This is a genomic window from Lentzea kristufekii, from assembly GCF_033949925.1.
Taxonomy (GTDB): Bacteria; Actinomycetota; Actinomycetes; order Mycobacteriales; family Pseudonocardiaceae; genus Lentzea; species Lentzea kristufekii.
Map to the genome: position 1 here is coordinate 1 of NZ_JAXAVV010000027.1, position 113,199 is coordinate 113,199.

A 113,199-nucleotide genomic window follows, 5' to 3' on the forward strand; every position below is an offset into this window, starting at 1 on the left:
CTAGACGAGTAAGTCCTAACTGATCAGTGGTCGTAGGCGATCAGGGATCGGGTGATGGGCTGGCCGGTGGCGCGGTTGTGCCAGATCGCGGCGGTCAGTGCGAGGACGCGTTGGGCGATGCGGGCGGTGACGCCGTCGATGGTGCGTCCGCCGTGCAGTTCGAGGTCGAGCTGGCCTTTGAGCGTGTCGTTGACTGACTCGATCAGTTGCCTCACCGGCTTGAGCAGGTGCTCAGCTGGATGTGGGGTGCGGTTGCGATAGGACGGGCGCAGCAGCCGGACCCCGCGTTCGGCCAGGAACGCGTCCAGCTCGCGGGAGACGTAGCCCTTGTCCGCGATGATCAGCAGACCGGGCCGGTCTGCCAGCACGGACGGGTCGTGATCCAGGATCGCCATCAGTACCTGGCGTTCATCGAGCTTCGGGTTGGCCAGGGCCCAGGTGATCGGCAGCCCGGCCGGAGTGCAGACCAGGTGCAGGCGCAGGCCCCAGAAGAACCGCGAATGCGACGAGCAGTAGCCGTAGCCCGCCCAGCCGGCCAGTTCGGAGCGCTTGGTGGTCTCGCGGGAGCGGCCGCACTCGACCGGCGTGGAGTCCACGACCCAGGTCGCGTCAGTCCACAGGTCAGTATCGACGGCGAGCAGCCGGATGACTTTTTTGAGCAGCGGGACCGCGGTGCGCAGCCGCTTGTTGTAGCCGGATTGCTGTGGCAGGTAAGTGAAAGCGTCGGGCAGATGACGAGGAAGGAACCGCAGCCAGCGCGCCTCAGAGCGGATGCCGAGCAACGCTTGGGCGACAGCGAGGGTCAGTAGTTCGGCATCGGTCAGCCGCGGTGGTCGACCGGCCCGGGCGGGCCTGCCTAAGCAGTCATCGATCTTGACGTAAAGTGCGGTCAGAAGGGTGTTCAGGTCGGTCCTCACAAACTGATCTTGAACACCCTTCGTCCGTCTCCAGACACCGCCCGGACTTAGGACTTACTCGTCTAGTACAGGTCGAAGCCGACGTCCAGGTTGAGCTCGCCCAGCCTGCGCATCAGGCCGGACGTGAGAGTGAAGCCGCCTTGCGTGTCGTCGCCTGTGAAAACTCCGCAGAAGGCGTCGATCTGGGCCTTGTCCCTGAGCGCGTCGATCTCACGTCTGTGCGCGTCGACGAACGTGACGAGTTCTGCGATGTGTTGGTCGAGCGGGTCTGTGCGCTGCGCCTGACTGCCGAGAGACCAGTAGGCGCTGGTCCGGCGAGGGCCGTCGGGGCGCCGTGGACTGACCAGGTCGCCGATGTCGTAGCTCCTGGTGGGTTCGCCAAGGGCGGCAACGAGGTCCGGCAGCGCCAGCGACTCGCTGAACACCCTCAGCGACGCCTTGTACTCGTGCTGTTGCTGGCCGGTCACGGGACACCCCTCACTGCCGGGCGGACTGATCGAATCAGACCAGGTCAACACAGCTGCGTCACCCGATCGAGCAAATCTATGGTGGCGGGAGTAGACATTGTCCGTCTGGCGTGTGTAGTCTTCTCCTCGTTGGACGAGAGAGAACATGACACGGGAGATGATGAACTACCCGTGAAGCAAGTGCAGGACGGTCAGGCGCGTCAGAGCTCGTTGTTCTAGGGCTTGAGGCACGCGACCAAGGGAAGTCGGCAGGCAAGACCGGACGCAGTGCAAGAACCCGGAGCCGGCGACCGCATTATCAGCAGGTGCAAGTGGCAGTTCCGAAGTTGAAGTCGCAAGTGCAAGTGCAGTTTGAAATCGCAAGTGCAAGTGCAGTTTGAAATCGCAAGTGCAAGACGGTCAGATGTGCCGGAGCCGATCAGTGGAAGGGGTTCTGGCAGGTGACCAGGGGCGGTCGGTGAGGTGAATCCGGCATGTGCAAGAGGTCCGGTGCCGACAGCCACGTGAGAGAAGAAAAGTCAGTACTCAGAGGAGAAGGGAAGGGTTGCACACCATCGGATCGCCCGCCTTCGGCTGAACTCCGCCGGACGGGTACCGCGGTTCCATCAGATTGGAAGGTGGTCTTCGGTTACGCACACGCGATCCCCGCAGCGCCCGCTTGCAGTACGGGGCATGCGGAAAGAGGATGCCGATCTCACGGTCGGCTAGGTGGAAGTGAAACCCAACAACCCTTGGGGCCCCGGTGCTACTGCACCGGGGCCCCTCGTGATGCGGAGGCGCGATGACCCCAGGCAGCAATGAATCTGTGAACAACGAACCGCAGACCGCAGCGGAGAAGTTCGACGACGAGCACTACCCCGCCTACACGATGGGCCGGGCCGCGGAACTGCTCGGCACGACGGCGAACTTCCTGCGCAGCCTCGACGAGGCGAAGCTCATCGAGCCCCAGCGCTCAGCCGGCGGGCACCGCCGGTACAGCCGCCACCAACTGCGTCTGGCCTCTCGCGTCCGCACCTTGGTCGACCAGGGCACAGGACTGGACGCCGCCTGCCGCATCGTCACCCTGGAAGACCAGCTCCAGGAAGCTCAGGCGCTCAACGCCAAGCTCACTCCCCCGCCGGCATCCGACGATCCGTATCCGCCGCTGCAAAGCGTGTGAGTCGTTCGCGAATCGGGACCTGACGCGAGACTGATCTGCGCTGGCGAAGGCTGGTTCAGCCTTCACCGAGCGCAGATCAAGCCCGCCGTCCTGGCGACCGAGGCCGTGTACTCGTGCCGTTCTCGCTCAGTCATCTAGGAGACAGGGCGCTTCCACAGGAACCGCTCCACCCTGCGACCGGACTGCATCAGCTCGTTGACGAGGTCGTGCTCGCGGAACCGCTCGCGCACCGTGATCGGGTCGGGTCTCTGCTCGTGCGGTGGTGGCGCCTCCCCGGAGTTGGTTGTGGTGGAGTCGGACTGCGGGGAGTCAGGGCTGGACTGCGGATCCGGACCGGGGTCCGAGTCCGAACCGGAATCGGCGTCCTGGCCGGTGTCCGCGTCCTGGCCGGAGCCGGAGTCGGACCTGGGTTCCGGGACCGGGTCAGGATCCGCGGCCAGGTTCTGATCCGGCGCCGGCTTCGGCCACAGTCCTGTCGCGCGCAGGTCCTCGCGCGACGCCGGTTCGCCCACCAGCTGGTCGAGCTTGGCCGCCTCCCCCTCCAACGCGCGCGCCAGTCGCTCGGCGGTCGCGTCATGCAGCGCGCTCAGCCGTCGGAGTTCATCGGGGTCGTGCCGGTAGTCCTCCCACAGCCTGGGGAGCTGGAGCAGGAACCTGTTGTAGCCGTCGATCTGGTCGCTGACGCCGTCGTGGACGTCGAGCACGTCCCGCCACTGCCCGGCGAGCTCGTCGCGGCGGGCGGTGTAGCCGTCCCGCGCGGCACCTGACCAGTGCGTCGGGTCGATGCCCCGAACCCGGTCGGCACCCTCCTCCAGCGGGGCGCGCTGGGCCGAGTTCGTCTCGGACAGGATCCGCAGCCAGCTCGGGTGGCCGGGTGGATGCGCCGGCGCCTCCGGTTCCGCGGCGTCACCGGACTGACCCGGCTCGCCTGGCTGAGACGACGAGTCATCGCCGTCTCCCTCGTCCTGGGTCAAGGCGCCTCACCCGCCCTCAGCTCTCTCAGCCGCTGGACGAGGTCTTCGTCCGCGGCGCGGTAGTCGTCCGCCGTGTCGCGCAACGACTCGGCGATGCTCTCGGCCCGGTCGCACAGCCGTTCCATCGCCGCTCGCAGGCTCGTTTGATACGTGACCACTGCGGCGCGCACCGGGTCGTCGGCGGGCCAGCGTTCGGTGTCGATGCCGAACTTCCACGCGACGTGACCGCGCACGTCCTCGGCCACGCGGACGAACTTGCGGGCCACCGCCTCGATCTCGTCGAGGTCTGCGGAGAACTTCTCCACCTCAGACCTCCTCGGTCTGCAACTGGCGGCGGATCCGCGCAAGATCGAACGGGCTCAGGTTCAGGTACGTCTGGTCTTCCGCGGTCGGGTTCACCGCCAGCCCGATCCAGTCGAACGCGGCCAGCTGTTCGACCACCTCGCGTCCCATCGCCTCCACGAACCCGCGGCCAGGCCCCGCATACCCCGCGAACTGCTCGGCGGTGGTGAACGCCAGCAGCCGCTCACATTCGTCATTTCTCAGGGTGACGACGTGGTCACTGTCGCTGATCTCGAAAAACAACGGCGACCGCAGGAGCACCCTCTCCACCTCCGCCGTCGGAGGGCAGTTCACGTTGCGCATCCGTTCCTCGAGAGAAATCGACGGGATGACCAGCAGGGCGTCATCGACACCACTCTCCGCGCGCTCCCGCTCCTCGGCCGCGATCCGTTCGACCTCGGCCGCGGGTGCGGGCTTGTTCTTTCCCGATCGCCAGTAGGCGCAGATCCGCTTCACGTAAATGGAAGGCAGCTTGTTGGTGGTGTTCTCCCGGAACCCTCGTACTCCGGGGCAGCGTTGTTCCAGCAACCTCAACCGGCCACCGAGATCCAGGCGGTTGAGCTGCGGATCCCAGGGAAGGTTGTAGGCGCACGTCAGCGCCTTCTGCTTGTCCGCGTCAGCCGTCACGCCCTCGATCGCCGCGCCGACCTGCCACAAGAGCTTGGCCAGCACGACGACCCGCTCGTCGTCGCGTCCGATGTGGAGCAGGTTCGCGAGCGGCGTCTCCCGGACGTCGGCGATGTCCGGTCTGCGCACGCCCAGCCCTTTGTGCAGGGACGATTCGTCGGGAAGAGGCATCGGGGACTCCTCGGCGAAGGCACGAAGATCGATGGGGGAGCCGAAATCCTAACCGATCTCGGCACCCGCACACCTCACGACACCTATTCCACTCCACCAGTCTCCACAAAGGTTGACAGAAAGGGGACATCGCACCCGCAGACTTGCCGCAGACTTGCCGATCGCGCGGAAATTTGCGGAACTTCTGCCGCACAAGATCCGCAATTTATAAATCTTGCCGAGCACTTGCGAAAATCGCGGTGGACGCCCTTCAAAAGGGTCGGTTAACTGAATGCAAAGGGACGAGAGAAACATTCGCCGAGGAGAAGCACGATGCAGACCCCGCAGGACCCCGGCACGTGGCCGGCCCTGGTCCACCGCCTGACGAGCACCTGGTCCGCCCTGGTGAAGCTGCTGGTCGCCCTGGCCGTCATCACGGCCGTCCTGGCGACCACGTGGTACCTGCTCGGCCTCAGCTCCGTCCACGTCGGACCGGTCGAGGTCCATCAGCACCAGCAGCAGCTCACGGCCTGACGAAAGAACGCCCCCGGCAACGATCGCCGGGGGCGTTCTTTCGTTCCGCTCTCGCGGAACGGCACTGCGTGGGCGAGGTCTAGCCGCGCAGTTCCATCGTGCAGCACTTCGGGCCGCCGCCCGACTTGCGCAGCTCCGAGATGTCCACGAACACGGGCTCGAACCCGCGCCGCGCCACCTGCTCGGCGAGATGCGTGGCCTCCACCGGCATGACGACGTGCTTGCCGTCGGACACCGCGTTCAGGCCGAGGCACACGGCGTCGTCGTCGTTGGCGATGACGGCGTCCGGGAAAAGCCGGCGAAGGACCTGCTGGGATCCCGGCGAGAAGGCCTCCGGGTAGTAGGCGATCAGGGGGGACGGGGACTGGTCGTCGAGCATGAACAACGCCACGTCGAGGTGGTAGAAGCGCGGGTCGACCAGTTGCAGGGACACGACCGGGACGCCGAGGACCTCCTGGGCCTCCGAGTGCGCGCCGGGGTCCGTGCGGAAGCCCGTGCCGGCCAGGAGCAGGGAGCCGGTCCAGGTGAAGTCGCCCTCCGCCTCGTTCACGGCGGTGGGCATGACCACGGACTTGTAGCCCGACGACAGGAACCAGCGGCGGAAGTGGTCGGCTTCGGCCGAGCGCTGGGAGGCCCTGAACCTCGAGCCCAGGACTCGGCCGTCGATGACGGTGCCGCTGTTGGCCGAGAAGACCATGTCCGGGAGGCCGGGGACCGGCTCGATCACCTGCACGTCGTGGCCCAGGCGTTCGTAGGTCTCCTTGAGCGCGGTCCACTGCTCCACGGCCAGCGTTGTGCTGGTGGGCTGAGTGGGATCCATCCACGGGTTGATGGCGTACTCCACCGTGAAGTACGTCGGCGGGCACATGAGGTACCGACGGGTCGTGGGCACGCGCCCAGGAAGGAGATCCTGCGCCGCCGCGAGGGGTGCGGCGATGTCGAGCGTGATCGGCTCGCCGGGCCCGGAGATGGATACGGTCATGGATCGAAATGTAAACGGCGGTTAGACCATCGATCAACGCCGCGACATTGCGTTAACTAGGGCAGAATGTTGCGTGTGGACAGCATCGACCAGCGAATCATTTCGTGCCTCATGGCCAACGCCCGTTCCAGCTACGCGGAGATCGGGAAGGAGGTGGGTCTGAGTGCGCCCGCGGTGAAGCGGCGGGTCGACAAACTGCTGGACACAGGGGTGTTGCGCGGGTTCACGGCGGTGGTGGACCCGGAGGCGCTGGGGTGGGGCACCGAGGCCTTCGTCGAGGTGCACTGCAAGGGGAACGTCGCACCGCACGACATCCAGCACCGGCTGGAGCCGATGGCCGAGGTCAGCGCGGCTTACACGGTGTCAGGGGCCGCGGACGCGATCGTGCACCTGCGGGCCGCGGACATCCACCACCTGGAGACCGCGCTGGAGCGGCTCAGGGCCGTCGAGATCATCGACCGGACCGTGTCGACGGTTGTGCTGTCCCGGCTCTTGGACCGGCCGATCGCGCCCTAGGGTTCGGGGCATGGCTGAGGTTCTGCTGGAGCACCACGATTCCGTCGCCGTGATCACGATCAACGATCCCGAGCGGCGCAACGCACTGACCATCGACCTGTCGCAGGAGCTCGCGGACAAGGTCGGGGAAGCGGAACGGGAAGCCAACGCGCTGGTCATCACGGGTGCCCCGCCGGCGTTCTGCGCCGGTGCGGACCTCACGCAGCTCGGCAACTCCAAGGACGAGGGGCTGAAGCGGATCTACCAGGGCTTTCTCGCCGTGGCCAACGCGAAGATCCCCACGATCGCCGCGGTCAACGGGGCGGCGGTCGGTGCGGGGCTGAACCTCGCGCTGGCCGCGGACGTCCGGATCGCCGGGCCGAAGGCGCGGTTCGACGCGCGGTTCCTGCAGCTCGGCATCCACCCCGGCGGCGGCATGACGTGGATGCTGCAGCGGCTCGTCGGCCCTCAGACCGCCACGGCGATGACCTTGTTCGGGCAGATCCTCGACGCCGACCAGGCCGTCGCGCTCGGACTGGCCTACGCCAGGGCCGAAGACCCACTCACAGTGGCGAAAGAGCTGGCGAGGGCCTCTGCCGAGGCTCCGGCTGAACTCGTCCGGACCATCAAGGCGACGATGCGGGCGACCGATGCAATGCACGACCACGCGGAAGCGGTCGCGCTCGAGCTGATCCCACAGGTCGCTTCGATCGACACTCCAGAGTTCGCTGCGAGGCTTGCCGCGATGAAGGCTCGGATCAGCGGACGGTAAGTGTTACCTTGGGTAACAGGTATCGAGGGTGACGTCTGCCGCATTCGGGTATCCGCTGGTAGTGCTGTGCTTACCGTTGAGTTAAGGACCCGTTGCGGCAGATGGGACAGTTCGTCTCGCCTGGTGGTACACGGCCCGTCTCGCAGGCGGTCCTGGCGACTACCCTCGTGGTGGGGCACGGCCACCCTTGGAGAGAGGTATCGGCGTAGGAATGAGCACTGAGACCCGCAAGCTGGATCGCGTTGTGATCCGCTTCGCCGGCGACTCCGGTGATGGCATGCAGCTCACCGGAGACCGGTTCACGTCGGAAGCGGCGGCGTTCGGCAACGACCTCGCCACGCAGCCCAACTTCCCCGCCGAGATCCGCGCACCACAGGGGACCCTGCCCGGTGTGTCGTCGTTCCAGCTGCACTTCGCCGACTACGACATCCTGACGCCCGGCGACCGTCCCGACGTTCTCGTCGCGATGAACCCCGCCGCGCTCAAGGCGAACGTCGTCGACCTGCCGGACGGCGGCATCCTCATCGTCAACACCGACGAGTTCTCGAAGCGGAACCTGACGAAGGTCGGGTACGACTCGAACCCGCTCGAGGACGACTCGCTCGAGAGGTTCCAGGTCCACAAGGTCGCCATGGCGACGCTGACCATCGGCGCCCTCGAAGAGACCGGTCTCGGCAAGAAGGACGCCGAACGCGCGAAGAACATGTTCGCGCTCGGCCTGCTGTCGTGGATGTACCACCGGCCGACCGAGGGCACGGAACGGTTCCTGCGCGAGAAGTTCGCGAAGAAGCCGGACATCGCCGAGGCCAACGTCCTGGCCTTCCGCGCCGGCTTCTACTACGGCGAGACGACCGAGGCCTTCGCGGTCACCTACGAGGTGGCGCCCGCGAAGCTCAACGTCGGCACCTACCGCCAGATCACCGGCAACACGGCGACGGCGTACGGCATCGTCGCGGCGGCCCAGCTCGCGAAGCTGCCCGTCGTGCTCGGCACGTACCCGATCACGCCGGCGTCGGACATCCTGCACGAGCTGAGCAAGCACAAGAACTTCGACATCACCACGGTGCAGGCCGAGGACGAGATCGCGGGCATCGGCATCGCCCTCGGCGCGTCCTACGGCGGCGCGATCGGCGTGACGTCGACGTCCGGTCCCGGCATCGCACTGAAGTCCGAGACCATCGGCCTCGGCGTGATGACCGAACTGCCGCTGCTCGTGATCGACGTGCAGCGCGGTGGCCCGTCCACCGGTCTGCCGACGAAGACCGAGCAGGCCGACCTGCTGCAGGCGATGTTCGGCCGCAACGGCGAGTCGCCGGTGCCGATCGTGGCGCCGCAGTCCCCTTCGGACTGCTTCGACGCAGTGGTCGACGCGACCAGGATCGCGCTGCAGTACCGCACTCCGGTGCTGTTCCTGAGTGACGGCGCGATCGCGAACGGCTCCGAGCCGTGGATGATCCCCGACGTCGAGACGCTGCCCGACCTCACCGTCGAGTTCGCGACGGACCCGGAGAACTTCCAGCCGTACTCCCGCGACCCGGAGACGCTGGCACGCCCGTGGGCCGTGCCCGGCACTCCTGGCCTGCAGCACCGCATCGGCGGTCTGGAGAAGCAGGACGTCACCGGCAACATCTCGTACGACCCGGAGAACCACGACAAGATGGTTCGCCTGCGCCAGGCCAAGATCGACGGCATCGAGGTGCCGGACGTCGTGGTCGAGGACCCGGACGGCAACGCGAAGGTCCTGGTCGTCGGCTGGGGTTCGTCCTACGGCCCGATCGGCGCCGCGGCACGGCGGGTCCGCAAGCTCGGCCTCCCGGTCGCGCACGCGCACCTGCGGCACCTCAACCCGTTCCCCAAGAACCTGGGTGACGTGCTGAAGTCGTACGAAAAGGTCATCGTGCCGGAAATGAACCTGGGACAGCTGGCGTTGCTGTTGAGGGCGAAGTACCTGGTGGACGCGATCTCCTACACCAAGGTGCAGGGCCTTCCCTTCAAGGCGGAGGAGCTGCAGGACGTGCTCGCTGACGTGATCAAGGGGGTGTCGGCGTGACCTCGATCGACCTCGGAATCCCCGGCTTGACCGGGGTGCCCACCACCGACGAGAAGCAGACGGCCAGGGACTACAAGTCCGACCAGGAAGTCCGCTGGTGCCCCGGCTGTGGCGACTACATCGTGCTCAACACCATGCAGTCGTTCCTGCCGTCGCTGGGTCTCAAGCGCGAGAACATCGTGTTCGTCTCGGGCATCGGGTGCTCGTCCCGCTTCCCGTACTACATGAACACGTACGGCATGCACTCCATCCACGGTCGTGCGCCGGCCATCGCCACAGGTCTCGCCGTGGCGCGGCCCGACCTGAGCGTGTGGGTGGTGACGGGTGACGGTGACGCGCTGTCCATCGGCGGCAACCACCTGATCCACACGTTGCGCCGCAACGTGAACCTCAAGATCCTGCTGTTCAACAACAGGATCTACGGCCTCACCAAGGGCCAGTACTCGCCGACCTCGGAGCCGGGCAAGGTCACCAAGTCGACGCCGATCGGCTCGGTCGACCACCCGTTCAACCCGGTGTCGCTGGCGCTGGGCGCGGAGGCCTCCTTCGTGGGCCGGGCGCTCGACTCGGACAAGGCAGGTCTCACCTCGGTGCTGCGCCAGGCGGCGGAACACCGCGGCTCGGCGCTCGTGGAGATCTACCAGAACTGCCCGATCTTCAACGACGGCGCGTTCGACGTGCTGAAGGACGCGGACGAGGCACAGCGGCGGATCATCCACGTCGTCGACGGCGAGCCGATCCGGTTCGGTCGTGAGGGCGAGTACTGCGTGGTCCGCGAGGGCTTCGGGCTCGCGGTCGCCAAGTCCGCGGACGTGGACGCGAGCGACATCGTCGTGCACGACGCGTCGGACCTGAACCTGTCGTTCGCGCTCTCGCGGCTGTCGACGCAGGACCTCACGCACACCGTCACGGGCGTGTTCCGCCGTGCGGACCGCACGACGTACGACGACGGAGTGCGCGCGCAGGTCAACGAGGCCAAGGCCAGCAAGGCCGCGGACCTGAGCAAGCTGTTGCACGGCAAGGACACCTGGACCGTGGTCGGCTGACCCCGGAACAACCGAAAGGCCCCCACAGAACGGGCGGTTTCTAGGGGTCGTCGCAACACAGGTGATCAACTGGCTTCGGTCAGAAGTTTAGCGAGGCGCTCGGCTGGGTTGTCCCAGCCGAGCGTTTTGCGTGGGCGCTGGTTGAGTTCGGTGGCCACGAACGTGAGGTGTTCGGGCGTGTGGACCGAGAGATCGGTGCCTTTGGGGAAGTATTGGCGTAGCAGGCCGTTGGTGTTCTCGTTGCTGCCGCGTTGCCAGGGGCTGGCGGGGTCGCAGAAGTAGACGGGGATGTCGGTGGCCAGGGTGAACGCGGCGTGGCTGGCCATCTCGGCGCCTTGGTCCCAGGTCAGCGATTGCCACAGGTGTGAGGGCAGGGACTTGACTGCGGTGGTCAGGGCGTCGCGGACCTGCTCGGCGGTGCGACCGTGTGGTAGGTGCAGCAGCATCACGTAGCGGGTGGCGCGTTCGACGAGGGTGCCGATCGCGGAAGCGCCGTCCTTGCCGATGATCAGGTCGCCTTCCCAATGTCCTGGCAGGGCGCGGTCTTCGGCGTCGGCGGGCCGGTCGCTGATCATGACCATCGGGCTGAGGAACCGGGGCTGGCGTTGTCCTGGCTGTCGCCGGGGTTTGCGCATGGTGCGGCCGGTGCGAAGCGCGAGGGCGACCTCGCGGCGCAACTCACCGCGGCCTTGGACGTACAGGGACTGGTAGATCGTTTCGTGGACCACGTGCCACTCCGGCCGGTCGGGGAAGTCCCGTCGCAGCATCGCCGCGATCTGTTCGGGACTGTGTTTACGGGCCAGATGGTCCTGCACGACATGGTGAAGCCCGGTATCGGCCGCGAGCTTGCGGACTTTCGGCCGTGGCCGGCGGGCATCGGCACGGGCCTGCACGGCGTGTGGGCGGTAGTCGCCGGACACCTGATGCGCGTTGCGGCGCAGCTCCCGGCTCACTGTCGCGGGATCACGATCCAGTTCGGCGGCGATCTGACGGATCGTGGCACCGGCGCGTCGGCGGTCGGCGATGACGATGCGTTCGTTCTCGTTCAGAAACCGGCCCCGCACAACAGAAGGCGCCGCCGAGGTGATCGGCGGCGCCCCTGCCTGACGGCCGGTCGGGTTACGGCCGTTGCGCCAGCGTTTGCCGGTCCGGACGTTGATCCCGACGATCGTGCATGCTTCTCGACTGCTCACGCCCTGACACACGAGCGCAAGATAAGCCTCGCGCTCACGCGTCAGACGACGACGGCCCTGATTGACCGACCGGTCCCGGATCTCGAAGTCCACCGCAACCCCTCAACTGAGGTGTTGCGACGACTCCTAGAACCCAAGAACGCGGTGGGGGCCTTTTGTCGCTGTGCTCGGTCACGGGGCCGGGCGGAACCCGGCCTTCTCCGCGTCGGCCTCCGTGCGGAACCACACGTCCGCACGGGTGTCGCCGAAGTTCGCCGATCCCTCGCTGTAGTAACGACGGCCGGTGAGCGTGGCCTTCACCGAGAAGTCCGCAGCCGGCGCGTGGCCGTCCGACTTCGGCAGGACCGAGCCGGGACCGAACGGCGAGCGCGGGTTGAAGCCCTCCGGCTGCTGGAAGCGCGCCGGCGCCGGGCCCGCGGGCGTGCCGTTCGGGCGGCCGCCGGTGGACGGCGAGTACCCGACCGGACGGGGACGCTGCGGGAGCGACGGCGTGGGCGGTGCCTCCTGCTTCGGCTGCTCGAACGCCGAGAACGCGGGGAAGCTCTGCTGACGCTGAGGCGTGGTGCGCCGGGCCTCGCGGATCGGCAGGCCTGCCTCGGTGTGGCGCTGCGGCAGGTCGACGGGCTCGGGCTCCGGCTCGGGCGGGGCGGCGAGCAGCGGCTCGTCGCTCGGCACGAACTTCGGCACGAACGGCTGGTCGTTGCTGGTGTCCGGCAGCTTGCGGGTCTGGCCGAGGGCCGGCAACGGCTCGTCGGCGTCGAGCAGCGGCTCGAACAGCGAACGCGGCTGTTCGGCGACCGGAGCGGGCGCGGCCGGAGCGGGCGGTGCGGCCGGGGTCTCAGTTCCGTGGGAGAACGCGGCACCGACGGCGCGGACCGAACGCTCCTGGGGCTCCTCGGACTCCACCCGCGGCTCGAACGCCGAGAACGGCGCGGGCGGCGGGGCACCGGGGGTCATGAACGGCTGGGAGAACGACCCGGTGTACTCGGGCTCGACGAACTCCTCGAAGACCCGCTCGGGCTCGTGCTGCTCGTGCTGCTCGTGCTGCTCGTGCTGCTCGTGCGTGGACGCCGGCTCCGGCTCGGACTCCTGCTCAGGCTCCGGCTCGGTGTACCGCTCCTGCTCCTCGGCCAGCGTCGACTCGAAGACACCGTTGCGCACGCTCGGCGCGTCCAGGTCCACCGGCTCGACGATCGGCTCGATCAGGCCGGTCTGCTCGGCCGGGGACTCCGGCTCCACCTCGGACTGCGGCTCGGTGAACCCGTCCAGCTGACCGGAGATCTCGTCGCGCAGGCCGGGGTACTCGCCGGTGAGGTCGTTGTCCGGCCAGCTGCTCTCCTCGACGGCGATGAACGTCGTCTGCTCGGAGCGGGTGCCGGCGGGCTCGTCCTCCTGCTCGGCGGCCTCGTCGAGGTACGTCTCCGGTTCGTCCTGCGCCCAGACCTCGCGCGGCTGGTAGATGAAGTCGTCGGACTGGTCGTCGACCTCCGGGCCCGCGGTCGGCACGCGGGCCGGCGCGCCGGGCTCGGCGACCAGCGGCACGTGCGACGTCTGCTCGGACGGGAGCTCGGGCTCCTCGTCGAAGTCCGCGGCCTCCAGCCCGGACTGCGACAGGACCGTCGTCTGCTCGGCCGGCGTCTCGGCGGGGACCTCCCCCGGCCCGAGTCGCTCGAACAGCGAACGCGGGCGGTCGTCCTCGGCGTCGGCGAGTGCCTTCTGCTCGGCCAGCTGCTCCTCGAAGCGGCGCTGCGCCTCTTCGGGCTCGAGGTACTGGCGGACCTGTGCGGCCGGCTCCTCATCGGCCTCGGGCTGGGCCTCGAAGGTGGTCGTCTCGAACGACTCGCGCTCGAACGACTCCTGCTCGTACGGCGTGTGCTCGTACGGGGCCTGCTCGTGGGACTCCTGCTCCTGCGACGCCTGCTCGGGCTCCTCGACGACCGGGAGCGGCGGAACGTGGAGCGGCGGAGCGGGAGCCGGCACGGGCTCGCCGAAGTAGGCGGGCGGCTCCTGGTACGGCGCGGGAGCGGGAGGCAGTGCCGGCACAGCCGTGGGCGGCGTCAGCACCTCGTCGCTCAGCGACCGCGGCGGCGGCGCGTCCCACTCGTCGACCACGAAGTCGTCGACGGTGACGGACGCCTCAACCGGCGCGGCGCTCCGGCGCGCGTCGAGAAGTTGATCATCCAGGTCGGCAATCTGCTTGCGTGCGGGGCGCACCATCACCAACCAGGTGAGCAGTACTCCCGCAACGAAGGACAGCAGGCTCCACAGCCAGACCTGCCCGAAGATGTTCACGGGTAAGCCCCTTCTACGACCACACCGACCACTCACTCGGAAGGGTGAGCACGGCCAAACTACAGTGCCTTCGATGATGCTCCGTCACTACGCCGTTCAGCGCAAATAACGGGCGGAAAGCCCAGCGTAGAGTGGGATTTTGTGCCCCCTCTGACAACCTCGGCCACCACTTCGCCAGAAGTTCACACCCAGGGGCGAGGGCTCACGTACGGCGCACTCGCCTACGTCCTCTGGGGTTTGTTCCCGGCGTACTGGCCACTCCTCGTACCCGCCCAGCCGGTCGAGGTGCTCGCACACCGGATCGTCTGGTCGTTCGTCACGCTCGCCATCGTCGTCATGATCCTCCGACGGTGGCGGCCTTTCCTCGAACTATCAGGAAAAGGCTGGCTGATCGTTACCGCAGCGGCCGTGTTGATCACGGTGAACTGGGGCACCTACATCTACGCGGTCAACAGCCACCACGTCGTGGAAGCGGCGCTCGGCTACTTCATCACGCCACTGGTGAGCGTGGCGCTCGGAATGATCTTCCTGAAGGAACGCGTGCGGTTGCCGCAGACCGTAGCGATCGCTGTGGTGATCGTCGCTGTGATCGTGCTCACCGTGGACTACGGCAGGCTGCCGATCATCTCGCTGATCCTGGCCTGCTCGTTCGGCGTCTACGGGCTGCTGAAGAAGAAGGTGCCGCTGGACGCCATCACCAGCCTCACCGCGGAGAGCGTCGTGATCGTCCCGTTCGCGCTGGTCTACCTGCTCGTCCTCGGCAGCGCGAACACCTTCACCACCGAAGGCACCGGCCACACGCTGCTGATCTTGAGCACCGGCATCGTCACGGCGATCCCGCTGGTGCTGTTCGGCGCGGGCGCGCAACGGATTCCGCTGATCACGATGGGCATGCTGCAGTACCTCGCTCCGGTGCTGCAGTTCGCCTGGGGCGTGTTCGTCGTGCACGAACCGATGCCGGCCAGCAGGTGGATCGGGTTCGCCCTCGTGTGGCTGGCCCTCGCGATCTTCACGTTCGACGCGCTGAAGAACCGGCGCAAGCAGGCGCTCGCGCCGGTCAGCTGAGGCTGGTCGCCGCCACCCTGCTAGCGGGAGCGCTCCACGACGTACGTCGCGAGCTCTTCGAGGGCGTTGCGCGCGGCGCACTCCGGCAGCTTGCCCAGCTCCGTGCGGGCCCGGTCCGCGTAGTCGTCGAGGATCTCGCGGGCCTTGTCCATGCCGGAGGACTTGCGCAGCAGGTCGAGGGCCTCGTCCACCAGCTCGTCGTCGGTGATCGGTCCCGCCAGCAGCTCGGCCAGGCGCGTCTCGGACGGATCCGCCAGCGCGTAGAGCATCGGCAGCGTCTTCACGCCTTCGCGCAGGTCGGTGCCGGGGGTCTTGCCCGACTCGACGGACGGCGACGCGATGTCGATCACATCGTCGGAGATCTGGAACGCCGCCCCGATCACCTCGGCGTAGCGGCGCAGCGCGTCCGTCTGCTCCTCGGTCGCGTCGGAGAACATGCCGCCGAACCTGGCCGCGGTGGCGATCAGGACGCCCGTCTTCTCCTCGATCACCTTGAGGTAGTGGGAGATCGCGTCCTCGCCGGGCTTCGGGCCGACGGTCTCGCGCATCTGACCGGTCACCAGGACCGAGAAGGTCTCCGCGATGATCCGCGCCGCGTCCGTACCCAGGTCTGCGGTCAGCCGGGACGCGTGGGCGAAGAGGAAGTCGCCGGTCAGGATCGCGATGCTGTTGTCCCACTTGGCGTTCGCGGAGACCGCTCCGCGCCGCATGGTCGCCTCGTCCATGACGTCGTCGTGGTAGAGCGTCGCGAGGTGGGTGAGCTCGACCACAGCGGCCGCCTTGATGACCTTTTCCCGGTCCCAGTCGGCGCCGAACTGCGATGCGAGCAGTGTGAAGAGCGGGCGGATGCGCTTCCCGCCCGCCTCCACAAGGTGAAGCGAGGTTTCCGTGACCGGGTGGAACTCGCTCTGCACGACGTCGTGCAGGATGCGCTCCACCTCGGCCAGGCCGTCCTGGACTACCTCGGTGAGCACGGGGTCCACCAACGCGAACCCCGGTCCCTCATGCTCGCTACTGGTCACACCAGCAGACTACGTACACCTAGCTGAGGAAGGAGCCGGTACCCGCCCAATCGAGCACGAACGTGGGCCACAAACCGAGCACCAAGGTCACCACCGCACCCAACGTGATCGCGATCGTGGTGAACGCGCCGGGCACCGTCACGGTCGGGCCGTCCGGAGCCGGGTCGCTGAAGTACATCAGCACGATCACGCGCAGGTAGAAGAACGCCGCGACGGCCGAGGCCACCAGGGCGATCACCACGAGCGGCGTCAGGCCGGCGTCGATCGCCGCGCTGAACACGACGAACTTGCCGATGAAGCCGGACGTCAGCGGAATGCCGGCCAGGGCCAGCAACAGGAACGTGAAGGTGGCCGCCACGATCGGCGACCGCTTCGCGAGACCCGCCCACTGCGACAGGTGCGTCGCCTCGCCGTCCGAGTTGCGGACCAGCGACACGATGCCGAACGCGGCGATCGTGGTGAAGCCGTACGCCAGCAGGTAGAACATGGTCGCGCTCACACCGGGGTTGTCGCCCTCGGGGGTCAGCGCGATCGAGCCGATCAGCAGGAAGCCCGCGTGCGCCACCGAGGAGTACGCGATCATGCGCTTCACGTCGGTCTGGGTGAGACCGAGGATCGCGCCGATCACCATCGAGACGACCGCGACGCCGTAGAGCACGCCACGCCATTCCCACTGCGTGTTCTCGAACGCCACCGTGAGCACGCGCAGGATGCCGCCGAACGCGGCGACCTTGGTGCACGCGGCCATGAACGCCGTGATCGGCGTCGGAGCGCCCTGGTACACGTCCGGGGTCCAGGAGTGGAACGGGCCGACGGCGGCCTTGAACAGCAGGCCCACCACCAGCAGGCCGAAGCCCGCGAACAGCAGCGTGTCGGAACGGTCCGTGCCACCGGCGGCGGTCGCGATGGCCGAGAGCTTCACCGAACCCGCGTAGCCGTACAGCAGAGCCACGCCGTAGAGGAAGAACGCGGACGCGAAAGCGCCGAGCAGGAAGTACTTCACGGCCGCCTCCTGCGAGAGCAGGCGACGGCGGCGAGCCAGGCCGCACAGCAGGTACAGCGGCAGCGACAGGACTTCCAGCGCGATGAACATCGTCAGCAGGTCGTTCGAGGCGACGAACGTCATCATGCCGCCGAGCGCGAACAGCGTGAGCGGGAAGACCTCGGTCTGCATGCCGGTCTTCGTCGCCTGCGCGCGGTCCTGCACGGTGCCGGGACGGATCGCGGCCTGCGCCACGAACGCGCCACCCGGCTCCACCGAGCGGTCGGCGATCAACAGCACCGAGCCGAAGCCCAGCACCAGCAACGTGGCCCACAGGAACAGCGACGGCGAGTCGACCGCGATCGCCCCCGCCAGCGTCGCCACGCCCTGCTCGGGACGCTCCGACGTCGCGTAGAGGATCAGCGAGCCGACGGCACCGACCAGGGTCACGAGCGTGAGCACGAGCTGCACGGCCCACCGCTGGTGCTTGGGCAGCAACGCTTCCAGCAGCACGCTGACGCACGCCGCGCCGAGCACGATCAGCAGCGGCGCGATGGCGCCGTAATGGATCTCCGGCGCCTCGATCTGTTGCGCCTGAGCGACGAGAAGGTTCACGTCACTTGCCTTCCTGCACGGTGACCGGGTCGGTCACGCCGACCTCGGTCAGCGTCGCCCCCACAGTCGGGGTGATGACGTCGAGCACCGGCTGCGGGTAGAACCCGAGTGCCAGCACGATGACAACGAGCGGTGCCAGCACGGCGATCTCGCGCTTGGTGAGGTCGCCGATGGCCGTCTTCTTCTCCGGGTCGCCGACGGCTCCCGGACCTGCGGCCGCACCGATCAGCGCGTCGCCGCGCAGCGGGCCGGTCATGATCCGCTGGTAGAGCCACAGCACGTAGAGCGCCGCGAGCACCATGCCGACCGTCGCGATGATCGTGAACACCGGCTGCGTCGGGAACGAGCCGATCAGCACCAGGAACTCCGAGACGAACGAGTTCGTGCCCGGCAGCGACAGCGTGGTCAGACCCGCCAGCAGCAGCATGCCCGCGAGCAGCGGGGCCACCTTCGACATGCCGCCGTAGTCGGAGATCAGCGACGAACCACCGCGCGCGATCACCATGCCGACCACGAGGATCAGCATGCCGGTCGAGATCGAGTGGTTGAGCATGTACGACACCGAGCCCACGCCTGCCTGCGACGTGAACGAGAAGATGCCGAGCGCGATGAAGCCGAAGTGGGCGATCGAGACGTAGGCGAGGAACCGCTTCATGTCCCGCTGGCCCGTGGCGAGCAGCGATCCGTAGAGGACACCGGCCACCGCGAGCACGAGCACGAACGGCGCCAGGTTCTTCGACGCCTCCGGGAACATCGGCAGCAGGTAGCGCAGCATGCCGAACGTGCCGACCTTGTCCAGGATGCCGACGACGATCACCGTGACGCCGATGGGCGCCTCGGCCGCGGCGTCGGGCAGCCAGGTGTGGAACGGCACGAGCGGCGCCTTGATCGCGAACGCCAGGAAGAAGCCGAGGAACAGCCAGGTCTGCGTCGTCGAGTCGGCGTCGCGGACCACGGTCACCAGGGTCGCCCAGTCGAACGTGCCCTTGCCCAGCTCGTCCGACGCCATCGCGTACGCGCCGATCGCGGAGGCCAGCATGATCAGGCCGCCGAGGAACGAGTACAGGAAGAACTTGACCGCCGCGTACTGCCTGCGCGCGCCGCCGTAGCCGCCGATCAGGAAGTACATCGGGATCAGCATGACTTCGAAGAGCACGTAGAACAGGAAGACGTCGGTGGCGGCGAACACCGCGACCGTCACGGCCTCCTGGATGAGGATCAGCGAGAGGTACCCGCCCTGCGAACGGCCGGCGGGCAGCTTCTCCGTCCAGCCGGCACCGATCACCAGCGGGATCAGCAGCGCGATGACCGCGATCATCACCAGCGCGATGCCGTCGATGCCGAACTGCAGCCGCACGCCGAACGCCGGGATCCAGTCCACGCCGCTGGCGAGCTGGATGCGGTCGCCGCCCGGGTCGTAGGCCGTCCACAGCAGAACCGCGAGCACGAGCTCGACGAGCGAGAACGCCAGCGCGACGAGCTTGGCCTTCTTGTCGTCCTTGCGCAGGAACGCCACCACCAGCGCGCCGACCAGCGGCACCACCAGCAGTGCGATCAGAACCCAGGTCACGAGAACCTCACCACCAGGAGCGCTCCGAGCACGAAGATCGAGCCCAGCAGCATGGACAGTGCGTAGGAGCGGACGAACCCGGTCTGCAGCCTGCGCAACCGGCCGGAGCTACCGCCGAGCAGCGCCGCGGTCCCGTTGACCAGACCGTCGACGCCCTTCAGGTCGAGGAACACCAGCGCGCGGGTGAGCCAGGTGCCCGGCCGCGCGAAGAGGGCCTCGTTCAGTGCGTTGCCGTAGAGGTCCGCACGGGCCGCGCGCACCGGCCAGGCCACCCGCGCCGGCCGCTCGACCGGCTGCTTGCGGCGGCCGAAGAGCAGGAACGCGAGTCCGGCGCCGAGCAGCGCGAGCACGACGGTCAGGATGCCGACCATGCCGTGCGAGATCACGCCGTGCTCTTCCGTGAGCTCGCCCAGCGAGGGCTCCAGCCAGCCGGCCAGACGTCCGCCGGAGGAGAGGAACCAGCCACCGCCGATCGAGCCGACCGCGAGGATGATCATCGGGATGGTCATCGTCAGCGGGGACTCGTGCGGGTGGTACTCGCGGCCGTCCTCGGACTTCAGTTCCTTCCAGCGGGGCTTGCCCAGGAAGACCAGGATCAGCAGGCGCGTCATGTAGAACGCGGTCAGCGCGGCACCGAGCAGCGCCACCCCGCCGAAGACGTACGGGCGCCAGCCCTCCCCGGTGAACGCCGCCGCGATGATGGCGTCCTTCGAGAAGTAGCCCGCGAACGGCGGGATGCCGATCAGCGCGAGGTAGCCGAGCGTCCAGGTGACGAAGGTGATCGGCAGGAACTTGTAGAGCCCGCCCATCCGGCGGATGTTGCCCTCGTCGTTCATGCCGTGCATGACCGAACCGGCACCGAGGAAGAGCCCGGCCTTGAAGAAGCCGTGCGTCAGCAGGTGCATGATGCCGAGCGCGTAGCCGATCGGGCCGAGGCCCACCGCGAGGATCATGTAGCCGATCTGCGAGACCGTCGAGTACGCCAGGACCTTCTTGAAGTCGTCGTAGGCGCAACCGATGATGCAGCCGATCAGCAGCGTGACCGCACCGATGATCATGACGACCAGGCGGCCGTCCTCGCTCAGGTTGTAGAGCGGGTTGGAGCGGGCGATCAGGTACACGCCCGCGGTGACCATCGTCGCCGCGTGGATCAGGGCGGACACCGGGGTCGGGCCGGCCATCGCGTCCGGCAACCAGGCCTGGAGCGGGAACTGACCGGACTTGCCGCAGGCACCCAGGAGCAGCAGCAGCGTGATGGCGAGGACCTCGGCCGAGGAGAACTCGCTGACGCGGCTGAAGACCTCGGTGTACTGCGTCGTCCCGAGCCTGTTGAACATCAGGAAGATCGCGATCGCGAGGCCCAGGTCACCGACGCGGTTCATCAGGAAGGCCTTCTTGGCCGCCGATGCCGCTTCCGGCTTGTACTGGTACCAGCCGATCAGCAGGTACGAGGCGAGACCGACGCCCTCCCAGCCGAAGTACAGGGTCACGAAGCCGTTGCCCAGCACCAGCAGGAGCATCGCCGAGACGAAGAGGTTGAGGTAGGCGAAGAACTTCCGCCTGCCTTCCTCGTGCGCCATGTAGCCGATCGAGTAGATGTGGATCAGCGAACCCACACCGGTGATCAGCAGCACGAACGTCAGCGACAGCGGGTCGATCCGCAGTCCGAACGCGACGGTCAGCGCGTTGACGTCGATCCAGTTGAACAGGTGCAGGTTCTGCACCCGCTCCTCGGGGTTCGAGACACCGAGCGTGGAGAAGAACAACGCGAGCGCGTAGCCGAACGACGCCAGCAGCGTGGCGCTGCCGAGCAGGTGGCCCCACTTGTCGGCGCGCCTGCCACTGACCAACAGCACCGCCGCACCGAACGCGGGCAGCGCGAGCAACAACCAGGCGAAGCTCGCGACCCCGCTGGCGACAACAGGTTCCGTCACCGGTGACCCCTCAGTACTTCAGCAGGTTCGAGTCGTCGACCGAGGCCGAGCGACGCGTCCGGAAGATGGACATGATGATCGCGAGGCCGACGACGACCTCCGCCGCGGCGACGACCATCACGAAGAACGCCATCACCTGACCGTCGAGCGAGCCGTTGATCCGCGCGAACGTCACCAGGCTCAGGTTGACCGCGTTGAGCATGAGCTCGACGCACATGAAGACCACGATGGCGTTGCGGCGCACCAGGACGCCGACGGCGCCGATGCTGAACAGCAGTGCCGACAGCAGCAGGTAGTACGTGGGAGTCACGACTCACTTCCCTTGAGCGCGTGCGCGTCGGCCACGTGCCCGGTGCCGGCCACGTCGGCGACGTCGTCCGAGAGCGTGGCCTTGTCGGTCGCCTCGATGACCTCGAACAGCGACTCCTCCGCCACGGTGCCGTCGGGCAGCAGGGCGGGGGTGGCCACCGAGTTGGCGGTGGCGAAGACGCCGGGGCCGGGCAGCGAGCCGACCCGCGTGCCGTCCTGGAAGCGCTCCTCGACGAGTTCCTTCTGCGTCTTCTTGGCGGGCTTCCCGTCGCGGCCGACGAAGGCGAGGATCATCGCGCCGAGCGCGGCGGTGATCAGCAGCGCCGACGTGAGCTCGAACGCGAACAGGTACTCCGTGAAGAGCTTCGTGCCGAGGTTGACGACGTTGCCGCCGTTGGCGGTGTTCACCTCGGCGAGACCGCGGGGCTCGACCGAGGTGAGAGCCCGGGCGACGGAGCCGACCATCAGGATGGCGAACCCGATGCCGAGCAACGCGGCCGCGAGCCGCTGGCCGCGGATGACCTCGACGACCGAGTCCGAACTGTCTCGGCCGACCATCATCAGCACGAACAGGAACAGCATCATGATCGCGCCGGTGTAGACGATGATCTGCACGAAGCCGAGGAACGGCGCCTGCTGGACCATGTACAGCACACCGAGGCTGAGCATCGTCACGACGAGCCACAGCGCGGAGTGCACCGCGTTGCGCGCGAAGAGCATGCCGAGAGCACCGGCCAGCGCGAGCGGACCGAGCACCCAGAACGCGATCGCCTCGCCCGTGGTGACGGTGTCGACCACGCGCTGCACGGGCTCCGGCTGCTGCGCGATGAGCGTCAGGAGGCTCACTGCTGAGCCTCCTTCTCCAGGCGCGGCCCGTTCACGTAGTAGTCCTGCTCGTTCTCGCCGAGCCGCATCGGGTGCGGCGGCTGCTCCATGCCGGGCAGCAGCGGGGCGAGCAGGTCCTCCTTGGTGAAGATCAGGTCCTGGCGGTTGTCGTCGGCGAGCTCGTACTCGTTCGTCATCGTGAGCGAACGGGTCGGGCAGGCCTCGATGCACAGACCGCAGCCGATGCAGCGCAGGTAGTTGATCTGGTAGTCGGCACCGAAGCGCTCACCGGGAGAGAAGCGTGCCTCCTCGGTGTTGTCGCCACCCTCGACGAAGATCGCGTCCGCCGGGCAGGCCCACGCGCACAGCTCGCAGCCGACGCACTTCTCCAAGCCGTCCGGGTGCCGGTTCAGCTGGTGACGGCCGTGGAACCGCGGTGCGGTCACCTTCTTGACCTCGGGGTACTCCTCCGTCACCACCTTCTTGAACATGGTGCCGAAGGTGACTCCGAAGCCTTTCAGGGACTCGAACATCCCTACTCAGCCTCCTTACCGGTGGTGACGGCTGCCTTGTCCGCGGGGATGTTGGCGACCTTGACCTTGCGCTTGGGCGCGGCCTTGGGAACGACGAGGTCGAGCGGCGGCACGGGGAAGCCGGAGCCCGCGAGCGGAACGCCCTTGGTGTCCTGGACCTTCTTGTCCGGCAGCAGGAACGAGACCAGCAGCACGAGGCCGACGATCACGCCGAGTGCGATGAGCCGCTGCGCCGTGGAGAGCTGCTGGATCGCACCGGTGCGGATGACCGCGACGGCCATGATCCAGACGAGGCTGGTCGGGACCAGCACCTTCCAGCCCAGCTTCATGAACTGGTCGTAGCGCAGGCGGGGAAGCGTGCCGCGCAGCCAGATGAAGAGGAACAGGAAGCCCAGCGTCTTGGCGATGAACCAGAGCAGGCCCCACCAGCCGGTGTTCATGAAGTCACCGCTCCACGGGGCGTGGTAGCCGCCGAGGAAGAGCGTGGTGGCCATCGCCGAGAGGGTGACCATGTTGACGTACTCGGCGAGGAAGAACAGCGCGAACTTCAGCGAGCTGTACTCCGTGTGGAAGCCACCGACCAGTTCCGACTCGGCCTCGGGCAGGTCGAACGGCGCGCGGTTGGTCTCACCGACCATCGACACCACGAAGATGACGAAGCTCGGGAACAGCAGGATGCCGAACCAGCCCGGCAGCGCGCCGAGCACGGTGGTCGCCTGCGCTCCCACGATGTCGCCGGTCGACAGCGAGCCGGTGAACATGATCACCGCGACGACCGACAGGCCCAGCGCGATCTCGTAGGAGATCACCTGCGCTGCCGCGCGCAGTGAGCTCAGCAGCGGGTACGGCGAGCCTGAGGCCCAACCGGACAGCACGATGCCGTAGACGCCGATCGAGGAGCAGGCCAGCACCACCAGCACGCCGACCGGGAGGTCGACGAGCTGCAGCGCGGTCTGCTCGCCGAACATGCTGACCTCGCCCGCGAGCGGGATCACCGAGAACGCGAGGAACGCGGGGATGCAGGAGATCACCGGGGCGAGGAAGAACACCCACTTGTCCGCGAGGACCGGGCGGATGTCCTCCTTGAACGCGAGCTTCAGACCGTCCGCGAGCGACTGCAGCCAGCCGTTCGGGCCGACCCGGTTGGGGCCGGGGCGTTGCTGCATCCGCGCGACGACCTTGCGCTCCCAGTTGATCATGAACAGAGTCATGACCACGAGGAACGCGAAGATCGCGACGACCTTGATCAGGATCAGCCAGAACGGGTCGTCCGCGAGCAGCTTCGCGGTCTCGCCGATCTCAGCCGCGTAGACGTGCTGGGTCATGACTTCCCTCCGCTGACGGAGACGATCGAGCCGTGGCCCGCGCCGAGAGTGGCCCGGACGGTCACGTCACCCGAGTTGGTGGGCAGCCAGATGACGCCCTCGGGCAGGTCGTCGGTCTCGACCGGCAGCGTGATCGCGCCACGCTCGGTGGAGACCGTCACGAAGCCGCCGGTCTCCAGTCCGAACTGCTGCGCGGTGACCTCGGCGACCTTCGCGACGACCGGGCGGGCCGTACCGGCGAGGTGCGGCTCGTCCACCTGCAGCGAGCCGTTGCCGAGCAGGCGGTGCCACGTGGCGAGCACGGCCTTGCCGGGACCGGCCGGGGACACCAGCGGCGCGGCGACGTTGAGCGAGGAACCGCTCGGCGTGCCCTCACCCAGACGCGCCAGGTCGGCGGCCGAGGCGGCGGGCGTCTGCGTGAACAGGTCCGCGTCCATCTCCACCGCGAGGGTGTCGAGCACGCGGCAGTCCGGCAGGGCGCTGGTGCCGTCGAGGGTCGTGCCGAACTCGCGGCGGCGGCCCTCCCAGTTGAGGTAGCTGCCGGACTTCTCGACCGCCGGGGCGATCGGGAGCACGACGTCCGCGTGCGCGGTGACGGCGCTCGGCCGCAGCTCCAGGCTCACGATGAAACCGGCCGCTGCCAACGCCTTCTCCGCGAGCCGCGGGTCCGGCAGGTCGAACGGGTCGACGCCGCCGATCAGCAGACCGGACAGCTCGCCGTTCGCGGCGGCTTCGAGGATGCCCGTGGTGTCGCGGCCGGGCGTCGCGGGCAGCGAGCCCTCCTCGACACCCCAGGTGCGCTCGACCTCGGTGCGCGCGGCGGCGTTCGCGACGTGGCGACCGCCGGGCAGCAGGTTCGGCGCGGCACCGACCGCGAGCGCGCCGCGCTCACCGGCACGGCGGGGAATCCACGCGACCTGAGCACCCGTGCGCTCGGCCAGGCGGGCGACCGCGGTGAACGCGCCGGGGATCGTGGCGGCGCGTTCACCGACCAGGATCACCGCACCGGGCTTGGACAGCAGCTCGACGACGTCGGAAGCGTGCTCCGGCAACGCGTTGATGGCGTTCGCCTCGGCACCGGGCACACAGGCGAGCAGCGTGCCGAACGTCTTCTCCACGGCCGGGGTCGTGAACTGGCCGAGGTGGAAGACCTTCGTGGTGCCCTTGCGAGCGGCCTTGCGCAGGCGCAGGAAGACGATCGGCGCTTCCTCCTCGGGCTCGAACGCGACCAGCAACGCGGCCGGTGCCTTCTCGATGCCCTGGAAGGTGACGCCGTTGTCCGGGTTCGTGAACACCGTGGTGCCGGACAGGAACTCCAGCTCCTCGGCGCTGTGCGGCCGGGCGCGGAAGTCGATGTCGTTGGTGTGCAACGCGATCCGGGCGAACTTCGAGTACGCGTAGGCGTCCTCGACGGTCAGCCGGCCACCGGTGAGGACACCGACGCCGTGCGCGTCCCGTGCCGCCGCCAGACCGGCCGCCGCGACCTGCAGCGCCTCGGTCCAGGACGACTCGCGCAGCTCGCCGCTCTCCTTGTCGCGCACCAGCGGCCGCTTGATGCGGTCGTCGGCGGTGGCGTAGCGGAAGGCGAACCGGCCCTTGTCGCAGATCCACTCCTCGTTGACCTGCGGGTCGTCGCCGGCGAGCTTGCGCTGCACCTTGCCACGCCGCCAGTCGGTGCGCTCGGCACAACCCGACGAGCAGTGCTCGCAGATGCTCGGCGTCGACACGAGGTCGAACGGCCGGGCGCGGAAGCGGTAGGCGGCGCTCGTCAGGGCACCGACCGGGCAGATCTGGATGGTGTTGCCCGAGAAGTACGACTGGAACGGCTTGTCCTGCGCCACACCGATCTGCTGCTGCGAGCCGCGCTCGAGCAGCTCGATGAACGGGTCGCCGGCGATCTGCGCGGAGAACCGGGTGCAGCGCTGGCAGAGCACGCAGCGCTCGCGGTCGAGCAACACCTGCGTGGAGATGTTGATCGGCTTCGGGAACGTCCGCTTGTGCTCGTGGAAGCGGGAGTCGCTGCGGCCGTGGGCGATCGCCTGGTTCTGCAGCGGGCACTCACCGCCCTTGTCGCAGATCGGGCAGTCCAGCGGGTGGTTGATGAGCAGCAGCTCCATCACACCCTGCTGGGCCTTGTCCGCGACCGGCGAGGTCAGCTGGGTCTTCACGACCATGCCGTCCGCGACCGTCATCGTGCATGAGGCCTGCGGCTTCGGCATCGGCCGGCCGCCCATCTCGACCTCGACGAGGCACTGGCGGCAGGCGCCCGCGGGCTCCAGCAGCGGGTGGTCGCAGAAGCGCGGGATGACCGTGCCGAGGCGCTCGGCCGTGCGGATCAGCAGCTCACCCTTGGGCGCGACGATCTCGACGCCGTCGATGACGAGCTTCACGTGTCCTTCGGGGACGACGAGCTCGGCGGTGGGCTTGTCAGGCGCGATGGTCATGCGTTCGCTCCAGCCAGGACCTTGGAGTTCTGGTCGCACAGCGCCAGGAACTCGTCCTTGAAGTACTTGATGCCACTGGTGATCGGGCTGACGGCACCGTCACCGAGCGCGCAGAACGAGCGGCCGAGGATGTTGTCGCAGACGTCGAGCAACGTGTCGATGTCGCTCGCCGTCCCGTTGCCGGCCACCATCCGCTGCAGGATCTGCACGAGCCAGTACGTGCCCTCGCGGCACGGCGTGCACTTGCCGCACGACTCGTGCTTGTAGAACTCCGTCCACTTCATGACGGCCCACGGCACGGACACGGTCTCGTTGAAGATCTGCAGGGCGGTGGTGCCCAGCATCGATCCGGCCTCGGCGGCACCCTCGAAGTCCAGCGGCACGTCGAGGTGCTCCGCGGTGAACAGCGGGGTGGACGAGCCACCCGGCGTCCAGAACTTCAGCGGGATGCCGTCCTTCATGCCACCGGCCATGTCCAGCAGCTGCCGGAGCGTGGTGCCCATCGGCGCCTCGTACTGGCCGGGCCGCGTGACGTGGCCGGACAGCGAGTAGATCTTCGGACCGGGCGACCGGTCGCGACCCATCTCGCGGAACCAGTCGGCGCCACCGTTGACGATGAAGGGAACCGACGCGATGGTCTCGACGTTGTTCACGACGGTGGGCGACGCGTAGAGGCCCGAGGTCGCGGGGAACGGCGGCTTGAGCCGCGGCTGGCCGCGGCGGCCCTCCAGCGAGTCGAGCAGCGCGGTCTCCTCGCCGCAGATGTACGCGCCGGCGCCGGCGTGGATCACGACGTCGAGGTCGAACCCGCTGCCGAGGATGTCCTTGCCCAGGTATCCCTTGGCGTACGCCTCGCGCACCGCCGCGTTCAGGCGGCGGATGCAGTGCAGGACCTCACCGCGGACGTAGATCGCCGCGAAGTTCGCGCGGATCGCGTACGACGTGATGATCACGCCCTCGATCAGCGAGTGCGGGTCCGCCATCATCGTGGGGATGTCCTTGCAGGTGCCCGGCTCGCCCTCGTCGGCGTTGATGACGAGGTAGTGCGGCTTGCCGTCGCCCTGCGGGATGAAGCCCCACTTCATGCCGGTGGGGAACCCCGCGCCGCCGCGGCCGCGCAGTCCGGAGTCCTTGCACTGCTGGATGAGCTGGTCCGGGTGGGCCTTGAGCGCCTTGGGCAGGGCGGTGTAGCCACCGGTGCGCTCGTAGGTCTCGATCGTCCAGGACCTGGGCTCGGTCCAGCGCTTGGTGAGAACGGGAGTCAGCGGGTCAACCATTGGTGTTCCCCTACTTCTTTTCCGGCAGGGCAGGGAACTCGGCGTTGGCCGGCATGGCCGGCGCGTCCCAGCCGCGTTCCTTGGCGATCTGCGCACCGGCCAGCGTCTCCGGCGCCGCCGACGGGCCGTCGAGGTCGGCGTCGCGTCCCTCGAAGAACCCGGCGAGCTGGAGCTCGGCCTGCTTGAAGTCGGTGAGCGGCGCGCCGCGCGTCGGGGCGGGCTTCTCCCCCGACTGCAACGCCTTCACGAGTCCCAGGGCCTTGTCCGGCGTCTGGTTGTCGTAGAACTCGTAGTTCACCTGGAGCACCGGGCCGAGGTCGCACGCGGCGAGGCACTCGGCGTGCTCCAGCGTGATCGAGCCCGGCGTGCCCGGCTCGCCCGCGGTCTCCTCGTGGCCCACGCCGAGGTGGCTCTTGAGCGTCGAGTAGATCTCGTCGCCACCGAGCGCCGCGCACAGCGTGTTCGTGCACACGCTGACGAGGTGCTCACCGCAGGGACGGCGCTTGTACATCGTGTAGAACGTCGCGACCGCGCTGACCTCGGCCTCGCTCAGGTCGAGCTGCCCGGCGCAGAACCGGATGCCGTCCTGGGAGACGTAGCCCTCGACCGACTGCACGAGGTGCAGCATCGGGAGCAGCGCACTGCGGGCCTGCGGGTAGCGGGCGATGATCGCCTGCGCGCGGTCCACGACAGCCTGGTCGAAAACAGTCTTCTCAGAGGCCTGGGTCATCGGTCGCAACCACCCATCACGGGGTCGATCGAGGCGACGGACGCGATGACGTCGGCGACCATGCCGCCTTCGCACATCGCGGGCATCGACTGGAGGTTCACGAAGCTTGGTTCGCGCAGGTGCACGCGCATCGGCCTGGTGCCGCCGTCGGAGACCACGTGGTAGCCGAGCTCGCCGCGCGGCGACTCGACCGGTACGTACACCTGGCCCGCCGGAACCTTGAAGCCCTCGGTCACCAGCTTGAAGTGGTGGATCAGGGACTCCATGGACTGGCCCATGATCTTGCGGACGTGCTCGAGCGAGTTGCCCATGCCGTCGCTGCCGATCGTGAGCTGCGCCGGCCAGGCGATCTTCGCGTCCTCGACCATCACCGGACCGGTCGGCAGGCTCTTCACGACCTGCTTGATGATCCGCAGCGACTGGTGCATCTCCTCCAGGCGCAGCAGGTACCGCGCGAAGCAGTCCGCCGCGTTCGAGGTCGGCACGTCGAACTGGTAGTTCTCGTAGCCGCTGTACGGCTCGATCTTGCGCAGGTCCCAGGCGAGGCCGGCGGAGCGCAGGATCGGGCCGGTGATGCCGAGCGCGAGGCACGCGTCGACGGGCAGGTAGCCCACGCCCGCGAGGCGGTTGCGCCAGATCGGCTGACCGGTGAGCAGCTTGTCGTAGTCCGGCAGCCGCTTTTCCATGATCTTGACGAAGCCGGTGATCTTCTCGACCGCGTCGGCCGGCAGGTCCTGCGCGAGGCCGCCGGGACGGATGAACGCGTGGTTCATCCGCAGGCCGGTGAGGTGCTCCAGCAGGTGCAGGGCCTCTTCGCGCTCGCGGAAGCCGGAGGTCATGCCGGTGAGGGCACCGAGCTCCATGCCGCCGGTCGCGAGCGCGACGAGGTGCGAGCTGATGCGGTTGATCTCCATCAGCAGCACGCGGATCGCCTGCGCCTTGTCCGGCACCGTGACGCCGAGCAGCTTCTCGACGGACATGCAGTACGCGGCCTCGTGGTGCAGCGGCGCGAGGTAGTCGGTGCGCGTGACGAACGTGACGCCCTGGACCCAGTTCCGGTACTCGACGTTCTTCTCGATACCGGTGTGCAGGTAGCCGATCACGCTGCGGGCGTGGGTGACCGTCTCGCCCTCGAGCTCCAGGACCAGGCGGAGCACGCCGTGGGTCGAGGGGTGCTGCGGGCCCAGGTTCATGACGATGCGCTCGTCGTGGACCGCGTCCGCGAGCACCTCGTCCCAGTCGCCGCCGGTCACCGTGTAGACGGTGCCCTCGGTGGTCCTGCGCGACTCCGCGATCTCGGCGTCGGTGCGCGTGCGGGTGTTGACGTCGTCCGTGCTGTCGCTGCCGGTCGCACTGGTGTTGGTGCCGGTGGTGACGTCGGAAAGTCGCTCGGTCATGAGTAGGACCGCCTCTGGTCCGGCGGAGGAATCTCCGCGCCCTTGTACTCCACCGGGATGCCGCCCAGCGGGTAGTCCTTGCGCTGGGGGTGTCCGTCCCAGTCGTCCGGCATGAGGATGCGGGTCAGTCCGGGGTGACCGTCGTAGATGATCCCGAACATGTCCCAGGTCTCGCGCTCCTGCCAGTCCGCCGTCGGGTAGACCTCGACAAGGCTCGGCACGTGCGGGTGCTCGACGTCGACGGCGACTTCCAGCCGGATGCGGCGGCGGTACGTCATCGACGTGAGGTGCGTGACCGAGTGCAGGCGCTGCGGCACGTCGGCGCCGTAGTCCACACCGGACACCGAGCTGCAGAGCTCGAAGCGCAGGGCCGGGGTGTCGCGGCAGATGCGCGCGACCTCCAGCAGCGTCTCCGGCTTGAGGTAGAAGGTGATCTCACCGCGGTCGACCGTCACCTGCTGCACCGTGTCGGCGGGCAGGCCCCGGTCCGCGATCGAGGCGAACAGCTCGTCCGCGACCTCGTCGAACCAGCCGCCGAACGGGCGCTCTGACGGAGCAGCCACGTGGGCGGGCAGGCGCAGGCCACCGAATCCGGACGTGTCACCGGAGCCGGTGACGCCGAAGAGGCCCTGGCGCTCCTTGCCCGCGAGGATCGGCGCTTTCGCCTTCGCCTCGGTCGGGTTGGTCTTCTCGAGATCCTCTCCCGCGCGGTTGACGCTGGAGTGCTCTCCCCCTGGCTCGGTCACTTCTTCCTCGCAAAACGCTCGGAGGACGGGATGAGATCGGTGCGGTAGCCCGAGTCGGCGAGTGCCTTGGCGCGCACGGCGCCCAGCGGCTCGTCCATGATCTTGGCGTGGATCTTGAGGATCGCGTCCATCAGCATCTCCGGCCGCGGCGGGCAGCCCGGCAGGTACATGTCGACGGGCACGACGTGGTCGACGCCCTGCACCACCGCGTAGTTGTTGAACATGCCGCCAGTGCTGGCGCACACGCCCATGGCCAGCACCCAGCGCGGCTCGGGCATCTGGTCGTAGATCTGCCGCAGCACCGGCGCCATCTTGTTGGTGACGCGGCCGGCCACGATCATCAGGTCCGCCTGGCGCGGTGAGGCCCGGAAGACCTCCATGCCGAAGCGGGCCAGGTCGTACCGCGGACCACCCGTCGTCATCATCTCGATGGCGCAGCAGGCCAGGCCGAAGGTGGCAGGCCAGAGCGAGGACTTGCGGGTCCAGTTGACCAGCTTCTCGACGCTGACCAGCAGGATGCCGTTCGGGAGCTTCTCCTCGAGACCCATGACTTCCTCAGTTCCAGTCGAGGCCGCCGCGACGCCACACGTAGACGTACGCGAAGCCGACCGTGGCGACGAACAGGACGATCTCCACCAGCCCGAACAGGCCGAGCTTGTCGGCCGCTACGGCGAACGGGTAGAGGAAGACCATTTCGATGTCGAACAAGATGAACAGCATCGCCGTCAGGTAGTAGGCGACGGGCATGCGCCCACCACCGACGACCGGCTGCGGGCTCGGCTCGATGCCGCACTCGTACGCGTCGAGCTTCGCCTTGTTGTAGCGGCGCGGTCCGATGTAGGGAGCCGCGGTCACCGAGAACAGTGCGAACGCTCCGGCGAGCGCGAACATCAATACGAGGGGGAGGTAAGGGTCAAGCACGCTCCGTCGTCCTTTCCTCGCGGTCGCCCGCACCCTAAGGGTGTTGTTCTACGACACGTTTGTTAGGCGAACCTAACAAACGCTTGTGAAACAGTTCACAAGCTTGTACACACTGTTGTGAAGTGATTCACAAGCTCGCTCGCCAGTGTAGAACGCCTGTAAATGACCTGGATCACAGGGTCTGACCTGGGCGTTTAACCTGCCCGACACATGCGAAACGGCACCGGCTCGTATTGAGCCGGTGCCGTCACCTATTCGGAGTAATTTACGCGCTGGGAGCGAGCTTCGTGGCGGCCACGATCAGGCGGTCCATTGAGTCCCCGTCCTTGGGGTCGTAGAGGCCCGCGAGTAGCTTGAGCACGAGTTTCATCAGGCGTTTCCGCGGCATTCCGTACTTCGTTGCGGTCCGCATGATCGCCGGGTTACCGATGAGCTTCGAGAAGACGTTCCCGAGCCGGTAGTAACTGCCGAGCGCCTCCTCGATGCGGACCGGGTAGCCGTGCAGCGCCCGTTCACGGTTGACGCCGGTGCGCGCGAGCGCCTGGACGATCGACTCGGACGCGATCTTGGCCGACTCCATGGCGTAGCCGATGCCCTCGCCGTTGAACGGGTTGACCATGCCGCCGGCGTCGCCGACGAGCACCATGCCCGCCCGGTAGTGCGGCTTGCGGTTGAGCCCCATGGGCAGCGCCGCGCCGCCGATCCGGCTGGTCGCGTTCTCCTCGCGGAAGCCCCACTCCTCCGGCGTGCCGTCCAGCCAGCTGCGCAGGAGCTGCCGGTAGTCGGTGGTGCCGTAGGCCTTCGACGTGCTGAGAATGCCCAGGCCGACGTTCACGCTGCCGTCGCCCATGCCGAAGATCCAGCCGTAGCCGGGCAGCAGCTGCCCGTCCGGGGCCCACAGTTCGAGGTGCGACTCGAGGTAGTCGTCCTTGGTGCGCGGGCTGTTGTAGTAGCGGCGCACCGCCACGCCCATCGGCTTGTCGTCGTCCTTCTGGAGGCCGATGCTCAGGGCGAGGCGTGCTGACACACCGTCACACCCGACGACGATCGGGGCGCGGTAGGTGACCGGGTTCTTTTCCGGTCCCTGCTTGGCCTCAACGCCCACGACGCGGCCGTTCTCGACGATGGCCTTGGTGACCGTCGTGTGCTCGTGCATGCGCGCGCCGGCCGCCTTTGCGGCGTTCGCGAGCATCTCGTCGAAGTCCAGGCGAGGACGCACGACGCCGTAGTTCGGGAAGGTGGCCAGGTCCGGCCAGTCCAGCTCCATCGTCACGCCGCCGCCCACGACGCGGAGGCCCTTGTTGTGGAGCCAGCCGTTGCTCTCGCGGGTGTCGATGCCCAGGTCGATGAGCTGCTTGACGCCTCGGGGCGTGAGGCCGTCGCCGCAGACCTTCTCCCTGGGGAAGGTGCTCTTCTCCAGGAGGAGGACGTCGAGGCCCGCCCTGGCGAGGTAGGTGGCCGCGGTCGAGCCCGCCGGTCCAGCACCCACCACGATGACGTCGGCGTCCTCGTTGATCCCGCGCCTGCTCATCCAGACTCCCTGCGTGTACCGGTCACAGCTTCTGCTGGCGACTCTAACCGGACGTTGCTGAGGGTTCCGGGGGCTGGGGTTGCCGAGCCCGGCTGCGGGCGGTGACTTGCGCTGGTGAGCGCGTTACGACTCGACGGGCTCCTCGGCCTTCGGCTTCGGCTTCGTTGCGCGGTGCAGGGCCACCATGCCGCCCGTCAGGTTGAACCAGGCCACGTCCTCCCAGCCCGCCTGCGAGATGAGCTCGCCGAGGGTGCGCTGGTCCGGCCAGGTCGCCATCGACTCGGACAGGTACGAGTAGGCGGCGGGGTTCGAGGAGACGAACTTCGCGATGAGGGGAAGCAGCTTGAGCAGGTAGCGCATGTAGACGAAGCGGAACGGCTTCCAGACCGGCGTCGAGACCTCGCAGATGACCATGCGGCCGCCCGGCTTGGTGACGCGGGCCATTTCGCGGAGGGCCACGACGGTGTCGTTGAAGTTGCGGATGCCGAAGGACACCGTGACGGCGTCGAAGGAGTTGTCCTTGAAGGGCAGGCGCAGGGCGTCGGCGGCCACCTTCGGGACTCGGCGGTGGGCGCCGGAGGCGAGCATGCCCACGGAGAAGTCCGCGGCGACGCACCAGGCGCCGGACGCGGCGTACTCGACGGTCGAGACCGCGGTGCCTGCGGCGAGGTCGAGGACCTTCTCGTTCGGGCGGGCGTCGAGGACTCGCCTGCTCCACTCCCGCCAGCGGCGGTCGAAGCCCAGCGTCATGACCGAGTTCGTGCGGTCGTAGCCCTTGGCCACGCCGTCGAACATCTCGGCTACCTCGCGGGGGTTCTTGTCCAGGCCGGCTCGCGACATGACTAGAGACTAAGTCAGCGTCGCTGAGATCTTGTTCAGGGCACCTTCAGGGCGCTGAGCATGCCGTCGACCGCCGCGTGCCACGGGTACTCCTCGGCGCGGGCCCGTGCGGCCTCCCGTGAACCCGATTCCAGCAGGTGCCGGGCCGCCGAGGCGAAGGCGGGAGCGTCGTCGGAGACGGCCGCGCCGCAGGACGGCTGGACGATCTCCTTCAGCGCGCTGCTCCGGCTCACGACGACCGGGGTGCCGCTGGCCAGGGCCTCCAGGGCGGCCAGGCCGAACGTCTCGTGCGGGCCCGGTGCGAGCGACAGGTCCGCCGAGGCGAGCAGGGAGGCCACGTCGAGGCGTGAGTTCACGAAGCCCAGGAACGTCACCGGCAGGCCCGCCGCGCGCTTTTCGAGGAACGAGCGGCGCGGGCCGTCCCCGGCGATCACCAGGCGTGCGGAGTGACCCTGTTCGTGGAGTTCGGCCAGGGTGTCGACGGAGCGTTCGACGTGCTTCTCCGGGGACAAGCGTCCACAGTGGATGAGCAGGTTCTCCTTGCCCTGCAAAAGGTCCGTCCGCAACGAGGCGGAGTGGCGAGTGGGGGTGAAGGTGGCCAGGTCGACGCCCAGCGGTACCCGGGTGACGTTCGTGGCACCGATGCGGTCGAACTCCTCACGGGCGAACGCCGTCGTGCAGACGACCGTGTCGTAGGAGGCGGCCATGCGGCGGTTCGCCCAGTCGGCGCCGCGTTCGGCCGGGGTGGCGGGCAGCACGAACCGGAGCAGGCGGTCCAGGCGTTCGTGGGAGATCACGACGTTCGGGATGCCGCGTTCGCTCGCCCACGCGCCCATGCCGCGCAGGGTGAGCCGGTCGGAGACCTCCAGGCGGTCGGGCTTGAGGTGTTCCACCAACGACTTCACCCGCCACGGGTCCACCACCCGGTAGCCGCCGGTGTACGGGACCTTCACCGCGGGCAGGGTGATCCGGCGCACTCCGCCGGGCAGTTCCTCGTCGGCGTGGCGGTCGCCCGGTACGACGAGCACCACCTCGTGGCCCTCCTGCGCGTAGCCGGTGCCGAGGTGGTGCAGCGCCGTGCGGAGGCCGCCCGACCTGGGGCCGTAGAAGTTGGCGAGCTGGACGATCCTCAAGCGGCCGCCTGGTGAGTGAGTCCGATGACTGCCGCGTAGTGGCCCATCAGCTGGTCGCAGATGGCGGGCCAGGTGCGGGTGAGCACCGACTTGCGGGCCGCGAGGCCGAACCGCTTGCGCAGCATCGGGTCTCGCAGCAGGTCCACGTACTGGGCGATGTCTTCCTCGAAGAGGTATCCGGTGCGACCGTGCCTGACCAGGTCACGCGGGCCGCCCGCGTTCGGTGCCAGCACCGGAAGACCGGTCGCCAGCGCCTCCTGCACGGCCTGGCAGAACGTCTCGTGCGGGCCCGTGTGGATGAAGACGTCCAACGACGCGTAGGCCTCCGCGAGCTCCTGCCCGGTGCGGAAGCCCAGGAACTCCGCGTTCGGCATGTCCTTCTCGAGCTGCTCGCGGTCAGGCCCGTCCCCCACGATCCGCAGCTTCACGCCCGGCAGGTCGTGCAGCTCCTTGAGCCGGTTGACCTGCTTCTCCGGCGCAAGGCGGCCGACGTACCCGATGGTCAGCTCGTCGTTGTGCCTCGGACGGGGGTGGAAGAGGTCGATGTCCACGCCTCTGCCCCACCGGTGCACGCGCGGGACGCCGTGCTGTTCCAGCGCCTCCACCGCCGAACTGGACGGGGCGAGCGTGCGGTCGGCGAGCGTGTGGAGGCGTCTGGTCCAGCGCCACGCGGCGCGTTTCGTGAGGCCCAGGCCGTAGTTGCCCGCGAAACCGGCCACATCGGTCTGGTAGACCGCGACGGTGGGCACGTCGAGCTTGCGCGCGGCTCTGAGGCCGTACGCACCGAGCACGAACGGCGACGCGAGGTGCACCACGTCGGGCTGGAAGTCGGCGAGGGCGTGGAGCACTCTCGGGCTCGGCACACCGATGGGAAGACTCGTCACCATGGGCACGTCGACGGAGGAGACTCTGACGACGGGCGTGCCGTGGTGCTCGTCGGCACCCGCGCCCGGCGCAACGACCATCGCCTGATGTCCGTTGCGGCGCAGGTGCTCCAGGACCCGGAGCACCGAGTTGGTGACCCCGTTCACCTGGGGCAGGAAGCTCTCGGTCACGATCGCTACGCGCACAGGGACACCATGAGGTGCCCGCATGAAGTCCGCGTGACCTGAGATTTGACGCGGACGGAACACCTCACGTCGTGGCCAGGTGATCGTCGATTCGTCATCTCCGCTTGGGTTGCCGGACATCCGGCGCGGTGAAACTAGGCCAGCATGACCGTCTTGTCGTCCCGTCCCGCGCACCCGGTAGAGCCCGGCCTGGTGTCCATCGCGCTGGAAGTGGCCGGTCGCCTGGCGAACGACGCCTCGGACGTCATCATGGCCACCGCAGGCCGCGGCGTGCGTCCCGACTCCGGCGAGTCACCGTTCGACTGGGTCACCGACACCGACCGCACCCTGGAACGCCACACCCGGCGCGTGCTCACCGCCGAGTTCCCCACGATCCCCGTGTTCTGCGAGAACTCCGACGCGGACGTTCCCGGCGACTCGGAGTTCCGCTGGGTCGTCGACCCCGTCGACGGCACCGCGAACTACACGGCGGGCATGCCCTGGTGTGCCTACAGCCTCGCTCTGGTGGACCGCTGGGGCCCCGTCGTCGGCGTCGTCGCCGACCCGTACCGCGCGCAGATCTACGCCGCCGCGCGTGGGCGTGGCATGCGTGCGAACGGCACGCCCGTCCGCCTGACCGAACGCCAAGGCGACTCTCTCGTCGTATGCACCGAGATGACGCGTTCCGGCCCGTGGCCGGGCATGGGCGAGTTCATCTCCACAGCAGCGATAGCAGGCACGGGTGTGCGCGTTCTCGGTTCGAAAGCGCTCGCCGTCGCACAGGTGGCGTTGGGCCACGTCGCAGCTGCGGTGCTGCACGGCTATCACGAGTGGGACGTCGCAGGTGCGGTGTCATTGGCCGTGGAGTCGGGTGCGGTCGTGCTCGACAGACGCGGTGAAGGCGCCCAACTACCCGTGGACGGACTGCTCGTCGCCGCACCTGAAGCGGCGGACGAGGTGCTGGGCTGGTGGCAGTCGGCGCTTCAGGTGGACAGCTGAGGGAGCTGCTTCTCCAGCACTTCGAGGTGCGTGCGCGCCTCGTTCAGCTCGGGGTGGTCGAACATCTGCAACGCCACGCGCCCGACCTCGTTCTCGAACTGGTGGAAGTCGTGCGAGGCCTTGAGCAACCGCTGGTAGACGGGGTGCTGCTGGTCGACCGCGCCGAGCGCCCGCCCGAGCTGCGCGATGCCGCGCACGTCGTCTAGTTCCTTCACGAGCTGCTCGCTGATGCGCTGCAACCAGTCCTTGGCCGCCGACTGCGGCACGGTCTGGATGGCCGCCGCGACCCTGCGCGTGGACGCGGCACAGCGTTCGACCAGGTCGGACCACATGTCGTAGGGCTGCTGCGGGACCGGCGGGTGCATCGGCCTCGGCATCTGCCGGGGCTGCCGGACGGAGCGGCGGACGAAGCCGACGGCGGTACCGACGAACGCGCCGGGAATGGCGCCCATCATGAAGGCGACCACGAGGATCGCGAGGACCGTGATGATGGGCGAGGAGGGCGGTTTGTCGCTCGGGACCGCCAGGTCGACGGCCGTGACCAAGGCGCCCATCAGCAGGGTGCCGATTGCGGCACCCCAGAGCGCTGAGCGGACGACGACTCCCATGGCTTCGATCGTGCCATGTTCACCGGCCGTTTCACGGTCCATCTGAAATCTCGGCTGACATGTATCTCTGCTACAGTTCTTCTTGTCGGTTCCAATAGGAGCCGAAAGTGGACCCGGTTCACCGTCCGGACGGTCGGTTGCCGGGTTTCGCGCTTTCTTGGTACTGGTCGAGCCTCACCACCGCGTCAAGCATCGACTGCACCCGTTGCCGCCAGTCGCCTCCCGCTCCGAAGCACCACGCGAGCGCGTCACTCGCCCACAGAACCGGATCTTCGGCTGGCCGCAAGTGCTCATAGGTGAACGGGTCGTCCACCTTCTCCAGGGCTGCCGCGAGCGTCTGCCTGTCACGTACGTCCTGGTGTGCACAGCTTTCGATCGCCAACCGAGTGACACCGAGTTCATGCAGCCATGTCGCCGCAGCCGACAAGCAAAGCTGACGCGCGCGGACGTCGTCCGAGTCCCGAACGGTCCACACAGCCGCCCGCATGCCCATTTCGCGCAGCCTGGAGACGACCTCTCGCCTGCGTGAGTCACTCTCCTTCTTGAAGTGCACGCGACGTTGACCAGGCCTGACCAGCCGACGCAACGCAGAACGAACCGCGTCCAGCTCACGCGGTCGAACTACGACCGCGACAACGAGGTAAGTCGCACCTCGACGCGACTCGTCCAGAAATCCATGCCACATGGACCATATGGCCTCAAAGGAGTAACGAGCTACTCCGATCAGGCGTCGAAGTCGACCGTCACGCACTCGCTGGTCGGCAGCGCCTGACAGGTCAGCACGAACCCGGCCGCCACCTCGGACTCGTCGAGCGCGTAGTTGCGCCGCATCTCGACACTGCCCTCGGTCACCAGCGCCCGGCACGTGCCGCAGACCCCGCCCTTGCAGGCGAACGGCAGGTCGGCGCGGACGCGCTGGGCCGCGTCGAGGATCGGCTCGTCCGCGGGCAGGGGCAACGTGGTCGACTTGCCGTCCAGCACGACCGTGACCGAGGCGGCGGCGTCGATGACGGCCTCAGCACGGCGCGGAGGGGGCGGCGGTTCGTCCACGTAGAAGAGTTCGTGGTGCACGCGGTCGGTGGGCACGCCGCGATCGCGCAGCACGGCCGTGGCGTCCTGCACCATCTCGTAGGGGCCGCACAGCCACCACTCGTCGATGGCGTCGAACGGGACGACGCTGCCGAACAGTGCCGTCAGCTTCGCGGCGGTCAGGCGGCCGGTGAACAGTTCGACGTCGCGCGGTTCGCGGGACAGGACGTGGATCAGCTGGAACGTGGCCGGGTAGCGGTCCTTCAGGTCGGCCAGTTCGTCGGCGAACATCACCGTGTTGGTGCTGCGGTTGCCGTACATCAGGGTCACGCGGGCGCCGGTGGCGAGGACCGTGGCGGCGATCGACAGGGCCGGGGTGATGCCGGAACCGGCGACGACCAGGCCGTGGTGCGTGCCCGTGCCGGACGGCGTGAACTTGCCCAGCGGCGGCAGGACTTCCAGCACGTCACCGGGGACGACGCGGTCCACCAGCCAGGTCGAGAACTGGCCGCCGTCGACGCGGCGCACGCCGATTCGCGGAGCGGAGCCCGCCGGCGCGCAGATCGAGTACGAGCGGCGTTCGTCGCCCTGGCGCAGGGTCAGGTACTGGCCGGCCGCGAAGGCGAACTCGTCCGAGAGATCGGCGGGCACGTCGAAGGTGACGGCCACGGCGTCGTCGCAGAGGCGGTCGACGCGGGCGACGGTGAGCTTGTGGAAGGCGGCTCGGCGCGACGACAACTCAGATCTCCTTGACGTGCTCGAACGGTTCGGCGCAGGCGTGGCAGCGGCGCAGGGCCTTGCACGCGGTCGAGCCGAACCGAGAAATCTCCGAGGTGTTCAGCGAGCCGCACTGCGGGCACGCGACCTGGCGTGACGGCGGCACGAGGTTCAGCGGCACCGGGCCCGCGACCGCCGGACCGATGCGGGACGGCGGCGCGATGCCGGCGGCGGCCAGCTTCGAACGGCCCTCCTCGCTGATCCAGTCCGTGGTCCAGGCCGGGGACAGCGACAGGCGCACCTCGACCTCGGCGTATCCCGCACCGACGAGCGATCGGCGCAGGTCGGCGCCCATCTCGTCGATCGCGGGGCAGCCGGAGTAGGTCGGGGTGATGGTGACGACGACGCGACCGTCCTCTTCGAAGACGTCGCGGAGCACGCCGAGGTCGGCGAGCGTGAGGACCGGGAGTTCCGGGTCCCGCACGGCCGACGCGACCTCCAGTGCCGTCGTCACCAGACCGCTCCCGGCAGCGAGCGGTGCAGGTGCTGCATCTCGGCGAGCAGGTAGCCCATGACCTCGGTGTGCACGCCGTCGCGGCCGGCCATGCCCGCGACACGGGCGGCGCGGGTGTCGGTGGGACGCGTGAGACCGGCGGCGCTCAGCACCGCCTCCAGCACACCGTCCACTTCGGACCGCAGCGAAGCCGGGTCGACCGCGACACCAGCGAGAGCGGCCTCGACCGAGTGCGTCGCGAACAGCTCGTCCACGAACGGCCACACGCGCTCGAGCCCGGCCTGCATGCGGCGGTGCGACTCGTCGGTGCCGTCGCCGAGGCGAACTGTCCACTGGGCGGCGTGATCGCGGTGGTAGGCCAGCTCTTTGACGCCCTTCTCGGCGATCGCGGCGAGCACCGGGTCGGCCGAGCCGCGCAAGCGTGAGAACAGCGCGAGACGCCACGACGAGAACACCAGCAGGCGCGCGATGGTCGCCGCGAAGTCGCCGCCGGGACCGGGACCGCAGTCGATCTCGGCCAGGTGGACGTTGCGGAACTCGCGTTCGTCGCGCAGGTACGCCAGGGCGTCCTCGTCGCGGCCGAGCACCTCACCGGCGCGCGTCAGCAGCATGCGGGCCTGGCCGAGCAGGTCCAGGGCGATGTTGGCGAGGGCGATGTCCTCTTCCAGCTCGGGAGCGCGCGAGCACCACTCCGAGAGGCGCTGCGAGAAGATCAACGCGTCGTCGCCGAGCATCAGGCAGTACGCGGCCAGGGCTTCGCGATCGACGCCCGCGGGGAACTCGCGGTTGACGCCGGAGAGGGCCTCCGAGAAGCCCGTTCCGAACGCCCAGTGCGCGTCCTCGCCGCCCAGCAGGGACTCGTAGGCATTGTCGAAGCTCATCAGGCCGCCCATTCGCGGGGTGAGGCGTTGTCACTGTGTTTTGCGGGACACCCGCACCCGAGTTTCACAGGTGCGGCACGTCCTCGGGAATCGCGTAGAACGTCGGGTGCCGGTAGACCTTGTCCCCCGCGGGCGCGAAGAACGGGTCCTTCTCGTCCGGCGAGGAGGCGGTGATCTCCGTGGCGGGCACCACCCAGATCGACACGCCCTCGTTGCGACGCGTGTAGACGTCACGGGCGTTGCGCAGCGCCATCTCGGCGTCCGGCGCGTGCAGCGAACCGACGTGCACGTGGTTCAGCCCGCGCTTGCCGCGCACGAACACTTCCCACAGCGGCCAAGACGTGCTCACGCGGCACCTTCCTTACGTGCGTGCTTCGCGGCGTGCGCGGCCGCGGCTTCACGAACCCACGCACCGTCCTCGTGCGCCTTGCGGCGGTGGGCGATGCGCTGCTCGTTGCAGACGCCGCCACCCTTCACGACCTGCCAGAACTCGTCCCAGTCCGGCTGACCGAAGTCGTACTCGCCGCGCTCTTCGCTCCACTTGAGCTCGGGGTCCGGGAACGTCACGCCGAGCGCCTCGGCCTGCGGCATGCTCATGTTCACGAACTTCTGCCGCAGCTCGTCGTTGGTGTCGCGCTTGATCCGCCACGCCATGGACTGCTCGGTGTTCGTGGACTCCGCGTCCGGCGGGCCGAACATCATCAGCGCCGGCCACCACCAGCGGTTCACCGAGTCCTGGACCATGTCGCGCTGCTGCTGGGTGCCGCGCATCATCGTCATCAGGAGCTCGTAGCCCTGGCGCTGGTGGAACGACTCTTCCTTGCAGATGCGGATCATGGCGCGCGCGTACGGCCCGTAGGACGTGCGGCACAGCGGCACCTGGTTGCAGATCGCGGCGCCGTCGACCAGCCAGCCGATCACGCCGACGTCGGCGAACGTGAGAGTCGGGTAGTTGAAGATCGACGAGTACTTCTGACGGCCCTCGATGAGCTTGGTCGTCAGGTCCTCGCGGTCGGCGCCGAGCGTCTCGGTCGCCGAGTACAGGTACAGGCCGTGCCCGGCCTCGTCCTGCACCTTGGCCAGCAGGATCGCCTTGCGCCGCAGCGAGGGCGCGCGGCTGATCCAGTTGCCCTCCGGCTGCATCCCGATGATCTCGGAGTGCGCGTGCTGGGCGATCTGCCTGATCAGGGTCTTGCGGTAGCCGTCGGGCATCCAGTCGCGCGGTTCGATGCGCGCCTCGGACTGCACAGTGCGCTCGAAGCGCAGCTCCAGGTCATCCGCCATACCTCGATGTTACACCCGAGTACCGAATCTGCGTAGAACTGTCACAACCGCGGCGATGACGATCCAGACGGACACGAGGAAGGTTCCGACGGGAAGCAGGCTGAGCACCGCCGTCCGGCCGGCGACGCGCGTGAGTTCGGGGTTCGTCTGGTCGTACTCGACCCGCACGTTGTCCCCGACGCTGAGCCCGGCCGGGTACAGCACGCCCTGCGACGGGATGATCACGCGCCCGTCCGGTGTGGCGTAGCGCACAACGGTCCGGTTGAAGGACACGGAGTCGACCTGCGCGACCGCCTGCCCCATCGACCGCTCGATGGCCACGTCGTCACGCCAGCAGGCGATGGGCAGAAGCACGCACACGAGCGTGATCACGCCACCGACGACGAACAATGCTTTGCAAACCGCACGGCGGACGCGTACACCGCGGGGCGTCTTGGTCACTGCGTCCTCCACCACAACTGAGAAGTCTAGAGCCGGGCGGATGCCGCGCTTTCAGGTTGATGTCCATACAGTCGAAGCGTGACCTCAGCACCGACATCGCGAGCACGGCAGCGAATCCGCGTCCGGTCGAAGCGGGACACCGCCGGTGACCTGCTCGGACTGCTGCCGACCCCGGAGCACGCCCTGGCCTGGGTCCGCGATGGTTCCGGCCTGGTCGGCTGGGGCGAGGCAGCTCGGCTGGAGGTCAGCGGCCCGGACCGGTTCGCACAGGCCGACAAGTGGTGGCAGGAGTTCTGCGCGCACCTCGACGTGGACGACGAACTGGGCGTGCCGGGCAGCGGCCCGGTGGCGTTCGTCTCGATGGCCTTCGCCGACTCACCGGGCGACTCGGTGCTGATCGTGCCCGAGATCGTCGTCGGCCGGCGCAACGGCGAGCAGTGGGTCACCACGATCGGCGCCTCGGACCCGGCTCCGTACGTCGAACCTCTCTCGCGGCCGACCTCGGTGCGTTACGCGAACGGACAGCTGCCGGTCACGCAGTACCGCGAGGCCGTGCGCGAGGCCGTCGTGCGAATGCGCGCGGGCGACCTGGACAAGGTGGTGCTGGCACACGACCTGGTGGCGCTGACGGACAAGCCGCTGGACCAGCGCTTCGTGCTGCAGGGGCTCGCACGGCGCTACCCGGAGTGCTGGGCCTACGCCGTGGACGGACTGGTCGGCGCGACACCTGAGTTGCTGCTGCGCAGGACCGGCTCGGTCGTGGACTCGCGGGTGCTGGCCGGCACGACCTGGCCGCACGACGGGATTTCGAACGAGGAACTCGCCGCGGCACTTATGTCGTCGGAGAAGAACCTCGAAGAGCACGACTACGCGGTCCGCTCTCTCGCGGACACCCTGCGGCCGTTCTGCGCGACCATGTCGGTCGAGGGACCGTCCGTGCTGAGGCTGCCCAACGTCTCGCACCTGTCTTCCGACGTGATCGGGACCCTCGAGTCCTCCACCTCGTTGCTGCACCTCGGCGAGGCCGTGCACCCGACCGCCGCCGTGGGCGGAACGCCTCGGCTGGACGCGACCTGGTTGATCTCCCAGTTGGAGGGGATGGACCGCGGGCGGTACGCCGGGCCGGTCGGGTGGATCGACGGGAACGGCGACGGTGAGCTCGGGATCGCGCTGCGGTGTGCGCAGCTCTCCGGGTCGACGGCTCGGTTGTTCGCCGGGTGCGGGCTGGTGGCCGACTCGGATCCCGACATCGAGGTGCAGGAGGCGCACGCCAAGATGCGGCCTATGCGTGAGGCCCTTGAAGGGCTTTAGCCACGAACTCCGCCTTGCCCTTCGTGTACGCCTCACGGTCGTGACCGCTTTGGGCGGCTAGTTGGCGTTTCAGGTCTTCGTAGGCCTGGGCGAGGGTTGTGTCGTTTCTCAGGGCGTCGCGGAAGCGGATCTGGTCGGTCCACCTCTGGTGGCCTGCCTGGATGAGGTGCAGATGGGCTTCTCGTCGTTGACCTGTCTGGTCCGGTTTGACGTAGAAGCGGCGCCACGGGCGGTTGTCGAGTTCCGGGGGCACGTAGGCCCAGCCGTGGGCGGCCAAGCTCGCAGAGGCCTGCTCGACGACGGTGTCCAGGTCGGACACCGAGGCCATCAGGTCGATGACCGGTTTGGCGGCGAGCTCTGGGACGGCGGTCGATCCGACGTGTTCGATGCCGTCGACCAGCCAGGGGGCGAGCAACTCGGTCAGCCTGACGCCCTCTGCTCGGGCGTGGTCAGCCCACCTCGGGTCGTAGGGGCGCAGTTCAGCCCTCTCGAAGGCCCACGCCGGGACCTTCTCGCTCAACACTCAGACCCGTTCGACGAAAGCGCGCCAGGCCGAGGTGCTGAAGGTCAGCACCTCACCGGCTGCGTTCTTGGAGTCGCGGACGAGCGCGTTGTTGGCGAGCGAGACCTCGACGCAGTCACCTTCTGGCGTGCCGTTGCTGTAACTGCTCTTACGCCAGACGCGGTCCTCGGTCATGGAGATCCTCTCGCGGTGTGCTGACGTACTCCGCCAGCTTCCTCCGCGATTGTTCCTCATCCAAAGCCACCTCGGCCAAGCGATCGAAGATCAACCTCGTTCTCGCGATGGCTCCTCGGTCCTGCACGAACACCTGGGTCAGATCGGTCTCGGTGTAAGCGATCGGCATCGCTTTCTCGTACTCCCACAGCCGCACACCGGCCGAGTTGACGAGCACGTCGGCGGACACGATTCGGATGATGTGCGCGTTGAACAACAGCTGGAGGTACTGGTCCTCCATGATCTGAGCGTCACCGACCTGCTGTCGGAGCGCTAGCTCATGGATGTAGAACAAGCAATCCGGCCGATCGTGTCGCCTCAGGACCGCCTGGCGATCCATTCGAGCCTGCACGAGCGCCGGGATCCGCTCCTGAACAGCGACGCCGGCCGCGCGGTACAGCGCGTCGGCGTACCGCTCCGTCTGAACGAGACCAGGAACCGTCAACGTGTCGTAGTTGAACATCGACGTGGCGGTTGACTCCGCCATCGCGAGCGTCCGCACGTTGTCCGGGACCTGGACGATGTACTCCTCGAAGGCGTTGCGGTAGCGCCGTTTGAAGTCCTCGAAGTAGTCGATGTCCTTGCCGCACATCGTCAGGAACTGGACCAGGTCGATCTCGCTGGGCCGGGCCTTGCCGTGCTCGATGGTCGACACCTTGCTGGGGTCCCAGCCGAGGCGGGCGGCCACCTCGTGCCCCTTGAGATCGGTGCAGGTCTCGCGCAATCGCCGCAGCTCATCGCCTAGATCCCGGCTGTACGCGGTGGATGGGGTGCTTTGGGCCATCCACCGAAGTTATGGCTTGAAGTTGTTCCACGATACGGCCTCGTTCGGGTGAAAACGGATCAGCCGTGCGGCCCTCCGCTGACGTAGATGACCTGGCCCGTCACGTAGTCCGCGTCTTCCGCCGCGAAGAACAGCACCGCGCGCGCGATGTCATGTGGTGTGCCGACGCGGCCTCGCGGGATCGACTTCCGTTGCGCCTCGATGTGTTCGTCGAGGGTGCGGCCCGCACGGGCGGCGGACACCTTGGTCATCTCGGTCACCACCACGCCGGGGCCGATGGCGTTCACGGTGATGCCGAACGGCGCGAGGTCGAGGGCCGTGGCTCGGGTGAAGCCCTCCAGGCCCGCCTTGGCGGCGACGTAGTTGGCGCGGTCGTCGTCCACCAGGGCGGAGATGCTGGAGATGTTGACGATGCGGCCCCAGCCCGCCTCGCGCATGGCCGGCGCGGTGGCCTTGAGCATCAGGAAGCTGCCGCGCAGGTGGGTGTTCATCACGGCGTCCCAGTCGGCCAGCGGCATGTCGAGGACCATGTTGTCCCTCGCGAAGCCGGCGTTGTTGACCAGGATCTCCACCGGGCCCAGGTTCGCCGTGACCTCGTCGACGGCTCTGGTCACGGCCTCAGGGTCGCTGATGTCCGCGAGCACCGCCAGGGCCGTTCCCCCGGACTCGGTGATCTCTTCGACCACGGTGTGCGCACGATCGTTCAGGTCGACCACGGCGACGTGATGACCCTGGGCTGCAAGAGCTTTGGCTGTTCCAGCGCCGATTCCGGAGCCGGCACCGGTGACGAGCGCGACACGAGAGTTCACGCCTTGATCGTGCTCGTCACCGGCTTCGTCGGCCACCGACTTACGCGTCAGCCGCCGATCACCGGCGGCGCGACCATCCGGTCGTCGTCGAAGTACTCGTCCGTGGGCACGAGGTAGTTCGACTTGTGTTCCTTGTCTTCCTCGCCGTTGCCCGCACCAGCGCCCGCACCGCCCGCGCCGACAGGACCCGTTGCACCGGCCCGGCCCGCGGATGCCGCATTGCCACCACGCGCGGTCCCTTCCGGACCGTGGGTGACTCCAGCGGCACCACCGGGATTCGAGGGCCCAAAGCTGCCGCGTCCTGCCGCCGAACCGGCGCCTCCAGCACTTCCAGCACCGAATCCGCCTGCGCCGCGACCGCCTGCGCCACCGGCGATTTGTGCACCACGGCCTCCTCCGCCACGCCCGGCAGCGCGCGGGTCGTTCGGCCTGAGGCCGGGTGGGATCGGGCCGGGACCGGGCATGAACGGCTTGCTCGGGTTACCGCCGCCGTTGGGAAGCTGGTTGTTCCCCTGCGGGTTGGGCCGGGTGACCGGCGGAGCGGCCCACGAGGTGTTGGTGGTGCCGGTGTTCAGCCCGGGGCTGCCCAGGTTGCCGGTGCCGGGAGTACCGACACCTGGAGTGCCGACAGCCGGGTTGCCGACACCAGGATTTCCGAACTGGGCAGGCGGATTCACGGAGTTCGTGGTGTGCGCGTACGTCGTGCTGCTCGTCGTCGTGACGCCCTGGTCGCCATTGGGCAACTGCGGGGCTTCCTCGAACGTGGGCATCCCCGCGGCCGCTGCGGCGAGCGAGTGGTCCCGCTCCTGCATGACCCGCTCGGCCTCCTGCTTGGCGGCCTGCGACTTCTCGCGCTGCGCCATCATCTCGAACGGCGCCGCAGCCATCTTGAACGGGTTCAAGCTGGTCGCCGCGTCCTTCAGCATCTGCTGCGGATCGAACGGCACTTCCTTGGGGAACTTGTTCTTCGTCGACTCCGCGGCCTCGACCTGCCGGTTGATCACACCGCTCGTCGCCGAGAACGACGAGGACAGCTGGTCGGTGAAGTTTCCGACCTTCGTCAGCGCTTGGGAGGCCGCCGCCCCCGCAGAACCCGTCCAGCCAGCACGCAGACCGTTGACCACGGTGTTGAGCCCGACGGCGACGTCGACCAGATCGCTTGAGATCGACTTCCACTCGGCTGCGATCTCACCTGCCAAACCGGGCTCGTTGCCGTCCATCGCCTGCTTGTGCATGGCGGCGTGGCTGTGTCCCGGATAGTTCGCGTTCGGCTGCGGAACCTGCGGTCTGTCGTACGCCATCGATCATTCCCCTCAAGACTGAACAGCTCAGATCAAGGCAGCTTGGCGGCGACGAAGTCAGCCGACTTCTTGGCCATCTCGCAGGCCTTTGCCGTATCGGTGGCCGTAGCACCGGCACTTGCGATGATCTGCACGCTCGACGACGTACTGATCGAGATCAGCGCGTGGCACACGCCAGGGGACTTCTTCGCGCCAGCCACTGTGAAGCCGTCGTACTTCCCGAATTTCGAGGGAAGCTTGACGTCGCCTTCGTAGTTGAAGTCGCCCACGCCCTGCTTCGGCTCAACAGCGACCGTGAGGCCACTGCTTCCAGCGCCAGTCCATTCGCAGGTTTCCGCGCCAAGGGATCGCTCGGGCGTCGGCGACTTGATGCTCAGGTCGGTCGCCTCGCTGCCGTTGATCAATTCACAAGGCTTCACGGAAGCGAGCTTGGTGTCCTCCGTCGCGGCGGACGAGGTACTGGTCGGAATCTCACTTGCGCTACCAGGCTTGGCCTCACCTGTGGTTTTCCCACTCGTACAGGCAGCGGCGAGCAGAGCAAGGCCGACAATAGCGATACGCGCGTGGTTCATGACTTCCTGTCAGAGTTGCTCGAGCGTGCCGGAGGTGCTCTCTTCCACGTTCCGGTAGGACTTGCGGCTCTTGTCCAGCTGGGCCTTGAGCTCACCGATCGCATTGATCAGATCAGGAATTACCTCGGATCTGACCGCCTCGCCGATCCTCTCGTTGATCTTGCCGATTTGATCGGCGTAGCCCCCTCCCAACGGGGTCTTGGTCGCAAGTCGCCCAGCTTTTCGCTGAATCTTGCCCAGCACGGCCTCGAAGTCTTCCAACTTCTTGATCGCGCTGTCGACGGCCTCCGGGTCGTGCTGGAGCGCGCCCGCCTCGGAGGCGGCTTGCACCGACTTGGCCGCAGCCATGATCGTACTGACGCCACCGGTCATGATGCCCATCAAGGGGCCGCCGAACTGTGCGTAGTAGCGCTCCAAGGCATAGGCCTGGGCGCTTTCCTGTGCGCTGCTCTCACCGGTCACAGGTTCACTCCCCCACGTGCACTGCGATCTACCGTTTGACCGTAAACCAAGCCGGCCGGGGAGCGGATCAGTACGACTACTTACACCCGTTTGAACTAAGGAACAGCACCCGATCCAGGGCTGTACGTCACGAGCCGTGCAACCCACCGAAGCGGGTTGCACGGCTCGTTGAAGGAGCGAGTTACTTGTGGGCGTCCAGCAGTTCGTGCGTCAGCTGGATCTTGGCGCGCGACTTCGGCTCCGCGGTGACCGACAGCGTCTTCGACGCCACGTCGGCCGAACGACCAGGGGCCTGCGCCGGCTTGCCCTTGGTGAACAGCCACGTCTGGAAGAGCTGGTCGAGCTGCTGACCGGAGATCCGCTCCGCCAGTGCGATGAACTCCTCGACGGTGGCGTCCGAGTACTTCTTCTCCGCGGCCCAGGTCTTCAGAATCTCGAAGAACTTCTCGTCCCCGACGGCCACGCGCAGGGCGTGGACGGCCAGTGCACCGCGGTCGTAGACGGCGCCGTCGAACACGTTCGCCGCACCGGGGTCGCCGGGCAGCACGTTCCAGAACTCGCTGTCAGCCGGGTACGAGTCGTAGGTGAAGTCGGCGTTCTCCTGTGCCGTGCCCTCACCGACGTGCTCGGACCACAGGAACTCGGCGTAGGAGGCGAAGCCCTCGTTCAGCCAGATGTCCTTCCAGTGGTGGACCGACACGGAGTCGCCGAACCACTGGTGGGCGACCTCGTGCGCGACGACGTAGGTGTTGGCGCCGCGCCGGAAGAACGCGTCGTCGTAGTTCGAGCGGGTCTGGTTCTCCAGCGCGTAGCCGAGGTCCGGCGTCACGACGCCACCCTGCGCTTCGAACGGGTACGGGCCGAAGTTGTCCGCCAGGAACTCGGTGACCTCGGGCGTGCGCTCGACGCTCGCCTTGGCCGCGTCGGTGTGTTCGCCGAGGCGCTCGGAGTAGGCGTTGAACGACGGCTGGCCCGACGGGGTGGTCGACTGGCGGATCTCGAACTGGCCGATGGTCAGGAACGTCAGGTACGTCGCCTGCGGCTTGGTGCTGCGCCAGTTCCAGCGGGTGTAGCCGTTGATCTGGCGGGTCTGGCCGACGAACGTGCCGTTCGAGATCGCCTCGACGCCGTTCGGGACGGCGACGTTGACGTCGAAGGTGGCCTTGTCGGTCGGGTGGTCGTTGGCCGGGTACCACCACGCCGAGATCTCCGGCTCACCGATGGCCAGGGCGCCGTCGGGGGTCTTCGTCCACGCCGTGTAGCCGTTGCGGTCCTTCACGGTGGAGGGCGAGTCGGCGTACGTGACGACGATCGTCAGGTCCTGTCCCTTGCGGACGCCGCCGCGCGGGGTGAGCGTGAGCTCGCCGTCGTCGGAGACGAACGAGGCCGGCGCGTTGTTGACCCGGACCGACTTCACCTTGAGCAGGAAGTCCAGGTTGAACTGCGTGAGGTCCTGCGTGGCCTTGGCCAGGATCGTCGTCGTGCCCGAGAGCTGGTCGCCGTTCGGGTTGTAGTTGAGCCTGATGTCGTAGTGGGAGACGTCGTACCCGCCGTTCCCGTAGGTCGGGAAGTACGGGTCACCGACGCCGGGAGCGCCAGGAGACGCCGCCAGCGCCGCCCCCGCGAAGAGCGTCATCGCGGCCGCGGACGCCACCGCGGCCGTCGCCTTGGTTCTGATCGACATGCGGCGGACGCTAACCAGACGATCAAGAACCAGCCACCGACTTACGTATGTTTCCTATCTGGTGAAAACGTTTGACACAGTCGCCTTGAGACGCTGGTGCAATTCCCGCAGCTCGTCGCGTTTTGCCTGCACTTCGACCACTTGGAGGCCCTGGGGTGCCGCAACCGCGCTACGGAACTCCTCCTGATCGTCCACTGTGGAGTGCGGAATTCGGTATCCCGCGCACAAAGCGGCCAGATCAGTTCCGTGCGGGGTGCCGAAAATCCGTTCGAAACTTCCGCCGTACTCCGGAGCGCCCTGTTCCAGCAACGAGAAGATCCCGCCCCCGTCGTCGTTGAGCACGACGATCGTGAGGTCCGGCAGGCGGTCGGCGAGCAGGCCGTTGCTGTCGTGCAGGAACGTCAGGTCGCCCATCAGCGCGTACGCGGGGCCCTCGTGCTGCCAGGCGAGCCCGATGGCCGTGGAAACGCTCCCGTCGATGCCGGCGGCACCGCGGTTGGCGTGCACGACGACGTCCGACCGGCGTTCGGACGCGAAGTCGACGTCGCGGATCGGGTTGGACGAGCCCACGAACAGCAGCGATCCGGACGGCATCGACTGCATCAGGTCGCGCGCGACGTGCAGGCCGGTCGGCCACGGCGCGGCGTCCAGCAGGTCGTCGACGGCCACGCTGACGCTCTTCACCGCGCTCTGCCACGCCTGCAGCCACTCGCCGTCGGGCGCGGCGGGCTCGGGCAGCCAGGTGGAGGCTCGCGTGGCGGTGAACGGGACGTCCGGCCACTGGGCCTGGTCACCCACGGCGTGCACGATTGGAGTGGCTCCAAGCACGGCCTGCTGCCCCCTCGACAGGGTGACGCGACCGACGACGAGCACCGCGTCGGGCCGCAGGTGCTCCGGCAGGCCCGCGTTGAGCAGCAACGACCCGTGGCGCAGGCCACCGGGCGCGGTCGGCTCGGCGATCACCGGCCAGCCGAGCCGCGAGGCCTTCAGCAGCCGTTCCGGGCGGTCGTCACCGAGCAGCACCAGCGTGCGGGCGGGCAGCGAGGAGGGCCGGGTCTCGACGGTGAACGTGCGGTCCGTCTCCGTCCACGCGCCTCGGCCAGAGGAGGGCCACAGCTCGTCGGACGGCGTCAGCGGCGGCCGGAAAGGCACGTTGACGTGCGACGGGCCGTCCGTGGCGATGGCGCGGCAGATCAACGACCGCGTCACGGCCTCACCGGCGCCCTCCGGCATGTGCAGCGTCGGGATGCCGAGCACGTCGTGCTGGTTGATCGTCTGGCTGGAGCCGGTGCGGTAGAGGTCGACCGGGCGGTCCGCGGTCAGCGCGATCAGCGGCACGTTCGTCAGCTGCGCCTCGACGACGGCGGGGTGCAGGTTCACCACGGCGGTGCCGCTCGTGCACGTCACCACGGCCGGCTCACCGGTCTTCGCGAGTCCCAGAGCGAGGAATCCGCCGCTGCGCTCGTCGATGCGCACGTGCACCGTGAGCAGGCCCTTCTGCTCGGCCTGGTGCAGCGCGAACGACAGCGGGGCGTTGCGCGAACCGGGGCACAGGACGGCGTGACGCACGCCGTTGCGCACCAGTTCGTCGACGATCACCCTCGCCTGCGTCGTGGACGGGTTCATCCCCCAATTGTCACCGGACCGCGCTGAGAGGTCACCCGCTGGTCTCAGGAGCGAAAGCCCAGTGCCGCGACCGGCAGCCTTTGCCCCGTATTTCGGCGTTCAGACGGGTGCATCGCGGTGCCGGCCCCACGTCCTCATCCTGGTTGGATTCGGGCGTGGGGCCGGTGCCGCGAGGCGCCCTGCTGAACGCCGGAAGGCGCGGCGAAGGTTGCCGGTCGCGGCACTAGAGTCTGGTCCGTGGCAGATCAGGAGCTCTTCGACCCGTCGTTGTGGAAGCCGATCGAGGGCTTCGTCTTCACCGACATCACGTACCACCGCGCGCTCGACCAGGGCACCGTCCGCATCGCGTTCAACCGGCCCGAGGTGCGCAACGCGTTCCGGCCGCACACGGTGGACGAGCTGTACCGGGCACTGGACCACGCGCGGATGTCGTCCGACGTCGGATGCGTGCTGCTGACCGGCAACGGCCCGAGTCCCAAGGACGGCGGCTGGGCCTTCTGCAGTGGTGGTGACCAGCGGATTCGTGGCCGCAGCGGCTACCAGTACGCCTCCGGTGAGACGGCCGAGAGCGTCGACCCGGCGCGCGCGGGCCGGTTGCACATCCTGGAGTGCCAGCGGCTGATCAGGTTCATGCCGAAGGTCGTCATCGCCGTCGTGCCCGGCTGGGCCGCGGGCGGCGGGCACAGCCTGCACGTGGTGTGCGACCTCACGATCGCGAGCGCCGAGCACGCCAAGTTCAAGCAGACCGACGCGGACGTCGGCTCGTTCGACGGCGGCTACGGGTCGGCCTACCTCGCCCGGCAGGTCGGGCAGAAGTTCGCCCGCGAGATCTTCTTCCTCGGCCGCACGTACTCCGCCGAGGACATGTACAAGATGGGCGCGGTCAACGAGGTCGTGCCGCACGCCGAGCTGGAGACCACGGCGCTGCAGTGGGCGCGCGAGATCAACGGCAAGTCGCCGACCGCCCAGCGGATGCTGAAGTACGCGTTCAACCTGATCGACGACGGTCTGGTCGGACAGCAGATCTTCGCCGGCGAGACGACGCGGCTCGCGTACATGACCGACGAGGCGGTCGAGGGCCGCGACTCGTTCCTGGAGAAGCGCGCCCCGGACTGGTCGAACTACCCGTACTACTTCTGAGCAGGTGCCCATGCTCGACGAACTGCGCGCGGCGCTGGCCGGTGGCGAACCCCTGGTCGACGGCCCGCTCGACGGCTGGGAGAAGCGTGCCGTGCTCGGCGTGCCGACCTCCGGGTCGACCGGCGAGCCGAAGACCGTGCTGCTCGACGCGGACGCGCTGACGACGTCCGCGGAGGCCACCCACGAGCGGCTGGGCGGGCCCGGCACGTGGCTGCTGGCGTTGCCGACCGGCCACATCGCCGGCGCGCAGGTGCTGGTGCGGTCGATCGTCGCCGGCACCACACCCGGCGTGCTCGACATGTCGAAGGGCTTCCGCGCCATGGGTTTCGCGCAGGCCGCACGGCCGGTGCTGGCCCAGCCGGGACGCCACTACACGGCGCTCGTGCCGACCCAGCTCTCCCGGCTCGTCGTGGGCGAGGGGCCGGGCCTGGAGGCGCTGCGGCAGTTCGACGGCGTGCTGATCGGCGGGGCCGCCACCCCGCCGACGCTGTTGCAGCAGGCGCGCGCTCTGGGCGTGCAGGTCGTCACGACGTACGGCATGAGCGAGACGTCGGGCGGGTGCGTGTACGACGGCGAACCGTTGCGGAACGTCTCGTTGCGCACCGACGACCTGATCGAGATCAGCGGGCCGGTGCTGGCGCTGGGCTATCGCGGCAACCCGGAGCCGTTCGGCGAGTGGTTCCGCACCGGGGATCTCGGACGGCTGCGCGACGGGCGGCTGGAGGTGCTGGGACGCGCGGACGACGTGATCGTCACGGGCGGTGAGAAGGTCCCTCCGGTGCTGGTGGAACGGGCTCTGGCGACCGTCACGGGCGTGCTGGAGGCGTGCGTGGTCGGCGTGCCGGACGACGAGTGGGGCCAGGTCGTGGCCGCTGCCGTCGTCGCGCGCGGGGTGGAGCCTTCGGTCGACGAGCTGAGGGCCGCGGTCGTCGAGGCCGTGGGACGGGCGGCGGCGCCGAAGCTGGTGCGGTTCGTGCACGAGCTGCCGTTGCGCGGGCCCGGCAAAGTCGACCGAACGGCTGTTGTCGACCTCTTTAGGTGAACCTTTACCGCTGAGGACAACCCTCGCCGCGAAGCGTGCGGAAACCTAGCCGTGCGCGTTAGCGATGGGGGTTTCTTCATGCGCTACCTGATACCGCTGGTCGCGGGCGCCGCTCTGGTGGCCGGACTGGCGTCTCCCGCCCAGGCGGCCCCGGCCTCGAACGAGTGGACCGCCGACGTCAGCGGTCGTGCCGTCACGTGGGGTGGTTCCCCGCCCACGGGTCTGATCGAGCTCGGCTCGCACAGACTCGCCCAGCCCGCCAACGCGGTCACGGCGGCGGTGACCGGCGATGGTGTCGTCGACGTGCGCGGCCTGCGTGCGGACGGTCAGTGGACCGAGTGGCTGGAGGCGCCGGCGACGTTGCCGGTGACCACGTCCACCATCGAGACCCGCGTGGTTTTGAGCAGTGGCAAAGCATCGCGTGTGAAGCTGACCGCGACGCAGGTGCCCGCGACCGTGGCCGCGGACGACGTTTCCGTTGCGGCGGCTGGACGTTCGTACCGCGTGTACGCGACGCGGGAGGGCCTCGTCGGTGGCACCACGGCGAACGGGCACGTGATCCGTTCGCGCGACCACTTCGTGGCACTGCCGTCGCGGCGTGGCCTGGCGGCCAAGAACTCCGGCAACTACAGCGTGCAGGTGTGCGCGTCGAACGGCCGTTGCGAATGGGCGCCCGTGTGGGACGTCGGCCCGTGGAACACCAAGGACGACTACTGGAACCCGTCCGCGACCCGTGAGATGTGGAAGGACCTGCCGCAGGGCAAGCCCGAGGCGCAGGCCGCGTACGAGAACAACTACAACGGCGGCAAGGACCAGTTCGGGCGCGAGGTCGCCAACCCGGCGGGCATCGACCTCGCCGACGGCACCTTCTGGGACGGTCTCAAGCTGACCACGAACTCCTGGGTGACCGTGACGTACCTGTGGACCGGTTCCGGTCCTGTCGGGACGGTCCGCACCGCCGCCGCGAACGGCACGGTGAACGTCCGCAGCGGCGCGAACTCGTCGTCGTCGCAGGTGGGTCTGGCCGCGAACTACGCGCAGGTCAGGGTGACGTGCCAGCTCACGGGCGAGTCGGTGTCGGGCACGCAGGGCACGTCGAACGTCTGGTACCGCATCGCGTCCGGCAAGCACATCGCGAAGGCGTACGTGGCGGGCGTCTCAGGCGCCACTGCCTGCTGATACACCCCTTGGCGGGTCCTCAGGAGCCATACCGGAGGATGTGGGGCATGGCCTCAGTCGTCCAGTGGATCCAGGGGACCCGCCCGCGCACGCTGCCGAACTCGATCGCACCGGTGGTCGTGGGAGCCGCTGCGGCGCACCACATCGACGAGTTCAACGTGCTCTACACGGTGCTCGCGCTGATCGTCTCGGTGGCGTTCCAGGTCGGCGTGAACTACGCGAACGACTACTCCGACGGCATCCGCGGCACGGACGACAACCGGGTGGGGCCGTTCCGCCTGACCGGGTCGGGTGCGGCCGAGGCGTCGAAGGTGCGGCTGGCGGCGTTCATCTCGCTCGGCGTAGGTGCGGTGGCCGGTGTCGTGCTGGTCGTGTTGTCCGGGTACTGGTGGCTGCTCGGGTTCGGTGCCGTGTGCATGCTCGGGGCGTGGTTCTACACGGGCGGCAAGCGTCCGTACGGCTACGCGGGCCTCGGCGAGATCGCGGTGTTCCTCTTCTTCGGCCCGGCCGCGGTGCTGGGCACGTTGTACGTGCAGACCGGTGAGATCACCGGCATCGGCATCGGGGCGTCCATCGCGATGGGGTCGATCTCGGCCGCGGTGCTGGTGGCGAACAACCTGCGCGACATCCCGACCGACGCCGTGTCGGGCAAGCGGACCCTGGCCGTGGTGCTGGGCGACAAGGACACGCGCAGGCTGTACCTGGCGCTGGTGGCCGTGCCGTTCCTGATCGCGCTGGGGATGACCGTGCGGGTGCCGTACGCGCTGCTCGGGTTCCTCGCGGCGCCGGTGCTGCTCCCTGCCGTGCGGCGGGTGGCCGCCGGACGTGGCGGCCGTGACCTGATCCCGGTGCTGCAGTTCACCGGGATCGCGATGCTGGCCTGGGCCGTGCTGGTCAGCGCCGGTCTGGTGCTGGACTGAGTCCGGTCACCAGGCGTCCTCGGTGAACTGCACGGGCTCGTCGTCGTCCGTTCGGGCGGGCCTGCGCGGGGGTGGCGGCGGGGCCGTCTCGCCCTTGATCAGCTCGTCCAGCCTGGCGCGGTCGGCGTCGAGTGCCTGGCGCACCAGCGGGTCGTGGGCCGCCTCGCCGGTGAGGACCTGACGCCAGCTCAGGCCCGCACCGCGGGCGATGCGGTCCGCGAGCTGACGCATCGCCGGTGAGGCATCGCTGGACTTGGCGAACTGCATCACCCTGCGGATGTCCTCGGTGGACGGTTCCTTGCCCCTGAGATTCTGCTGGGCGGTCCGCATCGCGCGGTCCGCCTCGGCGACCGCGCTCTTCAAGAAGTCCTCCGCCGCGAGAACGTCCGGTGTCCGCCAGGCCGTCATCACCACTTGTCCTCCGTGAAGATGTCGGGGTCGAGCTGGTCACCGTCGTCCCCGTCCCTGCGCGGCCGCTGCGCCTCCATGATCTCGTCGGCGGTCATGCCCTCCTGCAGCATCTGGAACGCCTGCTTCATCTTGTTGACGTTCTCCTGCTGCATGGCCTGCACGTCGGGATCCTGCGCGGCCTTGCCGGAGACGACGTCCTCCCAGGTGAACTCGCCCGCGTCCACCTTGCGCTTCAACGCTTTGAGCTGTTCGGGCGCGTCCCGTTCCTGCGCGGCCCGTTCGACCTGCTGGGCGATCGCCTTGAAGTCGACGGGCGGGACGGGCGGCAGCGGCGTTTCCTTGAGGCGGTTCGCGAGGTCCTGCGCCTCCTTGAAGCGCGCGTCGACCTGCGCCTCGGCCGCTCGCAGCTCCGCGGACTTCCAGCTGTCGTTCGGGGTGGTCATCTCAGTTCTCCCTCGCGAAGAGCCCGCGCTGGATCGGCCTGGCGTCACCGCGGATGTCACTCACCTCGTTGCGCTGAGCGAGGGTGCGCCACTGCCGGAAGTCTACTTCGGACAGACCGAGCCGCTGCGCCGTTTCGCAGTTCTCGCCGACGAAGTGCAGCACGGCCTGCTCGCCGAGAACGCCGATGATCTCGAACTCCGCGCCCCGGTAAGTGCAGAGCGTCCGGACGAGCTGGAGGTCCTCGACGACCGCGTCCGGCACCTCCAGGAACTGGACGCCGCCCTCCTCGGTGAAGTCCGGCGGCGCGGGCTGCCCGGCGAGCGGGTGCAGGAGGACCGATCCGGGTGCGGGCCCGAAGTCGACGTCGAAGTCCTGGCCCCGGTACCTGCCGATCAGTCCACGACGGACGGTCGGCCGGTGCGGAACCGGTGCCTGCCAGTACTTCCCGGGACCGAAGCCGACGTCACCGGTCGGGATCCAGCCGGTCTGCCGGTTGACGTACTTGCCGACGCTGCGGCCGGTGCCGTCCGGCTCGAAGCGCCAGAGTTCCGTGCCCGCTGGGAGTTCCGCGAGCTCCATGACGTACTCGGGGACGGGGTTGGCGCTCGGCGTGTACCCCGTGCCGGTGAACGGGAGCGGGTAGACGCGGGTGGTGCCCATCTTCCGCGCGCCGTCGAGCGTCGGGCCGCCGAAGCTCGTGTCGAAGAGCTCGGTGGTGTGGGCCAGGAAGCGCAGCAGGTACTGCGTGCCCTTCGGCCAGTCCGCGACCTTGTCGACGCCGAAGACCTCCGCGAACTGGTCGGAGGTGCCCTGCGGGAAGTCCTGCCCGCGCGTCACGAACCCGGCGGCCCGGTGCGGCTCGAACTTGCCGGGCACCACGACGTTGCCCAGGTAGAGCTGCGCGATCGCGGGGTGGACGATCTTCTGCAGGATCGTCTCCGGCCCGATGCCGGCCGCCTTGCGCACGGCCTGAGGGGTGCTCATCCCGGGTTCTTCTCCTTCCACCGCGCCAGGAAATCGGTGCGGTCGACCTGCACGTCTGTGAGCTCGTCGACGTCGAGCGTGGCCGTGTAGCCGTTGTACTGGTCGCCTTCGAGCCCGTTCTGCGCGGCCCACACGTACTCGCCGCCCGCGTACCCGGCCTCAGCCTTGCCGCCGTCCGATCTGATGATGTTGAACGGCTGCCCGCGCCAGGTGGCCTTCATCGTCTCGCGGTACCAGGCGTCGAGGTCCGCGACGGCCACCGTCTTGAGCTCGCGGTTGCCGTAGGTCTGGAAGCCTTCGGCGTTGGCGTAGGTGACGCCCGGGATCTTGCGGATCCAGACGTCGTTCCCCTCGCTGCCCGCGAAGTAGACCTCGCCGCGGTACTCGGCCATCTCCTGGGAGTAGTAGGTCATCAGAGCTTCGTCCAGCCGAACTTGCGGTCGTACACGGCGTGCAGTTTCTCAGTTCCGTCCGCGTTGACCTGCCAGATCTCGGCACGATCGGGCAACGGTGTGCCGCCGTCGACGCGCCACTCCGGCATCCCGCCCATCGTGTACCCGGTGCCGGTGAACGGGTCGTAGCCGTCGTAGACCTTGGTCGACCCGCCGGCCGCCGCCATCTGCTGCTGCGACGCCTCGTAGTGCGCCTGCTCCTGCGGCGACTGGTACGCGCCCTCAGGGTGCGGTCCGACCATGTTGTAGTCGGGCACGTCCTTCTTCGGCCCGCCGAACGGCACGTTGTGCGCGCCCGCGTTCTGGTCGGTGACCTCGTAGCGGAGCTGCATCGCGTTCGGCGCGCCCTCGGGGATGGGCGTCCAGCCCTTGCCCTTGTCGTCGAGCGCGAGGCCGTCCCGCAGGCCCTGCGGGGTGTTGACGTCGACCACGTCCTGGCCGCGGGCGACCGAGCCGCCCATCTGGTTCTGCCAGGTCTCCTTCTGGCTGCCGGGCGCGTGCGGCTGGTCGGGCAGGTAGGTGCTGAGGGCGCTCTGGTTGAGGGCCTTGGTGACGATGTCGCCGGTGTCGACCTTGATCTGGTTGCGGACGTCGGCCACGTGCCGGGCCTCGTCCGCGCTCAGGTCGGTGGACAGCTTCTGGCTCAGCTCGACGTAGCGGTCGCGGTCGGCCGGGTTGGGCAGGATCTGGTCCAGCTGGTGCTGGTAGCCCTGGCCCTGCGCGGCCATCGCGGCGGCGTCGAAGTGGCCCTTGAGGTCCGGGCCGGTGTGCGGCGGGGTGCTGCCGCCGTCGCCGTCGCCGTTGTGTCCGGGGGTGGCGTCGTCGTTGCCGGGCTTGGGGTCCGTGTCGTGGCCCGCCGGGGTGTTGTCCTGGCCGGGCTGGGGGTCGGCGGGCCGGACGTCTTCGGCGCCGCTCGCGTCGGTGTCGTGCGGCTTCGTGTCGTCGGGGCGGGTGTCGGTGTCGTGGGGCTTGGCGTCGCCGTCGTGTGGCTTCGGGTCGCTGTCGTGGGGCTTGGCGTCAGCGTCGTGTGGCTTCGGGTCGGTGTCGTGCGGCTTGGCGTCAGCGTCGTGGGGCTTCGGGTCGGTGTCGTGTGGCTTGGTGCTGTCCGGTGCGTCGTGCGGCTTGGTGTCCGTCGACCCGTTGGGCGTGGTGTCGTGGGGACGCGTGCCGCCGTCGGCCGGTGTGCCGCCGTCGTGGGGGCGCGAGGGCGACGAGTCGCTCGGCGTGGTGCCGAACGGCGTCGAGTGATCCGCGCCCGTCGTGGGGCTCGGGTGTCCGGGAGGCGAAGGCAGACCGCCACCGGCCGGCGTGCCGCCGTCGTGGGGGCGCGAGGGCGACGAGTCGCTCGGCGTGGTGCCGGACGGCGTCGAGTGATCCGCGCCCGTGGTGGGGCTCGGGTGTCCGGGAGGCGAAGGCAGACCGCCACCCGCACTGGGAGCCGGATGTCCGGGAGGCGAAGGCAAGCCGCCACCCGCGCTCGGGGCCGGGTGGCCGGGAGGCGACGGGAGACCGCCGCCGGTGTTGGTGGGAGGCGGGGCCGTTGTCATGCCGGAGCTGGCGCTCGGGGGTTCGGGTGGCGTCGGGAGGCCGCCTGCGCCGCCGGGCGTCGGGTGAGTACCGGGGGCGCCCGAGTTCGGCGGGGTCGGCAGGCCCGCACCACCGGGGTGCGTTCCCGCGGAACCCGGAGCCGGTTGCGAACCGGAGCCCAGAGTCGGGTGCGAACCCGGGGTCGAGTGCGAGCCGGAGCCCGGAGTCGAGTGCAAGCCCGAGCCGGGCGTCGGGTGCGTGCCCGAACCGGGCGTCGGGTGGCTGCCCGACGTGCCGGGGCCGGACGGCGGCGTGGGCAGGCCCGAACCGGGACGGGTGCCGGCGGGCGGCGTTCCCTGGTTGGGCGGGGTGGGGAGACCTGAGCCGTGGCCGGGAGGCGTGGGCAGGCCGGTGGGCTTGGGGGTGCCGGTCGGGCTGCCCGCGCTGGGGAACGCCGGGACGCCGCCCGCGCCGGGACGGGAGCCGGAGCTCCTGGTCTGGTCGCCGCCGCCCGCGCCGGGGGCCATCGGGGCTCCCATCGGCATCGCGCCGCCCATGGGGGTCTGGTGGGACGACGGCGGGGCCGCGGCGGGGGCCGCGCCTGCCGCGTGCGTGGTGTCCGGGCGCATCGGGGCACCGGGCGAGCCGGAGTGACCGCCGGACGGAGCGCCGCCCGAGCCGGAGCCGGGCATGGCGGTCGGAACGCCACCGCCGCCTCCGCCCAGCGAGGGTGGTGCCGACGCGGCGGGCCCCGCCGCGGTTGCCGCGTGGGTGGTGGTCGGAGCGTCCGGGGAGGAGGGCAGGGCCGGCGGGGCCGCTGCCGGCGCGCCGCCGGGTGCCACCGCGGAGACGGCGGCGGGTTTGGTGTCCTCCGTGCCGCCTGGCGGGGTGTAGACCTCGCGGACCTTCGAGCCGATGTCGTTGCCGCGGTCGGCGATCTCGGTGGCCGACTCCTTGATGGACGAGAAGTCGTCGTGGATGTCGTTCACCGCGTTGCGGACGTCGCGGCCGGCCTCGGCCACTTCCTGGGTGGCGTTCATGGCCTCGGCCAGGGAGTCGGCGTCCTTCAGCTTGCCGATGGCGGAGAAGACGCGGCCGACGGCGTCGAAGAGCGCCTTCACGTCGGAGATGAGCTTCTGGACCGTGTCGATGATGTCCATGACGCGCCGGTAGATCTGGTACGCGTTCCAGACCATCTCGGCGGCCTTGATCCAGCCGGCCACCGGGATCCAGACGGTGGCGGCGGCTTCCAGCAGCTTGTTGACCAGGTAGTCCAGCAGGCGCGCGGCCTGCTTGCCGAGGGCCTCTGCGCCGGACGCGACGGTGTCGAAGCCCTTCGCGATCAGCTGGGCCACGCCCATCTCGGCGAGGAGTCCGGCCTTCCAGCCGAGCGCGATGTACTTCTCGTGGGCGCGGGCGGCGTCGCCGTCCCAGTGGTCGCGCACCTTGCCCACGGCGTCGGTGAGGTTGTACGAGACGTCGTTCATGGCGTTGCCGACCATGCGCCACGCGTCGCCGTCGGCACGGATCTTCGACCAGTCGCCGGTGATCGGCGTGATGATCGCCGCGACCAGGCTCTCGCCGGTCACCGCCTCGAACACCCAGTTCACCGCCTGGACGCCCCAGCCCTGGTCGCGCAGGACGTCGTTGAGCGACGCCGTGTCGACCTCGGGCTGTTTGAGGGACGCGGCGACCGGGCGCGGGGACTGGTAGGCCGTCGTCACTTCAGCAACCCGTCGAAGATGCGCCGCTGGACGGCGTCGATGTCCTCGTAGACCTTCGCCGTCGCGTCCACCGCCGTGGCCGTGCCCTCGAGCTTCGACTTGCCGAAGTCGAGCGACTCGTCGAACAGCGCCCGCACGACGTCCACACCCGGCTGCAGCAACGAGAGCAGGCCCGTGAAGCCCGCCTTGTCGCACGCAGTGGCGTGGACGTACTTGCGGATCGTCTCGAACTCTTTGGCCTCGGTGCGCAGGTACTCGGCGTACGCGCGCAACTCGGCCGCGTCGGTGAACAGCGACGACACAGCGTCCCCCCTGCGGACTCAGGTGCTCAGGTCACGCTGTGACGCACAGCTCTCGTCACCAGTTCCCCGTGCGGTGGAAGTTGTTCAGGCGTTCGAGGCACGGGGCGAGGTGCATGCCCTGTGCCGATACCCATGTGTCGTCGTAGTAGGTGTTCGCGTAACGCTCGCCACCGTCGCACAACAGGGTCACCACACTCCCGCGAGTGCGAGACTGCCGCATCTCGGCCACGATCTGGAACGCTCCCCAGAGATTCGTGCCGGTGGATCCGCCGACCCGGCGGCCGAGCAGGTCCTCGACGTACCGGATCGTCGCGACGGACGCCGCGTCCGGCACCTTGATCATCCGGTCGATCACCTCGCCGATGAACGACGGCTCCACCCGCGGCCGGCCGATGCCCTCGATGCCGGAGCCCCTCGTGGCGACCAGGTCGCGGTTGCCGTCGCGCCACGCGTCGAAGAAGACCGAGTGCTCGGGATCGACGACGGCCAGGCGCGTGTTCAGCTTCTGGTAGTGGATGTACCGGCCGATCGTGGCGGACGTGCCGCCCGTGCCCGCGCCGACGACGATCCAGTCGGGCTCCGGCGACGGCTCCAGCCTCATCTGCTCGAAGATCGACTCGGCGATGTTGTTGTTGCCCCGCCAGTCCGTCGCGCGCTCGGCGTGCGTGAACTGGTCCATGAAGTGGCCACCGAGCTCGGCGGCCAGCCGGCGCGACTCGTCGTAGAGCGCCGAAGGCTCGTCGATGAAGTGGCACCTGCCGCCCTGGCGTTCGATCAGCGCAACCTTCTCCGCCGAGGTCGAGCGGGGCATCACCGCGATGAACGGCAGCCCCAGCAGCCGCGCGAAGTAGGCCTCGGACACCGCCGTCGAACCGGAGGAGGCCTCGATCACGGGCGTGCCACCGGTGATCCAGCCGTTGCAGATCGCGTAGAGGAACAACGAGCGCGCCAACCGGTGCTTCAACGACCCCGTGGGGTGCGTCGACTCGTCCTTCAGATAGAGGTCGATGCCCCACTCGAGCGGCAACGGGTAGCGCAGGAGGTGCGTGTCAGCGCTGCGGTTCGCGTCCGCCTCGATGATCCCGACGGCCTCGCACACCCAGTGCCTGGTCCTGCTGCAAACGCGGTCAACGGAGGTACTCACAGCGGCACGATAACCGCGCGAACGGCCTATGCCTGGGTGAGAGGACCTTCGTCACCACGCAGTTCGGAGCGCAGCTTGTCGCGCTCGGCCTTGCGCGCCGCCTGGTGCTCGCCCAAGCCCACCGCGACGCGCTGCCGCAGCCCCTTGAAGATGAACAACGAGGCCGGCAACGCCACGACAACGCCCACGGCGAGGGCGGGCAGCAGAGGAACCTTCACCAACATGAGCGCGCCCATCACCACGACCACGAGGCCGAGGCGGGCGAGGACGTAGAGCGTCACATCACGAGCGAGCACCCGTTCAGGTTACGTCGCCTTCTTCGTCACCGGTGTTCGGGCGCCCTTCGAACCTCGTGGAGAGCACCACGGTCGTACGCGTGCGGGCCACACCGGGGATGCGCCGCAACCGCCCGAGAGCACGCTCCAGGTCGTCCACCGTCGACACCCTGACCTTCACGATGAACGACTCGTCGCCCGCGACCCGGTAGCAGGACTCGACCTCGTGGAGCTCGGCCAGCGCGACCGCGACCTCGTTGTCGTCCGCGATGTCGGTGGGGTGGATGCCGATCAACGCGGTCACGCCCAGTCCGACCGCACTGGGGTCGACAACGGCGTGGTAGCCGACGATCACGCCGCTGGACTCGAGCTTCCCGACCCGCTCGTGCACGGCGGACGCGGACAGGCCGACCTGCCTGCCGAGGTCGGCGTACGTGGCCCGTCCGTTGGCCCGCAGGGCGGCGATGATCTGCCGATCAAGAGCATCCACCCGCGAGAGGGTATATGGCCGGTACACGGCCGCTGCTCCGCAGACGGCGGCGAGTTCGCCGGGCAGTCGGTCACCCGGCCCCCGCTTCGGCCCGAATCGCCTGCGGCGGTTGACCCCGGAGAGGGAACCGGGCGACCGACGCGAACTCGCGAACCAGCAGGTCAAGCACATGTGCGCCCACATGTCCGGTTCGCCCTGATCGTCCCGACATGAGCCGCGACTCCACCGACCCCCCGGCCACACCAGCCGCGACTCCACCGACCACCCAGCCACACCAGCCGCGACTTCCCACCAGTCATCCAGCTACACCAGCCACCCGTTCGGCCGCCCTCGCCTGAGCTGCGAGTTCGCGTCGGTCGTCCGGGTCCCTCTTCGTGTCAACCGCCGAAGGCGATTCGGCGCGAAGCGGGGCCCGGACGACCGACTTCCCGGCGAACTCGCCGCCGTCTGCGAAGCAGCGGCCGTCAAACCCTGTCCGGTTCGCCCTGCTCGTCCCTTACTACCTCTTTACCAAACAACAAGCGTTCGAGTACCTGATGGGTCAGATGCCACGATCAGACCGGAACGTCTGATCTGAGGAGGACGAGTGACTGCAGCCACCGAGCGGCTCTTGACGCCTGGGGAAGTCGCCAATCTGTTCCGGGTCGACCCGAAGACCGTGACCCGATGGGCCACCGCAGGTCGCATCGGCTCGATCCGCACCCCTGGAGGACATCGCAGGTTCCGTGAGACCGAGGTGAAGGCTCTGCTGTCGGAGCTCACGACCGAGGCAACTGAACCCGTTCGCCACTGAAACCGTATTACCCCTGTGCCGCGGGTAATCTCGTGGCAAAGGGAGGTGGCGACACGATGATCTACCTGCTGGCGGTGATCGGTGCGCTCACCGTGGCTGTGCTCGTGTGGCGAGCGTTCGCCCCGCAGCACTCGGAGTACACCCCAGGCCGCAAGGTGATCGCGCCCGACGACGACCCGGAGTTCCTGCGCAAGCTCGACGAGCAGCGCAAGCGCGACGAGTGAACGGAAAAGGGGCCCTGGTTCCAGGACCCCTTTCCGCCACTGTCGAGAACCCGTTCAGGAGTGCGGGAAGTCGTCCGCGACCACTGCGGCGAGTTCCAGCAAGGCCAGACGGGTCTCCGGCGCGAGCTGGTCCAGCGCGATCTCGGCGCCCTCTTCGAGGTGCGCGTCGAACGGCAGGCGGACCACGGCACGGCATCGCTGCTGGAAGTGCGCGGCGAGCTTGTCGAGGTCGACCTTGCCCGACTTCGGGCGCACCGAGTTGATCACGCAGACGGACTTCGCGACCAGGTCGCGGTAGCCGTGTGCCTCCAGCCAGTCGAGCGTCGCCGCCGACGTCTGCGCGCCGTCGACCGAGCCGGACGACACCAGGACCAGCGAGTCCGCCTCGTCCAGCACGCCCTTCATGGCGGAGTGCATCAAGCCGGTGCCGCAGTCGGTCAGCACGATGTTGTAGAAGTGCTCCAGCAACGCCACCGTGCGGCGGTAGTCGTCCTCGCTGAACGCCTCCGACACGGCCGGGTCCTGCTCGGACGCCAGCACCTCGAGCCGTGCGGGTGACTGCGAGGTGTACGCGCGCACGTCGCTGTACTTCGTGATCCGCGGGGCGTCGCGCAGCAGGTGACGCACAGTCGCCGTGGTCTCCCGCGGGATCTTCAACGCCAGCGTGCCGCGGTCGGGGTTCGCGTCGACGGCGACCACTCGGTCACCGCGCAGCGACGAGAACGTCGAGCCGAGCGTGGTGGTCGTCGTGGTCTTGCCGACACCGCCCTTGAGGGACAGCATCGCGATCTTGTAGCACCCGCGCAGCGGCTGGTTGATCCGCGCGATCAGCTCACGGCGCCGCACGTCGGCCGGGCTCTCGCCCAGGTTGATGGCGCCGCCGGTGATCGAGTGCAGGGACTTGCGCCAGCCGGACGTCGGCGGACGCTTCTCCTTCTTGATCAGCTGCTGCGACGAGACTTCCTGCGCCTGCGAGCGGTACTGCTGCTGCGGGAAGTTGTTCGGGTACTGCTGGCCGGCGAAGTGGCCGTACTGCGCGGTGTTGTCGGTGTGGTGGGGGCCCGACTGGCCGCCGCCCACCGAATGAGCACCCGACTGGCCGCCGCCCACCTGGTACGCGCCGGACTGCGAACCGGGCACCGGGTACGGACCCGACGCGTTGCCGGGCACCGGGTACGGACCGGAGGCGTTACCGGGAACCTGGTAGGCGCCGGACTGGCCGGCCAGGTTGTACGGGCCTGATTGGCCGCCGCTGACGTGCTGCGGGCCGGACTGCTGCGGGTCGAGGTAGGCCGCCGCCTGCGGGTCGACGTACTGCGGGCCGGAGCCCTGTTCCTCACCCGGTGGTTGCCATGTCACCGCTGTGGCCCTCCCTGAGCAAGAGGGACCGAGACTTCCCCGACCCCCAGGTTGCGACGGTACGCAACCGGCAACGGTTCCATCGACCTGGGGGCTAACTCGTTAGAGACCTGCGTACGAATGCAACCCGCTGGTGACCAAGTTGATGAAGAACAGGTTGAACACGTTCAGGGCGAAGCCCACGATGTTGATCCAAGCGGCCCCGCGGCCACGCCATCCGGCCGTCGCGCGCGCGTGCAGATACGCCGCGTAGACCACCCACGAGACGAACGCGACCGTCTCCTTCGGGTCCCAGCCCCAGAACCGGCCCCACGCCGCTTCCGCCCAGATCGCCCCGAGGATGATCCCGGCCGTGAACAGCGGGAACGCCAGCACGGTGGTCCGGTAGGACATGCGGTCGAGCACGTCGGCGGACGGCAGCTTCGGGAAGCGGTCGGAGTTGGTGTCCTTGAGCAGGTAGAGGATCGACGTCACGCCGGGGATCAGCAGCATGCCGGACGAGATCGAGATCACCGAGACGTGGATCACCAGCCAGTACGACCGCAGTGCCGGCTGGACGGGCGCGGACTCGGCGTAGAGCACGGTGCCACCGAGGAACAGCAGGACCAGGATCGGTGTCAGCACGAACGCGCCGAGGCGGCGGATCGGGAACTTGGCCATCAGCACGATCCACGTCACCACGGCCGCGAGGCACAGCAGCGACATGTACTCGTACATGTTGCCCCAGGGCGCACGCCCGGCCGACAGACCGCGCATGACCAGCGAGCCGAGGTGCAGCACCGCGCCGAGGACCGTCATCGCGGCACCCATGCGGCCGATGCGCTCGGACCTGGTCAGCTCGCTCTTCGGCGCGTCGGTGAGGACGTCCGGCCCACCCGCCCCGACCATCGCCTTGCGCGGCGCGCGGGCGAAGGCCTGCTCGACCGCGTAGAGCAGGACCGCGAAGAGGTAGACACCCAGCGCGCTGCGGTACAGCCAGTCGCTGTAGGTCGCGAGGGTCTCGTCAACCGGCATCAGGACTTCTCCTCGTTCAGCACCGCGCGGGCCAGCCGCGTGAACTCCTCGCCGTATCCTGCCTGGTCAGTGCGGGCGAGCCCACCGACCTCGACCAAAGTACGCCCGTCGGTCAGACGGGTCGCACGCACCCACACCCTGCGGCGCTTGACGGTCAGCGAGACCCCCAGGCCGAGGATGATCAGGATGGCGAACGCCAGCACGTAACCCTGGGTCGGGTCGTGCGACACCTGCAACGACACCCAGTCGTTCACGGCGTCGAAGCGCACCTTCGTACCGTCGTCGAGCACGATCTCCTCGCCCAGCGCGAGGTTCTTGCGCGCGACCTTCGCCAGCCGCCCCTGCTCGACCATCTTCTGGTCGATCGAGAAGATCGACTGGCCGCGCCCGTCGTCCACACCGAGATCACCGCGGTACACGTCGACGGCGACCATCGGGTTGTTCAACGCCGGGAACTTCGAGTTCAGGATGCTGCCGTGCAGCAACGGCGTCGGCGCCAGCAGGCCCGTCACCGCGATCTGGTTCTTGCGCCGCGTCTCGGAGTCCGTGATGCCGGGCGGGTCGAACTTCGTGGCGCCCTCCGAGGCCAGCGTGAGCTGGTCGGTAGGCAGCCACTGGATGCCCTGCGTGCGCTTCTCGCCGTTGGGGAACGTCACCGTGAACGTCGGCGTGTACCCGTGGCCGAGCAGGTAGAGCCGGTCGCCTTCGGTGCGCAACGGGTGGTTGACCTGCAGCGTGTACGGCTTCCACGTGTTCGACGCGAGGTCGTCGCCCGACTGGTAGCGGATGTCCGCCTTGAAACCGACGGGCTGACCGTTGTCGAGGTACTCGGCGGAGAACTTGCCGATCTCGACGCAGAACGGCGTGAGGTCCGTGCCGTCGACCCGCAGGCCCGGACGGAACTGGTCGTAGTTGAAGATGCCGCCGTTGCAGAACTGGCCGCCGTCGGCCTGGACGATGACCTGGCCCTCGTAGTTGAACATCTTGCCCAGCGCGAACGACACCAGCAGGCCCAGCAGCGCGAAGTGGAAGACCAGGTTGCCGGTCTCGCGCAGGAACCCGCGCTCGGCGCTGACCGTGTCCTCGCCCGTCTCCATCCGCCAGCCGCGCATGGCCTTCTTCGCCCGCGAGAGGGCTTCGTCCGGCGTCACGTCGAGCTCGGCCTGCGCGTGGTGCGGCATCCGCGAGAGATTGCGCGGCGTCAGCACGGGCTTCGCGCGCATCTGCTTGAAGTACTCGAACGTGCGGGGAAGCAGACACCCGACGAGAGACGTGAACAGCAGCAGGTAGATCGCGGCGAACCACGGCGTGGCGTACACCTCGAAGAACCCGAGCTTGAGCAGCAACTGCCCCCACCAGCCGCGCTGGGCGACGTACTCGTCGACCTTGGCCGCGTTCAGCGACAGCTGCGGCAGCAACGCACCGGGCATCGCCGCGAGCGCGAGCAGGAACAGCAGGGTCAGCGCGGTCCTCATCGAGGTGAGCCCGCGCCACGTGTTGCGGAGGAAGGCGATCACTAGAGCGGCAGCCTCACGACGTCGACGAACGAGTAGCGCAGCCACCCGACGAACTCACCCCAGAGCCCGGTGACCAGCGCGATCCCGACGAGGATCAGCAGCACACCACCGAAGATCTGCACCTGCCGGGCGTGCGTGCGCAGCCACTTGGTCACGCCCAACGCCCACCGCGCACCCAGCGCGAGGACCACGAACGGCAACCCGAGCCCCAGGCAGTACGCGAGCACCAGCACGCCCCCGCGCACGGTCGACGACCCGACCTCGGTGCTGCGCGCGACGGCGAGCACCCCAGCGAGCGTCGGCCCGAGACAGGGCGTCCACCCGAGCGCGAACACGGCCCCGAGCAAAGGCGCCCCGAGCAGCCCGGCGTTGGGCTTGGTGTGGAACCGCACGTCCTTCTGCAGCGCCGGAACGAGCCCGAGGAACACCAGTCCCATCAGGATCGTGACGACACCACCGATGCGCTGGAACAGATCAGCGTTCAGGAACAGCGCGTCCGAAGCGCCAAGAATGGCCATCGACGCCAGCGCGAAGACAACGGTGAACCCGAGCACGAACAGCAACGAGGCACCGGCCACCCGCCAACGCCCCTGCCGAGCGGGCTCGTTCGCCTCGACCCGAGGCGCCTCGGCACCGACCAGCCCAGCGAGGTAAGCCAGGTACCCGGGCACGAGCGGCACCACGCAAGGCGACGCGAACGAGACAAATCCCGCGAGCAAAGCAACCCCGGTGGCCAGCAGCAACGGCCCGGAGATCGCCAGATCGGTGGGGTTCACAGACCTCAGAGTAGGTAGTTGCCCAGATCACGCGACCACCGGCATGGCTTTGACCCAACACAAGGCTTGGGTCAAAAGTACCGACAATTGCCGCTTGTGGGTGACATCACGGTTGCTTAGCGTCAGCACATGCAACGTTCCCGGCTGCTCCTCCCAGCGCTGACCATGTCAGCACTGGCACTGTTCGCGCAGGTACCGGCTGGCGGCGCTGCCCCGGCGATGGAATGGCGCGAAGTCTTCAACGAAGACGGCTCCATCACCCAAGCACTGACCCCGAAGGCCCCGGCGGAGAAGTCGTCCGACTTCCGCGCCCTGGCCGCAGCGGAAGTGATCCCGGTACAAGTGACCGGCGACTCGTCAGACCGCTTCGACCTCGTCTTCGTAGGCGACGGCTACACAGCCGAAGACCTGACGACCTACGCCGCGAACGTGAAGAGCAAGTGGGAAGAACTCTCAGCAGTAGAGCCCTTCGCCACCTACAAGCAGTACTTCAACGTCTGGCAGGTGAACGTGGTCTCCGCAGAGTCGGGCGTAGACCACGACCCGACAAAGGGCCTGCTCAAGAACACCGCCCTGGACATGGGCTTCTGGTGTCAAGGCCGCGACGCGAACACAGAACGCCTGCTCTGCGTGAACGAGACCAAGGCAAAGGAATTCGCAGCCCTGGCCCCCCAGTCAGACCAGGTGATCGCCCTGGGCAACACCGCGAAGTACGGCGGCGCAGGCGGCTCAGTGGCAACCGCCTCAGGCTCAAACGCACAAGCGGGCCAAATCGCAATCCACGAACTGGGCCACTCGATCGGCGGCCTGGCAGACGAGTACGACTACCCGTACGCCAACTACACGGGCACCGAACCACGAGAAATCAACGTGACCATGGACCCCACCGGCGCCAAGTGGGCAGAATACCTGGGCCAGCCCTCCCCGGACGGCGGCGTGATCGCCCCGGTAGAGGGCGCCCGCTACTACAAAACGGGCCTCTACCGCCCCACAGCCAACTCGATCATGCGAACCCTCGGCAAGCAGTTCAACTCAATCGGCCGAGACGCCATGATCAAGGCCTTCAAGGCAAAAATCCCATCGCTGAACGAACCGGTAGCCCCGCCCGCCCGGTAGCAGCTACCGACCAGCCGATGACGTCTGCAAGTACCACCAACTCAAGGTCAACAGACACTTCTCCGCTACCAACTGGCCAGTGGTGGTACTTGCAGACGGCTGAACAGCGCTATTCCTTCGCCAGCTCGTCCAGGACGGGTTGTAGGTCCGAGGCGAGCACCGGCACCAGGAAGACCGCGGCGACCTTGTGGTTCCTGTCCACGATGAACGTCGACGGCACGCTGTTGGCCGGTACACCGCGGAAAACGTTGATGAAGCTGCGCGCGGAAGCGTCGTAGATGGATGGATAAGTCAGAGACCGGTCTTTCATGAAGTCCCGTGGTTGAGCCTTCGAGGTCTCCTTGACGTCGACCCCGACCACCTGGGTCCCAGCGTCGAAGATCTTCTGCATTTCGGGGGCCTCGGTGCGGCAGGGCCCGCACCAGGCTCCCCAGATGTTGATGACGACGGGCTTGCCCGCGTAGTCGGAGAGCTTGACGGTCTTGCCCTCCTCGAGCAGGGACTCGCCTTCGAGCCCCTTCAGCTCTTTGCGCTCGGAAGGCGCATACCGGATCTCAACCTGCCCACCAGGAGCCACCAGATAAAAATCCCCAGCCCCCACCTGAGCAGCATCCTTCCCAGTAGTACATCCGGCAAGCAACAAGACCACAACCAGAAAACGCTTCATGCCCCAGTCACCCGAGGATCAGTAGCCCCAACAGGCTCGGAGTAAGCAATCCGAACCAACTGCTCCCCCTCAAAAATCAAGGAGGTGAGCGAAGCAAGTGAACACTCCCGACGACGAGGGTCGTGCCACATCCGCTTCCCCTCCAAAAACCGCCGCACAGTCCAAATCGGCAACTGGTGGGAAACACAAACAGCCTCGTGCCCCTCAGCAGCAGCCCGAGCCTTCTGCACCGCCCCCATCATCCGATGAGCGATCTCGATGTAGGGCTCACCCCAAGACGGCCGAAAAGGATTCACCAGCTTCGGCCAGTGCTGAGGAGATCGCAAAGCCCCGTCCCCCACAGCGACCTTCAACCCCTGGAACTGGTTGTCGGCCTCGATCAACCGCTCGTCAGTAGCCAGCTCAAGCCGATGCGAGTCGGCAATGGGCGCAGCAGTCTGCTGTGCACGGTCCAAAGGCGACGCCACGACGTGCACGATGTCGTGGTCCGCCAGGTGCTCGGCCACGGTGAGGGCCTGCTTCTGCCCCCGCTCGGACAGCTTGAAGCCGGGAAGGCGGCCGTAGAGGATGCCGGTCGGGTTGTGCACCTCGCCGTGGCGGAGCAGGTGGACGACGGTGCGGGTCACTTGCGGGCCTCCTTGGCGGCGCGGGCCGCGTGCGGCAGTGCGTCGGCGATCACGGCGAACTCCTCTTCACCCATGGCGGCGTTCACGAACCACGCCTCGAACGCCGACGGCGGGGCGTAGACGCCCCGGTCGAGCAGGGCGTGGAAGAACGGCGGGAAGCGCCACGTCTCGCACGCCTGCGCGCCCGCGTAGTCCTTCACCTCGGTAGAACCGAAGAACACGCTCACCAGGTTCCCGGCGAACTGCACGCGGTGCTCGACGCCCGCCTCGGTCAGCGAGGCCGTGAAGAGCGCGCCGAGGCGCGTGGCGTTGCGGTTCAGGGCCGTGTAGACCTCGTCGTCGGCCGCGCGCAGCGTCGCGAGACCGGCGGCCACCGCCACGGGGTTACCCGACAGCGTGCCCGCCTGGTAGACGGGGCCGGAGGGGGCCAGTCGCTCCATCACGTCGGCACGGCCGCCGAAAGCAGCCGCGGGCAGTCCGCCGGACATGACCTTGCCGAACGTGTAGAGGTCGCCGCGCACGCGCTCCAGGCCGAACCAGCCGGCGCGCGAGACGCGGAAGCCGGTCATGACCTCGTCCATGATCAGCAACGCGCCGTCGGCGTCGCAGATCTCGCGCAGACCCGCGTTGAAGTCGGCACCGGGCGCGACGGCACCCATGTTGCCCGCCGCGGCCTCGGTGATGATGCAGGCGATCTCGCCGGGGTTCTCCGCGAACGCCGCGCGCACGGCCTCGATGTCGTTGTACGGCAGCACGATCGTGTCCTCGGCCTGCGCGCCCGTGACACCGGGCGAGCTCGGCAGGCCCAGGGTCGCGACGCCCGAGCCGGCCTGCGCCAGCAGCGCGTCGACGTGACCGTGGTAACACCCGGCGAACTTGATGACCTTGCGGCGCTCGGTGAAGCCGCGCGCGAGGCGGATCGCGCTCATCGTGGCCTCGGTGCCCGAGTTGACCAGGCGGACCTGGCGGACCGGCTCGACGCGGTCGATCAGCTCGGCCGCGAGCTCGATCTCACCCTCGGTGGGCGTGCCGAACGACAGCCCGGCCGAAGCGGCCTTCTGCACCGCGGAGACCACGGCCGGATGGGCGTGCCCGAGGATCATCGGGCCCCACGAGGCCACCAGGTCGACGTACCGGTTGCCGTCCGCGTCCCACAGGTGCGGACCCTCGCCGCGCACCATGAAACGCGGGGTGCCGCCGACGGAGTGGAACGCCCGCACCGGAGAGTTGACCCCGCCGGGGGTCAGCGTCGACGCGCGCTCGAACAGGGCCTGGGATCGACTCGCAGTCACGTACCCCAGTCTCACATGTCGGAGTCGGCGGCTTTCTGCGGCCGGGTGCGCACGGCCAGCAGGACCTGTCGCACCGCGTCGAGAGCGAGGACCACGGCCAGCGTGACGGCGCCGACGGCCGTGCCCAGCCAGTTGCCGTGGTAGCGCGTGGAGATCAACGGCTCGCGCCCCTCGAACGGGTACTCCAGCCGCACGACGCCGCGGTTCCAGCACCACACGGCGGCGATCACCAGCAGGACGATCGCGACGGCCTCACCCGCGGCGATGAGCCACCGCTTGGGCTGGTGCAGGCTCGGACCGGCCGGCGGCGCCTGCTCAGGCTCCTCGACCACGGCGTCCGGCTCCTGCTCAGTCACGGCCTCTGTCACGTCGCTCACCTTCTCACGACCCGCCGCAACGCCGCGAGGAAGGCTTCCGGATCACGCGCCCACGCCAGCACCACCGAGCCGTCGACCAGCCGCAACGGCACCGCGGTCGTCCCCTTGGGCACCGACCAGCCGCCACCGAGCACTTTTGCCCCGGCCGGCGCGCCGACGTCCTGGCAGGCCTCGATCATGGCGACCGGCAGCTTCTCCCGCCCGAACCGCGCGTCCTCGGCGGTGAGCTCGATGCTGCCGGTCTTGACCCGCCCGTACACCCACAGCACCGCGCCGAGCGTCAGGCCGAGTCCCGCGACGGCCCACAGCGTCACGGACGCGGGTCCGGTGACGCGCTCGACCAGGTACCCGGCGACGGCGAACGCCGGGCCCCACAGGAGCGGCCACCAGCTGCTGCCGGACTCGCGGTAGAGCACTAGCGGACGAACCTGTTCGACGCCGGCAGGAACTGCAGCACGACGGCCGCGATGGTCAGCCCGATCACGACGATGCAGATCGCCACGCTCGGCTGCCAGACCCGCGCGCCGATCGAGATGAACGTGATCCCGATCATCGACACGAGTCCGAGCCCGCCGAGGATCGTGAGCAGGATGCGCGCCCAGTTCTGGCCGTTGCGCAGCACGATCGCGAACGCGACGTACGGCGCGGCCGCGACCAGCATCACGAAGCCGAAGATCACCGCCATGGCCCGCACACCGAGTTCGCCCGCCCGGCGGTCCTCCTCCGTGACGATGCTGTCCTGGGTGAGGAAGAAGTCGGCGTTGACGAGCAGCATCACCGGCAGCACGGCGACGGAGAGCACGGCACCCACGATCCAGATCCACATCGCGGCGTTGATCGTGGCCGGCCGCGCCGGTGGCAGCTCGTGGGACTGCACCGGCGACATCGGGTAGCTCGCCTGCGCGACCTGGTTCACCTGGTAGTGCCCGCCGGGTGCCGTGGGGTAGGCACTGGTGGGGTTCTGCCACCCGGCACCGGCCGGGTTCTGCCACTGCGCGTGGTCGAGAGGCGGTGCCATCTCAGGCGCGGGCGGCATCGGCAGCCCCATGTTGTTCACGGCGGTCACTTCGTACGTTCCGGCCGTCGCGCCGAACGGGTCCAGCCGGGCCTGCGCCTGCGGGGTGTCCGGGCTCGGCTGCCAGGGGTTCGGGTCCTGCGGATTGGTCACTGCTCACGCACCTCCGCCAGCCACTGTGCCGTACGCGCCTGCCACGTGAAGACGATTGCGGCACAGATGAGCAGCAACGTGACCAAGTTCGAAGCGCTGATCCCGACGAACAGGATCCAGATCATGTGCACGATCGCGATGAGCGAGAGCGCGATCCGCGCCCAGTTCTTCCGCTTCAGGAAGAGCCTCGTGAGCCACGCGTAGGCCACCACGAAGATCACCGCTACCGCCGTCAGCGTGCCCAGGAAGCTCGTGACCTGCCCGGACGACCAGCCGGTCAGCCGCTGCACCTCACCGCGCTGGAACCACAGCCCCGCGGTCGTGAAGAGGACGAAGACGGCGGTCGCGAGCCACAGGCCGACCGCGATGCGCACCGTCCGCGGAGTGCCGTCGTACTTCACGCCAGTTGCTCGCGCTGCGTCAGGTACTCGGTCGACTGCCGGAAGTAGAACAGCACCAGGCCCGACATCGCGATCAGCGCCGGCGCGACGGCCAGCCCGTTGCCGATCATCTGGAAGAACAGGTTCAGCAACACCGTGATCATCAACCCGGTGCGGCTCTTCTTCAGCCCGCCCTTGACCTTGCCCGCGAACCACACGGCGAGCCCCGCCAGCACGACCGAGCCCACCAGCACGGCGACGACGATCGCCGTCGCCGTCGACTCGATCATCTCCGGGGTGAGCTGGTCGTCGTTGGTCGTGGACTTCACCTGGTCGATCAGAACCTGCTTGTTGGCGAACTGGAACACGGCGGCGAGCACCCACAGAACGGCACCGGCCACGACGAGCCAGTAGCCTGCGGTGATCGTGCCAGGGGTGCCCGATTCCTTCGGAGACGTCACGGTCGCGAACTTAGGACGGCCGGATCGCGCTGTCCACCGCGACCCGCTTCCTGAAGTGCGCGGACACCCGGTACATCAGCACGATCGCGGACGCGTCCAGCACGGTGGTGACCGCCGTGACGGCCAGATCGACCGGACGCATCTCCACCCCGAGCTGCGCGGCGAACCCGCTGCCCCACGCCACCAGCCGGAACAGTCCGAACGCGACGGACGCGCCACCCAGCACGGTCAGCACGATCCGGGCCCAGTTGCGGCCGCGCGCCATCGCGTTCGCCAGCCGCGTGTACGCGACCAGCAGGGCCACGGCGATCAGCAGTCCGAAGAGGACACCGCCGTCCACGCTCGCGTCGATCTGGTCCTGGCCCAGCGCCGGGTTCTGGCGACGCACCTCGGCCACGAGCATCTCGCGGTCGAGGAGCTGTTCCAGGAACCGCAGCATGCCGACGCACGCGCTGGCGATCCACAGCCAGCGCGCGACGTCGACCAGCTTCGGGACGGGGGCGCCTACCGGTCCAGCCACCGGGCGGCTTCCACTGCCCAGTACGTGAGCACGATGTCCGCGCCGGCGCGGCGGATGGACGTGAGCGACTCGAGGATCGAGCGCTCCCGGTCGATCCAGCCGTTCGCGGCAGCGGCCTCGATCATCGCGTACTCGCCGGAGATCTGGTAGGCAGCAACGGGAACGTCCGAGACCTCGGCGACCGCGCGCAGCACGTCCAGGTACAGCAGCGCGGGCTTGACCATGACCATGTCCGCGCCCTCGGCGAGGTCCAGCTGCACCTCGCGGATCGCCTCGCGGGCGTTCGCCGGGTCCTGCTGGTAGGTCTTGCGGTCACCCGCGAGCTGCGACTCGACGGCGTCGCGGAACGGGCCGTAGAACGCCGACGCGTACTTGGCGGAGTAGGCGAGGATGCCGGTGTCGGCGAGGCCCGCCTGATCCAGGGCGTTGCGGATGAAGGCGATCTGGCCGTCCATCATGCCGCTCGGGCCGACGACGTGGGCACCGGCGCGTGCCTGCGCGACGGCCATCTCGCCGTAGACCTCGAGGGTCGCGTCGTTGTCGACCGTGCCGTCGGCGGCGAGCACGCCGCAGTGGCCGTGGTCGGTGAACTCGTCGAGGCAGCAGTCCGACATGAGAACGGTGCTGTCGCCCAGTTCCGCGCGCAGGTCGGCGAGCGCGGCGTTGAGGATGCCGTCCGGGTCGGTGCCGCCGGAACCGACGGCGTCGCGCTCGGCCGGGACGCCGAACAGCATGATGCCGCCGACGCCCGCCTGCACGGCCTCGACCGCGGCCTTGCGCAACGAGTCACGCGAGTGCTGGAGCACGCCCGGCATGCTGCTGATCTCAGCGGGGGATGCCAGGCCTTCCTTGACGAACATCGGCAGCACGAGCTGCCTCGGGCGCACCTCGGTCTCGGACACGAGGCGGCGCATGGCGGGCGTCGTGCGCAGACGCCTCGGCCGGTGCAGTGGGTACATCCTTGACTCCCTGACGGAAGAGAGTCGAAGGGGCCACTCAAAGGATCTTGAGTGGCCCCGACGGCTTCAGTTTGTTCTAGCTCCTGCGCAGACGCTTGGTCTTGCGCGGGGGAGGAAGGGCTCCCTCGGCGCGCAACCGGGCGGCGTGGGCGGCCAGCGCGTCGACCAGCGCGGGCACGTTCGCCTCCTCGGGCTGCACGTCGACCCGGAGGCCGAACTCCCGCGCCGTCTCGGCGGTCTGCGGGCCGATGCACGCGACGAGCGTGCGGGCGTGCGGCTTGCCCGCGATGCCGACCAGGTTCCGCACGGTCGACGACGAGGTGAAGCACACCGCGTCGAAGCCGCCGGACTTGATCATCTCGCGGGTGTCTGCGGGCGGCGGGGCCGCACGCACGGTGCGGTACGCCGTCACGTCGTCGATCTCCCAGCCACGTTCGCGCAGGCCGGCGGCCAGCGTCTCGGTGGCGATGTCGGCCCGCGGCAGCAGCACGCGGTCGACCGGGTCGAGGATGTCGTCGTAGGGCGGGAAGTCGTTGAGGAGACCCTCGGACGACTGGTCACCCGACGGCACGAGCTCCGGGATGATGCCGAACGAGCGCACCTTCGCGGCCGTGGCCTCGCCGACGCACGCGATCTTCACGCCGGAGAACGCACGGGCGTCCAGGCCGAACTCGCGGAACTTCTCCCACACCGCGCGGACGGCGTTGGTCGAGGTGAAGACGACCCACTGGTAGCGGCCGTCGACGAGACCCTTGACCGAGCGCTCCATCTGCGCGGGGCTGCGGGGCGGCTCGACGGAGATGGTCGGCACCTCGACGGCAATGGCGCCGTGCGAGTGCAGACGCTCGCTCATCGCGCCGGCCTGCTCCTTGGTCCGCGGGACCAGCACTCGCCAGCCGTACAGCGCCCGCGACTCCCACCAGGAGAGCTTCGAGCGGTTGGCGGCGGCGGCACCGACGGTGACGACCAGCGGGCCGCCCATCTCACCGGCGTCGGCCGCGACGGCGGCCAGCGTGGTGTCGATGGTGCGCTGCTGGAAGCCGGTGCCCTCGGCGGTCACGGCGACCGGGGTCTGCGGCGCGAGGCCGTTCTCGACCAGGTTCGACGCGGCCTCGGCCAGGTGCGAGCCGGTCGCGTGCAGGACGAGCGTGCCGGGCGCGGCGGCGAGGCCGGCCCAGTCCGTCACCGCGCGGACGTCGACCTCGGTGTGCACGCCACCGAGAGCCACACCCGCGTACGCCGGAACCGCGGTGCCCGAGGGCACACCGGGTACGACGTCGAACGGGATCGTCGACTTCGCGACGGCCTGCGCTTCCTTCACGACCGAGTCGAGCGTCAGCGGGTCACCCGCGACGAGACGGACGACGGTCGCACCGTTGCGCGCCTCGGTCACCAGGTCCTTGGCCACGTCGGCGGCCTCGCCGACAGCGGGGCGGACCTCGACTCCCTCGGGCACGGTCGCGAGGACGTCAGCAGGGACGTCCGGGTCCGTGACCACGAGTTCAGCCCTGGTGAGCAAGTCGTGGGCCCGGACCGTGAGCAGCCCGGTGTCGCCGGGGCCGGAGCCCACGAAGGCGACGCGTCCGGGGGTCTTGCGTGCGCGGGTCATCAGGGCACTCCCCATCGATTACGCCTCTGGACCGCTGAGAACCGCGGCCCCGAGGTCGAGCAACTCGGCGGCCAGCGCCCGGCCGAGTCCCTCAGCTTCGGTCAAGTCACCGGTGGCGGACGCGCGGAGGAGATCGTTCTCCGGCGTCGCTGCGACCCCGCGCAGGGAAAGTCGGTACACGACCTTCCCGTCGTCATCGAGGTCTTCCACCACATCGGCCAGCGCGCCGACCGGCGCACTGCAACCCGCCTCGAGCGCGGCCAGCATGGCGCGCTCGGCGGTCACAGCGGCCCGGCTGGCCGAATCGTCCAAAGTGGACTGGATCAGGTGCTCGGCGTCGACGTCGTCGACCCGGCACTCGACTGCCAACGCACCCTGCGCGGGTGCGGGAAGCATCTGGATCGGCTCCAGGTTCTCGGTGATCTCGCTCGTGCGGCCGAGACGCGAGATGCCGGCGCGAGCCAGCACCACCGCGTCGAGCTCGCCGTTGCGGACCTTGCCGATGCGCGTGTCCACGTTGCCGCGCAACGGGACGATGTTCAGCCCGAGGCCCAACGCCTCCAGCTGCGCCGCACGGCGCGGAGATCCGGTGCCCACAGTGGACCCCTGCGGCAGCTCGCCGAGCGTGAGACCGTCGCGCGCCACGAGGGCGTCACGCGGGTCTTCACGCTGCGGCACGGCCGCGAGCGTCAGACGCGGGTCCGGCGCGGTCGGCAGGTCCTTGTAGGAGTGGACGGCGACGTCGATCTCGTCGTTCGCGAGCGCGTCACGAAGAGCCGACGTGAAGACGCCGATGCCGATCTGGGCGATGGGCGCGTCGGAGAGGTCGCCCGGCGTCTTGACGACGACGATCTCGACCTGTGCTCCGGCAGCCTTCAGCGCCTCGGCCACGGTCCCCGTCTGCGCGAGCGCCAGTGCGCTGCCTCGGGTACCGATCCGTAGGGTGCGGGTCACCGCGTTTCACCATCCACAGGAGCTTGCTTGGTCTGACTGACAACCCCAGGCGTCTGGGGGTCGAGCCCGAACAGTTCGCGGAGAGCCTCCGCGTAGCCGGTACCACCAGGGGCGGAGGCGAGCTCCTTCACCCTGACGGTCGGCGTGTGCAGGAGCTTGTCTACAACGCGGCGCACCGTCTTGGCCAATTCACCGCGTGTCGCGGCGTCCAGTTCGGGAAGTCGCGAATCAAGACGGAGCAGTTCGGCGTCGACCACCTCGGCGGCCCGCTTGCGCAGGGCCGTGACGGTCGGCGTGACCTCGGCGGACCGCTGGCCCGCGAGGTAGGCCTTGACCTCGTCGCCGACCAGCTGGACGGCCAGGCGGGTGTCCTGGCCGGCGGGCGCGTCGGAGAGGCGGCGCTGCAACGTTTCCAGGTCCACCACACGAACGTTCGGCAGTTCGGCTGCGGCCGGGTCGACGTCCTTGGGCAGGCCCAGGTCGCACACGACCAGCGGCCGCGAGCGCGCGCTGATCATGTCCGCGCGGACGACCGTGTCGACCGACCCGGTGCACGCGAAGACGATGTCCGCGAGATCGATCTCGACGGCCAGCGCGGTCAGGTCGACGGCCGTCGCGGGGACGCCCTCGGCCTTCAGCGACGTGGCGAGACGCACACCGTTGGCCTGCGTCCGGTTCGCGATGACGACCTCGCCGATGCCCGCCCGGCGCAGGTGGGCGGCGGCCAGGCCGCCCATGGCACCGGCACCGACGAGTAGCGCGCGCTTGCCGACGAGGGTGCCCAGCTGGGCCTCGGCGTCACCGAGGGCCTCGGACACGACGGAGGCTCCCGCGTGGTCGATGCTGGTCTCGGTGTGCACCCGCTTGCCGACGCGCAGCGCGTTCTGGGTGAGTTCGTGGACGGTCCTGCCGACGGTGCCCGCCTCGTCCGCCGCCGCGTACGCACCGCGCAGCTGGCCGAGGATCTGGGACTCGCCGACGACCATCGAGTCGAGGCCGGCCGCGACGGAGAACAGGTGCTCGACGGCAGCGGCGGCGTAATGCACGTAGAAGTGCTCGTAGAGCGCCTGAGGTTCGATCTGCGCGTGCTGCGCCAGGACCTCGACGACCTCGGACATGCCGCCGTGGAACGACTCGACGACGGCGTAGACCTCGACCCTGTTGCAGGTCGACAGGACCATCGCCTCGGAGACGCTGGGGGCGGCGAGCAGCTGGCCGAGGACCTTGGGCAGGTTCGGCTCGGCCACGGTGACGCGTTCCAGGACCGGGACTGGGGCGGTGCGGTGCGAAAGCCCGACTACGAGCACGCTCATGCACTCACCACGTCTGCCGGAGCCGTCTGGCTCACGCTCACGGGCGAATCACCATCCCGTCCACACCGAGTCCGTTGTTGCCGACCGAGACGCTGGCAGCCTCGTCCGCACGTCGAGCGACGTGGAACGACAGGATCTGCATCTCGACCGCCAAGTCAACCTTGCGCACCTCGACGTTGTCTGGAACCTGAAGGACAACTGGTGCGAAGTTCAGAATGCACTGGACGCCCGCAGATACCAAACGGTCGCAAACCGACTGGGCGGCGGGCGGCGGCGTCGCGATGACGCCGATCGACACCTCGCGCTCCAGGCAGACCGCGGTGATCTCGTCGATGTGGTTGACGGGGATGCCCCCAACAGGGATTCCGACGAGATCGGCGTCCACGTCGAAGAGGGCGGTGACCGGGAAACCACGGCCGGGGAACCCGCCGTAGTTCGCGAGAGCGTGACCAAGGTTACCGATGCCGACGACGGCCACGGAGTGGTTCCGGGTGAGGCCGAGGATGCGCTCGATGTGGCTCACGAGCACCTCGACGTCGTACCCGACGCCCCTCGTGCCGTAGCTGCCGATGTAGCTCAGATCCTTGCGGAGCTTCGCCGCGTTGACGCCGGCGGCCTGGCTCAGTTCCTCGCTCGAGACGGCCGTCACGCCGCTCTCGGCCATGCCGGACAACACGCGGAGGTACACGGCGAGCCGGGCCACGGCGGCCTCGGGGATCGCGCGGGCGCGCTCCTTGTCGGCAGCCTCTGCAGGGGTGGTGGTCGTCTCACCTTCGCCCCGCTGTGAAACCACGCTCTCCGACCTCCGGGTGTGCTTCACCGCAGGACCCCGCGGTGTTGGTGATGAGAACACCGTACCGCTTGTGAACGTGTGCACAAAGTCGGTGATCGGGTGTCACAGCGCTGGTGACAGGGCGTGACCAGCCCTTCCTCGGTTCATGATCACTACGGGGTGAGCGCCTACTCGACGGTGAAGGTGACCGAGTGCCATCCCGTCGCACCGTCGGGAACCGGGTCGAGGCGTGCCTGGTCCTGCGTGAAGCCGGATTTGTCGGTGGCCCGGCACTCGACCGTGTGACTGCCCTTCTGCAGGTCCAGCTCGACCCGCCACATGCGCCACGTGGTGTCGCTGACGTCGGCGCCGAGCTGGGCTTCGCGCCACGGTCCGCCGTCGATCCTGACCTCGACCTTGGCCACGCCCTTGGGCTGGGCCCACGCCGTTCCGGCGATGACCGCCTTGCCCTGGACCTTGCCCATCCTCGTGGGCCGGTCGATGCGCGAGGAGACCTTGATCGGCGCCCGCGTCGCCCAGCCCCGCGGGATCCAGTAGCCCTGGTCCTTCGCGAACGTCGTCACGTTGAGGTCGGTGACCCACTTGGTCGCGGAGACGTAGCCGTAGAGCCCGGGAACCACGAGCCGCGCCGGGAACCCGTGCTCGGCGGGCAGCGGTTCGCCGTTCATGCCGATCGCGATCAAGCCGTTCTCCAGCACGTAGTCGAGCGGGCTGCCCGCCGTGAACCCGTCGTCGCTCGTGCTGAACAGCTGGTCCGCGCCCGCCTTCACGCCGGCTTCCCGCAGCACGTCGCCGATCCTGACGCCGACGAAGTTCGCCGTGGAGATGTACGGCCCGCCCACCTCGTTGGAGACGCAGGTCAGCGTGACGGTCTCCTCGACGAGGTCCCTGCTCCGGATCTCTTCGAACGTGAGCACCATCGGCCGCTCGACCATGCCGTGCACCCGCAGCGCCCACTCCTCGGCCCTGATCCGCGGCACGCTCAGCGCGGTGTCGATCCGGTAGAAGTCCTTGCCGCTGGTGATGAAGCTCGGGGTGCCGTCCTTGACGAAGTCGGCGCCGACCGGGATCTCCGGCGCCTTGACCTTCGGCGTCAGGTCTCCGACGGCCTGGCGCGAGCCCTCGACGTCCGTCCGGCTGCCGAAGAGCTGGCCCGCGACCCCCGCGAAGACCGCGAGCCCGGCGGTGATCAGGAAGCCGCGCCTGCTCTCGCTCTCCTCGGCCTCCCGGTGCAGGTAGCGGAACGCGTAGACGCCCGCCGCCGTGCTGGCGACGGGCGCGAGGACGGCGAGCTGGCCGACGTCGGGCCTGGTCACGACCGCCGCGACGCCCACGAACCCGAGCAGCACGGCCACCAGCGTCCCCGGCGCGGGGCTGTTCCGGCTGGCCAGGCCGGCACCGATGCCGATGCCGACGAGCACGACGCCCATGCAGATGAGCAGCACGAGCTTGTCGGCGGTGCCGAACGTGGTGACGGCGAAGTCCTTCAGCCACGACGGCGTGAGGTCGATCGCGGCGTTGCCCACGGCGAGGTACGGGGAGGCGCTCAGGCCCACGAAGGCCGCCACCAGGTGCCCTGCCGCAAGGGCTGTGACAAGGGCGATCAGTCCGGTGAGTGCGGCCTTGGCGGGCTTCATGCCTCTAATTCGACACCCATCCGCCCTTGGTTCGCCCGAGCCGTAAGGCCCCGGTAATCAACTACCCGGCGAGGGCCGCCCGCAGGCGGTCCTCCTCCACCTTCCAGTACCCGTGCTCAGCCCCGTCCACCAGGAACACCGGCACCCGGTCGCCGTACTCGGCCCGCAGTTCCGGATCGGAGTCCACGTCCTCGACGGACCAGGTCGCCCCGAGGTCGGCGCAGATCCGCTCGATCTCGACGGCGGCCTCCTCGCAGGCGTGGCACGACACCCGGCTCATCAACGTCACGTGGTGGGTCATGCCGTCATGCTCCCAAAGGCCTGCGCAGGACGGCGCGGGCGAGCTTGCCGGTCGGCGAGTGCGGCAGGGCCGGGGCGAACTCCACCGACGTCGGCACCTTGAACTTGGCGAGCCGCGCGGCGCAGTGGGCCACCACGTCCTCCGCGGTCAGCTCCTGCCCTTCGCACAGCACGAGCACGACCTTCACCGACTCGCCGGTCTTCTCGTCCGGCACGCCGACGGCCGCGGCTTCGAGCACCTGCTCCAGCTCGCAGAGGACCTGCTCGACCTCGTGCGGGTAGACGTTGAAGCCGTTCACGATGATCAGGTCACCGGCTCGGTCGACCAGGTGCAGGTCGCCGTCGGCGTCGATGAAGCCGACGTCGCCGGTGCGGAACCAGCCGGACGCGTCCGGGCCGTGGGCGCCGTCGGGCCAGTAGCCGCTGAAGAGGTTGTCGCCCTTCGCGGACACCAGGCCGGTGCCGGGCTCGTCCTCGTCGATGTCGAGCACCGAGCCGTCCGTGTCGACCAGGCGGATCTCGACGCCCGGCAGCGCCTGGCCCACCGAACCCGGCTTCGGCACGCCGCCGACCAGGGTGGACGTGAGCACGGGGCCCGTCTCGGTGAGGCCGTAGCCCTCGTAGATCGGGATGCCGATCGCGCCGCGCATCTCCGCGATGACCTTCGCGGGGAGCGGGGCCGCGCCGGAGGTGAACAAGCGGACCGTGGCGAGCTTCTCGCGCAGCAGCTCGACGGGGTGCGCGAGCAGCGCGCGGTACATGGGCGGCACGCCGACCATCGTGGTGACGCGGTGGTCCTCGATGACGTCCAGCACCGCCGAGGGGTCGAAGCGCTCCAGCAGGATCGCCGTCGCGCCGGCGCCCGCCACCTGCAGCAGACCGGGGCCGAGGCCGTAGACGTGGAACAACGGCAGCGCGAGCAGCACCCGGTCGCCCGCCGTCACGGGGGCAGGCCGCAGCGAGGCGCACTGCGCGACGTTCGCGAGCAGTGCCCGGTGCGAGAGCATCGCGCCGCGCGGCACGCCGGACGTACCCGAGGTGTAGCCGAGGACGGCCAGGTCCTCGCCGCCGCGGACGGCCTCGAACGGCTCGGCGGACGCGGTGACGTCCGGAACGTCGATCACCGTGGCGTCGGAGCCCTCGCCGTCGCCCACGAGCAGCGTGGCGCCGGAGTCGGCGAGGATGCGCTGGAGCTCGCGCGGCGGGATGCCGGGGCCGGTCGGCACCACGACCCCGCCCGCGCGGAGGATTCCGAACACGGCGACCGCGAACTCGGGGCTCGTGGGCAGCCGTACCGCCACCCGGTCGCCCGATTCGAGTCCTGAATCAGCCAAATGGCGGGCGAAAGCGTCGGTCGCGCCGTCGATGGTTTCCCACGTGAGGCTCTTACCGCTCGCTACGTCGACCAAGGCGACGTGGCTGGGTCCCCGCTGTGCCGAAGCACGGACCAGATCTGACACATTGCGAGCGGAAGTCAACATGGCCTCCTCATGAACAACTGGGCGCTTCGAGCAGTCTTCCACGCGTGACGAGCGTCATGAAGCCGCGGTTCCCGCGTCTTACCATCGCAACCGACCGCTACCTACTACGGAGTAACAACACGTATGCTGCCGCCACGGCGACTCTGTGGAGGTGCCGCGAGCCGATGACCGCGCGGGCACGACCGAACACGATCAGGACCACCCGAACCATGACGGGGGGTCAGCACGACAACGCCGCAGACGAGCCGTGGCAGCTCGTCAAGGCCGCCCAAGAGGGTGACACCGAGGCGTTCGGAGTGCTGTACGACAAGTACGTCGACATGGTTTTTCGCTATGTCCTCTTCCGGGTGGGCGGCGATCGCGCGTTCGCCGAGGACGTGACGAGCGAGACCTTCCTCAGGGCTCTGCGGAGCATCGCGTCGGTCAGCTACCAGGGCCGTGACGTGGGCGCGTGGTTCGTCACGATCGCCCGCAACATCGTGTTCGACCACGTGAAGTCGAGCCGCTACCGGCTCGAGGTCACGACCGCCGAGCTCCAGGACAACCGCGAGGAGACGAGCGGACCCGAGCAGGAGGTCATGACCGAGGCGACCAACGCGGAGCTGCTCCGGTGCGTCTCACAGTTGGGGGACGATCAGCGGGAGTGCATCACGCTGAGGTTCATCGAAGGCAAGACGGTGTCCGAGGTCGCGCAGCTCATGGACCGCAACGAGGGCGCCGTGAAGGCCCTGCAACACCGGGCCGTGAGGCGGCTCGCACAGATCCTCCCGTCCTGGTTGCGGTGATAGCGATCGCAAGGGCGTAACCCAAAGCAGATCAACTTCGTTACTCGGGCTGAGATGGACGGCAAGGGAAGAACACCGCGGTGGCGGCAGACGGAGCACGAGCGATTCGCCCGTGCCGTTGAAGGCGGCCCACAGCCGGTGGGCAACGACGACCTCGCTGAGGACCTCGCGATCGTCGAACTCCTCCGGCGGATGGACGTCGGCCCGGACGCGGAGACGCGCGAACGGATGAAACAGCGCGTCCTCACCGCGCCTCCACCGGAGAAGCCACTGGTGCTCTCGTCGGTAAGACGGGTGGGAGCGCGCGCACGATTAGCGGTCGCCGCGGCCGCGGTCCTCTGCTTGCTGATGTCACTCGCCGGCATGAGTGTGCTGCTCAGCCGTGACGCGCTCCCGGGAGACCCGCTCTACGGCATCAAGCGCACCACCGAAAGCGCCTCGCTCGGCCTGACCTTCGACGACCAGGACCGCGCCCTCAAGCACCTGGAGTTCGCCGCGTCCAGGGTCACCGAGATGGAGACCCTGGCCGAACGCGCCTCGGACCCGTCCGCCCAGCTCACGGCACTGACCGACCTGGACGCCGACGCGGTCGAGGGCGCCCGCCAGCTCACCACGTACGCCACGTCGTCCGACGAGAAGGCCCTGCCCGACCTCCGCGACTGGGCCCTGGCCCAGTACAAGAAGGTCGGCACCCTGCGCCCCCGGCTCCCCGGTGACGCGGGCGCCCACGCCGACACGACGATGTGGTTGCTGGCGAGCATCGCCCAGCGGGCCCACGACCTGGCCGCCCGAGCGGGCTGCGACACCGTGACCAGCGGTTCCTCCGACTCCCTCGGCCCACTGCCGGCCAAGGACGCGTGCGCCGCGGTGGTCACCGACCCGAACTCGTCACCGGGCAGCAAGCCGTCCTCGGTGACGCCGGTACCGACGGATCTGCCCGCGCCGTCCGGTTCGGTGAACCCGTCCGAGCAGCCCACGCAGTCGGTGGCACCGGGCACGTCGACCGCGCCGTCGGCGAAGCCGGGGACCTCGACCCCGCCCGCGCCGGGCAAGCCCGGGATCACGATCCCGCTGCCACTCCCGCTGCCGAGCATCTCGCTTCCGCTGCTGCCCGGGATCAGCTTCGGCTGAGCACGGCGCCCCGCATGATCGCGAGCTCCAGCGGCGACGCCTGCTCGCGCCAGCGGTGGGCGACCGCCGCGTAGGTGGTGACGTCGTGCCAGCGGCCCTGCGTGTGGAACAGCTCGCGCAGGGTCGCCTCGCGTTCGAGACCGGCGCCGGTCATGACGCTGCTCATCATCGCGTGGTCCGCCCGGTGCCCCGCCCACACGCGGTGGATGCCGAGAGGCCCGAACGCGTGCGCGAACAGCAGCCTGCCCGCCTCCGCACCGCAGCCCTTCACGGGCGAGCCGGGCAGGATCACCAGGCCCGTGCACATGGCGTTGCTGCCGTACTCCTCCAGCAGCAGGCCGATCATGCCGGTCATCGTGTCGTCGTCGTGCGAGGTCATCTTCGTTACGCCGAACGGCCCACAACACGTCGTGTTGATCCGAACACGCGTTGTGATCAGCGCTGTGCGCCAAAACTCGAACCGCGCGTTCTCGACCAGGTCTGGGCGGGTGTGGCACCCTGATCGCTAGGCTTGGGACATGGCAGGCAAGCGTGATGTGGAGAGCGACCGGCTGGCCGCACTAGCCGGCGAGGCATCGGCGGACGCGGCGATCCAGGCCGCCGCGATGGCGCCAGAGCTCGAGCAGTCGCTGAGCGTCCCGCCTGACCTGACCGCGGCTGCCTTCTTCGACGTGGACAACACGATGATGATGGGCGCGTCGATCTTCCACTTCGCCCGTGGCCTGGCCGCGCGCAAGTACTTCTCGTCCTCCGACCTCGCGGGCTTCGTCTGGCAGCAGCTGAAGTTCCGGGTGGGCGGCCGGGAGGACCCGGAGTCCGTCAAGGCCTCCCGCGAGCAGGCCCTCTCCTTCGTCTCCGGCCGCAGCGTCGCAGAACTGGTGTCGCTCGGCGAGGAGATCTTCGACGAGCTGATGGCCGACCGAATCTGGAAGGGCACCCAGGCCCTCGCCCAGATGCACCTCGAAGCGGGTCAGCGCGTCTGGCTGGTCACCGCCACGCCCGTCGAGCTCGCCCAGATCATCGCCCGCCGGCTCGGCCTGACCGGCGCCCTGGGCACCGTCTCGGAGTCGGAGAACGGCATCTACACCGGCCGCCTGGTCGGCGACCTCCTGCACGGCAAGGCCAAGGCCCAGGCCGTCCGTTCGCTGGCCGCCAAGGAGGGCCTCGACCTGCGCCGCTGCACCGCGTACTCGGACTCGTCCAACGACGTCCCGATGCTGTCCGTGGTGGGCACCGCGGTGGCCGTGAACCCGGACTCGCAGCTGCGCGAGATCTCCCGCCGCAAGGGCTGGGAGATCCGCGACTTCCGCACGGGCCGCAAGGCGGCCAAGATCGGTGTCCCGTCAGTGCTGGGCGCCGGTGCCCTGGCCGGAGCCGTGGCCGCCACGCTGGCCTACCGGCGCCGGGTCAGGTAGCAGCCCGAGTTCCCGCCACCCCTGCTCACCGGCGGGGGTGAGCAGGACGGCACGGCTCGTCCCGATCCGGCGCACCCACCCGCGCTCGAAGAACACCCCGCACAGGAACGCCCCGGCCGCGCCGGCCAGGTGAGGCACGCGCTCGGTCCAGTCCAGGCAGGCCCGGCTGACCACTCGCTTCGACGGCTCGAACCCGAGCTCCTTCAGCCAGACCGTCCCGGTCCCGGTGACCGCGAGCCCGTCGCCGACCACACCGAGCTCCACCAGTCCCGACCTCAGCGAGATGCCGAGCCGGCCCGCGAGGTGGTCGTAGCAGGTGCGCCCGCGGGCCAGGGCCTCGGAAACTGCCGCCGACCGGAGGGACCGGGGCTGCGGACCAGGTCCGGCGAAGGCGGCCATCGCCTCCAGCAGCTCGGCGACGTGCGGCCCGGCCAGCGCCACGTACCGGTGCCGTCCCTGCCGGTGCTCGACCAGGACCCCGCCCTCGACCAGCCGCGTCAGGTGCTCGCTCGCGGTGGACGCGGCCACCCCGGCGTGGGCGGCCAGCTCCCTGGCGGTCCAGGCCCGTCCGTCGAGCAGGGCTCCGCACATCGCGGCACGGGTCCTGTCCGCGAGAAGTCCGGCAACCTGGGCGAGTGCTTCCACACCGCCATTCTGCGGCCGGAACACTTCGGCCGGCACCGAACCGTCCAGCCCCTAGCGTCGTCCGCATGAGCGAAGAGCTGCTGCGTCTCCCCGTCCCCGAGGTCCCGCCGGGAGAGGCGGGCGTGGCCTGGCTCAGGTCGTCCGTCGTCAGGTTCAGCAACGGCAAGGAGCACGCCCGCAGGCGCGCTCTGACGGCGAAGCTCGTCGAGGACCTGGACGTCACCACGCTCGACGAGCTGGCCACCGCTCTGGGGCTTCCGGGCTCGCTGGACGCCATCGCCGAGATCGCGCCGTGCTACCAGCCGCACGAGCCCGTGACCGCGGCAGCCGACGCCGCCGTGGAACGCCTGGCCACCACCCACGACGAGGAGACGGCGGCGAGGATCGGCCTGCTCGTCCAGGCCTGGGCGGCCACGAACGCCCTCGCGGAGCACCTCGTCACCGGCGATCAGAGCCCTCCGGTCCCGATCACCCGCAGGCAGACGCCTCAGGGCGTCGTCGAGGTCAGCCTGGAGCACCACCCGTTCGGCCACGGCCCGCACGCCTGCCCCGGCCGGCACGTGGCGACCCGGATCGCCAAGAACACGGCGTTCCGGGCGCTGCACCACCGCGACGAGCCGCTGATCCTCCCCAACGCCTGGGACTACGCCTCGGCCGCCGCCCTGCATGCGGCAGGCTTCACCGCGATCGGCACCACGAGCCTCGGAGTGGCCGCCGCACACGGCATCCCGGACGGCATGGGCCTGGCCGGTGACCAGGCCGTCGCGCTGGCGAAGCTCCTGAGCACCCTGCCGTGCCCGGTCACCGCGGACCTGGAGTCGGGCTTCGGCAAGCCGCCACTGGAGGTCGCCGAGCTCGTCGCGGACCTGGGCGTGGCGGGCGTCAACCTGGAGGACGGCCGTCCGCACGGCCTGGCCACACCCGAAGAGCAGGCGGCACTCATCACGGCAGTCAAAGAACGCGCGCCGGGGGTGTTCCTCAACGCTCGGATCGACACCCACTGGCTGGGCATGGCCACCGGGGAGACCGAGGACCGGGCACGCCGCTACGTCGACGCCGGTGCGGACGGGATCTTCGTGGCAAGCCTGACCGAGCCGCGAGAGATCGAGAAGCTCGCGCAACTCGCCCCGCTCAACGTCCTTGCGCAGCAACGGACGCCGGAGGAGCTCGGAAACCTGGGCGTGAAGCGGATCAGCACCGGCTCACTGCTGTTCCGGGCGGCCCTGCGCCACACCGTCACGACCGCGCAGGCGGTGCGCGACGGCGGCACCAGCACCGCGTTCGGCTACGACGAGGTCCAGGCGATGATCAGCCGAGGAACACGTTCCGACGCTGGGTGAGCAGCCGGTACAGGGTCTGCTGGATCGTCTCCCGCACCTGGTCGGTCAGGTTGAAGACGAGCATCGGGTCGTCGGCCGCGTTCTCACCGAACACGTCGGTGCGGATCGGCTCGCCGAACTCGATGTACCACTTCGAGGGCAGCGGAATGGCGCCCAGCGGCCCCAGCAACGGGAAGAACGGCGTCACCGGGAAGTACGGGAAGCCCAGCAGCCGGGCCAGCGCCTTGATGTCGCCGATCATCGGGTAGATCTCCTCGGCCCCGACGATGGAGCACGGGATGATCGGCGCGCCGGTCTTCAGCGCCGCCGACACGAAGCCGCCGCGGCCGAAGCGCTGCAGCTTGTAGCGGTCCTTGAACGGCTTGCCGATGCCCTTGAAGCCCTCCGGCCACACGCCGACGAGCTCGCCGGACGACATCAGCCGCTCGGCGTCGGGGTTGCACGCGAGGGTCTGGCCGGACTTGCGGGCCAGCGCACCGAGCACCGGCGTGCGGAACACCAGGTCCGCGCCCAGCATGCGCATGTGGCGGTGCGCCGGGTGCTCCGACGCGATGCCGAACGACGTCATCAGGGCGTCGAGCGGCACGGTGCCGGAGTGGTTCGCCACGATCAGCGCGCCACCGGCCGACGGGATGTTGTTCATGCCGATGGTCTCGACGCGGAACCACTTCTCGTACAACGGCTTCAGCGGCGGCATCAGCAGGTTCTCGGTGAGGTCGCGGTCGAACCCGAACTCGTCGACCTGGTAGTCGCCGGCGATCCGCCTGCGCGCGAACGACAGCAGGTCGGTCAGCCTGCGTTCCCAGTCCGGTGTCGCGGACTGCTGCTGCTCCGGCTCGGGAACCACCTCGACGTGGCGCGATCTGCGCGCGGCGTCGCGTTCCGGGTTGTGCAGCGGGATAACGCGTGCTCCTGCCACTGCGTTCATCTCCTCAAGACAAGATCAGCGGAAACGAGCGGCCGCGTCGAGGATTCCCCGTTCCGCGGCGTCAATCGTCTCCGGGTCGATGAGCGGCTTCAGACCTCGGCCGTTCACGTAGTCGTCGAACGCCTGCTGGGTGGTCCACCGCGGCGTGAACCCGAATTCCTTCTTCAGCAGGGTGGTGTCGATCACGCGCCCCCAGTTGAGGAACCTCATCTGGTCGGGCGAGAAGTCGACGAGCCGGGCGCTCCGGAAGAAGCCGCCGACGGTGGGCACGGCGGCGCTGGGCACAGGCAGGTTGAGCCTGCCCGCCCGCCTGATCGCCTGCGACAGCAGCAGCACGCCGTCGCCTCCCACGTTGAACACTCCTGGCAGGTCGTGCAGCGTCGCGCGTTCCAGGACCGCCAGGGCGTCCTCGGAGTGCAGCAGCTGCACGCGTGCGTCGTAGCCCAGGACGGTGGGCACGACCGGCAGGGCGAAGTAGCGCGTCAGGACCGTGTCGATGCGCGGGCCGATGAAGTTCGTGAAGCGCAGCGTGGTGACGTTCACGTCCGGCCTGCGGCGGCCGAACCCGCGCACGTACCCCTCGACCTCGACCGCGTCCTTGGCGTAGCCGGACGACGGCAGGTCCTTCGGGCCCATGTCCTCGGTGAACACCGCCGGGTCGCGGCTGCTGGACCCGTAGACGGCGCTGGTGGACTTCACGACGAGCTTCTGCACCTTGGGCGACTTCTGGCACGCGGCCAGCAGCTGCATGGTGCCGATGACGTTCATCTCCTTCATCACCGTGCGGCCGGTGGGCCCGGCCGGGCTCGCGGTGACGGACGCGTGGACGACCGTGTCGACGTTCGCGGTGGAGATGACCTTGCTGATCAGCGGGTTGCGGATGTCGGCCCGCACGAACTCCGCACGACCCATGCGGCGGAGCAGGTCGCGTGGCGGCGGCTCGGTGTCCACACCGAGCACGCGCTCGATGTCCGGGTTCGCGGCGAAGCGCGCGGCGAGGTGGCCGCCGAGGAAGCGGCTGACTCCGGTGACGAGGACGACCTTGGGCGTCATGCGACTCCAAGCACGAAGGGCGTTGCGATTGGTCGATGCTACAGACCAGATCAGGAACCGGAGGGGGCCGGAACGCCGTCTTGACGCAGGTCACGAAGGCTTTACGGGCTAATCACCCGAACGGCGGCCCCCGTTCCCGTGGTAGTGCGACGCTGTCTCACGCAGTGATATTCGTGCCCGCGCAAGCACCCAGGCGTGGCAACTGCCGGAGAAAACGCAACCGCCGCCGGCCTCCTGCGAGAGGAGACCGGCGGCGGCAGAGCGCATGCGGGCTTACTTGCCGCGCTTCCTGCGCTGGACCCTGGTCTTGCGCAGCAGCTTGCGGTGCTTCTTCTTCGACATGCGCTTGCGGCGCTTCTTGATGACCGAGCCCATGCGGGTTCCTTAGCTCTAGACGTTGCTTTGACTGGCGCGCCCCAGCCTTGGCCGTGTCAAGCACGGCGCGCCGGTAAGCACGATCGGCCTACCAGTCTACCCGGCGGGGTTCACCAGCTTTCAGCCAGCGTCGAAGTACGCGTTCTCCAGGTAGGCGTGGACCGCTTTCTCGGGCACCCGGAACGACTTTCCGACCCGCACAGCGGGCAGTTCACCGGAGTGCACCAGGCGGTACACGGTCATCTTGGAGACCCGCATCATCGAGGCCACCTCGGCCACGGTCAGGAACTGCACCTGAGCGAGGCCTGTTCGTTCGTTCTCCTTCGCAGGCATACATCACCGCATCCTTAGACACGTGTCGTGCCGTCGGTCTTCCCCACCGACGGTTCGACACGCACGTGCTGCCCTGAGAGTAGCGGGACTGGTGTGACTCCTGCGACGTCCAAGTGGGGTTCGCCCCTCACTTCGGCTCAGTCCTCGTGCTGACGACCCAGCTCGGCGGACCGGTCACGGGCGCTCTCGATGGCCGCGAGCATGGCCGCGCGGACGCCGTGCTTCTCCAGCTCGCGGATCGCCATGATCGTGGTGCCGGCGGGGGACGTGACCGCCTCCCGCAGGATCACCGGGTGCGAGGAGCCCTCGGCCAGCATCGTCGCGGCGCCCACGGCCGACTGGATGATCAGCTGCGAGGCCAGGTCACGCGGGATGCCGAGCAGGATGCCCGCGTCGATCATCGCCTCGACGAGGTAGAAGAAGTACGCGGGACCGGAGCCCGACAGCGCCGTCACCGCGTCCTGCTGCGACTCCGGCACCACCGCGACCTTGCCCACGGTCGACAGCAGCTCCTCGACGATCTTGAGGTGCTCGGGCGTGGCGTTGGAGCCGCCGGAGACGGCGCTCATGGCCTCACCGACGACCATCGGCGTGTTCGGCATGACCCGCACCACCGGGGTGCCCTCGGGCAGCCTGCGCTCGTACAGGGCGGTCGGCAGGCCCGCGCACAACGACACGATCAACGTGCCGGGCCGCAGCACCGGCGCGAGTTCGACCAGCAACGGCTCGATGTCCTGCGGCTTGACCGCCACGACCAGCACGTCCGCCTGCGCCGCCGCGCCGGAGACCGTGACGGCCTCGAACCCGTACTGCTCGGTCAGAGCACGAGCCCGTGACTCGTGCTTCTCCGTGAACAGCAGATCCGAGGCCGCGCGACCACCCTGCAAGAGCCCGGACAGCAGCGCCTCACCGATCTTGCCCGCGCCGAGCACCGCGATCTTCGTCATCGGTCAAGTCTCACACAGCAGGCGTCAACGCAAGCTGCCGTGCCTGGCACACCAACCGGCCGGCCGAGTCGATCACCGTGGCGTCCTCGTCGAACCACTGGCCGTGCACCGCCTGGCAGGTCACGTGGATGCGCAGCCAGCCGGGAGCGGGCCGGGCCCGCAGCAACGCCGTCAGCTGCACCGTCGGCGACCAGCCGAAACGACCGAGGTTGAACGTCACGGGCATCGACAGGTCGCCCGCGAGCAGCGCGAAGTACGGGTCGGGCTGCTCGTCGGTCGGCCGCGCCCAGAGCTTCAGCGTCAGCGGCCCGTCCGTGCGCCGGTCGAGGAACGTCGCCGACTCGCGGTCCACCCGCAGGTCGCACAGCGCGCCCACCCGGTAGACCCCGCCGGTCGGGAACGTCGCCATCTCCACCGACCCCGGCGGCGGCGCGGCGGGCATCGAGGGCAGGTTCACGTAGTCGGCCCGGTGCTCGGGTATCCGTCCTGTGGTCACCGAGGCCTCGACGCACACCTGCCCGCGCTGCTCCAGCGTCACCGCGATGACCGTCGCCGTCCGCCCCGCCTTGCGCACGTCGGTGCGGACCAGCACAGGCCCGACCTCCGGCGCGCGGAGGAACTGCGCGGACACGGCCAACGGATCACCGTCAGCGACCTGAGCGGCCGCACGGGTCATCACAGCAAGAAGAAAACCGCCGTGGGGCTTGGGGCCCACGGTCCACTCGGCGGGCAGGGACGCGGTGAAGGTTCCGTCACCGAGCGACCGCACCGCGCTGGACTTCGAGAAGGTCATGAGCGGCTGGCCAGCGACCGCAGGAAAAAGGTCACGTTGGCAGGCCGTTCTGCAAGTCGCCGCATGAGATATCCGTACCACTGCTCACCGTAGGGAACATAAACACGAGTGCCGAGACGCCGCTGCTCCTCGGTCCTGATGCCGTACAGCATCTGGTACTCGAAGTCAGTTTTGTCATACCAGCGGGCTCGTTCGCCAATGATCTCGATCAACCTCGGGTCGTGCGTGGCGAACATCGGGTAGCCCTCTCCAGCGAGGAGAACGTTCAGGCACCGCACGTAGTTCAGATCAACCTCGGATGGATCCTGAATCGCAACCTCGGGAGGCTCCGCGTAGGCGCCCTTGACCAGCCTGACCCTGCTCCCGGGCCCGGAGAGCTGCTTGCAGTCGTCCAACGTCCGGTGCAGGTAGCTCTGCAGCACCGCACCCACCCACGGCCAGCTGCGGCGCAGTTCGTGCAGGACCCGCAGCGTCGAGTCGGTGGTGGTGTGGTCCTCCATGTCGAGCGTGACCGTCGTCCCGCACTGCTCGGCGGCGGCACAGATGCGGGAGGCATTCGTCAGAGCGAGCGCTTCGTCGAGCGACTGTCCAACTGCGGACAACTTGACGCTCACTTCAGCGTTCTCGGCCAGCCGCGCCGCGTGCAGCGCGTCGAGCAGCTCCAGGTACGCCTGAACGGTCTTCTCGGCCTGGGCCTTGTCCTGCGTGTCCTCGCCGAGGTAGTCCAGCGTCACCGGCAGCCCGAGGCCCCGCACGACCTCGACGGCGTCGGCGGTGGTCTCGCCGGCGACGAACCGCTTCACGACATCGCGGCTGATGGGCGCGTTGGCGACGAGATGGCGGACCGTCTCGTTGCGAGACGCGGCCATGATCAACGCTCGCAGCGGGTTCACATCGGGAACCCTAACCCGGACGAGCCACGGCAGTGCCGAACGACCCTTGCCGGAACTCGCCCCCGGTCAGCGCCGGAACCGGATGGCCCGCGAACTTCAGCGGGACAGCCCCGGCCGGGCCTTCCCCGCGCCGCCCTCGGCAGCCCAGTCCAGGTGCAACCGCGCGAAAAGCAGAGCCTCCGCCAGCATCTCCCGCCGAGCAGCCGGAGACGCGGCCCGCCGGGTGTTGACCTCCAGCACGACCTGCCCGTCGAACCCGCCGCGGGCCAGCAGCTCGCACAGCTCCGCACAGGGCTGAGTCCCGCGGCCGGGCACCATGTGCTCGTCCTTCGGCGCCCCGGACCCGTCGGCCAGGTGGATGTGCCGGAGCCCGTCCCCCATCCGCTTCGCCAGCTCCAGCGCGTCCATGTGCGCGGCAGCCGAGTGCGACAGGTCCAGCGTGTAGTTCCGGTGCCCCACGTCAGTCGGGTCGACAGACGGCTTGAAGGCGTTCATCTCCACCGAGCGCCCGCGCCCGAGGGGCCGCCTCACGGGGAACATGTTCTCGACCGCGATGGCGATCCCGCTCGAGTCCTCCAGCGACGAGACCAGCTCGGCGAACCCGTCCGCGTACTTGCGCTGCCACCGGAACGGCGGGTGCAGCACCACGGTCGGCGCACCCAGGTCCTGAGCCGCCTGGACGGCCCGGCGCAAACGCTCCGACGGGTCTGGCGACCACACCCGCTGCGAGATCAGCAGGCAGGGCGCGTGCACGGCCAGCACCGGCATTCCCGTCCGGGCCGACAGGCGGTCGACCGCCCTGATGTCCTGCGACACCGGGTCGGCCCACACCATCAGCTCGACGCCGTCGTACCCCAGTTCGGACGCGATCTCGAACGCCGCTCCGGCGGGCTGCGGGTAGACCGACGCCGTGGAAAGCCCGACCGGGATGCGCGGGGTCAACTCTTCACCAGCAGCATCGCCGCTGGTGAGACGGTCACGATGAGGCCGACGAGCACGGCCAGGACAGTGGTCTGCAGATCGTCCGCTCGGCGGATCTTTCGAACCAGCAACACCAGACCCACGGTAACGGCAAGCGCCACCACGAGTGCGGCGGCGGGTACCGAGCGCCACAGGTAGTTGAACGCGAGCCACAGGCCGGCGCCGCCGAGCACGCCGACGGCGAGCTGGCCGATCATGATCAGCCATTCCTTGCCCGCCGAGCGCGGTTCGGCGTCCGCCTCCTCCTCGGCCTCGCCGGCGTCGTCGAGGCCGGCCGGGCCCTCGTCCTCGTCGGCTTCGTCGTCGTCCGCGAGGTAGTCGTCCTCGGGGCGGTAGGCGGCGTACTCCTGCGAGTCGTCGTCCACGTACGGGCCGGGGTGCGCGGCGGTCGACTCCATCGGCGCCATCGACAGGTCGGTCTTGGCGGCCGCGTCGTCGTCGTCACCGAACCAGGCGTCGGGCACGTTGCCCGGCAGCGGCTCCGGCAGCTTCGGCGGTGCGGGCGGCACGATCAGCACGGACTCGGTCTCGAGCGCGGCGATCTTGTCCACCGGCGCCTTCGCCGGGATGCGCGGGAGCTGCTCCGTCATCGCCTCGCGCGGCGGGCCGGGGACCGGCATCTGCACCGACGGCGGCACCGGCTTCGGCGGCCGGGTGATGTTCGTGCGCGACGGCGTCGACTGGTCGAGGCGCGCTTCCAGGCGACCGGGCACGTCCGGGCGCGGCATGCCGGAGTTCGACGGCTGGTCGCGGACCTGCGGCACCTGCCGGGTCTGCTCGGCGGCCGCGGGAGGCGGCGGTACGGGCGCGGCCGGCTTGGCGGGGGGCGGCGCGGGCATCGGCGGTGCAGGTCTGCGGACCTGCGGCGGCCCGGCGGGAGGCACCGGCATCTGCTGCGACGGCTGCGGCGCCTTCGGAGGCGGCGGTTTCGGCTGGTACGCCGTGCGCTCGGCGGCCAGGGGCGGCGGCGGGGCGGCCTGCGGTTCCGGGGCGGCACGACGACCGGGCTGCGGTACGTCGTCGTCGCGAATCGCCATCAGGCGGCCGCTGTCGGACAGCACCCGCTCGATGATCGACTGGGGCGCGGTCTCCGGCTGCTGGACGTCTTCCTCGTCGTCAGCGCGGCGGCGTCGCCGACGTGGCGCACTCTCTGCGCTGCCCCCGTACTGGGCGAGCAGCTCAGCGACTGTGCGCTGCGTCTGGTCCGATCCGCTCTCTCGACTCATCAACTCCACCGTGCCCCGGTCTGGCCAGTCCGTCCAGTATCGCTCTGGTCCGTCCCGTCAGTGTGGTCCAGCCGTCGGAGGATGACACCCTCCCGGAGTGCCCAGGGGCAAATCTCCAGCTGCGTGAGTGACAGGGCTCGCATTGTTGCCTCCGCGACCAACGCCCCCGCGACGAGCTGGTGGGCGCGCGACGTGCTCACGCCTTCCAGCTCAGCGAGGTCGGAGGCCGACATCCGGGAAATGAACGCGATCAGCTGCCGCAGGCCCGCATCGGTGAGCACGCGTCGTGCCCTGGGCCCGGCAGACGATGGCGCGGCCCCGGTGAGCCGCGCCAGCGTTCGGAAAGTTTTTGAGGTCGCAACCACCCGATCGGGTTCACCCGCGCGTTTCAGCTTCCGCGCCACGGGCGCGAGCTGTTCGGCGAGCCAGTCGGTGGTCTCGCGGACCTCCGAACGCCGGGGCGGGTCCTTCTTGAACCGGGTCCTGGTGAGCCTTCCCGCGCCGAGCGGCACGGAGAAGGCCAGGTCCGGGTTCTCGTCACGGCCGATGGCGAGCTCCAGGGAGCCGCCACCGATGTCGAGGCTGAGCAGCTTGCCCGCGGACCAGCCGTACCAGCGGCGGACCGCGAGGAACGTGAACTTCGCCTCGTCCTCGCCGGAGAGGACCTTCAGCTCGACCCCGGTCTCGGTGCGCACCCGGTCGAGCACCTCTGCCGAGTTGCCCGCCTCGCGCACCGCCGAGGTCGCGAACGCCATCAGGTCCTCGCAGCCGGACCGCTTGGCCGACGCCTTGGCGGCGGCAACGGCACGAACGAGCTGGTCAGCCCCCGTTTTGGAGAGCTGACCGGAGTCGTCGAGCTGCTCGGCGAGACGAAGGATCGTCTTCTCGGACGTCATCGGGATGGGGTGGGCACCACGATGCGCGTCCACCACGAGTAGGTGGACGGTGTTGGAACCCACGTCGAGAACGCCCAGGCGCACGCCGGAAACGGTACCTGGTCGTGTCCGTCAGGACTCGAACTTGTAACCCAGACCCCTGACCGTCACGAGGTGACGCGGGGTGGACGGGTCCGGTTCGATCTTCGACCGCAGCCGCTTGACGTGCACGTCCAGCGTCTTCGTGTCGCCCACGTAGTCCGCTCCCCACACGCGGTCGATCAGCTGGCCCCTGGTGAGGACGCGGCCGACGTTGCGCAGCAGGTACTCCAGGAGGTCGAACTCCTTGAGCGGCAGGCTGATGTCCTGGCCCGCGACGGTGACGACGTGGCGTTCAACGTCCATCCGCACCGGACCGGCCTCCAGGATCTGCGGGAGCAGGTCCTCGGACTCGCCGCCGCGGCGCAGCACCGCGCGGATGCGGGCGATGAGCTCGCGCGCCGAGTACGGCTTGGTGACGTAGTCGTCAGCGCCGAGTTCGAGCCCGACGACCTTGTCGATCTCGCTGTCCCGCGCCGTCACCATGATCACGGGGACGGCCGAGCGCTGGCGGAGCTGCTTGCACACGTCCGTGCCGCTCATGCCCGGCAGCATCAGGTCCAGCAGCACGATGTCGGCGCCGTTGCGGTCGAACTCCTCGAGCGCCTCCTGGCCGGTGGCCGCGAGCGCCGCGGTGAACCCTTCCTTGCGCAGCAGGAAGGCGAGCGGATCGGCGAAGGACTCCTCGTCCTCCACGATGAGCACCCTGGTCACAGCTCTCCTCCTGGGTCACCCGTGCCAGCCGGCACGAGAGTCGGATTCTGTTCGGCAGCCGCGGCGGGAATCCGCAGCGTGAAGGTGGACCCCGTTCCTGGCAGGCTCCACAGCTTCACCTCACCGCCGTGGTTGGCGGCGACGTGCTTGACGATCGCGAGCCCGAGCCCGGTGCCCCCGGTCGCGCGCGACCGGGCCTTGTCGACGCGGTAGAACCGCTCGAAGACGCGGGTCTGCTGGTCCTCGGCGATGCCGATGCCGCGGTCGGTCACCGCGATCTCGACGTGCCCGTCGACGAGCCTGCGGCTCACGCTGACCGGACTGCCGGGCGGCGAGTACGCGACAGCGTTGTCCAGCAGGTTCGTCAACGCCGTGACCAGCAACGACCGGTCGCCCGGCACGACGAACCCGCTGGGCTCGTCGACGTTGATCGAGATGTTGACCGACTCGGCGGCGAGCTTGGACCGCGACAGCGCCTCGTTGATCACGACGTCGATCTCGGTGTCGCTGAGCTCCGGCAGCTTCTCCGCGCCCTGCAGGCGGGACAGCGCGATGAGCTCGGTGACGAGCGTGCCGAGGCGGGTGGCCTCCTGCATGATCTTCGCGCTGAACCGGCGGACCTCGTCCTGGTCGTCACTCGCGTCCAGGACAGCCTCCGCCAGCAGCGCCAGCGCGCCGACGGGGGTCTTGAGCTCGTGGCTGACGTTCGCCACGAAGTCGCGCCGGGTCTTCTCCAGCCGCACGGCCTCGGACTCGTCGGTCGCGTCGACGACGATGAAGTCCTCGACGAGCAACCGGACCTCGGCGTGCACGGCCTCGGGCTGCCGGCCCGTCCGGTAGCCGTCCAGCGGCGAGAGGTCGACGTACACGACCTCGTTGCTGCCGCGGACGCCCTCGGCCGCCTTGCGCGCCCGGTCGTCCACGCGGTTGTTGCGGACGATCCCGAGCTCTTCGGCCCGGGGGTTGTGCAGCACGACGTCACCGAAGTGGTTCAGCACCACGATGCCGTCGTGGGAGTCGTGCACGATCTGCTGGATCAGGTCGGCGACCGTGAGGCCTTCCGGCTTCCTGGGGTGCCGCGGGGCGGTTGCCCGGCCGACGAGGAAAGCGGCGATTACGCCGATGAGCGCGAGGCCGATCGACACAGCGAGGTAACCCGTTGTGGTCACGAGGCGAATGGTAAGCAGCTCAGAGGTGTCTTGGCCTAGTGCGGAAGCGTGAACCGTGATACCCGCGACACCTGAGTGGACGGTTGTTCCGCACCTGGTCAGGCGCCGTTCACCCAACCGTGACAGTGCTTGTTGGCCGCTGCTCCGCAGACGGCGGCGAGTTCGCCGGGAAGTCGGTCGTCCGGGCCCCGCTTCGCGCCGAATCGCCTGCGGCGGTTGACACGAAGAGGGTCCCGGACGACCGACGCGAACTCGCAACTTGCGCGGCCGGGTGGCCGACGCGAACTCGCGACGCGGAGAAGGTGCGAAAGGGCGCACCCGGAGGCCGGGTGCGCCCTTTCGGAGTGCTTTTTTAACGGCCTTGGTTCGCGACTGCGGCGATGGCGTCCTTCGCGGCGTCCGGGTCGAGGTACTCGCCGCCCGGCTTGATCGGCTTCAGGTTCTCGTCGAGGTCGTAGCGCAGCGGGATGCCCGTGGGGATGTTGAGCCCCGCGATGGCCTCGTCCGAGATGCCGTCGAGGTGCTTCACGAGCGCGCGCAGCGAGTTGCCGTGCGCGGCCACGAGGACCGTCTTGCCGGTGCGCAGGTCGGGGACGATGGAGGACTCCCAGTACGGGATCATCCGCTTCACGACGTCGAGCAGGCACTCGGTCAGCGGCAGGTCGGGGCCGAGGTCCGCATAGCGCGGGTCGGTGTCCTGGCTGAACTCGCTGCCGGGCTCGATGGGCGGCGGCGGGGTGTCGTACGAGCGGCGCCAGAGCATGAACTGCTCCTCGCCGAACTCCGCCAGCGTCTGCTTCTTGTTCTTGCCCTGCAACGCGCCGTAGTGGCGCTCGTTGAGGCGCCAGTCGCGCTTGACCGGGATCCAGTGCCGGTCGGCGGCGTCGAGCGCGAGGTTCGCGGTCATGATCGCGCGGCGCATCAGGCTCGTGTGCAGGATCTCCGGCAGGACACCGGCCTCGCGCAGCAGCTGGCCGCCGCGACGGGCCTCCTTCTCGCCCTTCTCCGACAGGGGAACGTCCACCCAGCCGGTGAAGAGGTTCTCCGCGTTCCACGTGCTCTCGCCGTGGCGGAGCAGGACCAAGGTTCCGACAGACATGGCAGCTAGCCTGCCATGCCGACCCGCCTGCCGTACCCCGGCCGGGCACCGTGATCCACGCCATGAGATTCGCCGGCGCCGATGAGTTCGCGGTCCGCGCCTGGTCTGCACCGGCATGAGTGAGTCGAACGCCGATCCCGGCAAGGTCGTGGTCAACAGGGCGATGTCCCTGGACGGCTTCATCGCAGGTCCCGGCCACGCGATGGACTGGGTCTTCGAGCACTTCAAGGACAACCCGTTCCCCGAGGTCGAGCAGGCCACCGGCGCCATGCTCGTCGGCAGGGGCACCTACGAGGTCGCCAAGAAGATGCGCCAGGAGGACACCACCTACGACGGCGGACCGCAGTTCGTCCTGACGCACCGGCCGCCGGACGAACCGGAGTCCGGCATCACGTTCCTCACGTGCGACCTCGCGGAGGCCGTCGCCACGGCGCGCGCGGCGGCCGGCGGGAAGGACCTGGAGATCCTCGGTGCCGACCTGGCCAGCCAGTGCCTGCGGCAAGGGCTCGTCGACGAGGTCCTGGTGTACGTCCTGCCGGTGCTGCTCGGCGACGGTGTGCGGTACTCCACCTCGGATCTCGGGCGGATCGACCTGGAACCGTTCGCCAACACGCAGTCGGGTGCGGTGACGATGCTCCGCTTCCGCGTGCGGAAGCCGGCGGCTCAGCGCTGACGGCGAACGCCCTGGCAACGATCGTTGCCAGGGCGTTCGCGTTCCTCAGGTCAGGCCTGTTCGCGGGCCCGCAGGTCCTTGCGCAGGATCTTGCCGGCGGCCGACTTCGGGATCGCCTCGATGAACTCGACCACGCGCACCTTCTTGTGCGGCGCGACCTGCGAGGCCACGAACGCCATCACGGCGTCGGCCTCGATCGACGACCCCGGCTGGCGCACCACGAAGGCCTTCGGGACCTCCTCGCCGTCCGCGTCGCGCACGCCGATGACCGCCGCGTCGGCGATCTCCTCGTGCGTGAGCAGCACGGCTTCCAGCTCGGCCGGCGGGACCTGGTAGCCCTTGTACTTGATCAGTTCCTTGACGCGGTCGACGATCGAGACGATGCCGTCGGAGTCGATGACGGCCACGTCACCGGTGTGCAGCCAGCCGTCGTCGTCGATGGTGGCGGCGGTGGCCTCGGGGTTGTTCAGGTAGCCCTTCATGATGTTCGGGCCCTTGCACCACAGCTCGCCGCGCTCGCCGGCACCCACGTCCTCACCGGTGGCCGGGTCGACCAGGCGGCACTCGAGGTTCGGGATGATCACGCCGACGGTGCCGACCGAGATGTCGTCGCGGCCGTCCGGGATGGCGTGGCTGACGGGCGACATCTCCGTCATGCCGTAGCCCTGGACGACGCGGCAGCCGAGGCGCTTGCGCACCGCGGCGGCCAGGTCCTCGTCCAGCGGGGCCGCACCGGAGAACAGCGTGCGCAACGGTGACAGGTCGTAGTTGTCGACGATCGGGTGCTTGGCCAGGGCCACGGCCACCGGCGGCGCGATGTACACGCGGTCGGTCTTGTGCTCGGCGATCACGCGGAGGAACTCGGGCAGTTCGAACTTCGGCAGCGTCACGACGACACCACCGATGTACAGGCCGTTGTTCATCAGGACCTGCATGCCGTAGATGTGGAAGAACGGCAGCACGGCGAGGATCCGCGTGTTCTCGCCGACGTCCGACAGGATCGGCCCGCACTGCACCAGGTTCGCGACCAGGTTGCGGTGCGTGAGCATCACGCCCTTGGGCAACGCGGTCGTGCCGGACGAGTACGGCAGCACCGCGAGGTCTTCGGCCGGGTTGATCTCCACCTCGGGCACCGGGTGGTCGTTCGCCAGCAGCTCCGGCAGCGACGGGTAGCCCTCGGCGCCGTCGAGCACGACCACGTCGGTCACGCCGGCCTTCGCGGCGCCGGGTGCGGCGTTCGGCAGCAGCACCGACACCGTGAACAGCATCTTCGCGCCCGCGTCGTGCAGCTGGTGCGCGACCTCGTCGGGCGTGTAGAGCGCGTTGATCGTGGTCGCCGTGGCGCCGGCACGCAGGATGCCGTGGAACACGACGGCGTAGTAGGGCGTGTTCGGGCTGAGGATGCCGACCACATCGCCTTTGCCGATACCTCGCGCGGCCAGTGCGGCGGCCATGCGGTCGACGGCCCCGGCGAGCTGACCGTAGGTCATCGTCGCGCCGGACATGCCGTCGATCAGCGCGACCCGGTCCGCCCGGTCGGCGATGTCGCCGAACAACAGCTGGTGCAGCGACACATCGGGGATTTCGACATCGGGATACGGACTGCGAAAGACCATGCGGCGACCTCATCTACTCGCTGTACAGCGCTGTACACCCAGCCTGTGGGCACATCGTGATCCAGCCCACTGAGCAGGTCAAGGACTCCTCGATCGCTACAGATACGTTACTTAGCAGGTCTAAATACACTCGAATGGAGTAATACAAGCACTTGTGATCGCAAGGACGTATCTGAGAAGTTGATACCGCCTCCGCGAGTCGGCTCCCACGCTTACTCGACGAGCGCGAGGCACCGAGCGCGATTCGTCATCCCCCCGTCGAATCGCGTGGCCCGCTTGGGATCCGCAGGCTCCCCCCGTCCACGGATCCACAGCAGCGGGGACCTTTGACGCGGGACGGCTCGATGCGACTCCCCCTCTCTCCCGAGCCGTTCCGCGCATCATCAAAGGCGCACTCTCAGTAGAACTTGATCACCCTGCTTCGTTCATTCGGGTGACGCGCCTGCGCTTGCGCAGCAGATGGACCACCAATGCGGCGGGCACTCCCAGCGCCACCAGGAACGGCAGCATCGCGCCGACACCGACCAAGATCACGCCCACGACCGCGACCAGCGCGTTCCAGCCACCCGCCAGAGCGCCGAAGAACCCGACCTTCTCGGGCTCGGGCGCCGCGATCGGAACCGTCGCGACCCTCACCGTCAGCGTCGCCAGGGAGACCTGGCCCCTCAACGACGCGCTGCGCCGCTGCATCGACTCCAGGTCGGCCTGCCGCTTGGTCAGCTCCTGCTCGACCTGCGCGACCTCGGACGTCGACCCGGCCCGCTCGAACAGCACGCGCAGCCGCTCGACGCTGGCCTTCTGCGTCGCGATCCGCGCCTCGACGTCCACCAGCTGATCGGTGACGTCCTGGCTGCGCACCTCGCTGCGGGTGACCTCGCCCACACTCGTGAGATCCCGGACGACCTTGTCCAGCTCGGCCGACGGCACCCGCACGGTCACGGACCCGGAGCTCTTGGTCGAGTTCTCCTCGCCCGCGAACCCGCCGACGGCCGCCGCCCGGTCCTTGACCTGCCCGATCGCCTTCAACACGTCGTCGCTGCGCAGGTCGACGTTCGCCGTGCGCACCAACTGACGTTCCTGCTGCTCCACCGGCTGCACGGCCTGCCCGGCGTTGTTCTCCTGCTGCGGCGCCTTCTGCTGGGCCGCCTGCGGCGGAGCGGCGTCCTTGGCCGCCATGCCACCGCTGGAGCCGCTGCCGCACCCGGTCGCTGCTAGGGACAGCAACGCGATTCCCACCCACACCCCTGGTCTGCGCATGCTCTTCGGACGGGCCGGGAGCAGCCGGGGGTTGCCGCCTAGGCCGAAACGAGTCGCCCGCTAGTCCGAAACGAGATGTTGGAACGCCTGCAGGTTCGCCAGCGACTCGCCGCGCGACACCCGCCACGCCCACTCCCGCCGGATCGCGTCGGCGAACCCGATCTCGAGCAACGGGTTGAAGTCGCCGTCCGCCGCCTCCAGCACCTGCCCGAGCACGCGGTCCAGCTCGTCAGGCGTCACGGCGTGCTTGCCGACCCGTCCGACCAGGTAGATGTCACCCTCGGCGTCGATCGTGTAGTGCACGCCGTACAGCCGTGCGTTGCGTCGCAGCAGGAACCGGTACACGTCCTCGAACGACTGGTCCGGCCGCCGGCACACGAAGGCCTCGACCACCAGCGCGTGCGTCGTCTCGACCAGCCACACGTTGGTCTGCAGCTTCTTGGTGCCCGGCAGCGTCACGAAGAACTTGCCGGGCTCGCGCCGGTCGTACTTCAGCTCCCGTTCGTCCAGGAACTCCTTGATCACAGCGTCGACGCTCAAGCGAAAACCTCCCGGCGGAACACTTCTGCCGCCTCTTGATACCCCGCGAGCAGGGCGTCAGTCGTGCGGTCCCACGAGAAGCGTCGCGCATGGCCCACGGCGTTGCTCGCCAGGTGCTCCCGCTGCGGCAACGCCAGCCCGCTGATCGCCGAGGCCCACTCGCCGGGCTCGTGCCCGTGCACGAGCACCCCGGACACGCCGTCGTTGACCGCCACCGGCAACCCGCCGACGGCCGCCGCGACCACGGGCGTCCCGCACGCCTGGGCCTCCAGCGCCACCAGCCCGAACGACTCGTTGTGGCTCGGCACCGCGACCAGGTCCGCGGCCCGGTAGACCTCGGCCAGCGTCGGTCCCGGCTGCGGCGGCAGGAAGCGCACGACGTCCGTGATCCCCAGCTGCGCGGCGAGCTCCTCCAGGGCCTTCGGCCGTTCGGTGCCGGAACCCGAGGGCCCGCCGACGATCAGCACGACCAGCTTCGACCGCAGCCCGGGATCGCGCACGAGCATCTCGGCGGCGGCCCGGAGCAGCACGTCAGGAGCCTTCAGCGGCTGGATCCGGCCGACGAACGCCAGCACGACCGCGTCCTGCGGGATGCCGAACCGGTGCCGCGCCCGTGCCTGGTCACCAGGGGTGAAGCGGTCGAGGTCGACACCGGGCGGCACGACGGCCACCTTCGACGGCTCCGCGTCGTAGAGCTTGATCAGCTCGCTGGCCTCGATGTCGGTGTTCGCGACGAGCCGGTCCGACTCGCCCACGACCTGCTCCTCGCCGATCACCCGCATCCGGGGCTCCGGGGTGTCGCCCTCGGCCAGCGCCAGGTTCTTCACCTTGGCCAGCGTGTGCGCGGTGTGCACCAACGGCACGCCCCAGCGTTCGCGGGCGAGCCAGCCGACCTGCCCGGACAGCCAGTAGTGCGAGTGGATCGCGTCGTAGTAGCCCGGCTCGTGGCGTGCCTCGGCGCGCAGGACACCCGCCGTGAACGCACAGAGCTGGCCGGGCAGCTCCTCCTTGCCCAGACCCTCGAACGGCCCTGCGGCGACGTGGCGGACCCGCACGCCGGGCGCGAGCTCGGCGACCGGCGGCAGCTCCGACGACGTGGCACGGGTGAAGATCTCCACCTCGACCCCGCGCTGGGCCATCCGGGTGGCCGTCTGCACGATGTAGACGTTCATCCCGCCCGCGTCACCCGTCCCCGGCTGTTCGAGCGGAGAGGTGTGCACCGAGAGCACCGCGACGCGCTTCATCGGGCGACTCGCAGGAGATCGGCGGCGAACCGCTCTGGCCGCTCCAGGAACGGCGCGTGCGCGGTGTCGGGATACAGGCTCAACTCGGCTCCGGGGATCAGGGCGGCGGAGTACTCGGCGGCGGCGGGGGCGACCACCTCGTCTTGAGTTCCGTGCACGACCAGGGTCGGCACGTCTACGGCCTTCAACACGTCGGCGCTGCCCACATCCCTGCGGAACAGCTCGCCACGCACCTTAGGACTGACCGAGATCGCGGCGGCAGTGAGCTTGGTGACCGTCTCAGCAGGCAGGACGGGCGCCATGGCCGCGCAGAAAGTCGCCATCACGGCGTCGTCGGTGATCGCGCCGGGCAGGGCGTCCCGCATCACCGGCCCGGTCTCGCCTCCTGGGCGACCGCGGCCGATCTCGGTGATGGCGCTCACGAACACCAGCGCGGTGATGCCGGCGGTGCCGTGGAAGCGGAGGTGGTCGGCGATGACGAGCCCGCCGTAGGACCACCCGACGACGGTCGCGGGCCCGGTGTGGTCGAGCACGGCTTTGAGGTCCGCGGCCCACCGGGAGGAGTCGCGGTAGTCGCCGAAGTCCTCTGATTCGCCGTGTCCCCGCAGGTCGACGGCGTAGGTGTGGAAGTCGGGCAGGTCCCAGACGGCACCCGTCTGCGCCCAGCCGTGCACGAGAACCACCGGCGGCGCGCCCACCGGACCTGATTCACGTACGGCCAGTCGTCCCCCGCCGGTCGCCGTGACGTGTGTCAGCTGCACACACGTACGAACGACCTGGTCGGGGGACGCATTCCCGCCGGTCCTACTTGATGGCGGACTTGCTCTTCCACTGGTCCCACGTGAGCTGCCAGTCGTACCAGTCGAACTGCGGCGGCAGCGTCGTGATCGAGCCGGTCACCTCGACCGGGTCACCGACGAGCGCGGAGTCGTAGTACGCCTTCGCGTCGGCTTCCAGCAGGTTCGCGCAGCCGTGCGAGGTGTTGTTCGTGCCGATGTTGGCCGCGTTGTCGTTGTTCTCGTGGATGAACTCGCCGTGGTTCGAGAACCGGACGGCCCACTTCTTCACGACGTTGGTGTAGCCGTAGCGCGGGTTGTCGAACGAGAACGTGTCGTTCTTCGCCATGACCACGAACGTGCCGTTCGGCGTCGTGAGCTCGGGGTCCGCGTCCTTGCCGAACGACGCCGGGTAGTCGGCGACCTGCTGGCCGTCGCGGAACACCTTGAGCCGGTGCGTCGGGTTGTCGATCTTCACGACCTGGTTGCGGCCGATGGTGAAGTCGCTGGTCACGTCGGCCTTGCCGAACGCGCCGCCGCCGTAGTTGACGCCGTAGAGCTTGGCCTCGACCTTGACCGTGGTGTTGGCGGGCCAGTACTTCTCCGGCCGGTAGTGCACTTCCTGATCGGTGAGCCAGGCCCACGAGCCCTGGACGTTCGCCGAGTTCGTGACCTTCAACGCCTTCTCGACCGCGGCCTTGTCGACGACCTTCGCCTCGAACTTGACCATGATCGGCGCCGCGACGCCGACGGTCTGGTTGTCGGAGGGCCAGAGCGTCGCGCGGGTCTGCGAACCGGGCGCGACGGTGGTGAACGAGCCCTTGAGCTCGACGGGCTTGCCGTCGGAACCGACGACCTTGCCCGCGTAGCTGTACGTCTTGCCGTAGCCCAGCGGCTCGGCCGTCGTCCAGCCGGACTTGTCCTCGGTGAGGGTGCCCTTGACGTCGGCGCCCTCGGGTGACTTCAGTGCGACGGACTCGATCTTGCCGTCCACCACGGTGACCTGGACCGGGGTCGTGACCTGCACGTCCTTGGTTCCGTCGACCGGGGACAGGGTCACCTTCGCGGACGGCAACGAGCTGTCCGCCTTGGGTGTGCCCGTCTCGACACTCGAGCAGCCGGTCAGCAGCGTCAGTCCAGCGACCAGCGCGACAAGTGTTCTCTTCACGGTTTCGACCTCCCACCATGGTGGACGTCCAGCACCCCGTCGCGGTGTGAGTGACGTCAGTCACACCGGGCTCGGCAGCCTACGATCGAAGTCGTGAATCGACCTGTCGCAGTTGTGACCGGAGCTAGCGCGGGCATCGGCGAGGCCACCGCGCGGCGGTTGGCCGCCGAGGGCTTCCACGTCGTGCTCGGCGCACGTCGTCTGGACCTTCTTCACGTTATCGCGAAGGAGATCGACGGAACGGCCATCGAGCTGGACGTCACCGACGAGACCTCCGTCGCCGCCTTCGCGGACCGGGTACCCGAAGCGAACGTGCTCGTGAACAACGCGGGCGGTGCGCGCGGGCTCTCGACCGTGGCCGAGGGCGTCGCGGACGAGTGGCGCTGGATGTGGGAGGCGAACGTCCTCGGCACCCTGCTGGTGACCAAGGCGTTCATCCCGAAGCTGATCGCGTCCGGGGACGGGCACATCGTGTCCGTGACGTCCATCGCGGCGTACGAGGCCTACGACAACGGCTCGGGCTACACGAGCGCCAAGCACGCCCAGTCGGCGTTGCACCGCACGTTGCGCGGCGAGCTGCTGGGCCAGCCGGTGCGGATCACCGAGATCCAGCCGGGCATGGTCGAGACGGACTTCTCGGCCAACCGGTTCGGCGGCGACACCGAACGCGCGGCCAAGGTGTACCAGGGCATCACGCCGCTGGTGGCGGACGACGTGGCGGACGTCATCGCGTTCGCGGTCACCCGGCCCTCGCACGTGAACCTGGACACGATCGTGCTCAAGCCGCGGGCCCAGGCCTCCGCGACTCGGGCACAGCGCAATCTCTGAGAGTGAGCAGGTCCACGTCCAGCTGACGCAGGACGGGCTCGATGGGGTTCGCGAACCCCGTCGAGCCCGATCCGGCGACGTACAGGCCCACGACGAAGTTGTCGGCGTCGACCAGCACGGCGCCGGAGTCACCGTGGTCGCCGAAGCGTTCGGACGAGTGCACGCGGAGCTGGTCGCGCAGGGTCCGCACGCCGATCCCGTCGCCGAAGTCGAGCCGCAGCGTCGCGTCCGCCGACTCGATCACGCCGTACGTGAGTTCGGTGGTGCGGCCGCGTTTGCGCACGGTAGAACCGATCTTCGCCTTGGCGCTGCCCGTGATCGCGCCGATGTCGAGCACCTCCGCGCGGAACGGCCTGGCGCCCATCCGCAGCCCCGCCGCCGACACCGCGCCCGCGAGCGCCGCCCGGTCCAGCACGGCGACCTGATCGGCACCGGGCACCCCACCGTCCACTCTGGACGGATGCACGAACTCGTCGCCCACCGCCCACGAGTCGTCGACACAACCGACGTGGAAAGTGGTGAGCCCCAACACCTTCCCGGGCTCGTCGTGCGTGATCACGAACGCGCCGAGCGTGCCCGCGATCACGAACTCGCCGGCACGCTCGACCTCGGGCGGCACGACCCTGAACGACCTGGCCGGGCCGATGCCCACACCACCCCGCAGCACCTGATGCCGTTCCGCCGCAACGGGTTGCTCCCCCGCGGCGCGGCTGACCCTGGCCCGGTGCAGCACGATCGACTCCGCGACCACGTCGGTCGGCACGCCGCCGACCTCCACCGGGATCTGCTGCGGGTGGTCAGGTCCCTTGGCGCACACGTAGACCACGATCGCGGCCTTGCCCGTCGGACGGCCGCGGGTGACCTTCTCCCCGATGTCGACGCCGATCACGCCCGGCCGGGACAGGAACTCGTCTTCGACCATGCGCTTGACCGGTCTGATGACCTCACGCGCGTTCTCGTCGAGGTAGCTCATGGCAACCCCCGTTCACCAAGCCGGACCTGAAACAGGCCCTACCTCAATGAAACACGCCAGGTAGCGGTTCGTCACACGGAGTCACCCGGACGGACTTACAACTGAACGCCTACGAAGACCGGTTCCGGGTGCAGCTCGACGCCGAACGCGGCCCGCACGCCGTCGCGCACCTCACGGGCGAGGTCCAGCAGGTCCTCGGTCGACGCGCCGCCGCGGTTCGTCAGCGCCAGCGTGTGCTTGCCGGACAACGACACCCGGCCGCCGGGGCCCTGGTGGCCCTTGCGGAAGCCCGCGCGTTCGATCAGCCACGCGGCGGAGAGCTTCCGGCGGCCGTGGCCCGCCGGGTAGCTCGGCACGTCGACGTCGGCGCCGAGGCGTTCGGCGATGCGGATCAGCACGCTGGAGAACGTCGAGTCGTCGATGATCGGGTTGGTGAAGAACGAGCCCGCGCTCCACGTGTCGTGGTCGGTGGCGTCGAGCACCATGCCCTTGCCGCGCCGCAGTTCCAGCACGGCCTTGCGGGCCTCGTCCGCCGGCACGCGATCACCTTGTGCCACACCGAGGACGCGCGCCAGCTCGCCGTAGCGGATCGGCGCGGACATGCCCCCGGCGGTCAGCGAGAACCTGGTGCGCAGCACGACCGCGTTGTCCGTGCCCTTGAGCACGCTGGTGCGGTAGTCGAGGCCCAGCTTGGCAGCGGGCACCTGGTGCACCTTGCCGCTGCGGCGGTCGAGGAGGTCCACCGACTGCAGCACCTGGGAGATCTCGACGCCGTACGCGCCCACGTTCTGCACGGGCGTGGCGCCGTTGAGGCCGGGGATGCCGGACAGGCACTCAAGCCCGCCCAGGCCCTGCGCGACCGCCTCGGCTACGACCGCGTCCCACTCCTCGCCCGCCTCGACGGTGAACTGGACGATGCCGCCGCCCAGCGGGTCGAGCCGGAAACCCTTGGTGGCGACGTGCACCACAGTGCCGTCGAAGCCGCCGTCGGAGATCACGAGGTTGGACCCGCCGCCGAGCACGAGGACCTTCTCGTCGGCGGCGGCGTCGGCTGTTCGCACGGCTTCGACCAGCTCAGCGGCGGTCGTGGCGTGGACGAACCGCGCGGCCGGGCCACCGAGTCGGAGCGTGGTGCGCTCGGCCAGAGGTACGGACTGCGTGGTGGTCACAGACGTCAACGGTAGCCTCCGCGACATGGCACGCCGCATCGAGCACCACACCACGTCCCCCCATTCGGCGGAGAAGGTCTTCGGGGCGATGGTCGACGAGACCTACCTGCGGGACCGGCTGGCCGCGATCGGCGGCAAGGACGCGCAGCTCGTGACGTACTCCAGCACCGGTGAGAAGACGTCGTACCAGCTGAAGCAGGGTGTGCCCGCGGAGCACGTGCCCTCGGCGGTCAAGGCGGCGCTCGGTGGCGACCTGGTGATCCAGCGCACGGAGACGTGGGCCGCGGGTGCCGGCACGGTCGAGGTGGCGGTCAACGGCGTGCCCAGCCGCCTCGATGGCTCGTTCACCATTCTGGACAACGGATCCGGCGCGAAGGTCACCCTCTCGGGGGAGGTCAAGGTCAGCATCCCGTTCCTGGGCGGCAAGATCGAGAAGCTGATCGCCGAGCAGGTCGCGGTGCTGCTCGACAAGGAGAGCGAGTTCACGTCGCAATGGCTCGCAAGCCGCGGCTAGCCGCCGGCCGGGCCCGCGCGCTCGGCGTTCCGACCCGCGGCACGACCAACCCGAACCGCCTGCGCCGGGTCGACCGGTGGATGACCGGGACGCTGACCGGCTTCCTGCTGGACGCGGCCGATCCGCTCGTGGTCGACCTCGGGTACGGGGCGACGCCGATCACCACCGTCGAGATGGCCACGCGTCTGCGGGCCGTCCGCCCCGACGTGCGGGTGCTTGGGCTGGAGATCGACCAGGACCGGGTGGACGCGGGCAAGGCCGTGG

The 113,199-nt window shown here is 68.9% G+C and carries 121 protein-coding genes (1 of these 121 only partly in view); 24 read left to right on the top strand and 97 right to left on the bottom strand.

The features are described 5' to 3' along the window. Positions 1-23 precede the first annotated feature (23 nt). Complete coding sequence (locus tag SK571_RS38075; RefSeq protein WP_319988970.1) at positions 24-917, bottom strand: IS982 family transposase; 894 nt, start codon at positions 915-917, stop codon at positions 24-26. 62 nt (positions 918-979) lie between these two features. Continuing rightward, positions 980-1,384 carry a DUF4279 domain-containing protein gene (locus tag SK571_RS38080; protein ID WP_319988971.1) on the bottom strand — a complete coding sequence of 135 codons (405 nt, stop codon included), beginning with the start codon at positions 1,382-1,384 and terminating at the stop codon, positions 980-982. Positions 1,385-2,165: 781 nt separating this feature from the next. On the opposite strand from SK571_RS38080, the gene SK571_RS38085 reads away from it, so the two are divergent. Then, positions 2,166-2,543 carry a MerR family transcriptional regulator gene (locus SK571_RS38085; protein ID WP_406602094.1) on the top strand — a complete coding sequence of 126 codons (378 nt, stop codon included), beginning with the start codon at positions 2,166-2,168 and terminating at the stop codon, positions 2,541-2,543. Positions 2,544-2,677: 134 nt separating this feature from the next. Here SK571_RS38085 and SK571_RS38090 read toward each other — a convergent pair whose 3' ends face one another. Genes SK571_RS38090 through SK571_RS38100 form a run of 3 tightly spaced genes read right to left on the bottom strand, consistent with a single transcriptional unit; the run spans position 2,678 to position 4,657 of the window. After that, positions 2,678-3,517: a hypothetical protein gene (locus SK571_RS38090; RefSeq protein ID WP_319988973.1), complete on the bottom strand. Its 840-nt coding sequence runs from the start codon at positions 3,515-3,517 to the stop codon at positions 2,678-2,680. Then, positions 3,514-3,822 carry a WXG100 family type VII secretion target gene (locus SK571_RS38095; protein WP_319988974.1) on the bottom strand — a complete coding sequence of 103 codons (309 nt, stop codon included), beginning with the start codon at positions 3,820-3,822 and terminating at the stop codon, positions 3,514-3,516. The genes SK571_RS38090 and SK571_RS38095 overlap by 4 nt, the downstream gene beginning before the upstream one ends. A 1-nt stretch (position 3,823) precedes the next feature. Then, positions 3,824-4,657 carry a hypothetical protein gene (locus tag SK571_RS38100; RefSeq protein ID WP_319988975.1) on the bottom strand — a complete coding sequence of 278 codons (834 nt, stop codon included), beginning with the start codon at positions 4,655-4,657 and terminating at the stop codon, positions 3,824-3,826. A 312-nt stretch (positions 4,658-4,969) separates the two neighbouring features. Here SK571_RS38100 and SK571_RS38105 point away from each other — a divergent pair, with 312 nt between their 5' ends. Next, positions 4,970-5,170: a hypothetical protein gene (locus SK571_RS38105; RefSeq protein ID WP_319988976.1), complete on the top strand. Its 201-nt coding sequence runs from the start codon at positions 4,970-4,972 to the stop codon at positions 5,168-5,170. Positions 5,171-5,249: 79 nt separating this feature from the next. Here the strand turns inward: SK571_RS38105 and ddaH are convergent, their stop codons facing one another. After that, the gene (gene ddaH, locus SK571_RS38110; RefSeq protein WP_406602095.1) at positions 5,250-6,152 is read right to left on the bottom strand and encodes a dimethylargininase; all 903 of its coding nucleotides are present in this window, start codon (positions 6,150-6,152) and stop codon (positions 5,250-5,252) included. A 75-nt stretch (positions 6,153-6,227) separates the two neighbouring features. Here ddaH and SK571_RS38115 point away from each other — a divergent pair, with 75 nt between their 5' ends. The 4 genes from SK571_RS38115 (at position 6,228) to SK571_RS38130 (ending at position 10,515) form a co-directional block, all read left to right on the top strand. Continuing rightward, on the top strand, positions 6,228-6,668 hold the full coding sequence (locus SK571_RS38115) for an Lrp/AsnC family transcriptional regulator (RefSeq protein WP_089915782.1): 441 nt from the start codon (positions 6,228-6,230) through the stop codon (positions 6,666-6,668). A gap of 10 nt (positions 6,669-6,678) precedes the next feature. Then, positions 6,679-7,419 (top strand): enoyl-CoA hydratase, encoded by a 741-nt coding sequence (locus SK571_RS38120; RefSeq protein WP_319988977.1) that lies wholly within the window; start codon positions 6,679-6,681, stop codon positions 7,417-7,419. A 211-nt stretch (positions 7,420-7,630) separates the two neighbouring features. Beyond that, positions 7,631-9,469: a 2-oxoacid:acceptor oxidoreductase subunit alpha gene (locus tag SK571_RS38125; protein ID WP_319988978.1), complete on the top strand. Its 1,839-nt coding sequence runs from the start codon at positions 7,631-7,633 to the stop codon at positions 9,467-9,469. Beyond that, positions 9,466-10,515: a thiamine pyrophosphate-dependent enzyme gene (locus tag SK571_RS38130; RefSeq protein ID WP_319988979.1), complete on the top strand. Its 1,050-nt coding sequence runs from the start codon at positions 9,466-9,468 to the stop codon at positions 10,513-10,515. Before SK571_RS38125 ends, SK571_RS38130 begins: the two co-directional genes overlap by 4 nt. Before the next feature lie 65 nt (positions 10,516-10,580). Here SK571_RS38130 and SK571_RS38135 read toward each other — a convergent pair whose 3' ends face one another. Further along, the gene (locus SK571_RS38135) at positions 10,581-11,753 is read right to left on the bottom strand and encodes an IS30 family transposase (protein WP_454780192.1); all 1,173 of its coding nucleotides are present in this window, start codon (positions 11,751-11,753) and stop codon (positions 10,581-10,583) included. A 126-nt stretch (positions 11,754-11,879) separates the two neighbouring features. After that, complete coding sequence (locus SK571_RS38140; RefSeq protein ID WP_319988980.1) at positions 11,880-14,000, bottom strand: sunset domain-containing protein; 2,121 nt, start codon at positions 13,998-14,000, stop codon at positions 11,880-11,882. 141 nt (positions 14,001-14,141) lie between these two features. On the opposite strand from SK571_RS38140, the gene rarD reads away from it, so the two are divergent. Further along, positions 14,142-15,065 carry an EamA family transporter RarD gene (rarD, locus tag SK571_RS38145; protein WP_319988981.1) on the top strand — a complete coding sequence of 308 codons (924 nt, stop codon included), beginning with the start codon at positions 14,142-14,144 and terminating at the stop codon, positions 15,063-15,065. A 20-nt stretch (positions 15,066-15,085) separates the two neighbouring features. Here rarD and SK571_RS38150 read toward each other — a convergent pair whose 3' ends face one another. From SK571_RS38150 to SK571_RS38240, 19 genes are all read right to left on the bottom strand, one after another. Then, a complete protein-coding gene (locus SK571_RS38150) occupies positions 15,086-16,051 on the bottom strand; it encodes a polyprenyl synthetase family protein (RefSeq protein ID WP_319989076.1) in 966 nt (321 codons plus the stop codon). 55 nt (positions 16,052-16,106) lie between these two features. Further along, positions 16,107-17,684: an NADH-quinone oxidoreductase subunit NuoN gene (gene nuoN / locus SK571_RS38155; protein ID WP_319988982.1), complete on the bottom strand. Its 1,578-nt coding sequence runs from the start codon at positions 17,682-17,684 to the stop codon at positions 16,107-16,109. 1 nt (position 17,685) lies between these two features. Next, entirely contained in the window at positions 17,686-19,254 is a 1,569-nt protein-coding gene (locus tag SK571_RS38160; protein WP_319988983.1) for an NADH-quinone oxidoreductase subunit M, read from the bottom strand. After that, positions 19,251-21,188 (bottom strand): NADH-quinone oxidoreductase subunit L, encoded by a 1,938-nt coding sequence (gene nuoL / locus SK571_RS38165; protein ID WP_319988984.1) that lies wholly within the window; start codon positions 21,186-21,188, stop codon positions 19,251-19,253. Before nuoL ends, SK571_RS38160 begins: the two co-directional genes overlap by 4 nt. A gap of 10 nt (positions 21,189-21,198) precedes the next feature. Further along, complete coding sequence (gene nuoK, locus SK571_RS38170; RefSeq protein ID WP_030473209.1) at positions 21,199-21,498, bottom strand: NADH-quinone oxidoreductase subunit NuoK; 300 nt, start codon at positions 21,496-21,498, stop codon at positions 21,199-21,201. After that, on the bottom strand, positions 21,495-22,343 hold the full coding sequence (locus SK571_RS38175) for an NADH-quinone oxidoreductase subunit J (protein ID WP_319988985.1): 849 nt from the start codon (positions 22,341-22,343) through the stop codon (positions 21,495-21,497). Before SK571_RS38175 ends, nuoK begins: the two co-directional genes overlap by 4 nt. Beyond that, positions 22,340-22,855 (bottom strand): NADH-quinone oxidoreductase subunit NuoI, encoded by a 516-nt coding sequence (gene nuoI / locus SK571_RS38180; protein WP_319988986.1) that lies wholly within the window; start codon positions 22,853-22,855, stop codon positions 22,340-22,342. The genes SK571_RS38175 and nuoI overlap by 4 nt, the downstream gene beginning before the upstream one ends. 2 nt (positions 22,856-22,857) lie before the next feature. Then, complete coding sequence (gene nuoH, locus SK571_RS38185; protein WP_319989077.1) at positions 22,858-24,153, bottom strand: NADH-quinone oxidoreductase subunit NuoH; 1,296 nt, start codon at positions 24,151-24,153, stop codon at positions 22,858-22,860. Between the two features lie 23 nt (positions 24,154-24,176). Beyond that, positions 24,177-26,624 (bottom strand): NADH-quinone oxidoreductase subunit G, encoded by a 2,448-nt coding sequence (locus tag SK571_RS38190; RefSeq protein WP_319988987.1) that lies wholly within the window; start codon positions 26,622-26,624, stop codon positions 24,177-24,179. Next, on the bottom strand, positions 26,621-27,901 hold the full coding sequence (gene nuoF, locus SK571_RS38195) for an NADH-quinone oxidoreductase subunit NuoF (RefSeq protein WP_191298120.1): 1,281 nt from the start codon (positions 27,899-27,901) through the stop codon (positions 26,621-26,623). The genes SK571_RS38190 and nuoF overlap by 4 nt, the downstream gene beginning before the upstream one ends. 10 nt (positions 27,902-27,911) lie before the next feature. Then, a complete protein-coding gene (nuoE, locus tag SK571_RS38200) occupies positions 27,912-28,631 on the bottom strand; it encodes an NADH-quinone oxidoreductase subunit NuoE (RefSeq protein WP_319988988.1) in 720 nt (239 codons plus the stop codon). Next, on the bottom strand, positions 28,628-30,028 hold the full coding sequence (locus tag SK571_RS38205) for an NADH-quinone oxidoreductase subunit D (RefSeq protein ID WP_319988989.1): 1,401 nt from the start codon (positions 30,026-30,028) through the stop codon (positions 28,628-28,630). The genes nuoE and SK571_RS38205 overlap by 4 nt, the downstream gene beginning before the upstream one ends. Beyond that, positions 30,025-30,774, bottom strand: a complete 750-nt coding sequence (locus SK571_RS38210; RefSeq protein WP_319988990.1) for an NADH-quinone oxidoreductase subunit C — start codon at positions 30,772-30,774, stop codon at positions 30,025-30,027. Before SK571_RS38210 ends, SK571_RS38205 begins: the two co-directional genes overlap by 4 nt. Then, on the bottom strand, positions 30,771-31,322 hold the full coding sequence (locus SK571_RS38215; RefSeq protein ID WP_090013186.1) for a NuoB/complex I 20 kDa subunit family protein: 552 nt from the start codon (positions 31,320-31,322) through the stop codon (positions 30,771-30,773). The genes SK571_RS38210 and SK571_RS38215 overlap by 4 nt, the downstream gene beginning before the upstream one ends. Positions 31,323-31,329: 7 nt before the next feature. Continuing rightward, on the bottom strand, positions 31,330-31,695 hold the full coding sequence (locus SK571_RS38220) for an NADH-quinone oxidoreductase subunit A (RefSeq protein ID WP_030478224.1): 366 nt from the start codon (positions 31,693-31,695) through the stop codon (positions 31,330-31,332). Between the two features lie 265 nt (positions 31,696-31,960). Further along, positions 31,961-33,226 carry a geranylgeranyl reductase family protein gene (locus SK571_RS38225; RefSeq protein ID WP_319988991.1) on the bottom strand — a complete coding sequence of 422 codons (1,266 nt, stop codon included), beginning with the start codon at positions 33,224-33,226 and terminating at the stop codon, positions 31,961-31,963. Between the two features lie 123 nt (positions 33,227-33,349). Beyond that, positions 33,350-34,066, bottom strand: a complete 717-nt coding sequence (locus SK571_RS38230; protein ID WP_319988992.1) for a demethylmenaquinone methyltransferase — start codon at positions 34,064-34,066, stop codon at positions 33,350-33,352. Positions 34,067-34,101: 35 nt separating this feature from the next. After that, positions 34,102-35,199: a glycosyltransferase gene (locus tag SK571_RS38235; RefSeq protein WP_319988993.1), complete on the bottom strand. Its 1,098-nt coding sequence runs from the start codon at positions 35,197-35,199 to the stop codon at positions 34,102-34,104. Next, positions 35,196-36,269 (bottom strand): glycosyltransferase family 4 protein, encoded by a 1,074-nt coding sequence (locus tag SK571_RS38240; RefSeq protein ID WP_319988994.1) that lies wholly within the window; start codon positions 36,267-36,269, stop codon positions 35,196-35,198. The genes SK571_RS38235 and SK571_RS38240 overlap by 4 nt, the downstream gene beginning before the upstream one ends. Before the next feature lie 144 nt (positions 36,270-36,413). Here SK571_RS38240 and SK571_RS38245 point away from each other — a divergent pair, with 144 nt between their 5' ends. Then, on the top strand, positions 36,414-37,247 hold the full coding sequence (locus SK571_RS38245; RefSeq protein ID WP_319988995.1) for an inositol monophosphatase family protein: 834 nt from the start codon (positions 36,414-36,416) through the stop codon (positions 37,245-37,247). Here the strand turns inward: SK571_RS38245 and SK571_RS38250 are convergent. The 8 genes from SK571_RS38250 to SK571_RS38285 form a co-directional block, all read right to left on the bottom strand. Then, positions 37,232-37,855 carry a hypothetical protein gene (locus tag SK571_RS38250; protein WP_319988996.1) on the bottom strand — a complete coding sequence of 208 codons (624 nt, stop codon included), beginning with the start codon at positions 37,853-37,855 and terminating at the stop codon, positions 37,232-37,234. The two genes, SK571_RS38245 and SK571_RS38250, sit on opposite strands and share 16 nt — an antisense overlap. A 118-nt stretch (positions 37,856-37,973) precedes the next feature. Next, positions 37,974-38,408: a hypothetical protein gene (locus tag SK571_RS38255; protein WP_319988997.1), complete on the bottom strand. Its 435-nt coding sequence runs from the start codon at positions 38,406-38,408 to the stop codon at positions 37,974-37,976. A gap of 170 nt (positions 38,409-38,578) precedes the next feature. After that, positions 38,579-39,622, bottom strand: coding sequence for a 1,2-phenylacetyl-CoA epoxidase subunit PaaE (paaE, locus tag SK571_RS38260; RefSeq protein WP_319988998.1), 1,044 nt, complete (start codon positions 39,620-39,622; stop codon positions 38,579-38,581). A 1-nt stretch (position 39,623) separates the two neighbouring features. Beyond that, positions 39,624-40,115, bottom strand: a complete 492-nt coding sequence (gene paaD / locus SK571_RS38265; protein WP_319988999.1) for a 1,2-phenylacetyl-CoA epoxidase subunit PaaD — start codon at positions 40,113-40,115, stop codon at positions 39,624-39,626. Further along, complete coding sequence (gene paaC, locus SK571_RS38270; RefSeq protein WP_319989000.1) at positions 40,112-40,996, bottom strand: 1,2-phenylacetyl-CoA epoxidase subunit PaaC; 885 nt, start codon at positions 40,994-40,996, stop codon at positions 40,112-40,114. Before paaC ends, paaD begins: the two co-directional genes overlap by 4 nt. Positions 40,997-41,060: 64 nt before the next feature. Beyond that, the gene (gene paaB / locus SK571_RS38275; RefSeq protein WP_090065945.1) at positions 41,061-41,345 is read right to left on the bottom strand and encodes a 1,2-phenylacetyl-CoA epoxidase subunit PaaB; all 285 of its coding nucleotides are present in this window, start codon (positions 41,343-41,345) and stop codon (positions 41,061-41,063) included. After that, positions 41,342-42,280: a 1,2-phenylacetyl-CoA epoxidase subunit PaaA gene (gene paaA, locus SK571_RS38280; protein WP_319989001.1), complete on the bottom strand. Its 939-nt coding sequence runs from the start codon at positions 42,278-42,280 to the stop codon at positions 41,342-41,344. The genes paaB and paaA overlap by 4 nt, the downstream gene beginning before the upstream one ends. Positions 42,281-42,289: 9 nt before the next feature. Continuing rightward, positions 42,290-42,721 (bottom strand): DUF3592 domain-containing protein, encoded by a 432-nt coding sequence (locus tag SK571_RS38285; RefSeq protein WP_319989002.1) that lies wholly within the window; start codon positions 42,719-42,721, stop codon positions 42,290-42,292. Between the two features lie 78 nt (positions 42,722-42,799). On the opposite strand from SK571_RS38285, the gene SK571_RS38290 reads away from it, so the two are divergent. Next, entirely contained in the window at positions 42,800-44,032 is a 1,233-nt protein-coding gene (locus tag SK571_RS38290) for an isochorismate synthase (RefSeq protein WP_319989003.1), read from the top strand. On the opposite strand, the gene SK571_RS38295 is transcribed toward SK571_RS38290, so the two are convergent. The 9 genes from SK571_RS38295 to menD all read right to left on the bottom strand — a co-directional run bounded on the left by SK571_RS38295 (position 44,004) and on the right by menD (position 52,006). Then, the gene (locus SK571_RS38295; RefSeq protein ID WP_319989004.1) at positions 44,004-44,552 is read right to left on the bottom strand and encodes a GrpB family protein; all 549 of its coding nucleotides are present in this window, start codon (positions 44,550-44,552) and stop codon (positions 44,004-44,006) included. The genes SK571_RS38290 and SK571_RS38295 overlap by 29 nt on opposite strands. A 3-nt stretch (positions 44,553-44,555) precedes the next feature. Beyond that, a complete protein-coding gene (locus SK571_RS38300) occupies positions 44,556-44,729 on the bottom strand; it encodes a DUF397 domain-containing protein (protein ID WP_319989005.1) in 174 nt (57 codons plus the stop codon). Beyond that, positions 44,704-45,552, bottom strand: a complete 849-nt coding sequence (locus tag SK571_RS38305; protein WP_319989006.1) for a helix-turn-helix domain-containing protein — start codon at positions 45,550-45,552, stop codon at positions 44,704-44,706. The genes SK571_RS38300 and SK571_RS38305 overlap by 26 nt, the downstream gene beginning before the upstream one ends. Before the next feature lie 59 nt (positions 45,553-45,611). Continuing rightward, on the bottom strand, positions 45,612-46,361 hold the full coding sequence (locus SK571_RS38310; RefSeq protein ID WP_319989007.1) for an SDR family NAD(P)-dependent oxidoreductase: 750 nt from the start codon (positions 46,359-46,361) through the stop codon (positions 45,612-45,614). A 47-nt stretch (positions 46,362-46,408) separates the two neighbouring features. Further along, positions 46,409-47,662: a hypothetical protein gene (locus tag SK571_RS38315; protein WP_319989008.1), complete on the bottom strand. Its 1,254-nt coding sequence runs from the start codon at positions 47,660-47,662 to the stop codon at positions 46,409-46,411. A gap of 32 nt (positions 47,663-47,694) precedes the next feature. Then, positions 47,695-48,234: a DUF3558 family protein gene (locus SK571_RS38320; protein ID WP_319989009.1), complete on the bottom strand. Its 540-nt coding sequence runs from the start codon at positions 48,232-48,234 to the stop codon at positions 47,695-47,697. Between the two features lie 9 nt (positions 48,235-48,243). Continuing rightward, positions 48,244-48,696 (bottom strand): hypothetical protein, encoded by a 453-nt coding sequence (locus SK571_RS38325; RefSeq protein ID WP_319989010.1) that lies wholly within the window; start codon positions 48,694-48,696, stop codon positions 48,244-48,246. Between the two features lie 181 nt (positions 48,697-48,877). Next, complete coding sequence (locus SK571_RS38330) at positions 48,878-50,380, bottom strand: M1 family metallopeptidase (RefSeq protein WP_319989011.1); 1,503 nt, start codon at positions 50,378-50,380, stop codon at positions 48,878-48,880. A 54-nt stretch (positions 50,381-50,434) separates the two neighbouring features. Continuing rightward, positions 50,435-52,006, bottom strand: a complete 1,572-nt coding sequence (menD, locus tag SK571_RS38335) for a 2-succinyl-5-enolpyruvyl-6-hydroxy-3-cyclohexene-1-carboxylic-acid synthase (protein ID WP_319989012.1) — start codon at positions 52,004-52,006, stop codon at positions 50,435-50,437. Between the two features lie 237 nt (positions 52,007-52,243). Between menD and SK571_RS38340 the strand changes: the two genes are divergently transcribed. The 4 genes from SK571_RS38340 (at position 52,244) to SK571_RS38355 (ending at position 56,287) form a co-directional block, all read left to right on the top strand. Then, positions 52,244-53,146, top strand: coding sequence for a 1,4-dihydroxy-2-naphthoyl-CoA synthase (locus SK571_RS38340; protein WP_319989013.1), 903 nt, complete (start codon positions 52,244-52,246; stop codon positions 53,144-53,146). Positions 53,147-53,156: 10 nt separating this feature from the next. Next, the gene (menE, locus tag SK571_RS38345) at positions 53,157-54,188 is read left to right on the top strand and encodes an o-succinylbenzoate--CoA ligase (RefSeq protein ID WP_319989014.1); all 1,032 of its coding nucleotides are present in this window, start codon (positions 53,157-53,159) and stop codon (positions 54,186-54,188) included. A 78-nt stretch (positions 54,189-54,266) separates the two neighbouring features. After that, positions 54,267-55,367, top strand: coding sequence for an SH3 domain-containing protein (locus SK571_RS38350; RefSeq protein ID WP_319989015.1), 1,101 nt, complete (start codon positions 54,267-54,269; stop codon positions 55,365-55,367). Positions 55,368-55,414: 47 nt separating this feature from the next. Next, positions 55,415-56,287 carry a 1,4-dihydroxy-2-naphthoate polyprenyltransferase gene (locus tag SK571_RS38355; RefSeq protein WP_319989016.1) on the top strand — a complete coding sequence of 291 codons (873 nt, stop codon included), beginning with the start codon at positions 55,415-55,417 and terminating at the stop codon, positions 56,285-56,287. Between the two features lie 6 nt (positions 56,288-56,293). On the opposite strand, the gene SK571_RS38360 is transcribed toward SK571_RS38355, so the two are convergent. Genes SK571_RS38360 through SK571_RS38400 form a run of 9 tightly spaced genes read right to left on the bottom strand, consistent with a single transcriptional unit; the run spans position 56,294 to position 64,040 of the window. Then, positions 56,294-56,695, bottom strand: a complete 402-nt coding sequence (locus SK571_RS38360; protein ID WP_319989017.1) for a hypothetical protein — start codon at positions 56,693-56,695, stop codon at positions 56,294-56,296. Beyond that, positions 56,695-57,141: a hypothetical protein gene (locus tag SK571_RS38365; protein WP_319989018.1), complete on the bottom strand. Its 447-nt coding sequence runs from the start codon at positions 57,139-57,141 to the stop codon at positions 56,695-56,697. Before SK571_RS38365 ends, SK571_RS38360 begins: the two co-directional genes overlap by 1 nt. A gap of 1 nt (position 57,142) precedes the next feature. After that, entirely contained in the window at positions 57,143-58,126 is a 984-nt protein-coding gene (locus SK571_RS38370) for a hypothetical protein (RefSeq protein ID WP_319989019.1), read from the bottom strand. After that, a complete protein-coding gene (locus SK571_RS38375) occupies positions 58,123-58,539 on the bottom strand; it encodes a hypothetical protein (RefSeq protein WP_319989020.1) in 417 nt (138 codons plus the stop codon). The genes SK571_RS38370 and SK571_RS38375 overlap by 4 nt, the downstream gene beginning before the upstream one ends. Further along, entirely contained in the window at positions 58,539-61,829 is a 3,291-nt protein-coding gene (locus SK571_RS38380; protein WP_319989021.1) for a hypothetical protein, read from the bottom strand. The genes SK571_RS38375 and SK571_RS38380 overlap by 1 nt, the downstream gene beginning before the upstream one ends. Next, the gene (locus tag SK571_RS38385) at positions 61,826-62,131 is read right to left on the bottom strand and encodes a hypothetical protein (protein WP_319989022.1); all 306 of its coding nucleotides are present in this window, start codon (positions 62,129-62,131) and stop codon (positions 61,826-61,828) included. Before SK571_RS38385 ends, SK571_RS38380 begins: the two co-directional genes overlap by 4 nt. A 55-nt stretch (positions 62,132-62,186) precedes the next feature. After that, positions 62,187-63,275: an L-cysteine desulfhydrase Cds1 gene (locus SK571_RS38390; protein WP_319989023.1), complete on the bottom strand. Its 1,089-nt coding sequence runs from the start codon at positions 63,273-63,275 to the stop codon at positions 62,187-62,189. A 26-nt stretch (positions 63,276-63,301) separates the two neighbouring features. Then, positions 63,302-63,571: a DUF4229 domain-containing protein gene (locus SK571_RS38395; RefSeq protein ID WP_319989024.1), complete on the bottom strand. Its 270-nt coding sequence runs from the start codon at positions 63,569-63,571 to the stop codon at positions 63,302-63,304. Positions 63,572-63,575: 4 nt separating this feature from the next. Then, positions 63,576-64,040 carry an Lrp/AsnC family transcriptional regulator gene (locus SK571_RS38400; protein WP_030478192.1) on the bottom strand — a complete coding sequence of 155 codons (465 nt, stop codon included), beginning with the start codon at positions 64,038-64,040 and terminating at the stop codon, positions 63,576-63,578. Between the two features lie 586 nt (positions 64,041-64,626). On the opposite strand from SK571_RS38400, the gene SK571_RS38405 reads away from it, so the two are divergent. Together SK571_RS38405 and SK571_RS38410 are read left to right on the top strand one after the other, a co-directional pair. Beyond that, positions 64,627-64,833 (top strand): BldC family transcriptional regulator, encoded by a 207-nt coding sequence (locus tag SK571_RS38405; RefSeq protein WP_030473853.1) that lies wholly within the window; start codon positions 64,627-64,629, stop codon positions 64,831-64,833. A 56-nt stretch (positions 64,834-64,889) separates the two neighbouring features. Further along, positions 64,890-65,057, top strand: a complete 168-nt coding sequence (locus tag SK571_RS38410) for a hypothetical protein (protein WP_086667950.1) — start codon at positions 64,890-64,892, stop codon at positions 65,055-65,057. Positions 65,058-65,111: 54 nt separating this feature from the next. On the opposite strand, the gene SK571_RS38415 is transcribed toward SK571_RS38410, so the two are convergent. The 4 genes from SK571_RS38415 to SK571_RS38430 form a co-directional block, all read right to left on the bottom strand. Beyond that, complete coding sequence (locus SK571_RS38415; RefSeq protein WP_319989025.1) at positions 65,112-66,416, bottom strand: nucleotide-binding protein; 1,305 nt, start codon at positions 66,414-66,416, stop codon at positions 65,112-65,114. Positions 66,417-66,518: 102 nt separating this feature from the next. After that, entirely contained in the window at positions 66,519-67,430 is a 912-nt protein-coding gene (ccsB, locus tag SK571_RS38420) for a c-type cytochrome biogenesis protein CcsB (RefSeq protein ID WP_319989026.1), read from the bottom strand. After that, complete coding sequence (resB, locus tag SK571_RS38425; protein WP_319989078.1) at positions 67,430-68,905, bottom strand: cytochrome c biogenesis protein ResB; 1,476 nt, start codon at positions 68,903-68,905, stop codon at positions 67,430-67,432. The genes ccsB and resB overlap by 1 nt, the downstream gene beginning before the upstream one ends. A gap of 41 nt (positions 68,906-68,946) precedes the next feature. Beyond that, the gene (locus tag SK571_RS38430; RefSeq protein WP_319989079.1) at positions 68,947-69,732 is read right to left on the bottom strand and encodes a cytochrome c biogenesis CcdA family protein; all 786 of its coding nucleotides are present in this window, start codon (positions 69,730-69,732) and stop codon (positions 68,947-68,949) included. Between the two features lie 120 nt (positions 69,733-69,852). Here SK571_RS38430 and SK571_RS38435 point away from each other — a divergent pair, with 120 nt between their 5' ends. Next, a complete protein-coding gene (locus SK571_RS38435) occupies positions 69,853-70,839 on the top strand; it encodes a M64 family metallopeptidase (protein ID WP_319989027.1) in 987 nt (328 codons plus the stop codon). 109 nt (positions 70,840-70,948) lie between these two features. Here the strand turns inward: SK571_RS38435 and SK571_RS38440 are convergent, their stop codons facing one another. From SK571_RS38440 to SK571_RS38520, 17 genes are all read right to left on the bottom strand, one after another. Then, entirely contained in the window at positions 70,949-71,506 is a 558-nt protein-coding gene (locus SK571_RS38440) for a TlpA family protein disulfide reductase (RefSeq protein ID WP_319989028.1), read from the bottom strand. Next, positions 71,503-72,132: a histidine phosphatase family protein gene (locus SK571_RS38445; protein ID WP_319989029.1), complete on the bottom strand. Its 630-nt coding sequence runs from the start codon at positions 72,130-72,132 to the stop codon at positions 71,503-71,505. Before SK571_RS38445 ends, SK571_RS38440 begins: the two co-directional genes overlap by 4 nt. Continuing rightward, entirely contained in the window at positions 72,129-73,424 is a 1,296-nt protein-coding gene (gene hemL, locus SK571_RS38450) for a glutamate-1-semialdehyde 2,1-aminomutase (protein WP_319989030.1), read from the bottom strand. The genes SK571_RS38445 and hemL overlap by 4 nt, the downstream gene beginning before the upstream one ends. 11 nt (positions 73,425-73,435) lie before the next feature. Then, positions 73,436-73,792: a hypothetical protein gene (locus tag SK571_RS38455; protein ID WP_319989031.1), complete on the bottom strand. Its 357-nt coding sequence runs from the start codon at positions 73,790-73,792 to the stop codon at positions 73,436-73,438. 5 nt (positions 73,793-73,797) lie between these two features. Next, positions 73,798-74,217, bottom strand: a complete 420-nt coding sequence (locus SK571_RS38460) for a hypothetical protein (protein WP_319989032.1) — start codon at positions 74,215-74,217, stop codon at positions 73,798-73,800. Further along, a complete protein-coding gene (locus SK571_RS38465) occupies positions 74,217-74,969 on the bottom strand; it encodes a hypothetical protein (RefSeq protein WP_319989033.1) in 753 nt (250 codons plus the stop codon). Before SK571_RS38465 ends, SK571_RS38460 begins: the two co-directional genes overlap by 1 nt. Further along, positions 74,966-75,370, bottom strand: coding sequence for a hypothetical protein (locus tag SK571_RS38470; RefSeq protein WP_319989034.1), 405 nt, complete (start codon positions 75,368-75,370; stop codon positions 74,966-74,968). The genes SK571_RS38465 and SK571_RS38470 overlap by 4 nt, the downstream gene beginning before the upstream one ends. Beyond that, complete coding sequence (locus SK571_RS38475) at positions 75,367-75,810, bottom strand: hypothetical protein (RefSeq protein WP_319989035.1); 444 nt, start codon at positions 75,808-75,810, stop codon at positions 75,367-75,369. The genes SK571_RS38470 and SK571_RS38475 overlap by 4 nt, the downstream gene beginning before the upstream one ends. Before the next feature lie 10 nt (positions 75,811-75,820). Beyond that, positions 75,821-76,330 (bottom strand): hypothetical protein, encoded by a 510-nt coding sequence (locus SK571_RS38480; RefSeq protein WP_319989036.1) that lies wholly within the window; start codon positions 76,328-76,330, stop codon positions 75,821-75,823. After that, on the bottom strand, positions 76,315-77,289 hold the full coding sequence (gene hemB, locus SK571_RS38485) for a porphobilinogen synthase (protein WP_319989037.1): 975 nt from the start codon (positions 77,287-77,289) through the stop codon (positions 76,315-76,317). The genes SK571_RS38480 and hemB overlap by 16 nt, the downstream gene beginning before the upstream one ends. 76 nt (positions 77,290-77,365) lie before the next feature. Further along, positions 77,366-78,898, bottom strand: a complete 1,533-nt coding sequence (locus SK571_RS38490) for a bifunctional uroporphyrinogen-III C-methyltransferase/uroporphyrinogen-III synthase (RefSeq protein WP_319989038.1) — start codon at positions 78,896-78,898, stop codon at positions 77,366-77,368. Between the two features lie 18 nt (positions 78,899-78,916). After that, positions 78,917-79,852 (bottom strand): hydroxymethylbilane synthase, encoded by a 936-nt coding sequence (gene hemC / locus SK571_RS38495; protein WP_319989039.1) that lies wholly within the window; start codon positions 79,850-79,852, stop codon positions 78,917-78,919. Next, on the bottom strand, positions 79,849-81,165 hold the full coding sequence (locus SK571_RS38500) for a glutamyl-tRNA reductase (RefSeq protein WP_319989040.1): 1,317 nt from the start codon (positions 81,163-81,165) through the stop codon (positions 79,849-79,851). Before SK571_RS38500 ends, hemC begins: the two co-directional genes overlap by 4 nt. A 37-nt stretch (positions 81,166-81,202) precedes the next feature. Beyond that, on the bottom strand, positions 81,203-81,958 hold the full coding sequence (locus SK571_RS38505; RefSeq protein ID WP_406602096.1) for a redox-sensing transcriptional repressor Rex: 756 nt from the start codon (positions 81,956-81,958) through the stop codon (positions 81,203-81,205). A gap of 167 nt (positions 81,959-82,125) precedes the next feature. Next, positions 82,126-83,595, bottom strand: coding sequence for a molybdopterin-dependent oxidoreductase (locus SK571_RS38510; protein WP_319989041.1), 1,470 nt, complete (start codon positions 83,593-83,595; stop codon positions 82,126-82,128). Positions 83,596-83,656: 61 nt separating this feature from the next. Further along, positions 83,657-83,896, bottom strand: a complete 240-nt coding sequence (locus tag SK571_RS38515; protein WP_319989042.1) for a glutaredoxin family protein — start codon at positions 83,894-83,896, stop codon at positions 83,657-83,659. A gap of 4 nt (positions 83,897-83,900) precedes the next feature. Further along, a complete protein-coding gene (locus tag SK571_RS38520) occupies positions 83,901-85,376 on the bottom strand; it encodes an AMP-binding protein (protein WP_319989043.1) in 1,476 nt (491 codons plus the stop codon). Positions 85,377-85,585: 209 nt separating this feature from the next. Here SK571_RS38520 and SK571_RS38525 point away from each other — a divergent pair, with 209 nt between their 5' ends. Together SK571_RS38525 and SK571_RS38530 are read left to right on the top strand one after the other, a co-directional pair. Beyond that, on the top strand, positions 85,586-86,161 hold the full coding sequence (locus SK571_RS38525) for a sigma-70 family RNA polymerase sigma factor (protein WP_319989044.1): 576 nt from the start codon (positions 85,586-85,588) through the stop codon (positions 86,159-86,161). A gap of 138 nt (positions 86,162-86,299) precedes the next feature. Next, complete coding sequence (locus SK571_RS38530; RefSeq protein ID WP_319989045.1) at positions 86,300-87,292, top strand: DUF5667 domain-containing protein; 993 nt, start codon at positions 86,300-86,302, stop codon at positions 87,290-87,292. On the opposite strand, the gene SK571_RS38535 is transcribed toward SK571_RS38530, so the two are convergent. Beyond that, positions 87,279-87,770, bottom strand: coding sequence for a GNAT family N-acetyltransferase (locus SK571_RS38535; RefSeq protein ID WP_406602097.1), 492 nt, complete (start codon positions 87,768-87,770; stop codon positions 87,279-87,281). The two genes, SK571_RS38530 and SK571_RS38535, sit on opposite strands and share 14 nt — an antisense overlap. 40 nt (positions 87,771-87,810) lie before the next feature. On the opposite strand from SK571_RS38535, the gene SK571_RS38540 reads away from it, so the two are divergent. Continuing rightward, positions 87,811-88,707, top strand: a complete 897-nt coding sequence (locus tag SK571_RS38540) for an HAD family hydrolase (RefSeq protein WP_319989047.1) — start codon at positions 87,811-87,813, stop codon at positions 88,705-88,707. Here the strand turns inward: SK571_RS38540 and SK571_RS38545 are convergent. Beyond that, entirely contained in the window at positions 88,636-89,352 is a 717-nt protein-coding gene (locus SK571_RS38545) for an ArsR/SmtB family transcription factor (RefSeq protein ID WP_319989048.1), read from the bottom strand. The two genes, SK571_RS38540 and SK571_RS38545, sit on opposite strands and share 72 nt — an antisense overlap. A gap of 65 nt (positions 89,353-89,417) precedes the next feature. Between SK571_RS38545 and SK571_RS38550 the strand changes: the two genes are divergently transcribed. After that, positions 89,418-90,692 carry an isocitrate lyase/PEP mutase family protein gene (locus SK571_RS38550; protein WP_319989049.1) on the top strand — a complete coding sequence of 425 codons (1,275 nt, stop codon included), beginning with the start codon at positions 89,418-89,420 and terminating at the stop codon, positions 90,690-90,692. Here SK571_RS38550 and SK571_RS38555 read toward each other — a convergent pair. The 13 genes from SK571_RS38555 to SK571_RS38615 form a co-directional block, all read right to left on the bottom strand. Continuing rightward, the gene (locus tag SK571_RS38555) at positions 90,661-91,620 is read right to left on the bottom strand and encodes a lysophospholipid acyltransferase family protein (RefSeq protein ID WP_319989050.1); all 960 of its coding nucleotides are present in this window, start codon (positions 91,618-91,620) and stop codon (positions 90,661-90,663) included. The genes SK571_RS38550 and SK571_RS38555 overlap by 32 nt on opposite strands. A 15-nt stretch (positions 91,621-91,635) precedes the next feature. Continuing rightward, positions 91,636-92,673: an NAD-dependent epimerase/dehydratase family protein gene (locus SK571_RS38560; protein ID WP_030477961.1), complete on the bottom strand. Its 1,038-nt coding sequence runs from the start codon at positions 92,671-92,673 to the stop codon at positions 91,636-91,638. A gap of 273 nt (positions 92,674-92,946) precedes the next feature. Then, a complete protein-coding gene (locus SK571_RS38565) occupies positions 92,947-93,048 on the bottom strand; it encodes a 30S ribosomal protein bS22 (protein WP_015105422.1) in 102 nt (33 codons plus the stop codon). Positions 93,049-93,168: 120 nt separating this feature from the next. Then, a complete protein-coding gene (locus SK571_RS38570) occupies positions 93,169-93,381 on the bottom strand; it encodes a helix-turn-helix domain-containing protein (RefSeq protein ID WP_030477960.1) in 213 nt (70 codons plus the stop codon). Positions 93,382-93,518: 137 nt separating this feature from the next. Beyond that, entirely contained in the window at positions 93,519-94,328 is an 810-nt protein-coding gene (gene proC, locus SK571_RS38575; protein ID WP_266035520.1) for a pyrroline-5-carboxylate reductase, read from the bottom strand. 10 nt (positions 94,329-94,338) lie between these two features. Next, positions 94,339-95,121: a thioesterase family protein gene (locus SK571_RS38580; protein WP_090065995.1), complete on the bottom strand. Its 783-nt coding sequence runs from the start codon at positions 95,119-95,121 to the stop codon at positions 94,339-94,341. Further along, on the bottom strand, positions 95,118-96,014 hold the full coding sequence (locus SK571_RS38585) for a proline dehydrogenase family protein (protein ID WP_319989051.1): 897 nt from the start codon (positions 96,012-96,014) through the stop codon (positions 95,118-95,120). Before SK571_RS38585 ends, SK571_RS38580 begins: the two co-directional genes overlap by 4 nt. Before the next feature lie 96 nt (positions 96,015-96,110). Then, positions 96,111-96,956 (bottom strand): sugar phosphate isomerase/epimerase family protein, encoded by an 846-nt coding sequence (locus SK571_RS38590; RefSeq protein WP_319989052.1) that lies wholly within the window; start codon positions 96,954-96,956, stop codon positions 96,111-96,113. After that, positions 96,953-98,221 carry a hypothetical protein gene (locus SK571_RS38595; protein WP_319989053.1) on the bottom strand — a complete coding sequence of 423 codons (1,269 nt, stop codon included), beginning with the start codon at positions 98,219-98,221 and terminating at the stop codon, positions 96,953-96,955. The genes SK571_RS38590 and SK571_RS38595 overlap by 4 nt, the downstream gene beginning before the upstream one ends. After that, positions 98,221-99,201, bottom strand: a complete 981-nt coding sequence (locus SK571_RS38600; RefSeq protein WP_090065999.1) for a Ppx/GppA phosphatase family protein — start codon at positions 99,199-99,201, stop codon at positions 98,221-98,223. The genes SK571_RS38595 and SK571_RS38600 overlap by 1 nt, the downstream gene beginning before the upstream one ends. A 27-nt stretch (positions 99,202-99,228) precedes the next feature. Then, a complete protein-coding gene (locus SK571_RS38605; RefSeq protein ID WP_319989054.1) occupies positions 99,229-99,909 on the bottom strand; it encodes a response regulator transcription factor in 681 nt (226 codons plus the stop codon). Beyond that, positions 99,906-101,078: a sensor histidine kinase gene (locus SK571_RS38610; protein WP_319989055.1), complete on the bottom strand. Its 1,173-nt coding sequence runs from the start codon at positions 101,076-101,078 to the stop codon at positions 99,906-99,908. Before SK571_RS38610 ends, SK571_RS38605 begins: the two co-directional genes overlap by 4 nt. A 352-nt stretch (positions 101,079-101,430) precedes the next feature. Next, complete coding sequence (locus SK571_RS38615; RefSeq protein ID WP_319989056.1) at positions 101,431-102,177, bottom strand: phosphoglyceromutase; 747 nt, start codon at positions 102,175-102,177, stop codon at positions 101,431-101,433. Between the two features lie 115 nt (positions 102,178-102,292). Here SK571_RS38615 and SK571_RS38620 point away from each other — a divergent pair, with 115 nt between their 5' ends. Then, a complete protein-coding gene (locus SK571_RS38620) occupies positions 102,293-102,850 on the top strand; it encodes a dihydrofolate reductase family protein (RefSeq protein WP_319989057.1) in 558 nt (185 codons plus the stop codon). 50 nt (positions 102,851-102,900) lie between these two features. Here SK571_RS38620 and SK571_RS38625 read toward each other — a convergent pair whose 3' ends face one another. From SK571_RS38625 to SK571_RS38650, 6 genes are all read right to left on the bottom strand, one after another. Next, positions 102,901-104,466 (bottom strand): 4-coumarate--CoA ligase family protein, encoded by a 1,566-nt coding sequence (locus SK571_RS38625; protein ID WP_319989058.1) that lies wholly within the window; start codon positions 104,464-104,466, stop codon positions 102,901-102,903. Between the two features lie 411 nt (positions 104,467-104,877). Then, entirely contained in the window at positions 104,878-105,702 is an 825-nt protein-coding gene (locus tag SK571_RS38630) for a DUF4349 domain-containing protein (protein ID WP_319989059.1), read from the bottom strand. Positions 105,703-105,783: 81 nt separating this feature from the next. Continuing rightward, complete coding sequence (locus SK571_RS38635) at positions 105,784-106,263, bottom strand: type III secretion system chaperone family protein (protein ID WP_319989060.1); 480 nt, start codon at positions 106,261-106,263, stop codon at positions 105,784-105,786. Continuing rightward, positions 106,260-107,507, bottom strand: coding sequence for a D-inositol-3-phosphate glycosyltransferase (gene mshA, locus SK571_RS38640; RefSeq protein ID WP_319989061.1), 1,248 nt, complete (start codon positions 107,505-107,507; stop codon positions 106,260-106,262). The genes SK571_RS38635 and mshA overlap by 4 nt, the downstream gene beginning before the upstream one ends. After that, positions 107,504-108,268: an alpha/beta fold hydrolase gene (locus SK571_RS38645; RefSeq protein WP_319989062.1), complete on the bottom strand. Its 765-nt coding sequence runs from the start codon at positions 108,266-108,268 to the stop codon at positions 107,504-107,506. The genes mshA and SK571_RS38645 overlap by 4 nt, the downstream gene beginning before the upstream one ends. 43 nt (positions 108,269-108,311) lie before the next feature. Further along, the gene (locus tag SK571_RS38650; RefSeq protein ID WP_319989063.1) at positions 108,312-109,451 is read right to left on the bottom strand and encodes a L,D-transpeptidase; all 1,140 of its coding nucleotides are present in this window, start codon (positions 109,449-109,451) and stop codon (positions 108,312-108,314) included. Positions 109,452-109,544: 93 nt separating this feature from the next. Here SK571_RS38650 and SK571_RS38655 point away from each other — a divergent pair, with 93 nt between their 5' ends. After that, positions 109,545-110,279 (top strand): SDR family oxidoreductase, encoded by a 735-nt coding sequence (locus SK571_RS38655; protein ID WP_319989064.1) that lies wholly within the window; start codon positions 109,545-109,547, stop codon positions 110,277-110,279. Here the strand turns inward: SK571_RS38655 and SK571_RS38660 are convergent. After that, positions 110,230-111,252, bottom strand: a complete 1,023-nt coding sequence (locus tag SK571_RS38660) for a chymotrypsin family serine protease (protein ID WP_319989065.1) — start codon at positions 111,250-111,252, stop codon at positions 110,230-110,232. The two genes, SK571_RS38655 and SK571_RS38660, sit on opposite strands and share 50 nt — an antisense overlap. A 95-nt stretch (positions 111,253-111,347) precedes the next feature. Beyond that, on the bottom strand, positions 111,348-112,448 hold the full coding sequence (locus SK571_RS38665) for a UDP-N-acetylmuramate dehydrogenase (RefSeq protein ID WP_319989066.1): 1,101 nt from the start codon (positions 112,446-112,448) through the stop codon (positions 111,348-111,350). Here SK571_RS38665 and SK571_RS38670 point away from each other — a divergent pair. Together SK571_RS38670 and SK571_RS38675 are read left to right on the top strand one after the other, a co-directional pair. Then, positions 112,447-112,935, top strand: a complete 489-nt coding sequence (locus SK571_RS38670; RefSeq protein WP_319989067.1) for a DUF2505 domain-containing protein — start codon at positions 112,447-112,449, stop codon at positions 112,933-112,935. The genes SK571_RS38665 and SK571_RS38670 overlap by 2 nt on opposite strands. Further along, on the top strand, positions 112,914-113,199 hold the 5' end (the start) of the coding sequence (locus SK571_RS38675; RefSeq protein WP_319989068.1) for a class I SAM-dependent methyltransferase. 521 nt of this gene lie beyond the right edge of the window; only the first 286 of its 807 coding nucleotides appear in the window; the start codon lies at positions 112,914-112,916; the stop codon falls past the right edge of the window. The genes SK571_RS38670 and SK571_RS38675 overlap by 22 nt, the downstream gene beginning before the upstream one ends.

What these genes read in the sequence shown, in the direction of transcription:
- SK571_RS38085 (WP_406602094.1), top strand. Translation starts at nt 2,166, where the DNA reads ATGACCCCAGGCAGCAATGAATCTGTGAACAACGAACCGCAGACCGCA.
- SK571_RS38100 (WP_319988975.1), bottom strand. Translation starts at nt 4,657, where the DNA reads ATGCCTCTTCCCGACGAATCGTCCCTGCACAAAGGGCTGGGCGTGCGC.
- SK571_RS38105 (WP_319988976.1), top strand. Translation starts at nt 4,970, where the DNA reads ATGCAGACCCCGCAGGACCCCGGCACGTGGCCGGCCCTGGTCCACCGC.
- ddaH (WP_406602095.1), bottom strand. Translation starts at nt 6,152, where the DNA reads ATGACCGTATCCATCTCCGGGCCCGGCGAGCCGATCACGCTCGACATC.
- SK571_RS38120 (WP_319988977.1), top strand. Translation starts at nt 6,679, where the DNA reads ATGGCTGAGGTTCTGCTGGAGCACCACGATTCCGTCGCCGTGATCACG.
- SK571_RS38125 (WP_319988978.1), top strand. Translation starts at nt 7,631, where the DNA reads ATGAGCACTGAGACCCGCAAGCTGGATCGCGTTGTGATCCGCTTCGCC.
- nuoI (WP_319988986.1), bottom strand. Translation starts at nt 22,855, where the DNA reads ATGTTCGAGTCCCTGAAAGGCTTCGGAGTCACCTTCGGCACCATGTTC.
- SK571_RS38190 (WP_319988987.1), bottom strand. Translation starts at nt 26,624, where the DNA reads ATGACCATCGCGCCTGACAAGCCCACCGCCGAGCTCGTCGTCCCCGAA.
- nuoF (WP_191298120.1), bottom strand. Translation starts at nt 27,901, where the DNA reads ATGGTTGACCCGCTGACTCCCGTTCTCACCAAGCGCTGGACCGAGCCC.
- nuoE (WP_319988988.1), bottom strand. Translation starts at nt 28,631, where the DNA reads ATGACCCAGGCCTCTGAGAAGACTGTTTTCGACCAGGCTGTCGTGGAC.
- SK571_RS38205 (WP_319988989.1), bottom strand. Translation starts at nt 30,028, where the DNA reads ATGACCGAGCGACTTTCCGACGTCACCACCGGCACCAACACCAGTGCG.
- SK571_RS38215 (WP_090013186.1), bottom strand. Translation starts at nt 31,322, where the DNA reads ATGGGTCTCGAGGAGAAGCTCCCGAACGGCATCCTGCTGGTCAGCGTC.
- SK571_RS38225 (WP_319988991.1), bottom strand. Translation starts at nt 33,226, where the DNA reads ATGAGCAGGCGCGGGATCAACGAGGACGCCGACGTCATCGTGGTGGGT.
- SK571_RS38230 (WP_319988992.1), bottom strand. Translation starts at nt 34,066, where the DNA reads ATGTCGCGAGCCGGCCTGGACAAGAACCCCCGCGAGGTAGCCGAGATG.
- SK571_RS38245 (WP_319988995.1), top strand. Translation starts at nt 36,414, where the DNA reads ATGACCGTCTTGTCGTCCCGTCCCGCGCACCCGGTAGAGCCCGGCCTG.
- SK571_RS38250 (WP_319988996.1), bottom strand. Translation starts at nt 37,855, where the DNA reads ATGGGAGTCGTCGTCCGCTCAGCGCTCTGGGGTGCCGCAATCGGCACC.
- paaC (WP_319989000.1), bottom strand. Translation starts at nt 40,996, where the DNA reads ATGAGCTTCGACAATGCCTACGAGTCCCTGCTGGGCGGCGAGGACGCG.
- paaA (WP_319989001.1), bottom strand. Translation starts at nt 42,280, where the DNA reads ATGGCGGATGACCTGGAGCTGCGCTTCGAGCGCACTGTGCAGTCCGAG.
- SK571_RS38300 (WP_319989005.1), bottom strand. Translation starts at nt 44,729, where the DNA reads ATGACCGAGGACCGCGTCTGGCGTAAGAGCAGTTACAGCAACGGCACG.
- SK571_RS38305 (WP_319989006.1), bottom strand. Translation starts at nt 45,552, where the DNA reads ATGGCCCAAAGCACCCCATCCACCGCGTACAGCCGGGATCTAGGCGAT.
- SK571_RS38315 (WP_319989008.1), bottom strand. Translation starts at nt 47,662, where the DNA reads ATGGCGTACGACAGACCGCAGGTTCCGCAGCCGAACGCGAACTATCCG.
- SK571_RS38320 (WP_319989009.1), bottom strand. Translation starts at nt 48,234, where the DNA reads ATGAACCACGCGCGTATCGCTATTGTCGGCCTTGCTCTGCTCGCCGCT.
- SK571_RS38330 (WP_319989011.1), bottom strand. Translation starts at nt 50,380, where the DNA reads ATGTCGATCAGAACCAAGGCGACGGCCGCGGTGGCGTCCGCGGCCGCG.
- menD (WP_319989012.1), bottom strand. Translation starts at nt 52,006, where the DNA reads ATGAACCCGTCCACGACGCAGGCGAGGGTGATCGTCGACGAACTGGTG.
- menE (WP_319989014.1), top strand. Translation starts at nt 53,157, where the DNA reads ATGCTCGACGAACTGCGCGCGGCGCTGGCCGGTGGCGAACCCCTGGTC.
- SK571_RS38350 (WP_319989015.1), top strand. Translation starts at nt 54,267, where the DNA reads ATGCGCTACCTGATACCGCTGGTCGCGGGCGCCGCTCTGGTGGCCGGA.
- SK571_RS38355 (WP_319989016.1), top strand. Translation starts at nt 55,415, where the DNA reads ATGGCCTCAGTCGTCCAGTGGATCCAGGGGACCCGCCCGCGCACGCTG.
- SK571_RS38360 (WP_319989017.1), bottom strand. Translation starts at nt 56,695, where the DNA reads ATGACGGCCTGGCGGACACCGGACGTTCTCGCGGCGGAGGACTTCTTG.
- SK571_RS38365 (WP_319989018.1), bottom strand. Translation starts at nt 57,141, where the DNA reads ATGACCACCCCGAACGACAGCTGGAAGTCCGCGGAGCTGCGAGCGGCC.
- SK571_RS38370 (WP_319989019.1), bottom strand. Translation starts at nt 58,126, where the DNA reads ATGAGCACCCCTCAGGCCGTGCGCAAGGCGGCCGGCATCGGGCCGGAG.
- SK571_RS38375 (WP_319989020.1), bottom strand. Translation starts at nt 58,539, where the DNA reads ATGACCTACTACTCCCAGGAGATGGCCGAGTACCGCGGCGAGGTCTAC.
- SK571_RS38410 (WP_086667950.1), top strand. Translation starts at nt 64,890, where the DNA reads ATGATCTACCTGCTGGCGGTGATCGGTGCGCTCACCGTGGCTGTGCTC.
- ccsB (WP_319989026.1), bottom strand. Translation starts at nt 67,430, where the DNA reads ATGCCGGTTGACGAGACCCTCGCGACCTACAGCGACTGGCTGTACCGC.
- resB (WP_319989078.1), bottom strand. Translation starts at nt 68,905, where the DNA reads ATGAGGACCGCGCTGACCCTGCTGTTCCTGCTCGCGCTCGCGGCGATG.
- SK571_RS38435 (WP_319989027.1), top strand. Translation starts at nt 69,853, where the DNA reads ATGCAACGTTCCCGGCTGCTCCTCCCAGCGCTGACCATGTCAGCACTG.
- SK571_RS38440 (WP_319989028.1), bottom strand. Translation starts at nt 71,506, where the DNA reads ATGAAGCGTTTTCTGGTTGTGGTCTTGTTGCTTGCCGGATGTACTACT.
- hemB (WP_319989037.1), bottom strand. Translation starts at nt 77,289, where the DNA reads ATGTACCCACTGCACCGGCCGAGGCGTCTGCGCACGACGCCCGCCATG.
- SK571_RS38490 (WP_319989038.1), bottom strand. Translation starts at nt 78,898, where the DNA reads ATGACCCGCGCACGCAAGACCCCCGGACGCGTCGCCTTCGTGGGCTCC.
- SK571_RS38500 (WP_319989040.1), bottom strand. Translation starts at nt 81,165, where the DNA reads ATGAGCGTGCTCGTAGTCGGGCTTTCGCACCGCACCGCCCCAGTCCCG.
- SK571_RS38510 (WP_319989041.1), bottom strand. Translation starts at nt 83,595, where the DNA reads ATGAAGCCCGCCAAGGCCGCACTCACCGGACTGATCGCCCTTGTCACA.
- SK571_RS38515 (WP_319989042.1), bottom strand. Translation starts at nt 83,896, where the DNA reads ATGACCCACCACGTGACGTTGATGAGCCGGGTGTCGTGCCACGCCTGC.
- SK571_RS38520 (WP_319989043.1), bottom strand. Translation starts at nt 85,376, where the DNA reads ATGTTGACTTCCGCTCGCAATGTGTCAGATCTGGTCCGTGCTTCGGCA.
- SK571_RS38525 (WP_319989044.1), top strand. Translation starts at nt 85,586, where the DNA reads ATGACGGGGGGTCAGCACGACAACGCCGCAGACGAGCCGTGGCAGCTC.
- SK571_RS38540 (WP_319989047.1), top strand. Translation starts at nt 87,811, where the DNA reads ATGGCAGGCAAGCGTGATGTGGAGAGCGACCGGCTGGCCGCACTAGCC.
- SK571_RS38550 (WP_319989049.1), top strand. Translation starts at nt 89,418, where the DNA reads ATGAGCGAAGAGCTGCTGCGTCTCCCCGTCCCCGAGGTCCCGCCGGGA.
- SK571_RS38555 (WP_319989050.1), bottom strand. Translation starts at nt 91,620, where the DNA reads ATGAACGCAGTGGCAGGAGCACGCGTTATCCCGCTGCACAACCCGGAA.
- SK571_RS38560 (WP_030477961.1), bottom strand. Translation starts at nt 92,673, where the DNA reads ATGACGCCCAAGGTCGTCCTCGTCACCGGAGTCAGCCGCTTCCTCGGC.
- SK571_RS38565 (WP_015105422.1), bottom strand. Translation starts at nt 93,048, where the DNA reads ATGGGCTCGGTCATCAAGAAGCGCCGCAAGCGCATGTCGAAGAAGAAG.
- SK571_RS38570 (WP_030477960.1), bottom strand. Translation starts at nt 93,381, where the DNA reads ATGCCTGCGAAGGAGAACGAACGAACAGGCCTCGCTCAGGTGCAGTTC.
- proC (WP_266035520.1), bottom strand. Translation starts at nt 94,328, where the DNA reads ATGACGAAGATCGCGGTGCTCGGCGCGGGCAAGATCGGTGAGGCGCTG.
- SK571_RS38580 (WP_090065995.1), bottom strand. Translation starts at nt 95,121, where the DNA reads ATGACCTTCTCGAAGTCCAGCGCGGTGCGGTCGCTCGGTGACGGAACC.
- SK571_RS38595 (WP_319989053.1), bottom strand. Translation starts at nt 98,221, where the DNA reads ATGAGTCGAGAGAGCGGATCGGACCAGACGCAGCGCACAGTCGCTGAG.
- SK571_RS38615 (WP_319989056.1), bottom strand. Translation starts at nt 102,177, where the DNA reads ATGTCTGTCGGAACCTTGGTCCTGCTCCGCCACGGCGAGAGCACGTGG.
- SK571_RS38620 (WP_319989057.1), top strand. Translation starts at nt 102,293, where the DNA reads ATGAGTGAGTCGAACGCCGATCCCGGCAAGGTCGTGGTCAACAGGGCG.
- SK571_RS38625 (WP_319989058.1), bottom strand. Translation starts at nt 104,466, where the DNA reads ATGGTCTTTCGCAGTCCGTATCCCGATGTCGAAATCCCCGATGTGTCG.
- mshA (WP_319989061.1), bottom strand. Translation starts at nt 107,507, where the DNA reads ATGAAGCGCGTCGCGGTGCTCTCGGTGCACACCTCTCCGCTCGAACAG.
- SK571_RS38660 (WP_319989065.1), bottom strand. Translation starts at nt 111,252, where the DNA reads ATGAGCTACCTCGACGAGAACGCGCGTGAGGTCATCAGACCGGTCAAG.
- SK571_RS38670 (WP_319989067.1), top strand. Translation starts at nt 112,447, where the DNA reads ATGGCACGCCGCATCGAGCACCACACCACGTCCCCCCATTCGGCGGAG.
- SK571_RS38665 (WP_319989066.1), bottom strand. Translation starts at nt 112,448, where the DNA reads ATGTCGCGGAGGCTACCGTTGACGTCTGTGACCACCACGCAGTCCGTA.